109 protein-coding genes and 3 tRNA genes (2 of these 112 only partly in view) are annotated in these 112,371 nt (G+C 65.3%); 45 read left to right on the forward strand and 67 right to left on the reverse strand.

The genetic code is table 11. From position 1 onward, the window contains the following. Together IE00_RS00975 and IE00_RS00980 are read right to left on the reverse strand one after the other, a co-directional pair. Positions 1–367: the beginning of a phage portal protein gene (locus tag IE00_RS00975; RefSeq protein ID WP_083553956.1), read on the reverse strand. 815 nt of this gene lie to the left of the window's left edge; 367 of the gene's 1,182 nt are visible here — the first part of the coding sequence; the start codon lies at positions 365–367; its stop codon lies beyond the left edge, outside the window. 61 nt (positions 368–428) lie between these two features. Then, positions 429–680 (reverse strand): hypothetical protein, encoded by a 252-nt coding sequence (locus tag IE00_RS00980; protein WP_072295623.1) that lies wholly within the window; start codon positions 678–680, stop codon positions 429–431. A gap of 187 nt (positions 681–867) precedes the next feature. Between IE00_RS00980 and IE00_RS19645 the strand changes: the two genes are divergently transcribed. Beyond that, the gene (locus tag IE00_RS19645; RefSeq protein WP_139291272.1) at positions 868–1,089 is read left to right on the forward strand and encodes a hypothetical protein; all 222 of its coding nucleotides are present in this window, start codon (positions 868–870) and stop codon (positions 1,087–1,089) included. Between the two features lie 37 nt (positions 1,090–1,126). On the opposite strand, the gene IE00_RS00985 is transcribed toward IE00_RS19645, so the two are convergent. Both IE00_RS00985 and IE00_RS00990 read right to left on the reverse strand, forming a co-directional pair. Then, positions 1,127–1,438: a hypothetical protein gene (locus IE00_RS00985; RefSeq protein ID WP_072295189.1), complete on the reverse strand. Its 312-nt coding sequence runs from the start codon at positions 1,436–1,438 to the stop codon at positions 1,127–1,129. Positions 1,439–1,572: 134 nt separating this feature from the next. Continuing rightward, positions 1,573–2,100, reverse strand: coding sequence for a hypothetical protein (locus IE00_RS00990; protein ID WP_072295190.1), 528 nt, complete (start codon positions 2,098–2,100; stop codon positions 1,573–1,575). Between the two features lie 234 nt (positions 2,101–2,334). On the opposite strand from IE00_RS00990, the gene IE00_RS00995 reads away from it, so the two are divergent. From IE00_RS00995 to IE00_RS01020, 6 genes are all read left to right on the forward strand, one after another. Next, positions 2,335–2,817 (forward strand): SspB family protein, encoded by a 483-nt coding sequence (locus IE00_RS00995; protein ID WP_072295191.1) that lies wholly within the window; start codon positions 2,335–2,337, stop codon positions 2,815–2,817. Positions 2,818–2,842: 25 nt separating this feature from the next. Beyond that, on the forward strand, positions 2,843–3,727 hold the full coding sequence (locus tag IE00_RS01000) for a dihydrodipicolinate synthase family protein (protein WP_072295192.1): 885 nt from the start codon (positions 2,843–2,845) through the stop codon (positions 3,725–3,727). 95 nt (positions 3,728–3,822) lie between these two features. Beyond that, positions 3,823–5,217 carry a class II fumarate hydratase gene (gene fumC / locus IE00_RS01005; protein ID WP_072295193.1) on the forward strand — a complete coding sequence of 465 codons (1,395 nt, stop codon included), beginning with the start codon at positions 3,823–3,825 and terminating at the stop codon, positions 5,215–5,217. Positions 5,218–5,271: 54 nt separating this feature from the next. After that, a complete protein-coding gene (locus IE00_RS01010; RefSeq protein ID WP_072295194.1) occupies positions 5,272–5,448 on the forward strand; it encodes a DUF4169 family protein in 177 nt (58 codons plus the stop codon). Then, positions 5,441–5,677 (forward strand): ribbon-helix-helix domain-containing protein, encoded by a 237-nt coding sequence (locus IE00_RS01015; protein ID WP_083553957.1) that lies wholly within the window; start codon positions 5,441–5,443, stop codon positions 5,675–5,677. Before IE00_RS01010 ends, IE00_RS01015 begins: the two co-directional genes overlap by 8 nt. A gap of 4 nt (positions 5,678–5,681) precedes the next feature. Further along, positions 5,682–6,116, forward strand: coding sequence for a thioesterase family protein (locus IE00_RS01020; RefSeq protein WP_072295195.1), 435 nt, complete (start codon positions 5,682–5,684; stop codon positions 6,114–6,116). Here IE00_RS01020 and IE00_RS01025 read toward each other — a convergent pair. From IE00_RS01025 to IE00_RS01035, 3 genes are all read right to left on the reverse strand, one after another. Continuing rightward, entirely contained in the window at positions 6,113–7,741 is a 1,629-nt protein-coding gene (locus IE00_RS01025; RefSeq protein ID WP_072295196.1) for a long-chain fatty acid--CoA ligase, read from the reverse strand. The genes IE00_RS01020 and IE00_RS01025 overlap by 4 nt on opposite strands. 105 nt (positions 7,742–7,846) lie before the next feature. After that, positions 7,847–8,230 carry a PaaI family thioesterase gene (locus tag IE00_RS01030; protein WP_072295197.1) on the reverse strand — a complete coding sequence of 128 codons (384 nt, stop codon included), beginning with the start codon at positions 8,228–8,230 and terminating at the stop codon, positions 7,847–7,849. Positions 8,231–8,350: 120 nt separating this feature from the next. Next, on the reverse strand, positions 8,351–9,214 hold the full coding sequence (locus IE00_RS01035) for an NAD(P)-dependent oxidoreductase (protein ID WP_072295198.1): 864 nt from the start codon (positions 9,212–9,214) through the stop codon (positions 8,351–8,353). Positions 9,215–9,352: 138 nt separating this feature from the next. Here IE00_RS01035 and IE00_RS01040 point away from each other — a divergent pair, with 138 nt between their 5' ends. Then, positions 9,353–11,755 carry a penicillin acylase family protein gene (locus tag IE00_RS01040; RefSeq protein ID WP_072295199.1) on the forward strand — a complete coding sequence of 801 codons (2,403 nt, stop codon included), beginning with the start codon at positions 9,353–9,355 and terminating at the stop codon, positions 11,753–11,755. 53 nt (positions 11,756–11,808) lie between these two features. Here the strand turns inward: IE00_RS01040 and lpdA are convergent, their stop codons facing one another. The 3 genes from lpdA to queA all read right to left on the reverse strand — a co-directional run bounded on the left by lpdA (position 11,809) and on the right by queA (position 15,680). After that, positions 11,809–13,203 carry a dihydrolipoyl dehydrogenase gene (gene lpdA / locus IE00_RS01045; protein WP_072295200.1) on the reverse strand — a complete coding sequence of 465 codons (1,395 nt, stop codon included), beginning with the start codon at positions 13,201–13,203 and terminating at the stop codon, positions 11,809–11,811. 64 nt (positions 13,204–13,267) lie between these two features. Beyond that, positions 13,268–14,548 carry an MFS transporter gene (locus tag IE00_RS01050; protein ID WP_072295201.1) on the reverse strand — a complete coding sequence of 427 codons (1,281 nt, stop codon included), beginning with the start codon at positions 14,546–14,548 and terminating at the stop codon, positions 13,268–13,270. Between the two features lie 85 nt (positions 14,549–14,633). Beyond that, positions 14,634–15,680, reverse strand: a complete 1,047-nt coding sequence (queA, locus tag IE00_RS01055) for a tRNA preQ1(34) S-adenosylmethionine ribosyltransferase-isomerase QueA (RefSeq protein ID WP_072295202.1) — start codon at positions 15,678–15,680, stop codon at positions 14,634–14,636. 118 nt (positions 15,681–15,798) lie between these two features. On the opposite strand from queA, the gene IE00_RS01060 reads away from it, so the two are divergent. Together IE00_RS01060 and bfr are read left to right on the forward strand one after the other, a co-directional pair. Beyond that, positions 15,799–16,092, forward strand: a complete 294-nt coding sequence (locus IE00_RS01060; protein ID WP_072295203.1) for a bacterioferritin-associated ferredoxin — start codon at positions 15,799–15,801, stop codon at positions 16,090–16,092. Beyond that, positions 16,040–16,525, forward strand: a complete 486-nt coding sequence (bfr, locus tag IE00_RS01065) for a bacterioferritin (protein WP_072295204.1) — start codon at positions 16,040–16,042, stop codon at positions 16,523–16,525. The genes IE00_RS01060 and bfr overlap by 53 nt, the downstream gene beginning before the upstream one ends. A gap of 25 nt (positions 16,526–16,550) precedes the next feature. Here the strand turns inward: bfr and IE00_RS01070 are convergent, their stop codons facing one another. After that, a complete protein-coding gene (locus IE00_RS01070) occupies positions 16,551–17,225 on the reverse strand; it encodes an HAD-IA family hydrolase (RefSeq protein WP_072295205.1) in 675 nt (224 codons plus the stop codon). 114 nt (positions 17,226–17,339) lie between these two features. On the opposite strand from IE00_RS01070, the gene glmU reads away from it, so the two are divergent. Next, positions 17,340–18,683, forward strand: coding sequence for a bifunctional UDP-N-acetylglucosamine diphosphorylase/glucosamine-1-phosphate N-acetyltransferase GlmU (gene glmU, locus IE00_RS01075; protein ID WP_072295206.1), 1,344 nt, complete (start codon positions 17,340–17,342; stop codon positions 18,681–18,683). Position 18,684: 1 nt separating this feature from the next. Next, the gene (gene glmS, locus IE00_RS01080; protein WP_072295207.1) at positions 18,685–20,502 is read left to right on the forward strand and encodes a glutamine--fructose-6-phosphate transaminase (isomerizing); all 1,818 of its coding nucleotides are present in this window, start codon (positions 18,685–18,687) and stop codon (positions 20,500–20,502) included. 31 nt (positions 20,503–20,533) lie between these two features. Here glmS and IE00_RS01085 read toward each other — a convergent pair whose 3' ends face one another. The 25 genes from IE00_RS01085 to IE00_RS01205 form a co-directional block, all read right to left on the reverse strand. After that, on the reverse strand, positions 20,534–21,247 hold the full coding sequence (locus IE00_RS01085) for a tRNA (guanosine(46)-N(7))-methyltransferase TrmB (protein ID WP_072295208.1): 714 nt from the start codon (positions 21,245–21,247) through the stop codon (positions 20,534–20,536). A 100-nt stretch (positions 21,248–21,347) separates the two neighbouring features. Then, complete coding sequence (locus IE00_RS01090) at positions 21,348–23,027, reverse strand: ribonuclease J (protein ID WP_072295209.1); 1,680 nt, start codon at positions 23,025–23,027, stop codon at positions 21,348–21,350. Beyond that, a complete protein-coding gene (locus IE00_RS01095) occupies positions 23,020–23,799 on the reverse strand; it encodes a type III pantothenate kinase (protein ID WP_072295210.1) in 780 nt (259 codons plus the stop codon). Before IE00_RS01095 ends, IE00_RS01090 begins: the two co-directional genes overlap by 8 nt. 1 nt (position 23,800) lies before the next feature. Beyond that, positions 23,801–24,580 (reverse strand): biotin--[acetyl-CoA-carboxylase] ligase, encoded by a 780-nt coding sequence (locus IE00_RS01100; RefSeq protein ID WP_240493759.1) that lies wholly within the window; start codon positions 24,578–24,580, stop codon positions 23,801–23,803. After that, positions 24,567–26,033, reverse strand: coding sequence for an NADH-quinone oxidoreductase subunit NuoN (gene nuoN, locus IE00_RS01105; RefSeq protein ID WP_072295212.1), 1,467 nt, complete (start codon positions 26,031–26,033; stop codon positions 24,567–24,569). The genes IE00_RS01100 and nuoN overlap by 14 nt, the downstream gene beginning before the upstream one ends. A 10-nt stretch (positions 26,034–26,043) precedes the next feature. After that, a complete protein-coding gene (locus IE00_RS01110; RefSeq protein WP_072295213.1) occupies positions 26,044–27,597 on the reverse strand; it encodes an NADH-quinone oxidoreductase subunit M in 1,554 nt (517 codons plus the stop codon). Between the two features lies 1 nt (position 27,598). Further along, positions 27,599–29,707 carry an NADH-quinone oxidoreductase subunit L gene (nuoL, locus tag IE00_RS01115; protein ID WP_072295214.1) on the reverse strand — a complete coding sequence of 703 codons (2,109 nt, stop codon included), beginning with the start codon at positions 29,705–29,707 and terminating at the stop codon, positions 27,599–27,601. Between the two features lie 6 nt (positions 29,708–29,713). Further along, positions 29,714–30,019, reverse strand: coding sequence for an NADH-quinone oxidoreductase subunit NuoK (nuoK, locus tag IE00_RS01120; RefSeq protein ID WP_042248542.1), 306 nt, complete (start codon positions 30,017–30,019; stop codon positions 29,714–29,716). A 70-nt stretch (positions 30,020–30,089) separates the two neighbouring features. Continuing rightward, positions 30,090–30,692, reverse strand: coding sequence for an NADH-quinone oxidoreductase subunit J (locus IE00_RS01125; RefSeq protein WP_072295215.1), 603 nt, complete (start codon positions 30,690–30,692; stop codon positions 30,090–30,092). Further along, the gene (locus tag IE00_RS01130; RefSeq protein WP_072295216.1) at positions 30,689–31,102 is read right to left on the reverse strand and encodes a carboxymuconolactone decarboxylase family protein; all 414 of its coding nucleotides are present in this window, start codon (positions 31,100–31,102) and stop codon (positions 30,689–30,691) included. The genes IE00_RS01125 and IE00_RS01130 overlap by 4 nt, the downstream gene beginning before the upstream one ends. Continuing rightward, positions 31,099–31,590, reverse strand: a complete 492-nt coding sequence (gene nuoI, locus IE00_RS01135) for an NADH-quinone oxidoreductase subunit NuoI (protein WP_072295217.1) — start codon at positions 31,588–31,590, stop codon at positions 31,099–31,101. The genes IE00_RS01130 and nuoI overlap by 4 nt, the downstream gene beginning before the upstream one ends. Continuing rightward, a complete protein-coding gene (locus tag IE00_RS01140; RefSeq protein WP_072295625.1) occupies positions 31,590–31,775 on the reverse strand; it encodes a hypothetical protein in 186 nt (61 codons plus the stop codon). Before IE00_RS01140 ends, nuoI begins: the two co-directional genes overlap by 1 nt. A 5-nt stretch (positions 31,776–31,780) precedes the next feature. Next, positions 31,781–32,812, reverse strand: a complete 1,032-nt coding sequence (gene nuoH / locus IE00_RS01145; RefSeq protein ID WP_072295218.1) for an NADH-quinone oxidoreductase subunit NuoH — start codon at positions 32,810–32,812, stop codon at positions 31,781–31,783. Between the two features lie 18 nt (positions 32,813–32,830). Next, positions 32,831–33,604 (reverse strand): hypothetical protein, encoded by a 774-nt coding sequence (locus IE00_RS01150; RefSeq protein WP_072295219.1) that lies wholly within the window; start codon positions 33,602–33,604, stop codon positions 32,831–32,833. A 4-nt stretch (positions 33,605–33,608) separates the two neighbouring features. Then, the gene (gene nuoG, locus IE00_RS01155; protein WP_072295220.1) at positions 33,609–35,621 is read right to left on the reverse strand and encodes an NADH-quinone oxidoreductase subunit NuoG; all 2,013 of its coding nucleotides are present in this window, start codon (positions 35,619–35,621) and stop codon (positions 33,609–33,611) included. A 10-nt stretch (positions 35,622–35,631) separates the two neighbouring features. Beyond that, positions 35,632–36,039 (reverse strand): DUF5333 domain-containing protein, encoded by a 408-nt coding sequence (locus IE00_RS01160; RefSeq protein WP_072295626.1) that lies wholly within the window; start codon positions 36,037–36,039, stop codon positions 35,632–35,634. Between the two features lie 107 nt (positions 36,040–36,146). Continuing rightward, a complete protein-coding gene (gene nuoF / locus IE00_RS01165; protein ID WP_072295221.1) occupies positions 36,147–37,442 on the reverse strand; it encodes an NADH-quinone oxidoreductase subunit NuoF in 1,296 nt (431 codons plus the stop codon). 27 nt (positions 37,443–37,469) lie between these two features. Beyond that, positions 37,470–37,682: a DUF5337 domain-containing protein gene (locus IE00_RS01170; RefSeq protein ID WP_072295222.1), complete on the reverse strand. Its 213-nt coding sequence runs from the start codon at positions 37,680–37,682 to the stop codon at positions 37,470–37,472. Then, positions 37,682–38,260, reverse strand: coding sequence for a hypothetical protein (locus IE00_RS01175; RefSeq protein ID WP_139291273.1), 579 nt, complete (start codon positions 38,258–38,260; stop codon positions 37,682–37,684). Before IE00_RS01175 ends, IE00_RS01170 begins: the two co-directional genes overlap by 1 nt. A 68-nt stretch (positions 38,261–38,328) precedes the next feature. Next, on the reverse strand, positions 38,329–39,249 hold the full coding sequence (gene nuoE / locus IE00_RS01180) for an NADH-quinone oxidoreductase subunit NuoE (RefSeq protein ID WP_083553961.1): 921 nt from the start codon (positions 39,247–39,249) through the stop codon (positions 38,329–38,331). After that, positions 39,249–40,487, reverse strand: a complete 1,239-nt coding sequence (locus IE00_RS01185) for an NADH-quinone oxidoreductase subunit D (RefSeq protein WP_072295225.1) — start codon at positions 40,485–40,487, stop codon at positions 39,249–39,251. The genes nuoE and IE00_RS01185 overlap by 1 nt, the downstream gene beginning before the upstream one ends. A gap of 4 nt (positions 40,488–40,491) precedes the next feature. Continuing rightward, positions 40,492–41,109, reverse strand: coding sequence for an NADH-quinone oxidoreductase subunit C (locus IE00_RS01190; protein WP_083553962.1), 618 nt, complete (start codon positions 41,107–41,109; stop codon positions 40,492–40,494). A gap of 2 nt (positions 41,110–41,111) precedes the next feature. Next, entirely contained in the window at positions 41,112–41,645 is a 534-nt protein-coding gene (locus IE00_RS01195) for an NADH-quinone oxidoreductase subunit B family protein (protein ID WP_072295226.1), read from the reverse strand. After that, positions 41,636–42,001: an NADH-quinone oxidoreductase subunit A gene (locus IE00_RS01200; protein WP_072295227.1), complete on the reverse strand. Its 366-nt coding sequence runs from the start codon at positions 41,999–42,001 to the stop codon at positions 41,636–41,638. Before IE00_RS01200 ends, IE00_RS01195 begins: the two co-directional genes overlap by 10 nt. A gap of 234 nt (positions 42,002–42,235) precedes the next feature. Beyond that, on the reverse strand, positions 42,236–45,670 hold the full coding sequence (locus IE00_RS01205; RefSeq protein WP_072295228.1) for a pyruvate carboxylase: 3,435 nt from the start codon (positions 45,668–45,670) through the stop codon (positions 42,236–42,238). Positions 45,671–45,905: 235 nt separating this feature from the next. Here IE00_RS01205 and uvrA point away from each other — a divergent pair, with 235 nt between their 5' ends. The 6 genes from uvrA to panB all read left to right on the forward strand — a co-directional run bounded on the left by uvrA (position 45,906) and on the right by panB (position 51,517). Then, positions 45,906–48,764 carry an excinuclease ABC subunit UvrA gene (gene uvrA, locus IE00_RS01210; RefSeq protein ID WP_072295229.1) on the forward strand — a complete coding sequence of 953 codons (2,859 nt, stop codon included), beginning with the start codon at positions 45,906–45,908 and terminating at the stop codon, positions 48,762–48,764. After that, entirely contained in the window at positions 48,761–49,129 is a 369-nt protein-coding gene (locus IE00_RS01215; RefSeq protein ID WP_072295230.1) for a DUF4260 domain-containing protein, read from the forward strand. Before uvrA ends, IE00_RS01215 begins: the two co-directional genes overlap by 4 nt. 106 nt (positions 49,130–49,235) lie before the next feature. Next, positions 49,236–49,310: transfer RNA gene (locus IE00_RS01220), tRNA-Gly, on the forward strand. A gap of 182 nt (positions 49,311–49,492) precedes the next feature. Beyond that, positions 49,493–49,567, forward strand: a tRNA-Gly gene (locus tag IE00_RS01225). 281 nt (positions 49,568–49,848) lie between these two features. Next, positions 49,849–50,694, forward strand: coding sequence for a pantoate--beta-alanine ligase (gene panC / locus IE00_RS01230; RefSeq protein ID WP_072295231.1), 846 nt, complete (start codon positions 49,849–49,851; stop codon positions 50,692–50,694). A gap of 13 nt (positions 50,695–50,707) precedes the next feature. Next, positions 50,708–51,517 (forward strand): 3-methyl-2-oxobutanoate hydroxymethyltransferase, encoded by an 810-nt coding sequence (gene panB / locus IE00_RS01235; RefSeq protein WP_072295232.1) that lies wholly within the window; start codon positions 50,708–50,710, stop codon positions 51,515–51,517. Between the two features lie 3 nt (positions 51,518–51,520). On the opposite strand, the gene IE00_RS20335 is transcribed toward panB, so the two are convergent. The 3 genes from IE00_RS20335 to IE00_RS01250 form a co-directional block, all read right to left on the reverse strand. Beyond that, positions 51,521–51,868, reverse strand: coding sequence for an SH3 domain-containing protein (locus IE00_RS20335; RefSeq protein ID WP_205949638.1), 348 nt, complete (start codon positions 51,866–51,868; stop codon positions 51,521–51,523). A 67-nt stretch (positions 51,869–51,935) separates the two neighbouring features. Further along, on the reverse strand, positions 51,936–53,084 hold the full coding sequence (locus IE00_RS01245) for an MFS transporter (RefSeq protein WP_072295234.1): 1,149 nt from the start codon (positions 53,082–53,084) through the stop codon (positions 51,936–51,938). A 4-nt stretch (positions 53,085–53,088) separates the two neighbouring features. Then, positions 53,089–54,093 (reverse strand): D-glycerate dehydrogenase, encoded by a 1,005-nt coding sequence (locus IE00_RS01250; protein WP_072295235.1) that lies wholly within the window; start codon positions 54,091–54,093, stop codon positions 53,089–53,091. Positions 54,094–54,259: 166 nt separating this feature from the next. Between IE00_RS01250 and IE00_RS01255 the strand changes: the two genes are divergently transcribed. Beyond that, a complete protein-coding gene (locus IE00_RS01255) occupies positions 54,260–54,820 on the forward strand; it encodes an SH3 domain-containing protein (protein ID WP_072295236.1) in 561 nt (186 codons plus the stop codon). A gap of 88 nt (positions 54,821–54,908) precedes the next feature. Here IE00_RS01255 and IE00_RS01260 read toward each other — a convergent pair whose 3' ends face one another. The 4 genes from IE00_RS01260 to infC all read right to left on the reverse strand — a co-directional run bounded on the left by IE00_RS01260 (position 54,909) and on the right by infC (position 59,103). Next, a complete protein-coding gene (locus IE00_RS01260) occupies positions 54,909–56,933 on the reverse strand; it encodes a M3 family metallopeptidase (RefSeq protein WP_072295237.1) in 2,025 nt (674 codons plus the stop codon). A gap of 56 nt (positions 56,934–56,989) precedes the next feature. After that, a complete protein-coding gene (locus tag IE00_RS01265) occupies positions 56,990–58,009 on the reverse strand; it encodes a HesA/MoeB/ThiF family protein (RefSeq protein WP_072295238.1) in 1,020 nt (339 codons plus the stop codon). Beyond that, entirely contained in the window at positions 58,009–58,485 is a 477-nt protein-coding gene (dut, locus tag IE00_RS01270) for a dUTP diphosphatase (RefSeq protein ID WP_072295239.1), read from the reverse strand. Before dut ends, IE00_RS01265 begins: the two co-directional genes overlap by 1 nt. 78 nt (positions 58,486–58,563) lie before the next feature. Further along, positions 58,564–59,103, reverse strand: coding sequence for a translation initiation factor IF-3 (gene infC, locus IE00_RS01275; protein ID WP_072295628.1), 540 nt, complete (start codon positions 59,101–59,103; stop codon positions 58,564–58,566). A 208-nt stretch (positions 59,104–59,311) separates the two neighbouring features. Between infC and IE00_RS01280 the strand changes: the two genes are divergently transcribed. The 6 genes from IE00_RS01280 (at position 59,312) to IE00_RS01305 (ending at position 64,416) form a co-directional block, all read left to right on the forward strand. Then, on the forward strand, positions 59,312–59,974 hold the full coding sequence (locus tag IE00_RS01280) for a hypothetical protein (RefSeq protein ID WP_072295240.1): 663 nt from the start codon (positions 59,312–59,314) through the stop codon (positions 59,972–59,974). Continuing rightward, positions 59,974–60,849 carry a glycosyltransferase family 2 protein gene (locus IE00_RS01285; RefSeq protein WP_072295241.1) on the forward strand — a complete coding sequence of 292 codons (876 nt, stop codon included), beginning with the start codon at positions 59,974–59,976 and terminating at the stop codon, positions 60,847–60,849. Before IE00_RS01280 ends, IE00_RS01285 begins: the two co-directional genes overlap by 1 nt. Positions 60,850–60,954: 105 nt before the next feature. Continuing rightward, the gene (gene fabA / locus IE00_RS01290) at positions 60,955–61,464 is read left to right on the forward strand and encodes a bifunctional 3-hydroxydecanoyl-ACP dehydratase/trans-2-decenoyl-ACP isomerase (protein ID WP_072295242.1); all 510 of its coding nucleotides are present in this window, start codon (positions 60,955–60,957) and stop codon (positions 61,462–61,464) included. A 25-nt stretch (positions 61,465–61,489) separates the two neighbouring features. Further along, positions 61,490–62,719, forward strand: a complete 1,230-nt coding sequence (gene fabB / locus IE00_RS01295; protein WP_072295243.1) for a beta-ketoacyl-ACP synthase I — start codon at positions 61,490–61,492, stop codon at positions 62,717–62,719. 26 nt (positions 62,720–62,745) lie between these two features. After that, positions 62,746–63,549, forward strand: a complete 804-nt coding sequence (locus tag IE00_RS01300; RefSeq protein WP_072295244.1) for an enoyl-ACP reductase — start codon at positions 62,746–62,748, stop codon at positions 63,547–63,549. A 39-nt stretch (positions 63,550–63,588) separates the two neighbouring features. Beyond that, on the forward strand, positions 63,589–64,416 hold the full coding sequence (locus tag IE00_RS01305) for an alpha/beta fold hydrolase (protein ID WP_072295245.1): 828 nt from the start codon (positions 63,589–63,591) through the stop codon (positions 64,414–64,416). On the opposite strand, the gene IE00_RS01310 is transcribed toward IE00_RS01305, so the two are convergent. After that, entirely contained in the window at positions 64,413–65,897 is a 1,485-nt protein-coding gene (locus IE00_RS01310) for an inorganic phosphate transporter (RefSeq protein ID WP_072295246.1), read from the reverse strand. The genes IE00_RS01305 and IE00_RS01310 overlap by 4 nt on opposite strands. Before the next feature lie 226 nt (positions 65,898–66,123). Here IE00_RS01310 and IE00_RS01315 point away from each other — a divergent pair, with 226 nt between their 5' ends. Further along, entirely contained in the window at positions 66,124–66,981 is an 858-nt protein-coding gene (locus IE00_RS01315; RefSeq protein ID WP_072295247.1) for a sugar phosphate isomerase/epimerase, read from the forward strand. Between the two features lie 61 nt (positions 66,982–67,042). On the opposite strand, the gene IE00_RS01320 is transcribed toward IE00_RS01315, so the two are convergent. The 9 genes from IE00_RS01320 to IE00_RS01360 all read right to left on the reverse strand — a co-directional run bounded on the left by IE00_RS01320 (position 67,043) and on the right by IE00_RS01360 (position 76,886). Next, positions 67,043–67,810: a DUF1080 domain-containing protein gene (locus IE00_RS01320; RefSeq protein WP_072295248.1), complete on the reverse strand. Its 768-nt coding sequence runs from the start codon at positions 67,808–67,810 to the stop codon at positions 67,043–67,045. Between the two features lie 60 nt (positions 67,811–67,870). Then, positions 67,871–68,512: a gluconate 2-dehydrogenase subunit 3 family protein gene (locus IE00_RS01325; protein ID WP_072295249.1), complete on the reverse strand. Its 642-nt coding sequence runs from the start codon at positions 68,510–68,512 to the stop codon at positions 67,871–67,873. Next, positions 68,512–70,200 (reverse strand): GMC oxidoreductase, encoded by a 1,689-nt coding sequence (locus IE00_RS01330; protein ID WP_072295250.1) that lies wholly within the window; start codon positions 70,198–70,200, stop codon positions 68,512–68,514. Before IE00_RS01330 ends, IE00_RS01325 begins: the two co-directional genes overlap by 1 nt. Before the next feature lie 30 nt (positions 70,201–70,230). After that, the gene (locus tag IE00_RS01335; protein ID WP_072295251.1) at positions 70,231–71,139 is read right to left on the reverse strand and encodes a hydroxypyruvate isomerase family protein; all 909 of its coding nucleotides are present in this window, start codon (positions 71,137–71,139) and stop codon (positions 70,231–70,233) included. A gap of 131 nt (positions 71,140–71,270) precedes the next feature. Continuing rightward, positions 71,271–72,206 carry an ABC transporter substrate-binding protein gene (locus IE00_RS01340; protein ID WP_072295252.1) on the reverse strand — a complete coding sequence of 312 codons (936 nt, stop codon included), beginning with the start codon at positions 72,204–72,206 and terminating at the stop codon, positions 71,271–71,273. A 27-nt stretch (positions 72,207–72,233) separates the two neighbouring features. Next, positions 72,234–73,214, reverse strand: a complete 981-nt coding sequence (locus tag IE00_RS01345; RefSeq protein WP_072295253.1) for an ABC transporter permease — start codon at positions 73,212–73,214, stop codon at positions 72,234–72,236. Then, a complete protein-coding gene (locus IE00_RS01350) occupies positions 73,211–74,716 on the reverse strand; it encodes a sugar ABC transporter ATP-binding protein (RefSeq protein WP_072295254.1) in 1,506 nt (501 codons plus the stop codon). The genes IE00_RS01345 and IE00_RS01350 overlap by 4 nt, the downstream gene beginning before the upstream one ends. Next, on the reverse strand, positions 74,713–75,825 hold the full coding sequence (locus tag IE00_RS01355; RefSeq protein ID WP_072295255.1) for a Gfo/Idh/MocA family protein: 1,113 nt from the start codon (positions 75,823–75,825) through the stop codon (positions 74,713–74,715). The genes IE00_RS01350 and IE00_RS01355 overlap by 4 nt, the downstream gene beginning before the upstream one ends. 2 nt (positions 75,826–75,827) lie before the next feature. Next, positions 75,828–76,886, reverse strand: coding sequence for a sugar phosphate isomerase/epimerase (locus IE00_RS01360; protein ID WP_072295256.1), 1,059 nt, complete (start codon positions 76,884–76,886; stop codon positions 75,828–75,830). A 124-nt stretch (positions 76,887–77,010) separates the two neighbouring features. Between IE00_RS01360 and IE00_RS01365 the strand changes: the two genes are divergently transcribed. From IE00_RS01365 to IE00_RS01375, 3 genes are all read left to right on the forward strand, one after another. Continuing rightward, the gene (locus tag IE00_RS01365) at positions 77,011–78,051 is read left to right on the forward strand and encodes a LacI family DNA-binding transcriptional regulator (RefSeq protein WP_072295257.1); all 1,041 of its coding nucleotides are present in this window, start codon (positions 77,011–77,013) and stop codon (positions 78,049–78,051) included. A 75-nt stretch (positions 78,052–78,126) separates the two neighbouring features. After that, positions 78,127–78,672 (forward strand): PAS domain-containing protein, encoded by a 546-nt coding sequence (locus tag IE00_RS01370; RefSeq protein ID WP_072295258.1) that lies wholly within the window; start codon positions 78,127–78,129, stop codon positions 78,670–78,672. After that, entirely contained in the window at positions 78,665–82,090 is a 3,426-nt protein-coding gene (locus IE00_RS01375; protein WP_072295259.1) for a chemotaxis protein CheB, read from the forward strand. The genes IE00_RS01370 and IE00_RS01375 overlap by 8 nt, the downstream gene beginning before the upstream one ends. Here the strand turns inward: IE00_RS01375 and IE00_RS01380 are convergent. After that, positions 82,076–82,663, reverse strand: coding sequence for a TetR/AcrR family transcriptional regulator (locus tag IE00_RS01380; RefSeq protein ID WP_072295260.1), 588 nt, complete (start codon positions 82,661–82,663; stop codon positions 82,076–82,078). The two genes, IE00_RS01375 and IE00_RS01380, sit on opposite strands and share 15 nt — an antisense overlap. Positions 82,664–82,775: 112 nt before the next feature. Here IE00_RS01380 and IE00_RS01385 point away from each other — a divergent pair, with 112 nt between their 5' ends. The 3 genes from IE00_RS01385 to IE00_RS01395 are packed head-to-tail and all read left to right on the forward strand — an operon-like array spanning position 82,776 to position 88,507. After that, a complete protein-coding gene (locus IE00_RS01385; protein WP_083553966.1) occupies positions 82,776–84,008 on the forward strand; it encodes an efflux RND transporter periplasmic adaptor subunit in 1,233 nt (410 codons plus the stop codon). A 6-nt stretch (positions 84,009–84,014) separates the two neighbouring features. Then, positions 84,015–87,122 (forward strand): efflux RND transporter permease subunit, encoded by a 3,108-nt coding sequence (locus tag IE00_RS01390; protein ID WP_072295261.1) that lies wholly within the window; start codon positions 84,015–84,017, stop codon positions 87,120–87,122. After that, positions 87,122–88,507: an efflux transporter outer membrane subunit gene (locus tag IE00_RS01395; RefSeq protein ID WP_072295262.1), complete on the forward strand. Its 1,386-nt coding sequence runs from the start codon at positions 87,122–87,124 to the stop codon at positions 88,505–88,507. Before IE00_RS01390 ends, IE00_RS01395 begins: the two co-directional genes overlap by 1 nt. A gap of 100 nt (positions 88,508–88,607) precedes the next feature. Here the strand turns inward: IE00_RS01395 and IE00_RS01400 are convergent. Further along, positions 88,608–88,694 (reverse strand) — tRNA-Leu (locus IE00_RS01400). A 109-nt stretch (positions 88,695–88,803) separates the two neighbouring features. On the opposite strand from IE00_RS01400, the gene lipB reads away from it, so the two are divergent. From lipB to IE00_RS01420, 4 genes are all read left to right on the forward strand, one after another. Further along, positions 88,804–89,463: a lipoyl(octanoyl) transferase LipB gene (gene lipB / locus IE00_RS01405; protein ID WP_256374795.1), complete on the forward strand. Its 660-nt coding sequence runs from the start codon at positions 88,804–88,806 to the stop codon at positions 89,461–89,463. 106 nt (positions 89,464–89,569) lie between these two features. Next, positions 89,570–90,010: a cytochrome c family protein gene (locus IE00_RS01410; RefSeq protein ID WP_072295264.1), complete on the forward strand. Its 441-nt coding sequence runs from the start codon at positions 89,570–89,572 to the stop codon at positions 90,008–90,010. Positions 90,011–90,193: 183 nt separating this feature from the next. Beyond that, positions 90,194–91,870, forward strand: coding sequence for a cytochrome c oxidase subunit I (gene ctaD, locus IE00_RS01415; RefSeq protein WP_072295265.1), 1,677 nt, complete (start codon positions 90,194–90,196; stop codon positions 91,868–91,870). A 13-nt stretch (positions 91,871–91,883) separates the two neighbouring features. Beyond that, complete coding sequence (locus IE00_RS01420; RefSeq protein ID WP_072295266.1) at positions 91,884–92,381, forward strand: DUF2244 domain-containing protein; 498 nt, start codon at positions 91,884–91,886, stop codon at positions 92,379–92,381. Positions 92,382–92,417: 36 nt separating this feature from the next. Here the strand turns inward: IE00_RS01420 and IE00_RS01425 are convergent, their stop codons facing one another. Together IE00_RS01425 and IE00_RS01430 are read right to left on the reverse strand one after the other, a co-directional pair. Further along, positions 92,418–92,606 (reverse strand): DUF3008 family protein, encoded by a 189-nt coding sequence (locus IE00_RS01425; RefSeq protein ID WP_072295267.1) that lies wholly within the window; start codon positions 92,604–92,606, stop codon positions 92,418–92,420. 42 nt (positions 92,607–92,648) lie between these two features. Beyond that, positions 92,649–93,110: a GatB/YqeY domain-containing protein gene (locus tag IE00_RS01430; protein WP_072295268.1), complete on the reverse strand. Its 462-nt coding sequence runs from the start codon at positions 93,108–93,110 to the stop codon at positions 92,649–92,651. Positions 93,111–93,265: 155 nt separating this feature from the next. Between IE00_RS01430 and carA the strand changes: the two genes are divergently transcribed. After that, positions 93,266–94,414: a glutamine-hydrolyzing carbamoyl-phosphate synthase small subunit gene (gene carA, locus IE00_RS01435; RefSeq protein ID WP_072295269.1), complete on the forward strand. Its 1,149-nt coding sequence runs from the start codon at positions 93,266–93,268 to the stop codon at positions 94,412–94,414. A 109-nt stretch (positions 94,415–94,523) separates the two neighbouring features. Beyond that, positions 94,524–96,629, forward strand: coding sequence for a glycosyltransferase family 2 protein (locus IE00_RS01440; protein WP_072295270.1), 2,106 nt, complete (start codon positions 94,524–94,526; stop codon positions 96,627–96,629). 4 nt (positions 96,630–96,633) lie between these two features. Here IE00_RS01440 and IE00_RS01445 read toward each other — a convergent pair whose 3' ends face one another. Further along, positions 96,634–99,414, reverse strand: coding sequence for a glutamine-synthetase adenylyltransferase (locus tag IE00_RS01445; RefSeq protein ID WP_072295271.1), 2,781 nt, complete (start codon positions 99,412–99,414; stop codon positions 96,634–96,636). 214 nt (positions 99,415–99,628) lie between these two features. On the opposite strand from IE00_RS01445, the gene IE00_RS01450 reads away from it, so the two are divergent. The 3 genes from IE00_RS01450 to ilvN all read left to right on the forward strand — a co-directional run bounded on the left by IE00_RS01450 (position 99,629) and on the right by ilvN (position 102,984). Continuing rightward, entirely contained in the window at positions 99,629–100,468 is an 840-nt protein-coding gene (locus tag IE00_RS01450; RefSeq protein ID WP_072295630.1) for an arginyltransferase, read from the forward strand. A gap of 157 nt (positions 100,469–100,625) precedes the next feature. After that, positions 100,626–102,380 (forward strand): acetolactate synthase 3 large subunit, encoded by a 1,755-nt coding sequence (locus IE00_RS01455; RefSeq protein WP_072295272.1) that lies wholly within the window; start codon positions 100,626–100,628, stop codon positions 102,378–102,380. A gap of 43 nt (positions 102,381–102,423) precedes the next feature. Further along, a complete protein-coding gene (gene ilvN / locus IE00_RS01460; RefSeq protein ID WP_072295273.1) occupies positions 102,424–102,984 on the forward strand; it encodes an acetolactate synthase small subunit in 561 nt (186 codons plus the stop codon). A 47-nt stretch (positions 102,985–103,031) separates the two neighbouring features. Here the strand turns inward: ilvN and IE00_RS01465 are convergent, their stop codons facing one another. The 3 genes from IE00_RS01465 to IE00_RS01475 form a co-directional block, all read right to left on the reverse strand. Further along, positions 103,032–103,424 (reverse strand): hypothetical protein, encoded by a 393-nt coding sequence (locus IE00_RS01465; protein ID WP_072295274.1) that lies wholly within the window; start codon positions 103,422–103,424, stop codon positions 103,032–103,034. Between the two features lie 155 nt (positions 103,425–103,579). Then, positions 103,580–104,878 carry a DUF2254 domain-containing protein gene (locus IE00_RS01470; RefSeq protein WP_072295275.1) on the reverse strand — a complete coding sequence of 433 codons (1,299 nt, stop codon included), beginning with the start codon at positions 104,876–104,878 and terminating at the stop codon, positions 103,580–103,582. Between the two features lie 3 nt (positions 104,879–104,881). Then, positions 104,882–105,655, reverse strand: a complete 774-nt coding sequence (locus IE00_RS01475; protein WP_072295276.1) for a M48 family metalloprotease — start codon at positions 105,653–105,655, stop codon at positions 104,882–104,884. A gap of 162 nt (positions 105,656–105,817) precedes the next feature. Between IE00_RS01475 and IE00_RS01480 the strand changes: the two genes are divergently transcribed. Beyond that, on the forward strand, positions 105,818–106,066 hold the full coding sequence (locus IE00_RS01480; protein ID WP_072295277.1) for a hypothetical protein: 249 nt from the start codon (positions 105,818–105,820) through the stop codon (positions 106,064–106,066). Here the strand turns inward: IE00_RS01480 and IE00_RS01485 are convergent. Beyond that, the gene (locus tag IE00_RS01485; protein WP_072295278.1) at positions 106,039–106,311 is read right to left on the reverse strand and encodes a DUF167 domain-containing protein; all 273 of its coding nucleotides are present in this window, start codon (positions 106,309–106,311) and stop codon (positions 106,039–106,041) included. The genes IE00_RS01480 and IE00_RS01485 overlap by 28 nt on opposite strands. A 90-nt stretch (positions 106,312–106,401) precedes the next feature. Here IE00_RS01485 and IE00_RS01490 point away from each other — a divergent pair, with 90 nt between their 5' ends. Together IE00_RS01490 and IE00_RS01495 are read left to right on the forward strand one after the other, a co-directional pair. Then, on the forward strand, positions 106,402–106,965 hold the full coding sequence (locus IE00_RS01490; RefSeq protein ID WP_072295631.1) for a nitroreductase: 564 nt from the start codon (positions 106,402–106,404) through the stop codon (positions 106,963–106,965). Next, complete coding sequence (locus tag IE00_RS01495; protein ID WP_072295279.1) at positions 106,962–107,678, forward strand: EI24 domain-containing protein; 717 nt, start codon at positions 106,962–106,964, stop codon at positions 107,676–107,678. The genes IE00_RS01490 and IE00_RS01495 overlap by 4 nt, the downstream gene beginning before the upstream one ends. Here IE00_RS01495 and IE00_RS01500 read toward each other — a convergent pair. Further along, a complete protein-coding gene (locus IE00_RS01500) occupies positions 107,635–107,907 on the reverse strand; it encodes a DUF1467 family protein (protein WP_072295280.1) in 273 nt (90 codons plus the stop codon). The two genes, IE00_RS01495 and IE00_RS01500, sit on opposite strands and share 44 nt — an antisense overlap. Beyond that, positions 107,907–108,311: a methylmalonyl-CoA epimerase gene (mce, locus tag IE00_RS01505; RefSeq protein ID WP_072295281.1), complete on the reverse strand. Its 405-nt coding sequence runs from the start codon at positions 108,309–108,311 to the stop codon at positions 107,907–107,909. Before mce ends, IE00_RS01500 begins: the two co-directional genes overlap by 1 nt. A 129-nt stretch (positions 108,312–108,440) precedes the next feature. Between mce and IE00_RS01510 the strand changes: the two genes are divergently transcribed. Beyond that, complete coding sequence (locus tag IE00_RS01510) at positions 108,441–109,169, forward strand: response regulator (RefSeq protein WP_083554006.1); 729 nt, start codon at positions 108,441–108,443, stop codon at positions 109,167–109,169. Here IE00_RS01510 and IE00_RS01515 read toward each other — a convergent pair. The 3 genes from IE00_RS01515 to aspS form a co-directional block, all read right to left on the reverse strand. Then, positions 109,166–110,341, reverse strand: a complete 1,176-nt coding sequence (locus IE00_RS01515; RefSeq protein ID WP_072295282.1) for a DUF1501 domain-containing protein — start codon at positions 110,339–110,341, stop codon at positions 109,166–109,168. The genes IE00_RS01510 and IE00_RS01515 overlap by 4 nt on opposite strands. Positions 110,342–110,345: 4 nt before the next feature. Next, on the reverse strand, positions 110,346–111,716 hold the full coding sequence (locus IE00_RS01520; protein ID WP_072295283.1) for a DUF1800 family protein: 1,371 nt from the start codon (positions 111,714–111,716) through the stop codon (positions 110,346–110,348). A gap of 65 nt (positions 111,717–111,781) precedes the next feature. Next, positions 111,782–112,371: the 3' portion of an aspartate--tRNA ligase gene (gene aspS / locus IE00_RS01525; RefSeq protein ID WP_072295284.1), read on the reverse strand. It continues 1,186 nt past the right edge of the window; only the last 590 of its 1,776 coding nucleotides appear in the window; its start codon lies off the right edge, out of view — the gene reads right to left on this strand; the stop codon is at positions 111,782–111,784.

Genomic DNA, 112,371 nt, shown 5'->3' on the forward strand with positions numbered 1-112,371 from the left:
GCCGGTTCACCCAGGCCAGCCCGCCTTCGTCGCGGACCAGTGCCGCAGCGGTCAGATCACGGATGAAATCGAAAGAGGAAGTCCAGCCGTTCGCCTGCCCGGTCAGGATGCCATGCGCCGGGTGGTCGATCGCAGGCTTGGCGATGCCGCTCTGGATCTCGACCACGCCAATGTCGAGCGTGGCAGCGGCTTCTGAAATGGCCCGGATCGCAGCACCCACGGCGGGAACATGCAGGGCGGTCCCCTCTCCGACCATCACGCCCGAAGCGGTCGTGGTCGCCCCGAATAGCGCCATCAGGTCGGCATCGGGATAAGCGAGGCTCTTGGCTTCGGTCTTGGTGCGGCGAAAGAGTGACAGCATTTTCATCCTGCCACCTTACCGCGCGCGCGGGGGCGTTAGTCAGCTAGCAAACCCTTGAAAGTCATCGCTATTCCGGGGTCTTGCCGCGCTGCCAATCCCGCAATTCGGACAGGAAGGCGAAGTAGTTCCCTGCGCCAACAGGCCGGTGGATCGGCACCGCAGGATTGCGTGCCCAACGCCGTGCCGTGTCGATGCTCACGCCCAGGGCATCCGCGATCATGGGCAGGCCCCACAGCTTGCCGGACGGGGGCGGCGTCAGCACCGCGTCGAGCCGCCAGCGATCCAGAGGGGGTGCATCGTTCATGTCGTTCTCACGCATGTTGAAAATCTCCAATTCGGGCCGATCTTGTGCGCTGCTCCCCGCGCCGGTCCCCGCCATAAGGCGAAAGTTCAGGACCACCCCCGGTCGCATAATAATTGGAACCGTCGCGGATTTTGGCGCTGTCTACCTTGCCGGATTGCGTTTCCGTGCTCATCTTCTGGACGATATTGAAGGAGATTAGATTGTGACTGAATTGGAAGAAATGATGAATGCCTACCGTAAAAGAGTTTACGAAGAACACGACGACAGAAAGGCAGGCGGGGCATTTATTCCTCAAAAGGTTGATGCCGCCTTGGGAGAACTGTTCGGAAAGCTTCTTGGACAAACCGCTCATGAACAAATGGAAGCGCAAAGTGTGCTGGGACAATTTTTTGAGAAGCGGTTGTTCCCAAACGGATGCCCGTAGACCTGCAACAGCTCTGAGGGCAAATGTTGAAGTTGACCTATTCATCGGCCACCTCGAAGCCGGTCAGCGCGACGTAGGCCATTGCCACCCTGCGAGTGACAGCACGCCCCAGCGCAGGGTCGGCAAGGTGAATGCGGACGTTGTCGCCGCGATGCGTCTTGCCGATCGGACCATGCGCGGTGACGATGCCGGTATTCTTCTCGGTCAACACGCATCCGCAGACTTTCAGGCCACTTATCCACAGGTCAAACACAGCCAACAGACGATTACCGATCTTATTCGGCTCTGAGTTGATGATGTGGAGGTTGTGGATGGTGAAATCGGGGACTGCCGTAGGATTAGTCGTCATAGTCGTCAGCCTTTCAAAGCTATGGGGTAGTGGTAGTTAAGGATGTCCCGTTTTTGGGGACTGGTAGGGTGCTGAAACGGGTGGTTTTCGTCCCAGTTTTGGGGACGGCTCGTCCCAATTTTGGGGACTGGTAGTCACCTTTTCGTCCCGTTTATGGGGACGACACGTCCCGTTTTTGGGGACGGGAAATTGTTTTTTGACTCGTCGCTCAATATCCCGTTGCGGCCCGTGGGATTGCAGGGCGCGTGCGCACGGACTGCGTAGTCATGCCCTTTCTCCCAGTGCAGATAGAGCTTCTTGCCCGAGTGATCGTCCTGCCCAGGCAGCGCCAGTTCGGTGATCTCGTAGGTCGGGGCCGCCCCTTTGCCTTCGGTGCCCATACGCCCATGCTGGGTCAGCAGCAGAAAGCCCTTGGCTTGGAGGTCATGGAAGGCCCGCGCAGCCGTCTTGGCATTGCAGCCCAGCCGATCAGCAGCCACGCGCACTGGCAGGCTGATCTTGCCGTTGTTGTTCGCCTTCGGTCCCTTCCACTCGAACTTCAGCCACGGGTAGAGTGCTTGCGCAGTCGTGGACAGAGCGGCCCATGCGGGTGCCTCCATCGTGCTGCGCAGCATCTTGGTCCAGTGCTCTTGCCGTTCTTCGTTCTTGCGATCGCGTCCCATCAGCACCCCCTGTCCGCAAGGCGGTCTGAAAGTGTTTTACAGTCGCTGCCGACGTTCTGGACCCGTTCACGGTTTTGGCGCATTTCGCTGGAAAACGGTTCCTCTTTAAGTTCAATGCCGAAGCCCGAATGGGACAAAATCCTGCACCTCATTCCCCCCTCATTTCCCGACACGCCCCCCTTTTCATCGTCCGCCATATCCCTATGCTTGGCGCGCAAGATGAAAGGTTGAACCATGGCGCGGTCTGAATTGGATTACGGTGGAATGATGCATCGCGCGATGCAGGGGCTGATTGCCGAAGTGTTGCGCAAGGTCGGACGCGACGGCCTGCCGGGCGACCATCATTTCTTCATCACCTTCGATACCCGCGACGACGGCGTCGAGATGGCCGACTGGCTGCGCGAACGCTATCCCGAGGAGATGACCATCGTCGTCCAGAACTGGTTCGACAACCTGACCGTCGCCGACGATCATTTCACCATCACGCTGAACTTCGGCAATTCCCCCGAACCGCTGCACATCCCCTTTGATGCGCTGCGCACCTTCGTCGACCCGTCGGTCGAATTCGGCCTGCGCTTCGAGACGCAGGACGGCGAGGACGAGGATGAGGATGCCGAAGTCGATGCCGATTTCGACCTGAACGCCGAGGATGACGGCGACGACACCCCCCCTTCGGGCGGCGGAGAGGTCGTCAGCCTGGATCGCTGGCGCAAGTGACCGCATCAGGGAAAGGACCGGGACAATGACCGCGATGCATGGACTGTCCGCCTTTCCCATCACCCCCACCGATGATGACGGAAATCCGATCGCTTCCGAACTGGCAGGGTTGATCGACCGGCTGGACCGCGCCGGCGTGGACAGCATCGGCATCCTGGGTTCGACCGGCGGCTATGCCTATCTGACGCCGGATCAGAGGATGCGAACCGCCGACATCGCGCTGGACGCGGCGCAGGTGCCAGTCATCGTGGGCGTCGGTGCGCTGCGCAGCGAGGTATCGGCGCGGCTGGCCCGCCATGCCGCCGATGCGGGCGCGGCGGGGCTGCTGCTGGCGCCCATGTCCTATACTCCCCTGACCGAGGACGAGGTCGCTGGACATTTCCAGACCGTCGCGGCGGCGTCGGACTTGCCGATCTGCATCTACAACAACCCCTCGACCACGCATTTCACCTTCAGCCCGGCCCTGCTGGCGCGTCTGGCGACCCTGCCGCAGGTGAGGGCCGTCAAGATGCCCCTGCCTGCGGATGGCGATTTCGCGGGCCAGATCGCAGGGCTACGTGCCGAGCTGCCGCAGGGCTTCGCCATCGGTTACAGCGGCGACTGGCGCTGCGCCGACGCCTTGCTGGCGGGCGCGGATGCGTGGTTCAGCGTCGCGGCGGGGTTGTGGCCGGAACAGTCGCTGATGCTGGCCCGAGCGGCGATGGCCGGCGATCGGGCGCTGACCGCCGAATGGCAGGCCCGGTTCCAGCCGCTGTGGGACCTGTTCATGGCGCATGGCAGCCTGCGCGTCGTCTTTGCCGCCGCCCGCATCATGGGCCTGACGACCGCCCTGCCCCCGCGGCCGCTGCTGCCGTTGCCCCATGACCTGACCCCGCGCATCAAGGCCGCCATCACCGCGCTGGAGGGTTGATGACGCCATGTTGGCGTTAGCATACCGTTGCATACCAATTGCGAATCCGGGTCGGCGCCGCTACAACCCGCCTGAAACCGTGAGGGAGCGACCCGATGACCAAGACCCGTACCGAAACCGACAGCTTTGGCCCGCTGGACGTCGATGCGTCGAAATACTGGGGCGCTCAGACACAGCGGTCCATCATCAATTTCCCGATTGGCTGGGAATGCCAGCCCGTCGCCATCATCCGCGCGCTTGGCGCGATCAAGCTGGCCGCCGCCCGCGTGAACCGCGCCAATGGCGATCTGCCCGCCGATCTGGCCGATGCCATGGAACAGGCCGCGACCGAGGTGTTCCAGGGCAAGTTCGACGACAACTTCCCGCTGGTCGTCTGGCAGACGGGTTCGGGCACCCAGTCGAACATGAACGCCAACGAGGTGATCAGCAACCGCGCGATCGAGATCATGGGCGGAGAGATGGGCAGCAAGAAGCCCGTCCACCCCAACGACCATTGCAACATGGGCCAGTCGTCGAACGACACCTTCCCGACGGCGATGCATGTGGGCATCGGCATGATGGCGCGCGACGTGCTGCTGCCGGGGCTGGACAAGCTGGCCGCCGCGTTGGAGGCCAAGTCGGAAGAATTCAAGGACATCATCAAGATCGGCCGCACCCACACCCAGGATGCGACGCCCCTGACGCTTGGGCAGGAATTCGGCGGCTATGCCCACCAGGTCCGCAAGGGGATCGAACGGGTCAAGGCCTGCCTGCCCGACATCTATGAACTGGCGCAGGGCGGCACCGCCGTCGGCACCGGCCTGAACACCAAGAAGGGCTGGGACACCGCCATCGCCGCGGAAATCGCCAAGATCACCGATCTGCCCTTCGTCACCGCCCCGAACAAGTTCGAGGCCCTGGCCGCCCATGACGCGATGGTCATGTTCTCGGGCGCGCTGAAGACGGTGGCGGCGTCGCTGTTCAAGATCGCCAACGACATGCGCCTGCTGGGATCGGGCCCGCGTTCGGGCCTGGGCGAATTGATCCTGCCGGAAAACGAACCCGGTTCGTCGATCATGCCGGGCAAGGTGAACCCCACCCAGGCCGAGGCGCTGACCATGGTCTGCGCCCATGTCATGGGCAATGACGCGGCCATCGGTTTCGCGGGCTCGCAGGGGCATTTCGAACTGAACGTCTATAACCCGATGATGTCCTATAACCTGATGCAGTCGATGCAGCTTCTGGGCGATGCGGCGGGCAGCTTTACCGACAACATGGTCGTGGGCACCAAGGCCAATGTCGAACGCATCGAAAAGCTGATGAAGGAATCGCTGATGCTGGTCACGGCGCTGGCCCCCACCATCGGCTATGACAACGCCACCAAGGTCGCCAAGACCGCGCATAAGAACGGCACCACGCTGCGCGAGGAGGCGATCAACCTGGGCTTCGTCGATGGTGAAACCTTCGACCGCGTCGTACGCCCCGAAGACATGATCAGCCCCAAGGGCTGATCGCCGACCCGGGCGGGGCCGCAAGGTCCCGCCCTTTTTGCGAAAGGCACCGCCATGGTCCGCGTCATCAACCTGCGCACCGCCCGCAAGCAGCGCGACCGCGACCAGAAGCGGTCCGAAGCCGATGCCAGCGCCGCCAGACACGGCGAGGCAAAGCCCCTGCGCGACCTGCGCAAGGCCAATGCCGAAAACGACGCCGCCCGCCTGGACGGGCACAAGCGCGATGATTGACCTGCCGCCCATGTCGCAACCGGCCAAGCGCTCGGTGACGATCGACGGGCACCGGACCTCGGTCTCGCTCGAGGATCCGTTCTGGCGGCTGCTGACCGCCGAGGCCGCGTCGCGCGACATGACCCGTGCGGCGCTGATCGGTCAGATCGACCATGCCCGCCCCCCCGATGTCGGGCTGGCCACCGCCCTGCGGCTGTTCGTGCTGCATTGCCTGACGACCAAGGATTGACCCCATGCAGGACCCCGCCCGCCACCGCGACGCCTATGCCGTCTTCCAGCCCATGCAGACACGTTGGCGCGACAACGACCAGTTCGGCCACATGTACAACGCCACCTATCTGGAGCTGTTCGACGAGGCGATGAACATGTCGCTGATCGACCGGGGGTTCCTTGACCACGCATCCGGGGCGCCGATCATGGTGGTGGTCGAAAATGGCTGTCAGTTCCTGCGCGAGGTCGCCTATCCCGACCGCCTGACCATCGGCCTGCGCGTGGCTCATATCGGCCGCAGCTCGACCCGGTTCGAGATGGGGATGTTCCGCGCCGATGACGATGTCGAATCGGCGCGGTCGCATTTCGTCATGGTCACCGTCGACAGCGCGACCCGCCGCCCCGTCGCCATTCCCGACGATCAGCGCGCCGCGCTGGAGACCATGCGCAAGTCCTAGCGCAGGTCCGGCAGGACGTGGTCCTTGAACCGTTCGCGCAGGGTCAGCTTGCTGATCTTGCCGGTGGCGGTCAGGGGCATCTCCTCGACATAGACGACGTCGTCGGGGAATTGCCAGCGCGCCAGATGCGTTTCCAGCGTGGTGCAGATCTCCTCCAGCGTGGGGCGTGCATCGCCCGCGCATTTCACCACCATCAACGGGCGTTCGTCCCATTTGGGATGCGGCATGGCGATCACCGCGCATTGCGCGATGCCCGGATGCGCCAAGGCCAGGTTCTCCACGTCGATCGAGCTGATCCATTCCCCGCCCGACTTGATCAGGTCCTTGGCCCGGTCGCGCAAGGTCAGCGTGCTGTCGGGCGCGATCGAGGCGATGTCGCCCGTCCCGAACCAGCCGTCCTTGTCGATGGCCTTGGCGCTGGCATCGGGGTTCTTGTAATAGCCGGCGGCGACCGTGCTGCCGCGCACATACAGTTCACCCATCGCCTTGCCGTCATGGGGCTGGCGGGTGCCGTCATCGCCAATGATCTTCATCTCGACGCCGAAGACGCGCCGCCCTTGGGTCTGCTTCAGGTCCATGCGGCGATCGAAGGGCAGGTCCCGCTTGTCCGCGCTCAGCGATCCCTGGCTGCCCAGAGGCGAAGTTTCGGTCATCCCCCAGGCGTGGTTCACGTCGATGCCCAGCTTTTCGAAGCCTTCGGTCAGGCTGCGCGGCATGGCGCTGCCGCCGACGACGATATGGCGCAGCGCCTCGGGTTTGGCGCCGCGGGCCTTCATTTCGGCGTAAAGACCCTGCCAGATGGTGGGCACGCCCCAGGCGCTCTGGACGCCCTCGGACTGGCACAGGTCCCACAGGCTGGCCCCGTCCAGATGCGGCCCCGGCATGACCAGGCTGGCCCCGATCAGCGGCGCGGTGAAGGGCAGGCCCCAGGCATTGACGTGAAACAGCGGCACCACGGGCAGGATGCGCGGCTGGATGCCCAGATCCGGCCCCAGCACGGCCGCCGTCGCCAGCGAATGCAGCATGTTCGAACGGTGCGAATAGAGCGTCCCCTTGGGATCGCCCGTCGTCCCCGATGTATAGCACAGCCCCGAGGCCGTGGTTTCGGGGAATTCCGGCCATTCGCGATCCGTCGCCCGTCCCTCCAGCAGGTCTTCATAGCACAGGGCATCAAGGCCGTTTTCGGGCATATGCGCGCGGTCGGTCATGATGACGAAGCGCATCGTCGGCAGCTGGTCCTTCAGCTTTTCCAACAGCGGCACGAAGGTCAGGTCGGTGAACAGCATGCCGTCGCCCGCGTGATGGGCGATGAAGCACATCTGTTCGGGCGACAGGCGCGGATTGATCGTGTGGCAGACCGCCCCGATGGCCGGCACGGCGTGATAGATTTCCAGGTGGCGGTGCCCGTTCCAGGCCAGCGTCGCGACCCGGTCGCCCATGCCGATGCCCAGATCCTGCAGGGCCAGCGACAGTTGCACGGCGCGGGCGCGGGTCTGGGCCCATCCCTGCCGGTGCAGATCACCCTCGACCCGGCGCGAGACGATCTCGGAATTGGGGAAACTCTCCGCAGCGAAATCCAGCAGGCTGCTCTGCAGCAGCGGGCGGTTCATCATCAGGCCGTCCATGGGCGTCTCCTCCTTCGTCCTCGGGACGCATGATGGCGGGAATGACGCGCGGTGCAACCCGCCAAAGCGGGCTGCCACCGTGAATGCCGCAGGGTCAGGCAGCCATCAGGCGGCGCTGATATGGGTCGAGGTCAGGTCCAGAAGCACGCGGTCATCCTGATCGCGTACCTCGGTCCGCACGGTCGACAGGCGCCGCCCGCGCTTGACCCAACGCGCGGTGGCCGTCAGCACGCCGTCACGACGGTTGGCCAGCAGCTGACCGTTCAGCGTCACGGCGACGGGAAAGCTGTCCATGCCCTCGCGGACCTGTTCGCCGCCCAAGACAAGGTTCGTGGCGATGACGTCGGCAAACCAGATCAGGGCGCCTGCGTGGATGGTGCCAAAGGGGTTCAGGATGCCCGCCTGCACCTGCATCTCGCCCTCGGCCTCGGTGTCGCTGACACCGATGATGTCGAACTGGATCTGTCCTGATAGGCTGCGTTCCGCCATGTCGGCTCTCCTTCTCATGCGGTTGGGGCCTTTGCGCTGGAAACAACGCCCGGCACGGGGGGGGCGGTTCGCCTTGGTCGCGCGAAATTGCACGGATCGGGGCGAACCGGGCAATCGGCCCTACCCCAGCCGCGCGATCAGCGCCGAGGTGTCCCAGCGTCCGCCACCCATCTTCTGGACATCCTTGTAGAACTGATCGACCAGCGCCGTCACCGGCAGCGAGGCCCCGATCTGGTCTCCCGTCGCCAGGCAGATGCCCAGATCCTTGCGCATCCAGTCGACGGCGAAACCGTGGTCGAACTTGCCCTCATCCATGGTCTTGTGGCGGTTGACCATCTGCCAGCTGCCCGCAGCGCCCTGGCTGATGACCTCGACCACCTGCGACACGTCCAGCCCCGCCTTCTGCGCGAAGGCCAGCGATTCCGACAGACCCTGCACCAGCCCGGCAATGGCGATCTGGTTGCACATCTTGGTCATCTGCCCCGCGCCCACATCGCCCATCAGGCGGCAGATCTTGGCATAGGCGTCGATCACCGGCGCGGCGCGGTCGAAATCGTCCCGCGCGCCGCCGCACATGACCGACAGCTGGCCGTTTTCGGCCCCCGCCTGCCCGCCCGAGACCGGCGCGTCGACATAGCCGATCCCGGCCTTGGCGGCCTCTTCGGCCAGTTCGCGCGTCACCTGGGCCGAGACCGTGGTGTGATCGACAAAGACCGCGCCTTTCAACATGCCCGCAAAGGCGCCGTCGGGGCCAAGGCAGACCTGGCGCAGGTCGTCGTCATTGCCCACGCAGGCCATCACGAAATCGGCACCTTCGGCGGCCTGGCGGGGCGTGGGCTGGTGCCGACCGTCGTGATCGCGGGCCCAACGGTCCGCCTTGTCGGCGGTGCGGTTATAGACCGTCACCTGATGCCCAGCACGGGCCAGGTGACCCGCCATCGGGTATCCCATCACGCCCAATCCCAGAAACGCCGTTCGTGCCACGCTGTCCTCCTGTCGCGGTGATGCAGATGGCCCCGGCGCGTTGAACTGGCCGCTGACCTGTCTTATGCAGCACACCATCACCCACGCGCGCCGGGGTCAACCCGCGCCGCGCCGCCCTGCCCAAGGAACCGCCCCCGCATGCTGACCATGTTCCGCTGGCTTCTCAGGCTGACTGTCGCGTTGATCGTATTGCTGGTCCTGACCGTCACCCTGATCTGGTATTTCGCCATCCGGTCGCTGCCCGATTACGACGCCTCCTACCGGGTCGAGGGGATCACCGCCCCGGTCGAGATCGTCCGATCGACCGAGGACGTGCCCCATATCTTCGGCCAGAACGACCAGGACGTGTTCTTTGCCCTGGGGCTGGCCCATGCGCAGGACCGGCTGTTCCAGATGACCCTGCTGCGCCGCGCGGCCCAGGGCCGCCTGTCCGAGGTTCACGGCGCGCGCGCCCTGGGGGCCGACGACCTGGTGCGCCGCCTGAGGCTTTACCGCAACGCGCAGGCCTCGCTTCAGTCGCAGGACGATGCCACCAAGGCCGCCCTGTCGGCCTATGCCGAAGGGGTGAACCAGTGGATCCGCATCGTCAATGACGGCGCGATGGGGCGTGGCGCGCCGGAATTCTTCCTGTTCCCCGACACCATCTCTTATTGGCAGCCCGCCGATTCGCTGGCCATCCTGAAGCTGATCGCCGCCAGCAGCAGCGATGCCGCCCAGTCCGAGATCCTGCGCGCCCGCCTGTCCCTGGCCTGGCCCGAGCATGGCCCCGAGGTGGTTTCGGCCAATCCCCTGCCCTCCTATGCCTCGCTGTTTCCCGGTGCGCGGCTTGGCACGCCCGAACGGCGCGGCCAGCAGGGGGCCGATCACCCGCTTGGCTTTCTGCATCCCGGCATGGTGCTGGGCGGCAATGCCTTTGCTGCCGATCCCGACCGCACGGCGGCGGGGGGAACGCTGCTGGCGAATGACCTGCATGCAGGGCTGACGGCGCCCTCGCTCTATTACCTGGCGCGGGTGCAGCTGGCCTCGGGGGACGTGATCGGCGCGACCATCCCCGGCATGCCGCTGGTCCTGTCGGGGCGGTCCGCCAAGCTGTCATGGGCGGTGACCCCCACCGCCATCGACGATGCCGACATCGCCATCGAGGAGGTGCAGCCCGGCAATTCCGACCGCTATCGCGGGCCGCAGGGCTGGACGCCGTTTCAGACCCGGACCGAGGTGATCCGCGTGCTGGACGGCCCCGCCCGCACGATCACCCTGCGCGACACCCAGAACGGGCCTGTCGTGCCCTTGCTGGATGGCGGGCTGCGGGATGTGACACCGATGGGGCATGTGCCCTCGCTGCGCTGGACGGGCCTGTCGCGGCAGGACACCACCATGTCGGCGCTGATGGGCATGATGCGGTCCCAATCCCCCGATGATGCGGCGCGTGCGCTGTCGGGCGTCGTGGCCCCAGCCATCAACGTGACGCTGGCCGATCAGAAACGCGTCTCGCACGTCATGGCGGGCGCCTTGCCCACCCGCAGCCCCGATCACCCCACGGGCGGCGCGCTGCCCAGCCCCGGCTGGCTGCCCGATACGGCCTGGCAGGGGGCCACATCGCTGGCAGGGGTGGCCCAGGAACCCGATACCGGCGTGTCGTTCAGCACCGAGGAACCGCAGGGCGACCAAGTCCGTCTGGCGCGGCTGGAACGGCTGATGGATGACCGCGAGGTTCATTCCCGCGACAGCTTCATTGCCGCCCAGCTGGACATCGTCAGCCCGGTCGCGCGTCGGCTGCTGCCGCTGGTGGGGGCCGATCTGTGGTTCACGGGCGAACCCGCGGCGCCGGGCACGACGAACCGTCAGCGCCAGGACGCGCTGTCGCTGCTGGCGGAATGGGACGGCGCCATGAGCGAGCACCTGCCCGAGCCGGTGATCTATACCGCCTGGATGGCCGCCCTGCAGGACCGGCTGATCCGCGACCGGATCGGACCGCTGACCGACGACATCACCCGCATCCAGCCCGCCTTCATCGAGGCGGTCTATCGCAACCGCAACGGCGCCTCGCGCTGGTGCGACATCGCCCAAAGCGCCCCGGTCGAGGATTGCACCACCATCGCGCGCCAAGCGCTGGACCGCGCCATCCTGGACCTGACCGACCTCTTCGGGCCGGACGTGACAAGCTGGCGGTGGGGCGATCTGCATCAGGCGACCCATGTGCATCCGGGCCTGGGCGACCTGCCCGCGCTTGGCTGGATCATGAACATCCGGCAGACCATTTCGGGCGGGGATTTCACCATTGCGCAAAGCGGCCTTCTGGGCGACGGCAGCGATCCCTTCCGCGCCGAAGGCGGAGCGGGGTATCGCGGCGTCTATGACCTGGCCGATCCCGACAGTTCGGTCTTCATCGTGTCGACAGGGCAATCGGGGCACCCGCTGTCGCGCCATTACGACGACCTGTCGGGCCTGTGGCGGCGCGGCGAATATATCGGCATGTCGCTGGACCCGCAGCTGGCCCGCGCCGCCGCCGCCGGCGTCACCCACCTGACACCCGAACCCTGACATGCGAAACGGGGGGCCAAGGCCCCCCGTTCACGTCATCGATCCCGGAGGGATCAGAAGTGGATGGCCCGCCCATAGGCGTCCAGCACGGATTCGTGCATCATCTCGGACAGGGTCGGATGCGGGAAGACGGTTTCCATCAGATCCTGTTCGGTCGATTCCAGCTGGCGGCCGATCACATAACCCTGGATCAGTTCGGTCACCTCGGCGCCGACCATATGCGCACCCAGCAACTCGCCGGTCTTGGCGTCGAAGATGGTCTTGACCATGCCTTCGGGTTCGCCAAGCGCGATGGCCTTGCCGTTGCCGATGAAGGGGAAGCGGCCGACCTTGATGTCCAGCCCGGCTTCCTTGGCCTTCGCCTCGGTCAGGCCCACGGACGCGACCTGCGGGTTGCAATAGGTGCAGCCCGCGATGCTGCCCGGCTTGATCGGGTGGGGATGCTTGCCCGCCACCAGTTCGGCCACCATGACGCCTTCGTGGCTGGCCTTGTGGGCAAGCCAGGGCGCGCCCGCCAGATCGCCGATGGCATAGACGCCCTCGACCCCGGTGCGGCAATATTCGTCGGTGACGACATGGGTGCGGTCGACCTTGATCCCGGCCTCTTCCAGACCCAGACCTTCGGTGTTGCCGACGATGCCGACAGCGGAAATCACCGTGTCGAATTCCATCGTCTGGGTCTTGCCGCCGGTCTCGATATGGGCGGTGACGGTGTCGCCCTTGCGGTCCAGCTTCTTGACGCTGGCCTTTTCCATGATCGTCATGCCCTGCTTGACGAACTGCTTCTTGGCAAAGGCGCTGATCTCGGCATCCTCGACAGGCAGGACGCGGTCCATGACCTCGACCACGGTGGTGTCGGCGCCCAGCGTGTTGAAGAAGCTGGCGAATTCGATGCCGATGGCGCCCGATCCGATGACCAGCAGCTTTTTCGGCATATGCGGGGGGTTCAGTGCATGCTTGTAGTTCCAGACCAGCTTGCCATCGGGTTCCAGCCCCGGCAGTTCGCGGGCCCGCGCCCCGGTCGCCAGGATGATCGACTTGGCGGTCAGTTCCTCGGTGCCCTTGTCGGTCTTGACGGTGACCTTGCCTTTGCCGGACAGGGTCGCATCGCCCATGATGGTCGTGACCTTGTTCTTCTTGAACAGGTGCCCGATGCCGCCCGACAGCTGCTTGGCAACGCCGCGCGACCGTTTCACGACGGCAGGCAGGTCATAGCCGATCTTGTCCGCGGACAGACCGAAATCCTTGGCGCGCTTCATCAGATGGAAGACCTCGGCGCTGCGCAGCATGGCCTTCGTGGGGATGCATCCCCAGTTGAGGCAGATGCCGCCCAGATGCTCACGCTCGACGCAGGCCACCTTCAGCCCAAGCTGCGCGCCGCGGATCGCGGCGACATAACCGCCCGGTCCGGCGCCAATCACCACCATATCGAAATTCTGGGCCATCATGTCCCCCGGCTGACTAAGAATAGTTCAGCGTTAAACCATTTGCCGCAAGGCGGCAAGCCGGGGGTCAGTCGCGCGGGTCGCCCGCCGGGGGCGGTGCATCCGGGGATGCGTCGTTGTCGGATTGCGCCTCGTCCAGCACCGCCTCGACCGCGATGGTCGTGGCGGTGGTGTTGATGACGGCAAAGCTGCCCTGTTCGTCGGGGGTCAGCGCACGGCGCTGCGTCGAACGCCAGCCGGCATAGACCGTCAGGGCCAGCAACAGGACGCCCATATAGACCCAGTATCCGTCCGGCCCCATCATGCCCATCAGCCAACCCGTAATGACCGGACCGCCCATCGAGCCCAGCCCGAAGATGAACAGCAGCCCCGCCGAGGCCGCCGCCATGTCCGACTGGTCCAGATAGTCGTTGGTATAGGCCAGCAGCAGCGCATAGATCGGGTTCGCCATGCCGCCCATCACCGCGCCCGCGACGATCAGGCCCCATGTGCCGGGCTGCAGCGCGACGACCACCAGCGACACAAAGCCCCCCGCCGCCGCCAGCATCAGCACCAGACGGCGCCGATCGTAACGGTCGGAAATCCAGCCGATCGGGTATTGCAGCACCAGGCCGCCCGCATAGATCGCCGCCACGAAGATCGAGATCTGCGCCACCGACAGCCCGATCACCGCCCCCCAGACCGATGACATCCCCGACAGCGACGCCAGCACCCCACCCATCAGGAAGATGCCCACGCAGCCCAGCGGCGATGCGCGGTACAGGTCGCCAAAGGACATCCGCTTGATCGTCTCGAACTGGGGCGCGGGCTGGGCCGACAGCAGGATCGGTGTGAAGGCCAGCGACACCAGCACCGACGGGATGATGAACAGCAGGTAACCTGCCGGATCACCCACGTTCAGCAACGCCTGCGCCACCACGATGCCCAGCAGCTGCACGATCATATAGAGCGACAGCGCCTGCCCGCGGTTTTCGTTCGTGGACCCCGCGTTCAGCCAGCTTTCGGCCGAGACATAGACCCCGCAGAAACAGTAACCCAACAGGAAGCGCAGCACCGTCCAGCTGATCCAGTGCGGCTCGACCGCGTAAAGGACCAGCGCCGCCGAAATCAGCGACCCCAGCGCCGCGAAGACCCGCACATGGCCGACATTCTTGATCAGCGCGGGCACCGTCAGGCTGCCCAGCAGAAAACCACCGTAATAGCCGGCCATGACGATGGACATCTGGAAGGTCGGAATGCCCTCGATGCCGCCACGGATACCCAGCAGCGTGCCCTGCATGCCGTTGCCGACCATCAGCAACAGGATGCCCAGAAGCAGGGGCCAGGTGGTGCGCAACACCGAAATCATCACGGGTCTCGTTCGTCAGGGGTGGGGACAGGTCGAGACGCTGCCCTAGTCTGCCGCAGCCCATGATACCAGCAGGAAAGCGACCTTACGGGATCAGCAATGACGCATCGCCATAGCTGAAGAAACGATACCCCCCTGCGACCGCATGTCCATAGATGGTCTTGATTTTTTCCGGACCCATCAGGGCTGAAACCAGCATCATCAGCGTGGATTTGGGCAGGTGGAAGTTCGTCATCAGCGCATCGGTCACCCGGAAGTGATGGCCGGGATAGATGAAGATGTCGGTCGTGCCCCGGAAGGGCGCGACGACGCCGTCGCCGGTCGCGGCCGATTCGATCAGCCGCAGCGCGGTGGTACCCACCGGGATGACGCGGCGGCCTTCGGCCTTGGCGCGGGTGATGGCCGCGGCGGCATCCGCGCTGACCTCGCCCCATTCGGCATGCATGCGGTGGGTGGTCACGTCCTCGACCTTGACGGGCAGGAAGGTGCCTGCCCCTACATGCAGCGTGACATGGACGAATTCCACGCCGCGCGCCGTCAGCCCCGCCAGCAGGTCGTCGTCGAAATGCAGGCTGGCCGTGGGGGCCGCGACCGCGCCCTTGTTGGCCGCCCAGACGGTCTGGTAATCCTGATGATCCTGCGCATCGGGCGCCCGCAGCGAGGCGATGTAGGGCGGCAGCGGCATCGCCCCCACCCGTGCCAGCGCCGCATCGAAGGCATCGCCCGTCGCATCGAAGACCAGCCGCAATTCGCCTTCGGCGATCTGGGCCACGGTGGCGGACAGATCGTCGCCAAAGCGGATCACCTCGCCCTGGCGCAGCTTGCGCAAGGGTTTGGCCAGCGCGCGCCAGCCCTCCGAGGCAGGCTCCAGCAGCGTCACCTCGATCTTGGCGCTGACATCGCCCTGGGGCGTCGACCGGTGACGCGTGCCGGTCAGGCGGGCGGGAATGACCTTGGTGTCGTTCAGCACCAGCACATCGCCCGGTCCCAGGATGTCGGGCAGGTCGCTGACGCGCCGGTCGGCAATGTCATCGCCCTGCGCCAACAGCAGGCGTGCGGAACTGCGCGGCTTGGCGGGCCGCGTGGCGATCAGGTGTTCGGGCAGGTCGAAATCGAAATCGGACAGTTTCATGCAGGGGCTTCTGCGACGACGCGCACAATCCGTCAAGCGCCCGTGATGTCCCACCAAAATCGTCGGTCTTTACATGCCCTACCAATTCGGTCAGATTACCGCTCGACAGGAGGCCCGCATGATCGTCTGCCAATGCACCGGAATTTCGGATCGCGATATCACCGCCGCCATCGACTGGATGCGCGCAGCGGACCCCGAAACGATCATCACGCCTGGCAAGATTTATCACGCCTTGGGAAAACGCGCCGATTGCGGAGGCTGCATGCCTCTGTTTCTGGACACGATGCGACGCTGCGATAAGGTGGGGGTCGCCCCGCCGATTTTGCGGGCCGGAACAGACAGCAGGAAGGAAAACCCCGATGAAGGGCGACGCCAAGGTCATCGACTATCTGAACGCCGCACTGCGGTCTGAACTGACGGCGGTCAGCCAGTATTGGCTGCATTACCGGCTGCAGGAAGACTGGGGTTTCGGGCGCATCGCCGAAAAATCGCGCGCCGAGTCGATCGAGGAGATGAACCACGCCGATCGGCTGATCCAGCGGATCATCTTTCTGGAAGGGCATCCCAACCTGCAGAAACTGGACCCGCTGCGCATCGGTCAGGACCTCAAGGAAACGCTGGAATCGGATCTGGCCGGGGAACATGACGCGCGCAACCTTTATATCGAGGCGCGCGATCACTGCGACAGCGTCGGCGATTACGTCAGCAAGGTCCTGTTCGAGGAACTGATCGCGGATGAGGAAGGCCATATCGACTTCCTCGAAACGCAGCTGTCGCTCTATGACACGATCGGCGCCCAGAATTTCGGCATGCTGAACGCAAAGCCCGCCCCGGACGCCGAATAGATTAGGCCACGCGGGCCCGCGCCCCTCAGGCCAGCCAGTCGCGGGCCAGGTCGGGCAGATCGTCGAAATGGTTCAGCAGGGCTTCGGGGGCCAGGCGGGAAATCGCCTCGCCCTCGGGTCCGAACGCCACTAGCGCCACCTTGACCCCCGCCGCCGCCGCCGTCTTGCGGTCGGTTTCCGTGTCCCCCACCAGGAAGGATGCCGCGACCTGGCCCCCTGCCCGCTCGACCGCGAGCTGATAAGGGCGCGGATCGGGCTTGCGCACCGGCAGCGTGTCGGCGGCGATCATCGCGCCAAAGCGGTCGCGGATGCCCAGTTCCCGCAGCAGGCTCTCGGCCAGGGCGCCCGGCTTGTTGGTGCAGATGGCCAGCCGAAGTCCCTGGTCGTCCAGCCGGTCCAGCGCTTGCAGAACGCCGGGATACAGCCGCGTATGCACCGCGATGCTGTCGCCGTAATGGCCCAGCAGGCTGTGGTAATCCTGATCCTCGGCCCCGGGCGGCAGCAGGCTGTCGGCGGGCATCCGGTCATATCCCGCGCGCAGCATCGCCTTGCCGCCATGGAACGCGATCAGCGCGTCATCCACGGGATGCAGCAGGTCGCCCAGGCCCCGGGCGCGGAAACAGGCATTGGCCGCCGCGATCAGATCCCCCGATGTATCCGCCAAAGTCCCGTCCAGATCGAAGACCACCGTGCCCGCCATGCTATCCCCTTACGAAATGTTCCGAAAACAAAGGTGAATGCGCCGGGTCTTTCCAGCGCCCCCCCACCCGATTAGAACGCGAGCGAACGAATGCAAACAGACGATGAGGGCGGAATGGCGGAAAATGCAGTAGCGGTGGTGATCCTGGCCGCAGGTCAGGGCAGCCGGATGCAATCGGACCTGCCCAAGGTTCTGCACCGCCTTGGCGGCGTCCCGCTGTTCGGCCACGCGCTGGCCGCCGCGCGCAGCCTAGAACCCGAACAGGTAATCGTCGTCACCGGCCATGGCAGCGACCGCGTCACCAAGGCGCTGTCCAAACTGGACCCCGAGGCCCGCACCGTCCTGCAGGAAGAACAGCTGGGCACAGGCCATGCCGTCCGCCAGACCCTGCCCGAGCTTGAGGGCTTCGAGGGCAAGGTGGTCGTCCTTTACGGCGACACCCCCTTCATCGGCGAAGACACCCTGGCCGCCATCGCCAGCCATACCAGCGACCTGGTCGTGCTGGGCTTCGAGGCCGCCGACCCGGGCCGCTATGGACGCCTGATCGTCACCGACCGGGGTCTGGAACGGATCGTCGAATTCAAGGATGCGGATGCCGCCACCCGCGACATCGCGCTGTGCAATTCCGGCGTCATGGCGCTGGATGCCAGCCTGCTGCGCCAGCTGATCGGCAAGCTGACGAACGACAACGCTTCGGGGGAATATTACCTGACCGACCTGGTGGCGCTGGCCCGCGCCGAAGGGCGGCGCGCCGATGTCGTCATCTGCGACGAGGAAGAAACCCTGGGCATCAACACCCGCGCCGAACTGGCGCAGGCCGAACGCACCTTCCAGGCCCGCGCCCGCGCCCGCGCGCTGGAGGATGGCGTCACCCTGACCGATCCCGACAGCGTCTGGTTCGCACTGGACACCTTCATCGGGCGCGACGCCATCATCGGCCCGAACGTCGTCTTCGGTCCCGGCGTCACCATCGAATCCGAGGCCGAGATCCTGCCCTTTTGCCATCTGGAGGGCTGCCATGTGTCGTCCGGTGCCACGGTCGGCCCCTTTGCCCGCCTGCGCCCCGGCGCGGAACTGGGCGGCGACGTGCATGTCGGCAATTTCGTCGAGATCAAGAACGCGGTGCTGGACGAAGGCGTCAAGGTCGGCCACCTGACCTATCTGGGCGATGCCCATATCGGCGAGGCCACGAATATCGGCGCGGGCACCATCACCTGCAACTATGACGGCGTGATGAAGCACCGGACCGAGATCGGTGCCCGCGCCTTCATCGGCAGCGACACGATGCTGGTCGCGCCCGTGCGGGTCGGCGACGATGCCATGACCGGGTCGGGTTCGGTCATCACGCAGGACGTGCCGGACGGCGCGCTGGCCATCGGCCGCGCCCGCCAGGCCAACAAGCCCGGCTTTGCAACCCGCCTGATGGCCGCCCTGCGCGCCAAGAAAGAGGCCAAATAACATGTGCGGAATCATCGGCATCCTGGGACATAACGAAGTGTCACCGCAACTGGTGGACGGGCTGCGGCGGCTGGAATATCGCGGCTATGACAGCGCGGGGGTCGCCACGGTCGATGCCAGCGGGCGGTTGGATCGCCGCCGCGCGGTGGGCAAGCTGGTCAACCTGTCGGACAAGCTGGTCCACGAACCCCTGACCGGCCATTCGGGCATCGGCCACACCCGGTGGGCCACCCATGGCGCCGCGACCGAGGAGAACGCCCACCCCCACCAGTCGGGCCGCGTGGCCGTCGTCCATAACGGCATCATCGAAAATTTCCGCGACCTGCGCGCCGATCTGGCGGAACTGGGCATCCAGCCGCAATCCCAGACCGACACCGAAACCGTGGCGCTTTGGACGGCGCATTGCATGGATCAGGGCATGTCGCCGGTCGATGCCGCCCGCGCCACGCTGGCCCGCCTTCAGGGCGCCTTCGCGCTGGCCTTCCTGTTCGACGGTGAAGGCGACCTGATGGTTGCCGCCCGCAAGGGCAGCCCCCTGGCCATCGGTCACGGTGACGGCCAGATGTTCGTGGGATCTGACGCGGTGGCGCTGGCCCCCTATACCGACCGCATCACCTATCTGGAGGATGGCGACCATGCCGTCCTGACCCGCGCCGGTGCCCGGATCTTTGACGCCGAGGGCCATCAGACGCAGCGCCCGCAATCGCGCATCGATGTCGGTGCCACGGCCATCGACAAGGGCGGCTATCGCCACTTCATGGCCAAGGAAATCGCCGAACAGCCCGTCGTCATCGGCGATGTGCTGAACCACTACGTCAAGGGCGACCGGATCGTGCTGCCCGAGGGCCTGGATTTCCGCGACATCGACCGCATTTCCCTGGTCGGCTGCGGAACGGCGCATCTGGCGGGTCATGTGGCGAAATACTGGTTCGAACAGTTGGCCGGCCTGCCCGTCGATATCGATGTCGCATCCGAATTCCGATACCGCGAGCCGCCGCTGGCTAAAAACAGCTGGTTCATCGCGATCAGCCAGTCGGGCGAAACCGCCGACACGCTGGCGGCGCTGCATTACGCCAAGCCCCATGTCAGCCAGACCATCGGGCTGGTCAATGTCGGCACCTCGGCCATCGCGCGCGACAGCGATTTCGCGCTGCCGACCCTTGCGGGGATCGAGGTCAGCGTCGCCTCCTCCAAGGCCTTCACCTGCCAGCTGGCGGTGCTGGGGGTTCTGGCGTTGAAGGCGGCGCATGACCGGGGCCGGATCGACGATGCGGGGCTTGCCGCCCTTCTGCGCGACCTGCGGTCCATCCCCGGCCTTCTGAGCCAGGCGCTGCAGATGTCCGACGAATGCCGGACCCAGGCCGAATGGCTGTCCCAGGCGCGCGACGTGCTGTATCTGGGGCGCGGTTCGCTTTATCCGGTGGCGCTGGAAGGCGCGCTGAAGCTGAAGGAGCTGAGCTATATCCACGCCGAAGGCTATGCGTCGGGCGAGTTGAAGCACGGGCCCATCGCGCTGATCGACGGCGACGTGCCGGTGGTGGTGCTGGCGCCCTATGACGCGCTGTTCGACAAGACCATCTCCAACATGCAGGAGGTGATGGCCCGTCACGGCCAGATCCTGCTGGTGTCGGATGCCGAAGGCATCAAGGCGGCGGGCGAAGGCGTGACGGCCGCGCTGACCCTGCCCACGGGCGGTGGCGTGTTCCAGCCGATGCTTTATGCGGTGCCGATGCAGTATCTGGCCTATCACACGGCGGTCGCCAAGGGGACGGACGTGGACCAGCCCCGCAACCTGGCGAAATCCGTCACGGTGGAATAAGCGAAAGGCCCGCCATCACGGCGGGCCTTTTTCATCTGCGACGGAAGGTGACGTAATGGGGCGCGCGCCCCTCGCGCAGCGCCTTTTGTTCGTAACGCGTGCTGATCCAGTCGTCCCAGGCCTGATCGGTATCGGCGATCATCTCGAAACCGGCGGGGGGCACTTCCTCGCGCGTCTGTCGGATGTAATCGGGGATGTCGCTGGCCACGCGGAAGATGCCGCCCGGACGCATCACGCGCGCCAGCGGGATCATGTGTTCCGGCGTCACAAAGCGGCGGCGGTGGTGGCGCGCCTTGGGCCAGGGGTCGGGATACATCAGAAAGGCCCGCTCGATGCAGGCATCGGGCAGCACGTCCATCAGGTCGCGCGCATCGCCCGGATGAACGCTGACATTGGTGACGCCCGCGTTGCGGATCTTGCCCAGCAGCATGGCGACGCCGTTGATGAAGGGCTCGCAGCCGATGATCCCCATCTCGGGATAGGTCTTGGCCATGTGGACCATGTGTTCGCCACCGCCGAAACCGACCTCCAGCCAGACGGGGCGGTCGTCACCAAAGATCGCCTGCGGGTCGATCGGCGTGCGGTCGGGGTTTTCCTTGACGGTCACGTTGCGCGGGCGCAGTTCGCCCAGATCCTCGGACAGATAGCCCTTCTGGCTGTGGCGCAGGGTCTTGCCGTTCCGGCGGCCATAGAAATTGCGGCGCGGCGGGTTGGGGTCAAACTCGGATGTGGGTTTATCGCTCATGCAGGGGCAAGTGCCGCAAGCCTGCGTTCCGGTCAAGCCCCGCCGCGATGGGACCTTGCGGAAAAAAGGGCGCGCAGTTGCCCGCGCGCCCCGTTCGGGATCAGTCGGCCGTCAGGCGGCTGATGATGACGGTGACCTCGGGCTTCTTGCCGATTTCCTCCATCGAGACCTGACGCGCGATCTTGCGGATCGCCTCGTCCATCTTTTCGTCGCTGCGCACGGTGCGCGCATCGGCACGCTCCAGGAACTCGGCGATCTCGCCTTCGATATGGCGGGCCAGATCGGTACCGCCGCGGGTGGTCTGGTTCAGGCCCATCAGCTCGACCCAGGCATCGGGCAGGACGTTGTCGTCCTCGTCCACGATGACGCTGACCATGGCGTGCCCGTTCAGGGCCAGGCGGATGCGGTCGCGCACGACGCCGTCCATTGCCCCGATCAGGATGTTGCCGTCCAGATACAGGCGACCCGTCTGGACCTGGTCCACGACACGCAGCTTGTCACCCGACAGTTCCATCATCTGGCCGTTCACCACGACCTCGGAGGACATGCCCTTGGCGCGCGCCAACATCATGTGTTCGCGCAGATGCAGGTGTTCCCCATGCATCGGGATGACCGTCTTCGGCTTCAGGATGTCGTGCATCACTTCGATGTCGGGACGGTTGGCGTGCCCCGAAACGTGATACAGCCCGTCATCCGCGTCATAAACCTCGACCCCCGATTCCGAGAGCGCGTTCATGATCCGACCCACTGACTTTTCGTTGCCGGGGATCGTCTTCGAGCTGAACAGGAAGCTGTCGCCTTCCTTCAACGACAGGCCCAGATAGCGCCCGCGCGACAGCTGCGCGCTGGCGGCGCGGCGTTCGCCCTGGCTGCCGGTGACGATCAGCATGACTTGGTGACGCGGCAGCTTGGCGGCCTCGTCGGGGCCGATCGTGTCGGGGAAATCCGTCAGGATGCCGCTGTCGAAACCGACGCTGACCATGCGACGCATTGCACGACCCAGCAGGCAGACCTTGCGACCCGAAGCGATGGCCGCATCGGCCAGCGTCTTCAGGCGCGCGATGTTGCTGGCGAAGGTCGTGGCGACCACCAGGTTCTTCTGCGTCATCACCCATTCGGTGATCGGCGTGGCCAGGACGGCCTCGGACCGCCCCGGATGGGTCGAGAAGATGTTGGTGCTGTCACAGGCCAGGATCTTGACGCCGCCCTTTTCGGTGGCGACCTGCTTCCACATGACCGGATCGAAGGCATCGCCCACGACCGGCGTCACGTCTACCTTGAAATCGCCCGTGTGGACGATGCGGCCGGCTGGCGTGTCGATGATCAGGCCGCTGCTTTCGGGGATCGAGTGGCTGATCGGCGCGAACTGCACCGTGAAGGGGCCCACTTCGGTCTGGGCCGGGCGCACGTCGACGATGTTGACCGCGTCCGCCGCCGGCAGACCCATCTCCTCCATCTTCAACCGCACCAGAGTGCCGGTGAACTGGCGCGCATAGATGGGGGCCTTCAGACGCCCCCACAGATGCCCCAGGGCGCCGATATGATCCTCGTGCCCGTGGGTCACGAAGATCGCGTCAAGCCGGTCCTTGTTCTGTTCCAGCCATGTCAGGTCCGGCATGATCAGGTCGATACCCGGGCTTCCGTCCATGTCACCAAAGGTGACGCCCAGATCGACCAGGATCAGTCGTTCCTTGCCGGGCGCACCATAGCCATAAACATAGGCGTTCATGCCGATTTCGCCCGCGCCGCCCAGCGGCAGATAGATCAGGCGCTCAGCCATTGCCCATCTCCTTGTTGTAATCGTGAATAAGACGCAATCCATGCATCGTGAGGTCGTCTTCTATTGCATCGAACAGGTCGAAACCCTGATCGAACAGCGGCGCAAGCCCGCCGGTCGCTATTACTTTCATCGGCCGGTCACGTTCGGCGCGTATCTGGCGCACGATACCTTCGACCAATCCTACGTAACCCCAGAACACGCCCGACTGTATACATGCAACCGTATTCGTGCCTATGACCTTCGCTGGCATCGTCACATCGACATGAGGCAATGATGCCGCACCCATATGCAGGGCTTCAAGCGACAGATTGACGCCGGGCGCGATGACCCCGCCGATATAGGCCCCGTCGACATCAACGACATCGAAGGTGGTCGCGGTTCCGAAATCCACCACGATCAGGTCGGGACCGTGGCGGTCATAGGCACCCACCGTGTTGACCAGCCGGTCGGGACCGACCGTCGTGCCCTGATCCACGCGCGGCGGCACGCGCAGCAGGCAGTCGGGCTTGCCCACCACCAGCGGGCGCGTGTCGAAGTAGCGGTTGCACAGGACGCGCAGGTTGAAGACCACCCGCGGCGCCGTCGCGCTGATGATGCAGGCGTCGATCCGCAGGTCAAATTTCTGGACCGAGATCAACGTCGAGAGCCAGACGAAATATTCATCCGCCGTGCGCCGGTGATCGGTCCGGATGCGCCAATGCGCCAGGAACTTGCCGCCGTCCCAGATCGAGAAGACCGTGTTGGTATTGCCCGTGTCGATGCACAACAGCATGTCAGGACCCGCTGAAATAGATGTCGGCAGCCGGGATCGCGTGACGGCCGCGGGGGCCGGTCAGGATCAGCGCGCCGGTGTCGTCGATGCCGTCGAAACGGCCGGTGGTTTCGGTGGTGCCGGTGCGGGCGACGATCGTCTCGCCCAGCTTGGCGGCGCGGGCCATCCAAGCGTTGCGGATCGGGGCAAAGCCAAAGGTCCGCATCTGGCGATGCCAGGCGTCGAATTGGCAGGCCAAGGCGTTCAGGACATCCTCGGGGGTGACCTCCAGCCCGGTCTCGCCCAGCAGGCTGACGGGGCGGGTGGCGGTCGGTTCGACCTGGGCCGGATCGGGTGCCGCAGCCAGATTGATGCCGATGCCGATCGCCAGGGTCGCCACCTGCCCTGCCGCGCCACTGCTTTCCAGCAGGATGCCTGACAGCTTTCCGCCGTTCAGCAGCACGTCATTGGGCCATTTCAGCGCCACGTTCAGCGACGGCCCGCACAGATCGCGCAGCGCGTCATGGACCGAAAGCGCCGCCACGAAGGACAAACGCGCCGCATCGGCCGGTCCGCCGTCGGGACGCAGCGCCAGGGTCGCGGCGAAATTTCCCGGCGGATCGGTCCATGCGCGACCGCGACGCCCACGCCCGGCCTCTTGCCTATGGGCCATGATCCAGGCCGGCCCGCTGAGTGAGGGGGCCAGCCGGAACGCTTCGGCATTGGTGCTGTCAACACGGTCCAGGACGTGGCGCGCCACGCCCTGCGGCCAGTTGGCCGGTTCGTCGTTATTGACCCGCAATGGGGGCGACCGTGTCATTGACCAGCGATTGCGCCGCCGTGGCGGCAGCCTCGTCGATGCCCAGCATCGTCACCGCGCCCAACAGCAGCGCCGCCGCCGGAACCACCAGCGCCGCATACTGCACCATGCCCATCCGGCTTGTCACCGGTTCGACCTCCGAGCCGAAGAACATGTAATAGACGATCCGCAGGTAATAGAAGGCACCGACAACCGAGGCGATCACGCCGATCACGGCCAGCCAGGACATGCCGCCATCGACTGCCGCCGTCAGCACGCCGTATTTGGCAAAGAAGCCCAGGAAGGGCGGCACGCCGGCCAGGCTGAACATCAGGAACAGCACGGCAAAGCTTTTCAGCGGCTCGGCCTGGGCAAAGCGGTTCAGGCTCTGCATGTCGGTGATCGGCTGACCGTCACGTTCCAGCGACAGGATGAAGGCAAAGGTGCCGACATTCATCAGCGCATAGATCGCCATGTAGAGCAGCATCGCCTGCACGCCATAGGCCGTCCCGGCGGCCAGGCCGACCAGCGCAAAGCCCATATGCGCGATCGAGGAATAGGCCATCAGGCGCTTGATGTTGGTCTGGCCGATGCCCGCCACCGAACCCAGAACCATCGACAGGACCGCCAGGACCGCGATGATCTGGCTCCAATCGGTGATGACATTGCCGAAGGCGTCAAAGACCAGACGACCGATCAGCGCCATCGCGGCGACCTTGGGCGCTGTGGCGAAGAAGGCCGTTACCGGCGAAGGCGAACCTTCATAGACGTCGGGCGTCCACATGTGGAACGGCACGGCCGAAACCTTGAAGGCAAGGCCCACCAGCAGGAAGACCAGGCCGAACAGAAGGCCCATGGGCATGACATCGGCGTTCACCGCCACGATGATCCCCGCGAAACCGGTCGTCCCGGCAAATCCATAGACCAGTGACGCGCCGTAAAGCAGCAGACCCGAGCTGAGCGCGCCCAGGACGAAATACTTCAGGCCGGCCTCGGAGGATTTGACGCTTTCGCGGCGCATTGCGGCCACGACGTAGAGTGCCAGCGATTGCAGCTCCAGCCCCATGTAGAGCGTCAGCAGGTCGCCCGCCGACACCATCAGCATCATGCCCACCGTCGCCAGCACGATCAGGATCGGATATTCGAACCGCATCAGACCGTGGCGGCTGAGATATTCCGCGCTCATGGCCAGGACGGCGGCGCCCGACAGCAGGATCGTCACCTTGGCAAAGCGCGCGAAGGCGTCGTCGATGAACATCCCGAAGAATGCCGTCTGTTCGGGCCGGTCGGCCATGCCGACGAAAAGCCCGGCCACCAGCAGGGCCAGCACGCTGGCCCACAGGATCGGTCGTGCGATCTGGTCCTTGCCGAAATAGGCCCCCGCCATCAGCGCCGCCAGCGCATAGATCGCAAGCCAGAGTTCGGGCAGGATGGTCGAAATATCGAGCGCGTTCATCTTGCTTTCCTCAGTGGCTGACGGTGGCCGAAGCCAGGTCGTCGGTGGCTGCCTCGTCGGGCAGCGCGTCGTTTACATTCACCAGCATCGCCTGGACCGAAGGCCCGGTGATGTCGGTCACCAGGCGCGGATAGACGCCCAGCAGCAGGGTCATGGCGATCAGCGGCGCAAAGATCCACTTTTCGCGGGGCGTCATGTCGGTGATCATGCGCAGGCTTTCCTTGATCAGCGCGCCCATGGTCACGCGGCGATAAAGCCACAGCGCATAGGCCGCCGACAGGATGACGCCGGTCGCCGCCACGAAGGCCACCCAGGTGTTGGCGTGGAACGCCCCCATCAGGGTCAGGAATTCGCCCACGAAGCCGGACGTGCCCGGCAGGCCGACATTGGCCATCGTGAAGAACATGAAGATCAGCGCATAGACCGGCATCCGGTTGACCAGCCCGCCATAGGCGTCGATTTCCCGGGTGTGCATGCGGTCATAGATAACGCCCACGCCTAGGAACAGCGCCCCCGAGATGAAGCCGTGCGACAGCATCTGGAAGATCGCGCCATCGACACCCTGCTGGTTCGCCGCAAAGATCCCCATGGTCACGTAACCCATATGCGCGACCGAGGAATAGGCGATCAGCTTCTTCATGTCGGACTGGGCCAGCGCCACCAGCGAGGTATAGACGATGGCAATGGCCGACATCCACAGCACCAGCGGCTGCAGCAGGTCGCTGGCCACCGGGAACATCGGCAGGCTGAAGCGCAGGAAGCCATAGCCGCCCATCTTCAGCAGCACCGCGGCCAGGACCACGGAACCCGCGGTCGGCGCCTGCACGTGCGCATCGGGCAGCCAGGTGTGGACCGGCCACATCGGCATCTTGACCGCGAAGCTGGCGAAGAAGGCCAGGAACAACAGCGTCTGCATGCCGCCGACGACGGTGAAGCCCAGGATGCGGGTGGTTTCCGACGGGAAGTCGAAGACCAGCAATTCAGCGATGTCGGTCGTTCCCGCGACGCGCGCCATCGCGATCATCGCCACCAGCATCAGCACCGACCCGATGAAGGTATAGAGGAAGAACTTGAACGTCGCATAGATGCGGTTCGCGCCGCCCCAGATGCCGATGATCAGGAACATCGGGATCAGGCCGGCTTCGAAGAACAGGTAGAACAGGATCAGGTCCAGCGCCGTGAAGACGCCGATCATCAGCCCCTCCAGCACCAGGAAGGCGATCATGTATTCCTTGACGCGGGTGTTCACCTCCCAGGTGGACAGGATCGTCAGCGGCATCAGGAAGGTCGTCAGCATGACGAAAAGGATCGAGATGCCGTCGACGCCCATCTTGTAGCGCAGGCCCATGATCCAAGCGTGGTCTTCCACGAACTGGAAGCCCGTATCGGCAGGGTTGAAGCCCGCCAGCAGGAACAACGACACCAGGAAGGTGGCGCTGGTCGCGATCAGGGCCAGCCATTTGGCGTTCTTCTGCGCGGCGGCATCGTCGCCGCGCAGGAACAGGCCCAGGATCCCCGCCGCGACGATGGGCAGGAAGGTGATGATTGAAAGAAGGTTCGTCATGTTATTGCGCGCCCCGCAGCATCACCCAGATCAGCAAGCCCACGATGCCGATGACCATCGCGAAGGCATAGTGGAACAGATAGCCGGACTGAACGCGCCCGGCAAAGCGGGTCATGCGGGGAATGATTCCCATGGCAAGCCCGTTGATGGCGCCGTCGATAACGGCTCCGTCACCCGCCGTCCACAGCTTGGCGCCGATCCAGCGGGCCGGACGCACGAAGACGGCGTTGTAGATTTCGTCGAAATACCACTTGTTCAGCAGGAACTGGTACAGGCCCGGCTGCTGTGCGGCCAACTTGGCGGGCGCGCCCGGGTTGCGGATATACATCAGCCAGGCAAGGGCCAAGCCCGACAGCATCGCGATGAAGGGCGACACCTTGACCCAGGCCGGAACGCCGTGGGCGTCATGCATGACATGGTTGTCGGGATGCATGTAGATCGCACCCTGCCCCACGGTCGCGGGATCGACGACGGTCGCATGTTCGCCCTCCGCTGCTGCACCGTGATCGTCGGTTGCCGCAACCTCGGCGACCTCGGCATGGCCGGCTTCGACCTCGCCATGGGTGTCGCCATGGGCGGCGGCGACCTCGGGCATGCCGAAGAATTTCTGGACGCCTTCGGTTTCGAAGAAGCTGTTATACCACACCATCCCCGAGAAGATCGCGCCAAGCGCCAGAACGCCAAGCGGTATCGTCATGACACGCGGGCTTTCATGGGCATGGTCATGCGCATGGTGATCGCCGCGCGGCTTGCCGAAGAAGGTCAGGAACATCAGGCGCCAGCTGTAGAAGCTGGTGAAGGCGGCCGCGATGACCAGCATCCAGAAGGCATAGCCCGACCCCGACGCATAGGCGCTTTCGATGACCGCATCCTTGGACAGGAAGCCCGCGAAGCCGATATGGGTCAGCGGAATGCCGACGCCGGTGATGGCCAGCGTGCCGATCATCATCGCCCAGAAGGTCAGCGGGATCTTTTTCCGCAGGCCGCCATAATTGCGCATGTCCTGTTCGTGGTGCATCGCGTGGATGACCGAACCGGCGCCCAGGAAAAGCATGGCCTTGAAGAAGGCATGGGTCAGCAAGTGGAACATGGCGACGGAATAGACGCCGACGCCTGCCGCCACGAACATATAGCCCAGCTGCGAACAGGTCGAATAAGCGATGACGCGCTTGATGTCGTTCTGGACCAGACCCACCGTCGCGGCAAAGAACGCGGTCGAGGCGCCGATGATCACGATGAACATCTTGGCTTCGGGGGCGAATTCGAACAGCGGCGACATCCGACAGACCAGGAAGACACCGGCGGTGACCATGGTCGCCGCGTGGATCAGGGCCGAAACCGGGGTCGGACCCTCCATCGCGTCGGGCAGCCAGGTGTGCAGGAACAGCTGAGCCGATTTGCCCATCGCGCCGATGAACAGCAGGATGGCCAGCAGGTTCGCGGCATTCCATTCGGTCCACAGGAATGTGATCTGGCTTTCGGCCAGCATCGGCACTTGGGCGAACAGCTCGTCGAACTGGATCGTGCCGGTCATCCACCACAGCCCGAAGATGCCCAGAAGGAAGCCGAAATCGCCGACGCGGTTGACGATGAAGGCCTTCATGGCGGCGGCGCCTGCCGACTGCTTCTTGAAGTAGAAACCGATCAGCAGATAGGAGGCGACGCCCACGCCTTCCCAACCGAAGAACATCTGCAGCAGGTTGTCGGACGTCACCAGCATCAGCATGGCGAAGGTGAAGAAGGACAGATAGGCGAAGAAACGCGCCCGGTAGGGCTCGTCATCGCTGAAATTCTCGTCATGGGCCATGTAGCCAAAGCTGTAGAGATGCACCAAGGCCGAAACCGATGTGATCACGATCAGCATGATCGCCGTCAGACGGTCCAGGCGGATGCCCCACTGGCTGGTGAAATCGCCCGACACGATCCAGTCCATCACCGGGACCTGCCGCAACTGGCCGTCGAAGGTCAGGAAGACGATCCAGCTGAGCGCGGCGGCTGCGAAAAGGATGCCGGTCGTCAGGACCTGCGCCCCGCGTTCGCCGATCAGGCGCCAGCCGAAGCCCGCGATCAGCGCACCCAGAAGGGGCGCGAAGAGGATGAATTGCGGCATGTTCCCTTATCCCTTCATCACGTTGACATCTTCCACCGCGATCGTGCCGCGGTTGCGGAAGAAGACGACCAGGATCGCCAGACCGATGGCGGCCTCGGCGGCGGCGACGGTCAGGATGAACATGGTGAAGATCTGGCCACCAAGATCGCCCAGATGGGCCGAAAAGGCGACGAAGTTGATGTTGACCGCCAACAGCATCAGTTCGATCGACATCAGGATGACGATGACATTCTTGCGGTTCACGAAGATGCCGAAGATCCCGGCGACGAACAAGATCGCCCCCACGACAAGGTAATGTGTCAATCCGATCATCTTTTCAGTCCCTCCGGGTTCTCTCACCCGTTGAAATTCCGTTGGCCGGGGGCGCGCGGGCGCCCCCAACTTACAGCCCCTGACCGGGCTTGACGTCGCGCAGCTGCATCGCCTTGGCAGGATCGCGGTGCATCTGGCGGATCACGTTCTGGCGCTTGATGTCGCGACGGTGACGCATCGTCAACGTGATTGCGCCGATCATGGCCACCAGCAGGATCAACCCCGAGATCTGGAACGGCAGGATGTAGCGATCATACATCACCGTGCCGATCAGGTTGGTGTTGGTCGGCGCCCCCTCGATCGGGACGGCGCGCAGCGCGACCGACTGATCGGAGCTTTCCCAGGCACCGAAGGCGATGGCCAGCTGCGCCAGCAGCACCAGCGCGATCAGGCCCGCCAGCGGCAGATAGCGCGCCAATTCGCCCTTCAGCTGTGCGAAATCGACATCCAGCATCATCACCACGAACAGGAACAGCACGGCCACCGCGCCGACATAGACGATGATCAGCAGCATCGCCACGAATTCGGCACCCAGCAGGATGAAAAGACCGGCCGCCGACAGGAAGGACAGGATCAGCCACAGCACCGAATGAACCGGGTTGCGCGACAGCACGACCATGAAGCCCGCCGTGCAGACCGAGATGGCGAAGAGGTAAAAGGCAAAGGTCATCATTCTGGGCTGCTCCCCTCGGATTCGGTAAAGACGCCCTGGGCGATTTCCAGCGCCTTCTGCATCGCGGGGAGGCCGCCGAACATCCCCATCTGATAGATCACCTCGGCGATCTCGCGCGGGGTGGCACCGGCCTCGATCGCGTGGCGGATGGTCAGGCGCAGCTGCGGTTCGGCCAGCGCGCCCTGCACGGTCATGGCGGCGATGGTGACCAGCATCCGCGTCTTGGCATCCAGCCCGTCACGGTTGAAGGTCTTGCCGAACCACATTTCCAGCATGTCCGCAGGCATGGTCGGGAACATCTTCTCGAAGGCCTTGGGATTGAAATGCTCGACCGCGGGGTTGAAGGCCCGCGCCATTTCCTGCCCTTGGGAGATCATCTGCTGGAACATCTTCTGGAATGCGTCGGTCATCGGTAGGGTGCATCCATGGCCAGGTTGCGGGCGATCTCGGCTTCCCAACGGGCGCCGTTATCCAGAAGCTTTTCCTTGTCGTAGAACAGCTCCTCGCGGCTTTCGGTGGCGAATTCGAAATTCGGGCCTTCCACGATCGCATCCACCGGGCAGGCCTCCTGGCAGAAGCCGCAATAGATGCATTTGGTCATGTCGATGTCATAGCGCGTCGTGCGGCGCGACCCGTCTTCGCGCGGTTCGGCATCGATGGTGATGGCCTGCGCGGGGCAGATCGCCTCGCACAGCTTGCAGGCGATGCAGCGTTCCTCGCCATTGGGATAGCGGCGCAGCGCGTGTTCCCCGCGAAAACGCGGCGACAGCGGGCCTTTTTCATGGGGATAATTCAGCGTCGCCTTGGGCGCGAAGAAATAGCGCAGGCCCAGACCGAACCCCTTCAGGAAATCCACCATCAGGAAATACTTGGTGGCGCGTGCGATGTCGAAAGCCATCAGAACTGCTCTCCTTGCTTGGGTGCGGCAAAGCGGTCGAAGGCCGCCACATAGTCGCGCACCCTGGCACTGTCATGGGCCTGTTCGGCCGTATCGAGGTTGTTGGCCAGGAAATGCGCGAACTCGGCCTTGTCCTGTTCGCTGGCGCGGGCCAACATTTCGGCGATCTTGTTCGAATAAGCCATGTCGATCACATCCCTGCCCAACGGGCCCAGAAACCACCAAACACCTCGAAGCGCGCCAGGAAGGCCACGATGACAACCCAGGCCAGCGACAGAGGCAGGAAGACCTTCCAGCCGATCCGCATCAGCTGGTCGTAGCGATAGCGCGGCACGATCGCCTTCACCATGGCGAACATGAAGAACCACAGGACCATCTTGACGAACATCCACAGCGCACCGTCGGGGATGCCGGGGATGGGCGACAGCCAGCCACCGAAGAACAGCAGCGTGATCAGGGCGCACATCAGCCACATGGCGATGTATTCACCGGCCATGAACAGCAGGTAAGGGGTCGAGGAATATTCGGTCATGAAACCCGCGACCAGTTCGGATTCCGCTTCGGGAAGGTCGAAGGGCGGGCGGTTGGTTTCGGCCAGGGCCGAGACGAAGAACAGCACCACCATCGGCAGGTGCGGCAGCCAGTACCATGACAGCAGGCCCGCACCGCGCTGCGCCTCGACGATGGCGGTCAGGTTCATCGAACCGGTCGAGATGATCACCCCGATGATGATCAGACCCAGGCTGACCTCATAGGAGATCATCTGGGCGGCCGACCGCAGCGACCCCAGGAACGGGAATTTCGAGTTCGACGCCCAGCCCCCCATGATCACGCCGTAAACCTCAAGCGAGGAAACCGCGAAAATGAACAGGATGCCCACGTTGATATCGGCCATCACCCAGCCCGGCGCGAAGGGAATCGCCACGAAGGCCAGCAATGCCAGCATCATCGACAGGAACGGCGCCAGGAAAAACACGAACTTGTCCGCGCCCGCCGGAACGACGATCTCCTTGACGACGAATTTCAGCGCGTCGGCGAAGGTCTGCAGGATACCCCAAGGACCGACCACGTTCGGACCGCGGCGCATCTGCACCGCCGCCCAGATCTTGCGGTCGCCATAGACCATATAGACCAGCGACAGCATCACGAACGCGATGATCGCCAGACCCTGCGCCAACAGGATGATCGCAATCCCCAAGGAAGATGCCCAAAAATCAGCCATGATGCCTGTCCCTCTTCCTCATGCCGCGGGGATGCCGCGCGCCCTGCATTCGCGCAGGGTCTCTTCAGTTTCCATGACCCGCAGTCCCAACGGCTTGTCCTGGGACAAGATGAAGGCGGATCCGATCAGCAACTTGCCGTTCCGTTCGGCCTGCAGGGTGCGGATGTGGCGCCCATAGGGGGTGCCGTTCTCCTTGGCCCACCCGGCAAGCGCGCAGGTGGCATACGAAAAGGCGATATCCGCGTCTACCCCTTGGCGAAGATTTGCCGTCACCTCGACCAGATCCGTGGCGCGGCCGCGGTTCATCGGTTCGACCTTTGCGGCGATGAACTGGGCCGGATCGACGACCAGATCCTCGCGCAGCGTCGGCAGGGCCGGCTCGCTGCGGGCGGCAAAAGCCTCAAGCGCCTTTTCCTGCGCGGTCTTTTCCTTGGGCAGGCTTGCCGCGACCAGACCGCCGAAATCCAGGTCCAGATTGGCGTTCAGCGCGGCCAGGTCGGCCTCGCTGATGGTGAAGGCGTCCTGCCCTTCGGGGCTGTCCAGATCCATCGTGGTGACGCTGCCATCCTCTTCCAGAATCAGGATCTCGCCCGATTTGGTCGAAATGCGGGCCCGCGTCAGCGTGGCGTCCCCGGCCTTCTGCCCGGGGGCCGCGACCTGCGCCACCATCTGGGCGGGCTTGGCCTTGGGGCGGCCGTCGGGTGTCGCCGCCAGCGGTTCGCACCCGGCCAGCGCCACCGCGCCAAACGCGGCCATCACGGTCAGGTGAATGGATCTGGGGACAGTCGTCATGCCTCTACTCCGCTGCAACTGCGGAGGCTTGCCGCGCCGCCGCCATCCGCGACAATTCCCCCATCAGGGGCGAACAGCGCGCGATCGGGTTCGTCAGATAGAAATCCTTGACCGGGTTTACGAAATCGGCCCGGCCCAGATCCTTGCGCGGCACCGGCTGCCAATCGCTCTCGACGACCTCGCCGATCTGGCCCAGATGCGGGACCGCCTCGATCAGCTTGCGACGCAGCTGCGCGATGCTGTCCCAAGGCAGCGTCTGCCCCAGTTCAGCCGACAGCGCGCGCAGGATGGCCCAGTTCTCCTTGGCCTCGCCCGGCGCGAAATTGGCGCGCATGGCCAGCTGGGGGCGACCTTCGGTATTCACGAAAAGCCCCATTTCCTCGGTATAGCAGGCGGCCGGCAGGATGATGTCGGCGCGATGCGCACCGCGGTCGCCATGGCTGCCCTGATAGATGACGATCGGCCCTTCGGCGATCTCGACCTCGTCGGCGCCCAGGTTGAAGATGACCTGCGCCCCGTCGATGGCCGCGGGCAGCCCGCCTTGCGTCACGGCACCCACATCCATCGCACCCACGCGGGCGGCGGCGGTGTGCAGGATCATGACGCGGGCATTCGTGGCTTCGGCCAGGGCCATGACGGCGGCCAGCACGGCCTCGCCATCGGCCTCGCGCAGGGCGCCCTGCCCCACGATGATGACACCCGGCTCTTCGGCGGCGGTCGCATTGTCCAAGAGCTTGGACAGGGCCGCGCGGTCGGAGCCGGCGTGGTTGTAGTCGAAGGTTAGATCGACCGCCTGGCCCACCAGCGTGACCTCGGCTCCGCGCACCCAGTTCTTGCGGATGCGCGAATTCAGGACCGGCGCTTCCTCACGCGGGTTCGTCCCGACCAGCAGGATCGAGCCCGCCGTGTCCAGATCCGCGATCGTGGCATTGCCGACATAGCCGGAGCGGTTGCCCGCAGGCAGCTTCGCGCCGTCGGTGCGGCATTCGACATGGCCGCCCAGACCCTCGATCATGGTCTTCAGGCTGAAGGCTGCCTCGACCGGGGCCAGATCGCCGACCAGGCCCGCGACCTTCTTGCCGGTCATGGCGCGTGCGGCGGCCGCCAAGGCTTCGGGCCAGGTGGCGGGACGCAGCCTGCCGTTTTCACGGAGATAGGGCTTGTCCAGACGCTGACGGCGCAACCCGTCCCAGACGAAGCGCGTCTTGTCGCTGATCCATTCCTCGTTCACGTCATCATTGTTGCGCGGCAGGATGCGCATGACTTCGCGGCCCTTGGTATCGACGCGGATGTTGCTGCCAAGGGCGTCCATCACGTCGATGGTCTCGGTCTTGGTCAGTTCCCACGGACGGGCGGTGAAGGCATAGGGCTTGCTGACCAGCGCGCCCACCGGGCAGAGGTCGATGATGTTGCCCTGCATGTTCGAGGCCAGCGTCTCGTTCAGATAGCTGGTGATCTCGCTGTCCTCGCCGCGACCTGTCTGGCCCATCTGGCTGATGCCAGCGACTTCGCTGGTAAAGCGCACGCAACGGGTGCAGCTGATGCAGCGCGTCATGTGGGTTTCGACCAGCGGCCCCAGGTTCAGCTCCTCGGAGGCGCGCTTGGGTTCGCGATAGCGGCTGAAATCGACGCCATAGGCCATGGCCTGGTCCTGCAGGTCGCATTCGCCACCCTGGTCGCAGATCGGGCAATCCAGCGGATGGTTGATCAGCAGGAATTCCATCACGCCCTCGCGGGCCTTCTTGACCATCGGGCTGTTGGTGCGGATCTCGGAGGGGGCGCCTTCGGGTCCCGGCCGCAGATCCTTGACCTGCATGGCGCAGCTAGCGGCCGGCTTGGGCGGACCGCCCACGACTTCGACCAGGCACATGCGGCAGTTGCCGGCGATCGACAGCCGCTCGTGATAGCAGAAGCGCGGGATCTCGATCCCGGCCTGCTCGCAGGCCTGGATGAGGGTCATGTTGGGATCGACATCGATCTCGTTGCCGTCGATCTTGATTGTCCGCAGGTCGGCCATGCTTTCTTCCTTACCTGGCACTCAGCAGCGATCCAGCGACCGTCTGCCGTGCGATTTCGTCCCGCCCAAGGCGGCAAAATGTATCCGGCTGTCCATTCACGACGCCGTTTTCGACCATATAGCGGTCAGCCGCAGCATAGATGCGCTTGCGGTCGTCCTTGCTGTCCAGAAACGCTTCGATCTGCGCGTCGCTGTAACCCTTGTCCAGGGCATAGCGCTTCAGCGCCCGCGCCTCGGAAAAGGCGCGGATCAACCGCGCGTCGATCGTCGGGCAGCCGCGGCGCAGCAGGTCGGCCACGCGTGCCTGCACCAGGCGGTCGTTCACATAGGCTTCCTGCGCCAGCGGCTCCAGCGCGGCGGCGGGGCCTGTGATCAGCGATGCGGCGATGGCCATGGCGGCCAGGATGGGTCGGGTCATGATGCGTTCCTTGCGATGATGATGTGTCCCCACATAATCATCGCCGGCGGCGAAGGTTCGACAAGAACCCGTGTTCGCCGCGTGAACGCCCTGATGCCCCTTTCCGATCATTCCGCCGCCATCGCCCCAATGCGCCCGGTCTTCTTCGCTTTCAGGCGATCCTCGATCTCGCCGCGGAAATTGCGGATCAGGCCCTGGATCGGCCATGCGGCGGCATCCCCAAGCGCACAGATCGTGTGACCCTCGACCTGCTTGGTGACGTCCAGCAGCATGTCGATCTCCTCTACCTCCGCCTCGCCCGAGACCAGGCGGCTCATGACGCGCATCATCCAGCCGGTGCCTTCGCGGCAGGGCGTGCATTGCCCGCAGCTCTCATGCTTGAAGAACTTGGACAGGCGCCAGACGGCCTTGATGACGTCGGTGTCCTGATCCATCACGATCATGCAGGCCGTGCCGAAACTGGACTTCAGATCGCGCATGCCGTCGTAATCCATGATGGCATTTTCGCATTGTTCCGCCGTCAAAATGGGGCAGGACGCACCGCCGGGGATCACGGCCTTCAGGTTCTTCCAGCCGCCGCGAACGCCGCCGCCATGCTTTTCGATCAGCTCGCGCATGGGGATCGACATGGCTTCCTCGACCACGCAAGGCGCGTTCAGATGGCCCGTCAGGCCGAACAGCTTGATGCCCGCATTGTTCGGACGACCAAAGCCCGCGAACCATTCCGGCCCGCGACGCAGGATGGTCGGGACGACGGCGATGGATTCGACGTTGTTCACCGTGGTCGGGCAACCATAGAGGCCCGCGCCCGCCGGGAAGGGCGGCTTCATCCGGGGCATGCCCTTCTTGCCTTCCAGGCTTTCCAGCAGCGCGGTTTCCTCGCCGCAGATATAGGCGCCGGCGCCATGGTGCAGATAGACGTCGAAATCCCAGCCCGAGCCGGCGGCATTCGCGCCCAGCATGCCCGCGTCATAGCATTCGTCGATGGCGGCCTGCAGGGCCTCCTTCTCGCGGATGTATTCACCGCGCAGATAGATATAGCAGGCATGCGCGTTCATCGCGAAGCTGGCGATCAGCGCACCCTCGATCAGGGTATGCGGATCATGGCGCATGATCTCGCGGTCCTTGCAGGTCGCGGGTTCGGATTCGTCGGCGTTGATCACCAGATAGGACGGGCGTCCATCCGATTCCTTGGGCATGAAGGACCATTTCAGGCCCGTCGGGAAGCCCGCGCCGCCCCGTCCGCGAAGGCCGGATGCCTTCATCTGCTCGATGATCTTGTCGCGTCCACGGCCGATGATCTCGGACGTGTTGTCCCAATGGCCCCGCGATTGCGCGCCCTTCAGGCTGCGGTCACCCATCCCATAGAGGTTGGTGAAAATGCGATCCTGGTCTTTCAGCATCCGTTCCTCGATCCTCTCATCCGCGCGTCAGGCATTCCTGCGCCGCCAGATACGCCAGGTCACGATCAGCGACCAGACAAAAGCGCCGATGGCGGCCAGATCGGCCAGATAGGCCCACCGTCCCGCCCACTCATATTCCTGGCCGATGACCTGAACCGCCAGCCAGACAAGCATCGCGACGGCGATCACGATCGCGACCAGCCGCATCTGCTTGGCATCCTTGTCCACGGGCGCGGCCATCAGGCACCCCCGCCATTCTGCTTGGCCAGTTCCCTGGCCTGTCCGACCCAGTCATCGCCCCGGATCCGCGCGGCTCCGCGCCCGATCCTGCTGGCGAAATCGTCGATCGTCTCTTCGTCCCAGGCCGCGATCTGTTCGAACCGGGTGACGCCCGCCTCGTTCAGGGCTTCCTCGATCTTGACGCCCACGCCCTTGATGGCGCGCAGATCGTCCGGCGGTGCGGTTCCCTGGGAAGCCCCATAGATGCTGCGTCCCTCGGCCATGCCCTCGCGTCTCGTGGCCGAGGCGCTGGTGATCTGGGCGTCGCCCGAAGGTGCCATCTCCTCGGAAACCTCGGGGGCGACCTCGGGATCGGACAGCGCTTCGGCCATCGGGGCGGTGCCGGGCAGGTCCGCAGGCACGGCCTGTGCCCAATCCGATCCGTCCATCGCCTTTGGCCCCGCCTCGGCCAGCAGGAACACCACCCCGCCCAGCACGCCCGCAAAGACCAGCCCGACGACGATCGCACCCAACCATCCCGTCGCCCCCGCAAGCCCAAGCGCGACTGTCACAAGAACGAATGTTCCCAAAGCGGTCATGCGGCTCAAGCTTTGCATCGTGGCGGTTTCCTTCCTGCTGTTGCCCGGCCCCTTGGCCGTCCTGACGATCAGTCCTTCTTGCCGTCGTTGTCGTCCTGCGCCTGATCTTCCTGCGACCGGACGCCTGCCGGTTCACGATCCGAAACCGGACGCGCGGCCGAGCTGGCCTGCGCTTCCTGCTCCGTCACGCCGGTCTTGTCGGCGGGCTGACCATCGGCGGGACGCGGTTCGTCCTCGGGGGTCATGTCATGGCCCGACTGGTCATCCACGGCCGCTTTCGGCTGATCGCGGCGCCACTTGGTCAGGATCGGCACTTCGGTTCCGTCGATACGCTTCAGCGTTTCGCCCAGATCAGTGGCCAACTGGACGCTGGCATTGTGATCATGGCCACCCTTGGCATCTTCCAGGCTGGTCAACCCGGTCACGGGTTCCGAGGCGAAGCGGCCGGTCTGCGATCCGGGCTGCGGGACCTCTCCGGCCGACATGCGGTCGATCAGGGCCTCCAGCGATGCAGGCGTCAGATCCTCATAGTAATCCTTGCCGATCTGGGCCATCGGCGCATTGGCGCAGGCGCCCAGGCATTCGACCTCTTCCCAGCTGAACTTGCCATCGGCCGACAGCGTGTGCGGGGTCGGCGCGATCTTGCGCTTGCAGACCTCGATCAGGTCCTCGGCGCCGCAGATCATGCAGGTCGTGGTGCCGCAGATCTGGATATTGGCCACGGTACCAACCGGTTGCAGCTGGAACATGAAGTAGAAGGTCGCAACCTCCAGCGCCCGGATATAGGCCATGCCCAGAAATTCCGCGACATATTCGATGGCCGGACGGGACAGCCATCCTTCCTGTTCCTGCGCACGCCACAGCAGCGGAATGATCGCCGATTGCTGGCGACCTTCCGGATATTTGGTGATCTGTGCCTGCGCCCATTCAAGGTTCGCGGGCGTGAAGGTAAAGCTGTCCGGCTGGACGGGGTGAAGGCGGCGCAGCATCAGCGGTCAACCTCTCCGAACACGATGTCTTGGGTTGCGATCAGGGCCGGGACGTCGGCCAGCAGATGGCCCTTGGACATCCAGTCCATCGATTGCAGGTGAAGGAAGCCCGGCGCGCGCAGCTTGGCGCGATAGGGTTTGTTCGACCCGTCGCTGACCAGGTAGACGCCGAATTCGCCCTTGGGCGCCTCGACGGCAGCATAAACCTCGCCCGCCGGGACGCGGAAGCCTTCGGTGTACAGCTTGAAGTGATGGATCAGGCTTTCCATGTCGCGCTTCATGTCGCCGCGCTTGGGCGGGGTCAGCTTGCCGCGCGCCATCACGTCGCCTGCAGGTTCGGCCCGCAGCTTGGTGATCGCCTGCTTCATGATGCTGGTCGATTCCCGCATCTCCTGCATCCGGCAGAGGAAGCGGTCATAGCAGTCGCCATTCGTGCCGACCGGGATCTTGAAATCGAATTCGTCATAGCATTCATAGGGTTGGCTGCGACGCAGATCCCAGGCCATGCCGGACCCGCGGACCATCACGCCCGAAAAGCCCCAATCCAGCGCATCCTGTTCGGACACGATGCCGATATCGACCAGACGCTGCTTGAAGATGCGGTTTTCCGTCAGCAGCGTGTCCAGATCGTCCAGCACCTTGGGGAATCGCTCGCACCAGGCTTCGATGTCGTTCAGCAGGTCGGGCGGCAGGTCTTGGTGGACGCCGCCGGGCCGGAAATAGGCCGCATGCAGACGCGCGCCGCTGGCCCGTTCGTAAAAGATCATCAGGTCTTCGCGGGCTTCGAACCCCCAAAGCGGCGGCGTCAGCGCGCCCACATCCAGCGCACCCGTGGTCAGACCCAGCAGGTGGTTCAGGATGCGGCCGATTTCCGAATACAGGACCCGGATCAGGCTGGCGCGACGCGGCACGACGGTGCCCGTCAGGCGTTCGATCGCCAGGCACCAGGCATGTTCCTGGTTCATCGGCGACACGTAATCCAGCCGGTCGAAATAAGGCAGGTTCTGCAGATAGGTGCGGCTTTCCATCAGCTTCTCGGTGCCGCGATGCAGCAGGCCGATATGCGGGTCGGCGCGTTCCACCACCTCGCCGTCCAGCTCCAGCACCATGCGCAGCACGCCGTGGGCGGCCGGGTGCTGGGGACCGAAGTTGATGTTGAAGTTGCGGATGCGCTGTTCGCCGGTCAGCAGATCCTGGCTGCCGTCGTCATAGCTGTTGGTCCGGATATCGCCGTCCATGGCCTTACCCCTTGGTCTTTTCGTCGCCGGGCAGGACGTATTTCGCGCCCTCCCACGGAGAGAGGAAGTCGAACTGGCGGTATTCCTGCACCAGATTCACAGGTTCATAGATGACACGCTTTTCGGCTTCGTCATAGCGAACCTCGACATAGCCGGTGGTCGGGAAATCCTTGCGCAGCGGATGGCCGGAAAACCCGTAATCGGTCAGGATGCGACGCATGTCGGGGTGGCCGGTGAACAAGATGCCGAACATGTCGAAGATCTCGCGCTCGAACCAGTTGGCCGAGGGGTGGATCTTGACCAGCGTCGGCAGCATCTCATCCTCGCGGATGGCCGTCTTCACGCGGATGCGGTGGTTCTGGTACATCGACAGGAAATGCCAGACCACGTCGAAACGCTGCTGGCGTTCGGGGTGGTCGACGGCCGTGATGTCCACCAGCGTCGAGAACCGGCAGCTGCTGTCGCTGCGCAGGAATTCGATCAGGTCCAGGATGCCGCTGGCCGTGGCCGTCACCGTCAGTTCGCCGAAGGCGACCGATGTGTCCAGCACCTCGCCGGGGCGACGCATCTTGATGTGTTCGGCCAGCTGTTCCAGCGCGTCCATGTCGGGATAGATCGCCATCGTTACCTCACCAGCGTTCCGGTGCGCCGGATGCGGCGCTGAAGTTGCAGGATGCCGTAAAGCAGCGCCTCGGCGGTCGGCGGGCAGCCGGGGACATAGATGTCCACGGGCACGATGCGGTCGCAGCCGCGCACCACGGAATAGCTGTAATGGTAATAGCCGCCGCCATTGGCGCAGCTGCCCATGCTGATGACATAGCGCGGTTCGGGCATCTGGTCATAGACCTTGCGCAGCGCGGGGGCCATCTTGTTGGTCAGCGTGCCCGCCACGATCATCAGGTCCGACTGGCGCGGCGATGCGCGCGGCGCGGTCCCGAAGCGTTCCAGGTCATAGCGCGGCATCGAGGTCTGCATCATCTCGACCGCGCAGCAGGCCAGCCCGAACGTCATCCAGTGCAGCGAGCCGTTGCGCGCCCAGTTGATGATGTCCTCGGTCGTGGTCAGCAGGAAGCCCTTGTCCTGCAATTCGTGGTTCAGCGCGGCGGTCGCGACCTCGCGGTCGGGACCGGCGGTGTTCGCCCCTGCCATCACGCCCATTCCAGCGCCCCCTTCTTCCATTCATAGGCAAAGCCTGCGGTCAGAACCCCAAGGAAGACCATCATCGACCAGAATGCCACATCGCTGAGATGCTGGAAATTCACGGCCCAAGGGAACAGGAACGCCACTTCAAGGTCGAAGATGATGAACAGGATCGACACAAGATAGAAACGCACGTCGAATTTCATCCGCGCATCGTCGAACGGGTTGAAGCCCGATTCATAGGCGCTGACCTTTTCGGGGTCGGGATTGCGCACGGCGATGACGAATGCCGACAGCAACAGCAGCAATGCAAGTGCCGACGCCATCCCCGCAAAAACGAGAATGGGCAGATATTCCTGCAATAGGTTTTCCACGGGCTTTGATCCCCTTGTCGGTCGCGGGGATCTTGGCTCACCTCGCGACGGGTTGGCTGACTGCGGTTTAGACCCGCCAAGCACCGGGGTCAACGGGCCGGACGTGGCGATGCTGCGGCTAATCGTTGCATTTTCACCATTAGATCCGAAAGGACATGGTCCGTCCGTGATCCGTGGCCCGCACCGCGGAAGGCGGGGGCAGGCAAACGCCCGCCCCCCTGCCCCGGATTGATTCTACTCGATTTCGACCAGCAGATCCTTGGCGTCGATCTGCTGTCCCGGCGTGACGTGGACGGCCTTGATGGTCCCGTCGCGGTCGGCATGCAGGCCGGTTTCCATCTTCATCGCCTCGATCGTCAGCAACAGGTCGCCCTGGCTGACCTTGGCGCCCGCCACCGCGCCGACCGATGCGACCACGCCCGGCATGGGCGCGCCGACATGGCCTGCATTGGCGGCATCGGCCTTGGGACGCACGGCCGCGGTGCCGGTGGCCTTGCGGTTCGGGACGCGGATGCTGCGGGGCTGGCCGTTCAGCTCGAAGAAGACCTTCATTTCGCCCTTCTCGTCGGTCTCGCCCAAGGTCAGCAGGCGGATCTCCAGCGTCTTGCCGGGGTCGATCTCGACGCTGATCTCCTGCCCCGGCTCCATCCCATAGAAGAAGTTGCGGGTCGGCAGGGTGCGGACGGGGCCATAGGTCTCATGGCGCTGCATGTAGTCGGTGAAGACCTTGGGATACATCAGATAGCCGTTCAGATCCTCGTCATCAATGGGTTTGCCGTCCAGAATGTCCGACAGCTTGGCGCGCTCGGCCTCCAGATCGACGGGTTCCAGATGGGCACCGGGCCGGTCGGTGAAGGGTTTCTCGCCCTTCAGGATCTTGGCCTGGATCGCCTGCGGCCAGCCGCCGGGGGGTTGGCCCAGGTTGCCGCGCATCATGTCGACGACGCTGTCGGGGAAGCTGACATCGACGGCCGGGTCCGTGACCTGCTGGGGCGTCAGGTTCTGGGCCACCATCATCAGCGCCATGTCGCCCACCACCTTCGAGCTGGGCGTGACCTTGACGATGTCGCCGAACATGCGGTTCACGTCGGCATAGGCCTGCGCGACCTCGTGCCAGCGATCCTCGAGGCCCATGCTGCGCGCCTGCGCCTTGAGGTTGGTGAACTGACCGCCCGGCATCTCGTGCAGATAGACCTCGGATGCGGGGGCCTGCAGCCCGCTTTCAAAGGCGGCATAGCTTTCGCGGACCCGTTCCCAGTAATTGCTGATGGCGCGGATATGGCCGATATCAAGGCCCGTGTCGCGGTCGGTCTGGGCGAGGGCTTCGACCACCGAACCCATGGTGGGCTGGCTGGTATTGCCCGACAGCGCGTCCATGGCGCAATCGACAGCATCGACGCCCGCATCCGCCGCGGCCAGGATGGTGGCCCCGCCCATGCCGCTGGTGTCATGGGTGTGGAAATGGATCGGCAGGCCGACCTCCTCCTTCAGGGCCTTGATCAGGACGCGCGCGGCCGCGGGCTTCAAGAGGCCCGCCATGTCCTTCAGGCCCAGCACATGGGCGCCGGCGGCCTTCAGGTCCTGCGCGGTGCGGACATAGTATTGCAGATCGTATTTGGACCGGTCCGGGTCCAGCATGTTGCCGGTATAGCAGACCGTGCCTTCGCAGATCTTGCCGCTGTCGATCACGGCGTCCATCGCGACGCGCATGTTCTCGACCCAGTTCAGGCTGTCGAAGACGCGGAAGACGTCGACCCCGGTCTCGGCGGCCTGCTTCACAAAGAACTGCACCACGTTGTCGGGATAGTTGGTGTAGCCCACCCCATTGCTGGCCCGCAGGAGCATCTGCGTCATCAGGTTCGGCATCTGCGCGCGAATGTCGCGCAGCCGCTGCCACGGGCATTCCTGCAGGAACCGATAGGCCACGTCGAAGGTCGCGCCCCCCCAGCATTCGACGCTGAACAATTGCGGCAGGTTCGCGGCATAGCTGGGCGCCACGCGGATCATGTCGATCGAGCGCATCCGCGTCGCCAGCAGCGACTGGTGACCGTCGCGCATCGTGGTGTCGGTGATCAGCAGCTGTTTTTGCGCCGCCATCCAGTCGGCCACGGCCTGCGCACCCTGGCTCTCCAGCATCTGTCGGGTGCCGGGGGCGGGTTCGGCCGCGGGCGCGGGGGCCATGGGCTGGCGGGCCTGGGCGGGCGGCAGGGCGCGGCCCGTCGTCTCGGGGTGCCCGTTCACGCTGATATCGGCCAGATAGGTCAGGATGCGGGTCGCGCGGTCCTGGCGCTTCTTGAAGGTGAACAGGTCATCGGTCGTGTCGATGAACTTGGTGGTATAGGTGTCATCCAGGAAGGTCGGATGCTTCAGCAGGTTGATGACAAAGTCGATATTCGTGGAAACGCCCCGCACCCGGAACTCGCGCAGCGCACGGTCCATCCGCTTGATCGCCTGGTCGGGGGTCTGCGCCCAGGCCGTGACCTTGACCAGCAGCGAATCGTAATAGCGCGTGATGACCCCGCCCGAATAGGCTGTGCCGCCGTCCAGGCGGATGCCCATGCCGGTGGCCGACCGGTATGCGGTGATGCGGCCGTAATCGGGGATGAAGTTGTTCTGCGGGTCTTCCGTGGTCACCCGGCATTGCAGGGCGTGGCCCGACAGGGTGATGTCGTCCTGACGCGCGTGTCCGGTGGCCTGGGCCAGGGTCGCGCCCTCGGCGATCTTGATCTGGGACTGGACGATGTCGATGCCGGTGACTTCTTCCGTCACGGTATGTTCGACCTGGACGCGTGGGTTCACCTCGATGAAGTAAAACTGCTGGCTGTCCATATCCATCAGGAATTCGACCGTGCCGGCATTCTGGTATCCGACCGCCTGGCCGATCTTCAGCGCCAGGCCGCAGACCTCGGCGCGCTGTTCCTCGGTCAGATAGGGCGCGGGGGCGCGCTCGACGACCTTCTGGTTGCGGCGCTGCACGGTGCAGTCGCGTTCGAACAGGTGATACAATCCGCCATGGGTGTCGCCCAGAAGCTGCACCTCGACGTGGCGGGCGCGCAGGATCATCTTCTCCAGATAACCCTCGCCATTGCCGAAGGCGGCCTCGGCCTCGCGGCGGCCCTCGCGGACCTTCTCGACCAGCTCGGCCTCGCTGTTGATCGGCCGCATGCCGCGCCCGCCGCCGCCCCAGCTGGCCTTCAGCATCAGAGGATAGCCGACATCGGCGGCCTCACGCTTGATGGCGTCGAAATCCTCACCCAGGACTTCGGTCGCGGGAATGACCGGCACACCCGCCTGGATCGCCACGCGCCGCGCGCTGGCCTTGTCGCCAAGCGCGCGCATCGTGTCGGCGCGGGGGCCGATGAAGGTGATGCCGGCCGCCGTGCAGGCATCGACAAATTCGGGATTTTCAGACAGCAGGCCATAGCCGGGATGGATCGCGTCGGCGCCCGACAGCTTGGCCACGCGGATGATCTCGGGGATGGACAGATAGGCCGCGACCGGTCCCAGACCTTCGCCAATGCGATACGCTTCGTCCGCCTTGAAGCGGTGCAGGCCCAGCTTGTCCTCTTCGGCATAGACGGCGACCGTCTTCTTGCCCAGTTCGTTCGCCGCCCGCATCACGCGGATGGCGATCTCTCCGCGGTTCGCGACAAGTATCTTATTGAACATGCGAAAGCCCCCTCTGTCGATTTGCCAGCATCCTAGCGGCGCTGCGTTGCAGCGCAAGTGTTAGCGATAACCGCGGCAGTGCCGCGCCCCATCCGGCGCCATGATTGATATAGGCCGAAAAGAATTGCCAGTGTCGGTTGACGTCGGCGATGGATGTTCTCAGATTGTTCGCAAAGTGAACTTGCTTTACGGCCGTGCATTCCTATCTGACACGCTTGGGCATCAGGGACACCGCATGGAACAGAAGTTTATCGAAGTGCGCGGCGCGCGCGAACATAACCTCAAGGGTGTGGACATGGACATCCCGCGCGACCAGCTGGTGGTGATCACCGGGCTGTCGGGGTCGGGCAAGTCGTCGCTGGCCTTCGACACCGTCTATGCCGAAGGTCAGCGACGCTATGTCGAGAGCCTGTCGGCCTATGCCCGCCAGTTCCTGGACATGATGGGCAAGCCCGATGTGGATCACATCAGCGGCCTGTCCCCCGCCATCAGCATCGAACAGAAGACGACGTCGAAAAACCCCCGTTCGACCGTCGGCACCGTGACCGAGATCTATGACTATATGCGTCTGCTGTTCGCGCGCGCCGGTACCCCCTATTCCCCGGTGACCGGCCTGCCGATCGAGGCGCAGCAGGTGCAGGACATGGTCGACCGCATCATGGCCCTGCCCGAGGGTACGCGCGCCTATCTGCTGGCGCCCATCGTGCGTGACCGCAAGGGCGAATACCGCAAGGAATTCCTGGAACTGCGCAAGCAGGGGTTCCAGCGCACCAAGGTCAACGGCGATTTCCACGACCTGGACGAACCGCCGACGCTGGACAAGAAGTTCCGCCATAACATCGACGTGGTCGTGGACCGCATCGTCGTGCGCGAAGGCATGGAGACGCGCCTGGCCGACAGCCTGCGCACCGCGCTGGACCTGGCCGACGGGATCGCGCATCTGGAAACCGCACCGACCGAGGGCGACCCCGAGCGCCTGACCTTCAGCGAGAAATTCGCCTGCCCGGTCAGCGGCTTTACCATTCCCGAAATCGAACCGCGGCTGTTTTCCTTCAACGCGCCCTTCGGTGCCTGTCCGGTCTGCGACGGGCTGGGGGTCGAACTGTTCTTCGACGAACGCCTGATCGTGCCCGACGCGGCGCTGTCGGTGGACAAGGGGGCCATCGCGCCCTGGGCCAAGTCGAAATCGGCCTATCTGACCCAGACCGTCAACGCGCTGGCCAAGCATTACGGTTTCGACAAGAAGACCGCTTGGAAGGATCTTCCCCGCGACGCGCAGGACATGTTCCTGCATGGTTCGGGCGATGAGGAGATCAAGTTCCGCTTTGACGATGCCGGCCGCGTCTACGAGATCGCCCGCGTCTTCGAAGGCGTCATCCCCAACATGGAGCGCCGCCTGCGCGAATCCGACAGCCAATGGGTCCGCGAGGAATTCGAGCGCTATCAGAACAACCGCCCCTGCGGCGCCTGCAGCGGCTATCGCCTCAAGCCCGAGGCCCTGGCCGTCAAGATCGCCGGCGACCATGTCGGACAGGTCGTCGAACTGTCGATCAAGGACGCGCTGGCCTGGGTCGAGGATGCCCCGAACCATCTGTCCAAGCAGAAGAACGAGATCGCCGCCGCCATCCTGAAGGAAATCCGCGAACGCTTGGGCTTTCTGGTCAATGTGGGGCTGGATTACCTGACCCTGTCGCGTGCCGCGGGCACGCTGTCGGGGGGCGAAAGCCAGCGCATCCGCCTGGCCAGCCAGATCGGCAGCGGGCTCACCGGCGTGCTCTACGTGCTGGACGAACCCTCGATCGGGCTGCATCAGCGCGACAACGACCGCCTGCTGACCACACTGATGAACCTGCGCGATCAGGGCAACTCGGTGCTGGTGGTGGAACATGACGAGGACGCGATCCGGCATGCGGATTACGTCTTTGACATGGGCCCCGGCGCGGGCGTTCACGGCGGCACCGTCGTCAGCCACGGCACGCCGGATCAGGTCGCGGCGGACCCGAACAGCCTGACCGGGCAATACCTGTCCGGCGCAAGATCCATCGCCGTGCCCGAAACGCGTCGCAAGGGCAACGGCAAGAAGGTCAGCGTCGTCAAGGCGACCGGCAACAACCTGAAGAAGGTCACCGCCGATTTCCCGCTTGGCAAGTTCGTCTGCGTGACGGGCGTGTCGGGGGGCGGAAAATCCACCCTGACCATCGAAACGCTGTTCAAGACCGCATCTTTGCGCCTGAACGGCGCCCGCCAGACCCCCGCCCCCTGCGAGACGATCCGGGGGTTGGAGCATCTGGACAAGGTCATCGACATCGACCAGCGCCCCATCGGTCGCACGCCGCGATCGAACCCGGCGACCTATACCGGCGCCTTCACGCCGATTCGCGACTGGTTCGCGAACCTGCCCGAGGCGAAGGCCCGCGGCTACAAGCCCGGCCGCTTCAGTTTCAACGTCAAGGGCGGCCGCTGTGAGGCGTGCCAAGGCGATGGCGTCATCAAGATCGAGATGCATTTCCTGCCCGACGTCTATGTCGAATGCGAGACCTGCAAGGGCAAGCGCTACAACCGAGAGACGCTGGAGGTGCAGTTCAAGGGCAAGTCCATCGCCGACGTGCTGGACATGACCGTCGAGGATGCGCAGACCTTCTTTGCCGCCGTCCCGTCCATCCGCAGCAAGATGGACGCGCTGATGCAGGTGGGGCTGGGCTATATCAAGGTCGGCCAGCAGGCCACGACCCTGTCGGGCGGCGAGGCGCAGCGCGTCAAGCTGTCCAAAGAACTGTCGCGCCAATCCACGGGCCGGACGCTCTATATCCTGGACGAACCCACGACGGGCCTGCATTTCGAGGATGTGCGCAAGCTGCTGGAGGTGCTGCACGAACTGGTCGAACAGGGCAACACCGTGGTGGTGATCGAACACAACCTGGACGTCATCAAGACCGCCGACTGGCTGATCGATATCGGCCCCGAGGGCGGCGATGGCGGCGGCTTCATCGTTGCGACCGGCACCCCGGAAGAGGTCGCCAAGGTCGAGGCCAGCCATACCGGCCGCTATCTGATCGACATGCTGGCCCCCGCCCGCATCCGTGCCGCCGAATGACCCCTGTCACCTGGCAGCGCATCGAGGGCGCGATGATCGTCCTGGGCGCGCTGCCGCTGGCGGTGATGACCCAGAACGGCTGGCCCCTTTGGGTCTGGCCGCTGGCATTCCTGGCCCCTGACTTGGGCGCCCTGGGCTATCTGGCGGGACCGCGCGTCGGGGCGCTGACCCACAACCTGACGCATCTTTACGGGGCTGGGCTGCTGCTGGCCCTTCTGGGTTTGGTGGCGGGACTGCCAGTGCTGATCGCCTGCGGGGCCTTGTGGCTGGTGCATGTGGGTGCCGATCGCGCCCTAGGGTTCGGGTTGAAGCATGACAGCGCCTTTCGCGACACGCATCTGGGTCGCATCGGGTCGCGAAACTGAAAAAATTGCGGCAGGTGCGTTTTTTCCCCTTGCAGCCCACCGCCCCTTTCCGTAAATCACCGCTTACCGAAGGCGGACCGGTCAAACGGATCGCAGACGGAACGGAGCGGGCGTAGCTCAGGGGTAGAGCATAACCTTGCCAAGGTTAGGGTCGGGCGTTCGAATCGCCTCGCCCGCTCCATATTACAAAAAGCCGGATCGCAAGATCCGGCTTTTGTCATTCCCGGGCCTGGTGCAGACCCGGGAAAAATTCCCGGATATCGCAAAAATCTTGGCGTCCCCCCTCTTGCAGGCCGTCGCCGCGTTTCGTAAATCACCGCCTACCGAAGGCGGGCCGGTCAACCGGATCGCAGACGGAACGGAGCGGGCGTAGCTCAGGGGTAGAGCATAACCTTGCCAAGGTTAGGGTCGGGCGTTCGAATCGCCTCGCCCGCTCCAGATCGCAAAAAGCCGGATCGTCAGATCCAGCTTTTGTCGTTTCGGGTTCCTTATGGTTCCGGCAAGGCGCCGGCAGCCAGATGGTTGTCATACCCTTTGCGCGGCCCGGCGCGGGCCTTTTGCCGGAACGCCGATGTCCAACCCCTACGCTGTTGCGGAACGTGGCGTCAGAAACGGCGCGCCACGGCTGGCCATGCCGTGATGCCGCGGTGCGGCACTTGCCTGACCCAGCCCCGGAAGCTAGGTTGCGCGTCACGATTTCTTCGGGGGGACGGCCACAGATGCAGATCTGCCGCAGCACGCAGGACATGCGCGACTGGCGCAAGGATGCCGGACAGGTGGCGCTGGTCCCGACGATGGGCGCGCTGCACGAGGGGCATTTGTCGCTGGTGGCCCATGCCCGCGACTGGCTGGACAGTCATGGCGGCGGACGGGTGGTGACCTCGATCTTCGTGAACCCGACCCAGTTCGGTCCGACCGAGGATCTGGCGAAATACCCGCGTGACGAGGATGGCGACATCGCCCTGTTGCGCGGCGCGGGTTGCGATGCGGTCTTTCTGCCGCAGGTCGCCGACATCTATCGCCCCGGCGCTCAGACCCATGTCGAGGTCGCGCAGCTGGGCGGCATGCTGATGGGCCAGCTGCGTCCCGGCCATTTCCGGGGCGTGGCGACGGTGGTGACCAAGCTGTTCAACATCGTCCAGCCCCAGGCGGCGGCCTTCGGCGAAAAAGATTACCAGCAGCTGACCCTGATCCGCCAGATGGTCGCGGATCTGGACATTCCGGTGCGGATCCTGCCCGTCCCCACCATGCGCGAGGCTGACGGCCTTGCCATGTCGTCGCGCAACCGCCGCCTGACACCGCAGGACCGCGCCGCCGCCAGCGTTCTGGCGCGCGGGCTGGATGGCGCGCAGGCGCAGATCGCCGCCGGCGACGATCTGCCGTCGGTTCAGGACGCGCTGCGGGCCGTGCTGGCATCCGAACCGCGCGCCGATATCCAATCCATCGACATCCGCGACGCGGCCGACCTGTCCCCGGTCACTGTGATCACCCGCCCGGTCGTCATCCTGCTGGCCGTCCGCTTCGGCGACGTCCTGCTGATCGACCAGCGCGTCGCCCATCCCTGACAGGAGGCTGCCCATGTCCGCCCAGGCCCCGATCCGGCGCATCACCGTTCCCCAGATCGCCGACCGCAAGGGCGGCACGCCCATCGTGTCGCTGACCGCCTATACCGCGCCCATGGCCGCGATGGTGGACGCACATTGCGACGTCATCCTTGTGGGCGACAGCCTGGGCATGGTGATCCACGGGATGCCGTCGACCATCGGCGTGACGCCCGAGATGATGATCCTGCACGGCCAGGCGGTGATGCGCGGATCGCAGCGGGCGATGGTGGTCATCGACATGCCCTTCGGCAGCTATGAGGAAAGCCCCCAGCAGGCCTTTCGCAACGCGGCCCGGATCATGGGCGAAACCGGCTGCGGCGCCGTCAAGCTGGAGGGGGGCAGCCGCATGGCCCCGACCATCGCCTTTCTGGTCGAACGCGGCATTCCCGTCATGGGCCATGTCGGCCTGACCCCGCAATCGACCCATGTCATGGGCGGCTTCAAGACCCAGGGCCGCGACGAAGCCACCTGGGCTGCCCATATCCAGGACGCCGTCGACGTGGCCGATGCCGGCGCCTTTGCCGTCGTGGTCGAAGGCGTGATGGAGCCACTGGCCGACCGCATCACCGACAGCATCACCGTGCCCACCATCGGCATCGGCGCCTCGGCGCGCTGCGACGGGCAGATCCTGGTGTTGGACGACATGCTGGGCCTGTCGGGCCGCGTGCCGCGTTTTGTCCGGAAATTCGGCGATCTGGGCCAGCGGGCCGAAGACGCCATCGCCGACTATGCGGCGGCTGTCCGCGACCGCAGCTTTCCGGGCGACGGACAGGTCTATCGCTGATCCTCAGGGGATGAAATCACCCAGCCAGTTCCGATGCGCCCAGCCGAGGCGCTTGTCCGCGCCGAAGCTGATCGCGGTCCAATCCCCCCTGGCCCCATAGACCCCGACCCTGTCACCGTTATGGATCCTGGCGATCATCGGATAGTGCGAACCGGGGCCCGTGCGGACCGCCAGGAATCCGTCGCCCTTGGGATCGAGGCCCATGACGGTCGCCGCGCCAAAGCATGCGGCCTGTGCGTCGGGCGGGCAATAGGTGTTGAAGGGCACGTCCAGCGATTGCGCCCCAAGGGGCGCGGGCGCCAACAGCAGCGGGAACGACAGCACCAGGGACAGGCGGGACGAATGGGGCATGGGCATGACTTTCATCGCTCACGCCATGCTAGCAGATCCGCGCGCGTTTCGGAACGCAGCCGAAAGGCTAAGGCCGCCCTGTCTCGAAATCCGCGTTGCGGGCCAGGCGCGACATGGCCAAGGGCACCAGCAGCAACAGCGCCAGCCCCAGATAGATCGGGCCCAGGCTGGCATGTTCGGCCAGCCATCCGATCAGGCCGGGGGCCAGCAGGATCCCGGAATAGCCCATCATCGTGACCACCGACAGTCCCATCCCCGCCGCCAGACCGGGCATGTTGCCTGCGGCGGAAAAGGCGATCGGCACCATGTTGGCGATGCCGATCCCGGCCATGGCGAAACCCGCGATGGCCAGCCCAGCCGTTCCCGCCAGCCCGGCGACGGCCAGCCCCGTCATCGCGATCACCGCCGATACGCGCAGGGTCGTCACCGCTCCCAGACGGTGACGGATGGCGTCGCCCAGAAAGCGCATCACCGCCATGGTCGCCGCGCAGCCCGCAAAGCCCCAGCCCGCCACGGCCAGCGAACTGCCCATTTCCTGGCGCAGATAGACGGCCGCCCAATCAAGAATCGCCCCTTCGGGGATCATCGCGGTCAGCGCCATCAGCCCCAGCAGATAGGGAACCGGCGACCGGGGCAGGCGAAGGGGGGCGCGCGGCGCGTCGCCCGCGGGGGCGTCCTGCAACAGGGCAGGAAGGGCCACGACCAACCCGGCCGCCGTGATCGCGAAGATGACGGCGCCATGGGCCATTTCGCCCAAAGACTGGATCAGCAGCCCGCCCCCCGCTGCACCGGCGAAGGCCCCCATGCTCCAGAATCCGTGGCAGGACGACATGATGGCGCGGCTGCGGTTGCGTTCCACCGCGACGGCATTGGCGTTCATGGCGACATCCATGCCGCCCAGAAAGCCGCCGAACAGGAACACTGCCGCCCCCACGGACCAGACATCCGGCGCAAGGGATATCAGCACCAGCAGCGGCGCCGACACCCAGGCCGCGATCGCCACGGCCCGCGCCGATCCGCGCCGCGCCACCATGGCGCCAAAGACGGGCATGATGCACATCGACCCCGCCCCCAGGCACAGCACGATCAGCCCCGCGACGGATTCTGAGATCTCCAGCCGCGACATCAGCGTCGGCAGCTTGGGCGCCCAGCTGCCGATGGTCATGCCATTGACGAAGAAAAGGACCGACACCGCGGCCCGAAACGACATCCGCATCAGGTCACAGCATCGAGGGCACGACAAGATCCGGCGGCCTGTGGCCATCCGCGAATGTCTTGATGTTTATGATGACCTTTTCGCCCATCTCGGCGCGACCCTCGACGGTGGCGCTGCCCATGTGAGGCAGCAGGACCACGTTGGGCAGTTCGCGCAGGCGGGGGTTGATCTCGTGGCCATGCTCGAAGACGTCCAGGCCGGCGCCGGCGATTTCGCCTGCGCGCAGCATCCGTGTCAGGGCGTTTTCGTCGATGACCTCGCCGCGAGAGGTGTTGACGACGACAGCGGACGGCTTCATCAGCTTCAGCCGCCGCGCGTTCAGCAGGTGGAAGGTGGATGGCGTGTGCGGCGCGTTCACGCTGACGATGTCCATGCGCGCCAGCATCTGGTCCAGGCTTTCCCAATAGGTCGCGCCCAGTTCGGCCTCGATCTCGGGGCGCAGGCGGCGGCGGTTGTGATAATGGACCTGCATGCCGAAGACATTGGCACGGCGGGCCACGGCCTGTCCGATGCGCCCCATGCCCAGGATCCCCAGGCGCCGCCCGCCGACGCGACCACCCAGATGCGCGGTGGGCGCCCAGCCCTGCCAGCGGCCCGACTGCATCTCGGCCATGCCCTCGGGGATGCGGCGGGTGACGGCCAGGATCAGCGCCAGCGTCATGTCGGCGGTATCCTCGGTCACGACGCCGGGCGTGTTGCTGACCAGAACGCCGCGCTGACGCGCCGACAGCACGTCCACGTGATCGACGCCCGCACCGAAATTCGCGATCAGCTTCAACCGTTCGCCCGCGCGGGCCAGCATGTTGGCGTCGATCTGGTCGGTGACGGTCGGCACCAGCACGTCGACGCCCTGCATCAACGACACCAAGTCGTCGCGCGACAGGCGGCTGTCACTGTCGCGCAGGACGACGTCGAACAGCTCCGACATCCGCGTCTCGACGGCCTCCGGCAGGCGACGTGTGACCGCCACGCGCAGCTTCTGGCGGGCCGGGGTCGGGCTGACGGACATGGGTCACCTCACTTTCTCGAAGTCGTGGCAGGGCCGCACTTCCAATGGCGGATCGCTTTTGGCAAACTGCCCGCGATGAGGGGCAGGCACAAGACCCCACAAGGGTGCAGCGCCGGCCGGGCTCCGGACGCGCGGCCCGACACCAAAAAACAGGAACGGACAGGCGATGACATCAGTGACGGACATGGGACGGTGCGCCTTGCGCGCCATCGCGCTTGCGATCGCAATGGCGGCCACGGGGCCCGCCATCGCCCAGGACAGCAGCGCCCCCGCCCTGCCCGAACAGGATGCCCAGGTTCAGCGCGGCGCGGTCACGAACCTGCCCCTGCCCCGCTATGTCAGCCTCAAGGGCAGCGAAGGCAACGCACGGCGCGGCCCCAGCCTGTCTCATCGCATCGACTGGGTCTTCCGCCATGCCGGAATGCCCCTGCGCGTGGTCGCCGAATTCGGCCATTGGCGCCGGGTCGAGGACAAGGACGGTGCGGGGGGGTGGGTGCATTACGCGCTCTTGTCGGGCGTCCGGACGGCCCTGGTGACCGAAGACATGCTGCCCCTGCGCACACGCCCGCATCTGGATGCCGACATGGTGGCGCGTGCGGAACTGGGCGCGATCCTGCGGCTGAACGAATGCGAACCCGACTGGTGCCGTGTTTCGGGCGGTGGTCAGCGGGGCTGGGTGCCCAAGACCTCGATCTGGGGCGTGGACGCCAAGGAACTGAGGGACTAGGACGGAAACCACCCGCGCGCCGCGTCAGCGGCGCGCCCCCGGCCCGGGCGGCAGCACGCCGACCATCGGTCGGCACCTGTCCCTGCCGTCAGGCCAGCCCGCGCCCCTTCAGCAGGGCATCGACGCCGGGCATCCGCTGGCGGAACGCCATCCAAAGCTGATCCGCCGGGGCCGATCCGCCGCGCGACAGGATCGTCCGTTCCAACCTGCGGGCCGTGGCCGGATCGAAGATGTCGCCCGCTTCCTCGAAGGCCGCGAAGGCATCGGCATCCATCACCTCGGACCACATATAGCTGTAATACCCGCTGGCATAGCTGTCGCCCGCAAAGACATGGGCGAAATGCGGCGTGGCATGGCGCATGGGAATGGCCTCGGGCCCGCCCAGATCCTGCAGCACCTGCGCTTGGGCAGCCATCGCATCGGCCGGCGGCGCGCCGCGATGGAACGCCAGGTCCACCAGCGCGCTCTCCAGGTATTCCACCGTCGAGAATCCCGCATCCGCCTTGCCCGCCGCCAGCATCCTGTCGCGCAGATCGGCGGGCAGGACCTCTCCGGTCTCGTGATGACGCGCATGCTTGTCCAGCACCGCGGGCTGTTCCAGCCAGTGTTCGTAAAGCTGGCTGGGCAACTCGACGAAATCCTGCGCCACCGACGTCCCCGAGATCGAGGGCCATGTCACATCCGACAGGATATGATGCGTGGCGTGGCCGAATTCATGAAACAGCGTATGCGCGTCATCCCAAGACAGGAAGGCCGGCCCGCCGGGCTGTTCGGGCGGGGTAAAGTTGCAGACATTCACCACGATGGCGCGCTGCCCCTTGTCCAGCTTGTGCTGCACCTGCAGGGAAGAACACCAAGCCCCCGACCGCTTGGCGGGACGGGCAAAGAAGTCGCCCACGAAGATCGCCATCAGCCTGCCCCCGCGCGTGACGCGCCAGGCCCGCGCATGACCGTCCCACAACGGCGCATCGATCGGCTGGAATTCCAGCCCGAACAGACGTTCCGCGACATCGAAGACCGCCCCCAGCATCGCGTCCAGCGTCAGATAGGGCGCGACCTGGTCGGGGTCGATCCGGTGATCGCGCCGCCGCAACCGTTCCGCATAAAGCCGCCAGTCCCAGGCCTGCAGCGCGTCGTTCACGCCGTCGTCGCGCAGCATCGCGGTCAGCTTGGTCGCGTCCCCATCGGCGCGGGCGCGGGCGGCGGTCCAGACCTGCGACAGCAGGTCCTGCACGCGGTCCGGCGTCCGGGCCATCTGGGTTTCCAGCTTCCAGGATGCGAAATCGGCATAGCCCAGCAATTGCGCCCGTTCATGGCGCAGGGCCAGAACCTCGGCGACCAGGGGCAGGTTGTCGGTGGCCTCGCCCCCCGCGCCCGCGCCCGATCCACGGGCCGTCCAGGCCTTGAAGGCCGTCTCGCGCAGGGCGCGGTCGGTGGCGTTTTCCAGGAAGGGGACGATCAGCGACCGGTTCAGCGTCACCACCTGCCCGGTCATGCCACGTTCCTTGGCCGCCGCCCGCATCGACCGCAGCAGCCAATCGGGCAGCCCCTGCAGCCGGTCGTCGGGAATCGCCATGACGAAATCGCGTTCATCCGTCAGCACGTTCTGGGTGAATTGCGTCGTCAGGACGGCCATCCGGCTGCGGATCTGGGCCATGCGGGCGCGGGCATCGGCATCCAACCCCGCCCCCGCGCGGGTCAAGTCGCGCAGCGCCAGTTCCGTGATGCGGGCATCCTGCGGCGACAGGCCCGCGACATTGTCGGCCACCGCCTTGACCCGTGCATAAAGCCGCGGGTCCATGCTGATCCTGCTGCCGTATTCCGCCAGCCGGGGCGCGAAATCGCGCTGCAGCGCCTGGCGCGCGTCGTTCGAATCGACCGAGGCGAGGGTATAGAAGATCGACAGAACCCGGTTCAGCCCCTCATCGGCGGTTTCCATCGCGGCGACGGTATTGGCAAAACTGGGCGGTTCGGGATTTGCGGCGATCGCCTCGGCGGCGGCTTCGGCGGCGGCAAGCTGCTGGTCGAAGGCGGGGGCGAAATCCGTATCCCGGATCAGGTCGAGGCGCGGCAGCCCTTCGGGGCCGGACCATTGCAAAAGCTCTCGGTTCATCAGGACCTCCTTGATTTGGCGCAACCCTAGAAGCCCCGCGCAGGGGCTGCCAGACCCTATTGCCCGCAAACCGGACAGGCGGGGTCGCGGGACGTGCCGATCATCCGGCTTTCGCCGTAAAGCCCGTCAAAGATCATCATCCGGCTGTGCAGCCCCTGCCCCGCGCCGGTCAGGTGCTTGATCGCCTCCAGCGCCATCATGCTGCCGATGACACCGGGAAGGGCGCCGACGACGCCCGCCTCGGCGCAGGGGGCATCACGGGCGGGGGCGGTCGGAAACAGGCAGGCCATGCAGGGACCGCCGCGCGCCGGATCGAACAGGGTCACCTGCCCTTCCCACTGGCCGATCGCTCCCGAAAGCAGGGGCACGCCCGCCGCGACGCAGGCGGCGTTGATGTCGGCGCGGCCCGCAAAGCTGTCGGTGCCGTCGATGACCAGGTCATGCCCGGCGATCAGGTCGCGATCCTTTTCGGTGATGCGGCGGATCAGCGGCGTCACGTCCAGATGCGGGTTCAGGCGCAGCATCGCCTCAGCGGCGGCATAGGCCTTGGGCTCGCCCCGCAGGTCGTCGCGAAAAATCACCTGCCGCTGCAGGTTCGACAGGCTGACCGTGTCGTCATCGGCCAAGGTGACATGCCCGACGCCCGCCCCCGCCAGATAGAGACAGACGGGCGATCCCAGCCCCCCTGCCCCGATGACCAGCACGCGCGCCTGCCGCAGGCGCATCTGCCCCGCGCCGCCGATTTCATGCAGCACCAGATGGCGGGCATAGCGGTCCAGTTCCGCATCCGACATCATGTCCGATTGCGGCACGGGCGCATCATCGGGGGTCGCGCGCCTGCGCAGGCGGCGCAGGCCGGTGCGATAGGCCATGACCAGCGCCACCAGCCCGCCCAGCACCAGCCATCCCGCTGCACTGCCCCCCATGGCGCGCGCCGCGCCGCTATCCGGGACCGCCAGCTGCACCGCCAGCATCAGCAGCCAGACACCGCCGATCATCCCCCACATGATGCGTCCGGGCAGCCGGGTGACCCGCCCGAAGATCAGCAGCAGCGCGATGATCCACAGGCCCAGCATCAGCCCCGCACCCCGGTCGAACCGAAGCCACCCGAACCGCGCGCCGTGTCATCCAGCGCCTCGACCAGCGCAAAGCGGGCCTGCGGTGCCGGGGCGACGACCATCTGCGCGATGCGGTCGCCATGCCCCACGGCAAAGGGCTGATCACCCAGGTTGATCAGGATGACGCCAAGGGGGCCGCGGTAATCGCTGTCGATGGTGCCCGGCGCATTCGGCAGGGCGATGCCGTGCTTCAGCGCCAGGCCCGATCGGGGCCGGATCTGCACCTCCCACCCCGGGGGGATAGCAAGGGCAAGGCCGGTGGGGATCAGCGCGCGGCCCAGGGGCGGCAGAGTGATGCCCGCATCCCGCAGCGCGGCGGGGAAATTGGCGCAAAGATCGGCCCCCGCCGCGCCCGCGCTGTGATAGGCGGGCAAGGGCAGCGCCGGGTCGGCATCGGGCAGGCGCATCATCTGGATCTGGGGTCTCTGGGTCATCGCGGGTCACCTTGCAAAAGCAAAGGCCGCGCGGCAATCCCCACGCGGCCCCCAAATTGTCGCATCACCAGCTGCAGCCTAGCGCGGAGAGATCATCATGACCATCTGACGGCCTTCGAGCTTGGGCATGGATTCGACCTTGCCCAGTTCCTCGACATCGGCGCGGACACGGTGCAGCAGATCAAGGCCCAGGTCCTGGTGGGCCATCTCGCGGCCACGGAAACGCAGGGTCACCTTGACCTTGTCGCCACCTTCCAGGAATTTCAGCACGCTGCGCATCTTGACGTCATAGTCATGGCTGTCGGTCCCGGGACGGAACTTGATTTCCTTGACTTCGATGATCTTCTGCTTCTTGCGCGCTTCGGCTTCACGCTTCTGCTGTTCGTACTTGAATTTGCCGACATCCATGATCTTGCAGACCGGAGGCGCCGCGTTCGGCGAAATCTCGACCAGATCCAGCCCGGCGTCCTGGGCCATCTGAAGGCCGACGGCAGGCGTGACAACGCCGACGTTCTCTCCCTCAGCGCCGATCAGGCGGATTTCGGCCACGCGGATGCGGTCGTTGACGCGGGGGCCGGTGTCACGGGTGGGCGGTGCATTATGCGGTCGACGGGCTATGGCGGTGCTCCTTTTATAGCCAATACGATGGGTGACAGGAAAATAAGGGCGCGGACCCGCCGATACAACCGGAATTGACGCTATCAGCGCGCAAATGGGCATGTTTTGTGGCGATGACCGCCCTGTTGCGGGCCTGCGCGGCTTTTCGGGCTGCGCCGGCTGTGCCATAGAAGACCCCAAGACGGGTTTTCCGGTTCAGGGGTGCGGAATGCGAAGAATACTGCCGATCGTCGTGATTCTTTTGCTGGCGGTCGCCGGCGGATGGCTGTGGATGCAGCGCGACGTGCCACCGACCGATCAGACGGCCATGACCGACCTGCCTCCCACCCCGGCCGGAGAGGCCGCCGTCGTCGCCGACCAGGCCGCCGAAGAAGCGGATGCCGCCGCCAAGGAAGCCGCCGCCGAGGAAAGCCAGGCCGCAGCCGATGCCGCCGCCGATGCGGCGGCCGATGCGGCAGCCATCGCCGCCGACGCCGCCGCCGAAGCCGCCCGCGCATCTGAGGAATCGAACATCGATCCCGCCAGCGACGCGGCCCAGGCCGCCGAGGACGCGGCCGAGGCCGCCATCGATGCCGCCGACACCGCAGCCCGCGCCGCCGCCGAAAGCGGCGACCCCGAGGCCGCAGCCGACGCCGCCAGGGATGCGGCCGAAGCCACCGCCGACACCGCCAATGCCGCGGCCGTCGCCGCCCGCATCGAGACGCTGCTGACGCCCCAGGGCTTTGACGTCGCACGCGTCCGAGCGATGATCGACGAGGCGCAGATCCCCGATGCCCAAAAGTCCACCCTGCGTCGCCTGATCGACACCGCCGGCAACAACCCCGAACTGCTGCGCGCGGCCCTGGAGCAGGTCAAGCAGGTCATGCGCTGATGCCTGTCCTTCCCGTCCAGGATTTCGACGGGTTCCTGTCGCGCAAGCCCGCGCAACTGGCCGAGGGCCCCATCGCGATCATCCTGGTCGAGGACGATGTCGAGGTGCTGCGCACCGTCCGCCACCACCTGGGGGTCGGATTTCGCCACATCCTGCTGTTGTCGCGCCTGGCGATCGACCTGCCCGAGGAAATCCTGCCCAGGGTGACCCAGCTGTGGCATGAAACGCTGCGGCCCAATGCCCATGTCGCGGGGGTGAACGGCGTCATCAAGGCCGTTCCGCCGGGAACCTGGCTGTATTACTGCTTCAACGCCGAATTCCTGTTCTATCCCTTCAGCGAAAGCCGGACGGTCGGTGAATTGCTGACCTTCCACACCGAGGAACGGCGCAGCGCGATGCTGACCTATGTGGTCGACCTCTATGCGCCGGACCTGACGCGGGCCCCGAACGGCGTCGATCCGGACAATGCCATGTTCGACAGGACCGGCTATTACGCGCTTGGCCGCAAGGGGCCTGGCGGGCAGCACAGGGAACGCCAGCTGGATTTCCACGGCGGGCTGCGCTGGCGATACGAGGAATTCCTGCCTGCCGACCGCCGCCGCATCGACCGCATCGCTTTGTTCCGTGCCACCCCCGACCTGAAGGTGACCCCTGATCACCGCTTCTCGATCGAGGAATACAACACCTATGCCTGCCCCTGGCACCACAACCTGACGGCAGCCATCGCGTCCTTCCGGGTGGCCAAGGCGCTGGCCACCAATCCCGGATCGCGCGAGCGTGTGCGCGACATGACCTGGCGCAACTCTCACAGGTTCGACTGGCGGGGGCAGCAGCTGATGGATCTGGGCCTGATGGAACCCGGACAATGGTTCTGATGGCATTTTGCTTGCCCTTGCGCCATCTTGACCCCAGATGATAGACGCTTCGGCAATCACAAAACACGACCGGCCCCAAGGGCCGTAAACGGAAGGCCCCTACGCATGGCGATGACCAAGACCAGCTTCGACCGCGACGATCTGCTCGCCTGCGCCCGCGGAGAGCTGTTCGGCCCCGGAAATGCGCAGCTGCCCGAACCGCCGATGCTGATGATGGATCGCATCACCGACGTGTCCGAGGACCGCGGCGAACATGGCAAGGGCCATATCACCGCCGAATTCGACATCGACCCGGACCTGTGGTTCTTCGGCTGCCATTTCCCCGGCAACCCGATCATGCCCGGCTGCCTGGGCCTTGACGGTCTGTGGCAGCTGACCGGGTTCAACCTGGGCTGGCGCGGCTGGCAGGGGCGCGGCTATGCCCTGGGCGTCGGAGAGGTCAAGCTGACCGGCATGGTCCGCCCCGACCGCAAGATGCTGACCTATCACGTCGATTTTACCAAGGCCGTCCAGACCCGCCGCCTGACCATGGGCGTGGCCGATGGCCGGGTCGAGGCCGATGGCGAGGTCATCTATCTGGTCAAGGACATGAAAGTGGCCCTTTCGGCCAGCTGACACCATTCACATTGAGGAGGCCCCCATGCGACGCGTCGTCATCACCGGGCTCGGGATCGTTTCACCCATCGGCAACAACGCCGATGAGGTCACCGCCAGCCTGAAGAACAGCAAGTCGGGCATCGTCTTCGCGCCCGAATATGCCGAACACGGCTTTCGCAGCCAGGTCCACGGCATGCCGCAGATCACGCTGGAGGATCACATCGACAAGCGCAACCTGCGCTTCATGGGTCCGGGCGCGGCCTATAACTTCATCGCCATGGAACAGGCGATCAAGGATAGCGGGCTTGAGGAAGGCGACGTGTCGAACCCGCGCACCGGCCTGATCATGGGGTCGGGCGGTCCCTCGACCAGCAATTTCTTCGAGGCGCATCGCATCGTCATCGAAAAGGGCGCGCCCAAGCGCATGGGTCCCTTCATGGTGACCCGCTGCATGTCCTCCACCAATTCGGCCTGCCTTGCGACGCCCTTCAAGATCAAGGGCGTGAACTATTCCATCACCTCGGCCTGCGCGACATCCGCCCATTGCATCGGCAATGGGGTCGAGCAGATCCAGATGGGCAAGCAGGACATCGTCTTTGCAGGCGGCGGCGAGGAGCTGGATTGGACGCTGTCCTGTCTCTTTGACGCGATGGGCGCGATGTCGTCGAAATACAACGACACGCCCGAAACCGCGTCGCGCCCCTATGACGCGACCCGCGACGGCTTTGTCATCTCGGGCGGCGGCGGCGTCGTCGTGCTGGAGGAACTGTCCCACGCCCTGGCGCGGGGTGCCAAGATCTATGCCGAGGTTACCGGTTACGGTGCCACCAGCGACGGGTATGACATGGTCGCCCCATCGGGCGAGGGTGGCGAACGGGCGATGCGCGTCGCCATGGACACCCTGCCCGAAGGCCGCAAGGTCAGCTATGTGAACGCGCATGGCACCTCGACCCCGGTGGGCGATCTGGGCGAGATCCAGGCCATCCGCCGCATCTTCGGCGAGGGTTCGACGCCCCCCGTCAGCTCGACCAAATCCCTGACGGGCCATTCGCTTGGCGCGACGGGCGTCCACGAGGCGATCTACAGCCTGCTGATGTTGCAAAATGACTTCATCGCGGCATCGGCGAACGTGACCACTCTGGACCCCGAGATTCAATCGGGCGAGATTGCAACCAGCCGTGTGGACAACGCAGGGTTGGATTCGATCCTGTCGAACAGCTTCGGCTTCGGGGGGACGAACGCCTCTCTGCTGATGTCCCGCTATCAGGACTAACAGCAAAAATAATATTGGAGCCGGTCATGGGCGATCTTCTAAAGGGCAAGCGCGGGCTTGTGATGGGGGTCGCCAATGAGCGGTCCATCGCATGGGGCATCGCGAAAGCCGCAGCCGCCGAAGGGGCCGAGCTGGCCTTTTCCTATCAGGGCGAGGCTTTCGGCAAGCGGGTCGAACCGCTGGCCGCATCCGTCGGGTCGGATTTCCTGGTGGATGTCGATGTCACCGACGACGCGTCGCTGGACGCGGCATTCCAGGCCATCACGGAACGCTGGGGCCAGCTGGACTTCCTGATCCACGCCATCGCCTTTTCGAACAAGGACGAACTGACCGGCCGGTTCATGAATACCAGCCGCGCCAACTTCAAACGCAGCCTGGAAATCAGCTGCTATTCCCTGATCGAGGTCGCCCGCCGCGCCCATCCGCTGATGGCGGCCAAGGACGGATCGGGCGGCGGGTCGATCATCACGCTGACCTATGGCGGGTCGAACCGCGTGACCCCCTTCTATAACGTCATGGGGGTTGCCAAGGCGGCCCTGGAAAGCAGCGTGCGTTACCTGGCCAATGATCTGGGTCGCGACGACATCCGCGTGAACGCCATCAGCCCCGGCCCGATGAAGACGCTGGCCGGCGCGGCCATCGGCGGCGCACGCAAGACATTCCGCCACACCGAGGCGAATGCCCCCCTGCGCGCCAACGCCACGCTGGAGGCGATCGGCGGCACCGCCGTTTGGATGCTGTCGGATTGGGGCGCCTGCACCACGGGTGAAATCGTCACGGTCGATGGCGGCTATCACGTGCTGGGTATGCCGCAATCCGAAAACCTGTAACCGCCCCCGGCCCCTTCGCGACAGATGGAAAGGTAAGCAATGCCCTATTTTCATGCCAGCGACGGGGCCAGGATCGCGTTCGACGATCAGGGGCAGGGGCTGCCGGTCCTGTGCCTGGCGGGACTGACCCGCACCATGGCCGATTTCGACTATGTCGCGACGCATCTGTCCGGCATCCGCATGATCCGCATGGATTACCGCGGGCGGGGCGCGTCGGACTGGACCGGGGCCGAAACCTATACCGTCCCCCGCGAATCCCGCGACGCGGTCGAGCTGTTGGACCATCTGGAGATCGACCGCGCCGCCATCCTTGGGACATCGCGTGGGGGGCTGAACGGTCTTTTCATGGCGGCCACGGCGCATGACCGGATGCTGGGCCTGTGCCTGAACGATGTCGGCCCGGAAATCGCGCAGGGCGGGTTGCAGCGGATCTTCGATTATCTGGGGCGCAACCCCTCTGCCCGAACGCCCGAGGATCTGGCCGCGCGCCTGCCCGACCTGATGGCGGGTTTTGCCGATGTCCCCGAAGGCCGCTGGCTGGAGGATGTGCGCCGCCATTATCACGCCGCGCCCGAAGGGTTGCGGATCAACTACGACCCTGCACTGCGCGACGCGTTTCTTGCGGCGTTTGCGGGTGACCCGGTCGATCTGTGGCCGTTATGGGATGCGACCCGCGGCCTGCCCGTCGCGCTGATCCGGGGGGCGAATTCGGACCTGCTGTCGCCGGAGACGACCGACCGGATGCAGCAGCACCGCCCCGACATGCTGCTGGCCGAGGTTCCCGACCGCGCCCATATCCCCTGGCTGGACGAGGCGCCTGCCCTTGCGGTGCTGAACCGCTGGCTGGACGCCTGCCGCGCGGCCTAGCCGCCGATCGCGCGCAGCCCCAGGAACAGGACCGCCGAGAGGCCCGCCGCCGCGGGCACCGTCACCACCCAGGCCGCCGCGATGGTCATCACATGCGACCGGCGCACCAGCTTGCGCCGGCTGCGTTCCTCGGGGCCCAGGCGCGGGCGTTCGGGGGCGTGGCCCTGGGCCCTGCGCAGGCGACGCTCGGCGTCCCATTCGCGAAAGAAGCCGACGCCGAAGATCGCGCCGACCGCGATATGGGTGGAACTGACCGGCAGGCCCAGCCAGCTGGCGACGATCACCGTCAGCGCCGCCGACAGCGACACGCAATAGGCGCGCATCGGGTTCAGCTTGGTGATCTGGCTGCCCACCATGCGGATCAGCTTGGGGCCGAACAGGAACAGGCCGAAGGACAGTCCGAAGGCCCCGATCAGCATGACCCAGAAGGGGATCGCCACATCGGCATTGATCAGCCCCGACTGCGAGGCCTGCACGATGGCCGCCAGCGGGCCCACCGCATTGGCCACGTCATTGGCCCCATGCGCAAAGCTGAGCAGAGCGGCCGACACGACCAGCGGAATGCCGAACAGCACCTTCAGCGACTTGTTGCGGTTCTCGAGGCCGCGCGACTGGCGACGGATGACCGGGATCATCGCCAGCCAGCAGCCAAGGCCCAGCACCAGCCCGATCAGCAGCGAGGCGCCGAAGCTGATCTCGACCACCTTCTTCAGACCCTTCAGCGCCAGATAGGATGAAAACGCCCCGGCCATGACCCCGATCAGCACCGGAACCCAGACCCGTGCCGCCGCGATCTTGTCATCGCGATAGATGATGCGCGCCTTGATGAACCACAGGAAGCCCGCCGCGATCAGACCGCCCAGCAGAGGCGAGATCACCCAGCTGGCCGCGATCTTGCCCATCATCGGCCAGTTCACGGCCGCAAAGCCCGCCGCCGCGATGCCCGCGCCGACGACGCCGCCCACGACCGAATGCGTGGTCGAGACAGGCGCGCCGATCCAGGTCGCAAGGTTCACCCAGAGCGCCGATGACAAGAGCGCCGCCAGCATGGCCCAGATGAACACCTGCTGGGTGCCGATGCTGTCCGGCGCGATGATCCCCTTGGAAATCGTGCCGACGACGTCGCCGCCCGCGATCAGCGCACCCGCGGTTTCGAAAATGGCGGCGATCGCGATGGCGCCGCCCATGGTCAGCGCATTGGCCCCCACGGCGGGACCCATGTTGTTGGCCACATCGTTTGCGCCGATGTTCAGCGCCATATAGGCGCCGAAGATGGCCGCCATCGCGACGATCAGGCCGTTGCTGGCGGCCCCAAAGGCCATCAGCGCACCAAGCCCTGCCAGCAAGATGAAGACCAACGAAATTCCCGGCGCGACCAGGGGCCGTGACACATAGGCCGTCGCGAATTCGAGATTGGAAAATCTGCCCAGATCGCGATCAAGCGTATCCAGGTGGCGGGCTTCAAGGTCGTTCTGGGCCATGATGTCCTCGGGGTAAGGGGCAGCGGGTGCCTAGGGCGGATCGGTCGGATGATCAACCTGTGACGTGCCGCAAGTGGGCCAAAGGGGGAAAGGCATCGCGCCGCCAAGGACAGGGCATGGTCCACGATCCCGGGCGGCGTTCAACAATGTAATCCTTTTCATCAGTTATGAAATCCATTACATAGATATCAACCCCTGAGGAGAGGGGCCGAACCAGGAGGAATTCATGACGATCACCAGATATGCCCGCATGGGCGGCGTTTCGCTGTTGGCCATGGCCGTGGTCGCGCCGATGGCGCAGGCCCGCGAGACGGGCGAACTGCCGATCGCAGCCCAGATGTACACGCTGCGCGATCACGGCACGCTGGACGAACAGCTGGCCGCGGTGCAGGCCGCGGGCGTCACCGCCGTCGAGACGGTCGGCATGCAGGATACCGATGCCGAGACCCTGAAGGCGGCTTTGGAGGCGCATGACATCGAGGCCATCTCGACCCATGCCCAGCTGGACGATCTGCGCGGCGACCTGGATGCGGTCATCGCCTTCAACAAGGCGATCGGCAACGACGTCATCACCGTTCCCTATCTGGCCGAGGAACAGCGCCCCACCGACGCGGCGGGCTGGACCGAACTGGGTCAGGAACTGGCCGCCATCAGCCACACGCTGGACGACCAGGACATGACGCTGGCCTATCACAACCACGATTTCGAGATGGTCGAATTCGACGGACGCACCGCGCTGGAGATCCTGTTCGAGGCGGCCGGCGACGACGTCATGGCCGAACTGGACCTGGCATGGGTCGCGCGCGGTGGTCTTGACCCGGTCGAATATCTGGGCCGCTTCGACGACCGCGTCTTTGCCATCCACGCCAAGGATAACGCCCCCGAAGGCGAGGCCGAGGACGAGCGCGGCTTCAAGGCGCTTGGCGAGGGCGTGCTGGATTGGGACGCGATCCTGCCCGCCGCCGAGGAAGCGGGTGCCGAATGGTACATCATCGAACATGACCAGCCGATCGATGCGGCCCAGGTCGTGATGACCGGCGCCACCTTCCTGACCGAACACCTGCCGGACGGCGCATCGCGCTGACATCTCCTCCCTGCCGGACAGGTGACTTGGGCCGCGCGTCATGCGCGGCCCTTTTTCATGGTCACATCGGGCGGACCCAGATGTTGCGATAGCTGACATCGGAATCGTGATCCTGCAGCGAGATCGGCGCGCAGTCATGCGCCTGATAGGCGGGATAGCCGATCCATTCGGTCGCGCCCTGGATCTGGGTGTGGTTCTGCACGACGACGCCGTTATGCATCACCGTGACATAGGCCGGGCGACGCAATCCGCCATCCTCGGCAAAGATCGGCGCCTGGAAGATGATGTCATAGCTTTGCCATTCCATCGGCGCGCGCGACGCGTTCACCAGCGGCGGATGCTGCTTGTAGATCGAGGCCGGCTGGCCGTTCACATAGGTCGGGTTGTCGGACCCGTCCAGGACCTGCACCTCATAGCGTTCCTGCAGGAAGACGCCGCTGTTGCCGCGATCCTGGCCGTCATGACCCTCGTCATTGGCGGGCGAGCGCCATTCGACATGCAGCTGCACGTCGCAGAAGCTGTCCTTGGTGCGGATGTCGCCCTTGCCGCGCGCGACGGACATGACGCCATCCTCGACCAGCCATTCGGCGGCCCCGCCCTCTTTCGCCTCCCAGGCGTCCAGGTTGGCACCGTCGAACAGCACCACGGCATCGGATGGCGGGGCACCTTCGGGGGTCTGGACGGTTTCGGGAACGGGCTCCCAGATTTCGGTCACGGCGGATCGGGCGACGCGTTCCTCGCGGGTTTCCTGCGGCTCGGGGGTTTCCTGGGCGATGACTGCGGTACCGGTCAGGGCGATGCTGGCGGCGATGATGAACGTGGTTTTCATGAATGACCTCGGGGTTGAAATGAAACACGGCCCCGCGCTGGCGGGGCCGTGGAAGGCGGATCAGGTGGCCCAGGCAGGTTCGCCGTCGTAATCCAGATCGCCGATATATTCGCCCGGCACGGGCTCATAGCGCAGCACCTCGGTGGCACCGGTTTCCGACGTGAAGAACCCGAACAGGGTCAGCTGTTCCAAGGGCGTGTACCAATGCAGCTTGGGCAGGGCTTCGGCCATCTCCGCCGTGGCGGCTTCGCCCACCTGATCAGCATTGGACTGCTGGTCCTGGCTCTGTTTGGCGCGTTCCTTGGCCTCCTCGACGACCTTGGCCTGCGCGCGCGCCTGCGGAACGACGCCCTGCAGGAAGGCCTGGCGTTCTTCGGCGGACATGTCGCCAAAGGCCTTGCCCGTCGCCTCGGCCTCGGTCTTCAGCTGCTCCATGCCGGCGCGGAAATCGTCCTGCTCCTCCTTGGTGTAACAGTCGCTGACAAAGACGGTCATGAAGGCGCCCACGCCCGCATCCTTGGCACCGGGCGTGTCGGTGGCGGGGATGATCACCTCGGCCACCTCGTCCAGGAACGCGGCGTCTTCATCGGTGAAGATGTTCTTGCCGGTTTCGGTCTGCAGATAGGCAAAGGCGCGGGTGGTCCCCATCATGGCCGTTCCGGTCATGGCGGCGATCATGGTCAGAAGTTGGCGGCGGTTCATCACAGGTCTCCTGCTTTGCGGGCCTTGACGGCGTGATCGACGGCGCGGGCGGTCAGCGCCATATAGGTCAGCGACGGGTTCACGCAGCTGGCCGAGGTCATGCAGGCCCCATCCGTCACATAGACGTTCGGCGCGTCCCAGACCTGGTTATGCGCGTTCAGGACCGACGTCTTGGGGTCCTTGCCCATCCGCGCCGTGCCCATTTCATGGATGCCCATGCCGGGGGCGTAATCGCTCTCGGTGGGTTTGACGTCCTTGACGCCCGCCGCTTCGAAGATGTCGACGGCGTCCTGCTGCATGTCCTTGCGCATCTGGCGCTCGTTCTCGCCCAGCTCGACGCTGATCTTCAGGACGGGCATGCCCCATTTGTCGGTGACCGAATGGTCCAGCGCGATGTGGTTGGCGTGGTCGGGCAGCATCTCGCCAAAGCCGGTCATGCCGATGGTCCAGTCGCCGGGACGCGACAGCGCCTCCTTCATGTCGGCACCGATGTTCAGTTCGGCGATCTCGCGCTTCCAGCCCTGGCGGCTGGCCGAACCCTGATAGCCGAAGCCGCGGGTATAGGGGCGTTCCTCGCCGCCCAGGTTGCGGAAGCGGGGGATATAGAAGCCCGCGGGGCGACGGCCGAAGTAATACTTGTCGTCAAAGCCCTCGACCCGGCCCTCGGCGCCGACGCGGAAATGGTGGTCCATGACGTTGTGGCCCAGCTCGCCCGAGGACGACCCAAGACCGCCGTCCCAGACATCCGTGGCCGAATTCATCATGATCCAGGTCGAATTGAAGCTGGAGGCGTTCAGGAACACCACATCGGCGGTGTATTCGTAGGTCATGTTGGTTTCGGCATCGATGATCTCGACGCCCTTGGCGCGCTTGGCATCCTTGTCATAGATCACCTGCCGCACGATCGAGAAGGGCCGCACCGTCAGGTTGCCCGTCGCCATCGCCACCGGCAGCGTCGCCGATTGGGTGCTGAAATAGGCGCCATAGGGGCAGCCCAGCCAGCATTTGTTGCGATACTGGCAGTTGACGCGATTCTGTTCCGGCTTGGGCTGGGTGATGTTGGCGCAGCGCGAATTGATCAGGTGGCGCGTGCCGCCAAAGGCCTTCTGCAGGCGCGCGGCCACGTCCTTTTCCACGACGTTCAGCGGAATGGGCGGCAGGAACTGGCCGTCGGGCAGCTGTTCAAGCCCTTCGTTCTTGCCGGAAATGCCGGCAAAGCGTTCCACATGGTCGTACCAGGGCGCAATATCGGCATAGCGGATCGGCCAGTCGGTGGCGATGCCTTCCTTGGCATTGGCACCGAAGTCGATATCCGACAGGCGATAGGTCTGGCGACCCCACAGCAGCGACCGCCCGCCCACGTGATAGGCGCGGAACCAGTCGAAGCGCTTTTCCTCGGTATAGGGGTTTTCCTGTTCGTTGGCCCACATGCCATAGGTCTGTTCGTTCAGCGGATAGTCGCGCTTCAGGACCGGGTAATTGTCCTTCATCTCGACCGTGGCGGTGCCGCGATGGGGGTAATCCCAGGCTTCCTTGTCGGCGTTCACGTAATCGGTCAGATGCTCGATGTTGCGGCCGCGTTCCAGCATCAGGACCTTCAGGCCCTTTTCGATCAGTTCCTTGGCGGCCCAACCGCCGCTGATGCCCGAACCCACGACGATCGCGTCGTAATGCATGTTATCTGCCATCTGGCTGTCCTTTCGAAATCGCTTGATGCCTCAGACGTCACAGGTGCGGACGGCGTCGCGCAACGCGTCCACCGCCTGCTGTCCCGTGCCCGAGGGGATGAATTCCTGCGCCACATAGCCCTGAAAGCCCGTGTCGCGGATGGCCCGGCAAATCGCCGGATAGTTTAGTTCCTGGCCGTCATCCGGTTCGTGACGGCCCGGATTGCCCGCCGTGTGGTAATGGGCGAACCAGTCATGGTGATCGGTGATCGTGCGGATGACGTCACCTTCCATGATCTGCATGTGATAGATGTCATAGAGCAGCCCGAAATTCGGCGCCCCCAGACGTTCGCACAGCGCCACCCCCCATGCGCTGCGGTCGCACATGTAGTCGGGGTGATCGACGCGGCTGTTCAACAGCTCCATCACCAGGGTGACGCCCGCTTCCTGCGCCTGCGGCAGGATCTGCGACAGGCCCGCCGCGCAGTTTTCCAGCCCCTGTTCATCGCTGATCGACCCGCGATTGCCGCTGAAGCAGATCAGGTTGCGATAACCCGCATCGGCCACCAGTCCGATATGGTCGCGATAGCGGCGGATCAGGTCGTCATGGTTGGCAGGATCGGCCCATCCGGCATCGAGGCTGATTTCGGCGCCGTTGCACATCGAACTGTCCAGCCCGTGTTCCTTCAGCACCGGCCAGTCGTCGGGGCCGCAAAGGTCGATCGCCTTCAGGCCCATGTCGCGGGCCATGACGCAGAGATCGGCCAGCGGCATGTCGCCGAAGGTCCAGCGCGCGACCGAGTGGTTGATGTTGCCCTTCAGCGCGGCGCCCGCTGCGGCGTCCTGCGCATGGGCCGCCTGGGCCCCCGCCAGACCCGCGCCAAGCGCCGCGGCGCCCTGAAACAGGTGCCGACGGCTGAGGCCGCGGGTTGCAGCAATGCGATCCGACAAATCGGTCATGTCTCCTCCCATTCGTGGTGTCTGGCCCAAGGCCGTAACTGTAACCGTTTACATCACGGGGCGGACGACCCCTCCTCCAAGGGGTGCGGTCCCCGTGGCGCGGAATGCCCGCGCCACGGATCGTCAGAGGATCAGTAAGGGCTGTCCTCGAAATAGAAATCCTCGGCGTTCTCGGGCGTGATCAGTTGCGAGGCGATGATGAAATCGCCGCTGAAGGGCGCCCCCGAGGTCAGGCCCATCGCCGTCATCTCGATCGCGGTCGAGATCATGGCGGGGGGATAGGTGACGTTGACCGGGACGGTCTCGTCATTGTTGCGGATGCGGTCGACCATCTCCTTCATGCCGGCACCGCCCACGACGATCATCTCGCCCTCGCGGCCCGCCTGTTCGATGGCGGCCAGGGCGCCGACCGCCATGTCGTCATCGGCGGCCCAGACCGCGTCGATTTCAGGGAAGCGCGACAGATAGTCCTGCATCAGGTTGAAGGCGGTATCGCGGTTCCAGTTGCCGTGATCCATGGCCAGAACCTCGATCCCCGACCCTTCCAGCGCCGATTCAAAGCCCGCGACGCGTTCGTTGTCCACGGTCGAGGCGATGCCGCGCATCACGACGATCTTGGCGCCTTCGTCCAGCGTGTCCGCGAAATAGGTGCCCGCCGTGCGGCCGAAGCTGTCATTGTCGCCCGCGACATAAAGATCCTCGATCCCGTCCTGCGCCAGGCCGCGATCGACGACCGTGACCCAGACGCCGCTGTCGGCGATGCGCTGGATCGGCCCGGTCAGGGGTTCGGATTCAAAGGGCAGCACGACCAGCGCGTCGATGCCGCGGGTCGCGACCATGTCTTCCAGGTCCGACACCTGCTGGCCGGGATCCGAGGTCGTGGTCAGCACGAAATCCAGGTCGGGATTGGCTTCCTTCAACCGCTCGACCGTGCGTTCGGCGTGAAAGTTCAGCGCCCCGGCCCAGCCATGGGTCGCCGCCGGGATGGAAATCCCGATGGTTTCCGACAGCGCCGGCATGGCGGTCAGCCCGATCAGGGCGGTGGTGGCGATCAGTGTCTTTTTCATGGTGGTCTCTCCTCCCACAGGTGAAAATCAGCGCGCGGTGCCGGTGTTTCGTTGCAGCACGACGGCAAGAATGATGACGACGCCCTGGATGGCACCGTTCAGATAGGGGCTGACGACATCGGTCAGGTTCAGCAGGTTGCCGATCAGCGACAGGATCAGGACGCCGACGACGGTGCCCCAGACCCGGCCAAAGCCCCCCTTCAGCAGCGTGCCGCCGATGATGACGGCCGCAATGGCCTCCAGCTCCCACAAAAGGCCGGTGGTGGCCGATGCGGATCCCAGTCGCGGGACGTACATGACGACCGCGATGCCCACCAGCAGCCCCAGCAGCACATAGGTCGCCAGCTTGACCCGCGTGACCGAGACCGAGGAATAGCGCGCCACCTTCTCGTTCGATCCGATGGCGGCGCAATGGCGGCCGAAGGCGGTGTGGCGCATGGTGATCTCGCCCAGGATGGCTAGGGCCGCAAAGACGATGATCGGCCAGCTGATCCCCATGATGCCGCCGTAATAGACGGGGCGGTACATCTCGCGCATCTCATAGCCCAGGGACAGGGTGCCGCCATCGGCCAGCCAGGTGACCAGGCTGCGATAGATGCCCATGGTGCCCAAGGTCAGGATGAAGGCCTCGATCCCCGCCCGCGTGATCAGGATGCCGTTGATGAAGCCCGCAAGGATGCCCACCGCCAGCGCCAGCCCGATGCCGATCACGATGACGGGCAGCCCCTGCCCCATGCTGTCGGTCAGCAGGTTCATCACCAGGATCATCAGGCCGGCGACGAAGGCCGCCATGGACCCGACCGACAGGTCCAGCCCGCCCGCGGTGATGACGAAGGTCATGCCGATGGCGATGATGCCGATGAAGGCCGACCGTGCCAGCACGTTCGTGATGTTGGCATAGCTGAGGAAGTTGGGGTTCAGCGCGATCCCGATCAGGATCAGCACCACCAGCGCCACGACGGGCGCGATGACCGGCAGGTTCTGCCGCATGTTGCGAAGGGTGCTCATGCTGCACTGTCCTTTGATGTTCCGTCCATGCCCATGGCCAGGCGCACGATGCCGCCTTCGGTGACGTCGGCACCCGCCAGTTCCCCCGCGATGCGGCCCGCATGCATGACCACCACGCGCGAAGCGAGGCCGATCAGCTCGGGCATTTCCGAGGAGATGACGATGATGCTGCGCCCTTCGGCGGCCAGCTTGGCGATCAGGGTATAGATCTGTTGTTTCGTGCCGATGTCGATGCCGCGCGTCGGTTCGTCGATGATGACGACCTGCGGGTCCGACAGCAATGTCTTGGCCAGCAGCAGCTTTTGCTGGTTGCCGCCCGAAAGGTCGCCCACCGCCATGTCGCGCGCAGGCGCACGGATGGCGAAATCCTCGATGGCGCGGTCCAGCGCCGCTTCCTCGCGCTTGCGGTCGATCAGCGGGCTGCCGAAGGTTTCCAGCAGCGGCAGCGTCAGGTTCTCGCGCAGCGACTTGTCCAGCAGCAGGCCCGCGCCCTTGCGGTCCTCGGTCAGATAGGCCAGCCCCGCCTTCATGGCCTGCGCCACGTCGCCCGCAGGCAGGTCGCGGTCCATCAGGGTGACGGCGCCGCTGCGCGGACGCAGGCCGGCAATCGCTTCGGCCAGTTCGGTGCGGCCCGATCCGACCAGCCCGCCGATGCCCAGAACCTCGCCCTTGTGCAGGGTCAGGCTGGCGTCGTGGACGATGCCCGGCACGGTGATGTTGCGCGCGGTCAGGATCGGTTCGTTGCTGCCCGTCACCTTGGGCGGGAACAGGTCCGACAGCTCGCGGCCTACCATGGCGGCAGCCATGTCATCCTCGGTCACATCGGCCGTCAGGTCGGACCGCACCATCGTCCCGTCGCGCAGCACCGTCACGCGGTCGGCGATGCGCTTGACCTCGCCCAGCTTGTGCGAGGTATAGAGGATCGCCACCCCTTCCGCGCGCAGGCGCTCGACCTGTTCGAACAGGATCTCGGTCTCGCGCTCGGTCAGGACGGCGGTGGGTTCGTCCATGATCAGCACGCGCGCCTTGCGCGACAGGGCCTTGGCAATTTCCACCATCTGCTTGTCGGGAACCGAAATCCCCGACACCCGCGCGCCGGGATCCACCCGGCATTGCAGGCGCTTCAGCAGATCGGTGGTGCGATCGCGCATGGCCTTGTGGTCCAGCCGCCAGCCCTTTGTCAGTTCGCGGCCCAGAAAGACGTTCTGATCGACCGACAGATGTTCGGCCAGGTTGAATTCCTGGTGGATCATGATGACGCCCAGATCCTCGGCCTGGTCGGACCCGGCAAAGGCGATGGGCTTGCCGTCCAGCATGACCTGACCGCCCGTCGGGTCCAGGTAACCGGCCAGGATCTTCATGGTCGTCGACTTGCCCGCGCCGTTTTCGCCAATCAGGGCATGGACCTCTCCGGGGCGCAGCGCAAAATCGACGCCGTGCAGGATCTCGATGGGACCAAAGGATTTGGTGACGCCGTCCAGCGCCAGAACGGGATCGGTCATGGCATCACCTGCACCCAGGCCGCATCCGCATCGTTCGACCGGATGCAGGCATCGATGAAATACAGCCCTTCCAGCCCGTCCTCGATCCCCGGCAGGGTATCAGGGTGGGTGCCGCTGCGGATCGCGGCGGCGGCTTCGGCATAGAGATTGGCAAAGCCTTCCAGATAGCCCTCGGGGTGGCCGGGGGGCACGCGACTGCCCTCGACCACGCTGCCGGGGCCTGCGCGGCGCAGCTTTTGCGTCGGCTGACCAAAGGGCGTGAACCACAGCGTCTCGGGCGTCTCATGGACCCATTCCAACCCGCCCTTGTCGCCATAGACGCGCAGCTTCAGGCCGTTTTCCGTGCCGGGCGCGACCTGCGACGCCCAAAGCATCCCCTTGGCCCCACCGGCATAGCGCATCATGATATGGGCATTGTCGTCCAGCCGGCGTCCGGGGACGAAACTGGACAGATCCGCGGCCAGCCGTTCGGGCAGCATGCCGGTCACGAAACGCGCCAGCTGGAAGGCATGGGTGCCGATGTCACCGATGGCCCCGCCGGCGCCCGCCTTGGCCGGATCGGCCCGCCATTCGGCCTGCTTGCTGTCGGTCTCTTCGGTCAGCCAATCCTGAGCATATTCGGCCTGCACCAGTCGGATCCGGCCCAGATCACCGCGCGCGATCATGGCGCGGGCCTGGCGGATCTGCGGATAGGCGGAATAATTGTGGGTCAGGATGAACAGCGCATCCGAGGCGCGGGCCAGATCGGCCAGGTCGCGCGCCTGTTCCAGCGTGGCGGTCATCGGCTTGTCGCAGATGACATGGATGCCTTGCGCCAGAAACGCCTTGGCGACCGGAAAATGCAGATGGTTCGGCGTGCAGATGGACACCGCCTGGATGCCGTCCGGGCGCGCGGCCTCGTCGCGTGCCATGGTTTCGTAATCGTCATAGCTGCGGGCAATGCCAAGCTCGGCCGCGCTGGCCGCCGCCTTTTCTGGGGTCGAGGACAGCGCCCCCGCCACCAGGTCGAACTGCCCGTCCAGACGCGCCGCGATGCGATGCACATTGCCGATCATGGCGCCTGCGCCACCGCCGACCATGCCAAGGCGGATGGGGATATGTCGTTCCATGATCAAACCTCCAGCCCCAGCATCCGGCGGTTGGCGGCGTCATCGGTGCCGCCATCGGCGAAATCGTCGAAGGCACGGTCGGTGACGCGGATGATGTGATCGCGCACGAAGGCAGCCCCTTCGCGGGCACCGTCCTCGGGGTGCTTCAGCGCGCATTCCCATTCCACCACGGCCCAGCCGTCGAAACCCATCGTCGTCAGCTTGGAGAAGATCGCCTTGAAATCCACCTGCCCGTCTCCAAGGCTGCGGAACCGCCCGGCGCGGTCGACCCAGGACTGATAGCCGCCATAGACGCCCTGACGCCCCGTCGGATTGAACTCGGCATCCTTGACGTGGAACATGCCGATGCGGTCGGCATAGATGTCCAGGTTCTGCAGGTAATCCAGCTGCTGCAGCAGGTAATGCGACGGATCGTACAGCATCATGGCGCGGGGATGCTGATCCAGGCGGTCCAGGAACATCTCGAAGGTGGAGCCGTCATGCAGGTCTTCGCCGGGATGGATCTCGAAGCAGATATCGACGCCACGGCTGTCGGCGTGATCCAGGATCGGACGCCACCGCGCGGCCAGTTCGTCGAAGGCCGCCTCGACCAGACCAGTGGGGCGCTGTGGCCACGGATAGAGATAGGGCCAGGCCAGCGCGCCGGAAAACGCCGCCATCCGGTCCAATCCCAGATTGGCCGAGGCATCGATGGTCTTGATGACCTGATCGACCGCCCATTCCTGACGCGCCTTGGGGTTGCCGCGCAGCGCGGTGGGCGCAAAGCCGTCGAACATCTCGTCATAGGCGGGATGGACGGCCACCAGCTGGCCCTGCACATGGGCCGAAAGTTCGGTGATGGCGACGCCATTGGCCGCAGCCTGCCCGGCCAGGTCGTCGCAATAGCCGCGCGATTGCGACGCGCGGTCCAGATCCAGCAGCGCCCCGGCCCCCGAAGGCACCTGCACGCCCAGATAGCCGCATCGGGCCGCCCAGGCGGTGATCGCGTCCCAGCTGTCGAATGGCGCATCCGTTCCCACGAATTGCGCCAGGAACAGGCCGGGGCCCTTCATCGTCTGCATATGTCCTCCCTTGACCGCACATCGTGATGTAATCGGTTTCATCCACGCTCTCACAGTCTGAAAAGGTTTACAACAGCAATTTTTGCGCTATCCCTGTTCCTCTTTTCAGCAAGGGTCCCGCCACGTGTCAGACCACAACCGGCCACCGCGCATCCATGACGTCGCCAAGATGGCGGGGGTTTCGGTCGCGACGGTCAGCCGCGCCATGTCGAACCCCGCCATCGTGTCCGAGGCGACCCGCAAGGCGGTCGAGGACGCGATCGCGGCTACCGGCTATACGCTGAACCTGACGGCGCGGAACCTGCGTCAGCAGCAGGTGGGGGGCGTTCTGGCGCTGGTGCCGAACCTGGCCAATCCGTTCTTTTCCCAGATCCTGGCCGGCATATCGGAGGTGCTGCGCCAACGCGGCCTCAGCCTTCTGGTGATGGACACGACATCCGTGGCCGATCAGCCGGCGTTGGCTGCCCTAGGGCCCTATCTGAACCGATCGCGATCCGACGGGGTGATCGTCCTGGACGGCAGCCTGGACCCCGACCTGTTCACCCGGCCCGGCTGTCCGCCCGTCGTGCAGGCCTGCGAATGGATCGACGGGCTGGACGCGCCGCGCGTGCTTGCCGACAATGTCGAGGGCGGGCGGCTGGCCGCGCGCCACCTGACGAGGCTGGGGCACCGCCACATCCTGCACATGACCGGCCCTGCGCCGAATTCCCTGACCGCATCGCGCCGCCAGGGCTTTCTGCAGGGCCTGGCCGAGGCGGGCCTGCCCGAACCCGGACCTGCCGACAGCATACCCGGCAATTTCGAAACACGTTCGGGCGTCGAGGCCGTGCCCCGCATCCTGGCGATGGACCCGCGCCCCACGGCGATCTTCTGCGACAATGACGAAATGGCGATCGGCGTGATCCACGGCCTGACGATGACGGGGGTCGCGGTGCCGGGCGACATTTCCGTCATGGGGTTCGACAATATCGAGATGTCGGGTTTCTGCCTGCCGCCCCTGACCACCATCCGCCAGTATCGCACCCGCCTGGGACGGCGGGCGGCCGAATTGCTGCTGGACCGGATGCAGGGCAGCGATGACCGCCGGACCGTCATTCTGGACGTCGAACTGATGGAACGCGCAAGCACCGCGCCGCCGCCCGCCAGGGCGCCGAACACACCCTAACAATTGATAACTTGTCCCTGATTGGCCAAGTTTCTACACTTGCGGCACGGATGACACCGTGTCAGCCGGAACAGGATGCAGATGCCAGCCGCGCAGATCCCCGACACGTTGCGGGCTCAGTTCAAGAAGTCGCAGATCGCATTGTCGCTTGCGACCGCATCGGGCGACATGCCGCTTTGCCTGGTCAATGACGGGTTCCAGTCGCTGTGCGGCTATGGGCAGCACGACGTCGAGGGCATGAACTGCCGCTTTCTGCAGACATCGCGGACGCCCCCTGAACAGGTTTCGGCGATCCGTGACTTTCTGCGCGACGACGCATCCCATGACGGCCGTTTCCCCGTGCTGAACCGGACGCGGGACGGACGGGACTTCATGAACCTGGTCTTCCTGTCCAAGCTGCGCCGCAGCAGCGGCGAACTGGCCTTCGTGCTGGCGTCGCAGTTCGATCTGGACATGGCAAGGCGCCATGGCCATCAGGCGGAACACGATGCCAGCCTTGCGCGCAATGTCAGTGACGTCAGGCGCGCGGCCAGCCAATTGGGTCTGATCATGGCGGATTCCGCCGAACTGATCGCACGGTCGATCACGACACTAGCAAGGATCACGATCCGAGATGAATGACGCCTCCCCCTCCTGGTCGCAGCAGCGGCAGAGTTTCGCGGTCGTGGGCATCGGCGCTTCGGCGGGTGGGCTGGAGGCGCTGCAGGACCTGCTGCGCGACGCCAGCCGCGACGATCCCGCCGCCTATGTCATCATCCAGCACCTGGACCCCACCCATGACAGCGTGCTGGCCGAGCTGCTGGACCGCCGCACCGCGCTGTCGGTGCAGCAGGCGTCCGAAGGCGCGCGCCTTCAGCCCGGTTGCGTCTATACCATCCCCCCCGGCGTCGGCATGGCCCTGCAGGATGGCTGCATCCGCCTGACCGAATTCGATCAGCCGCGCGGGCTGCGCCGCCCGATCGACGATTTCTTCGAAAGCCTGGCCAAGGACATGGGTCCCGCGTCGGCCTGCGTGATCCTGTCCGGGACGGGGGCCGACGGGACGCTGGGGCTGCGCGCGATCAAGGAAAACGGCGGCATGTGCGTGGTGCAGGAACCGCGCACCGCGCGCTATGACGGGATGCCGCTATCGGCGGAATCCACCGGGCTGGTCGATTTCGTCCTGCCACCCGAACGGATCGTCCCTGCCATCCTGCAATTCTTCCAGTCCAGCGACACCGAACTGGCCGAGGATGCGATGCTGTCGGATGCCCGTGACATCTGCCAGCATCTGCTGGACCAGACGGGACATGATTTCTCGGGCTACAAGATGTCGACGCTGGTACGCCGCATCCGCCGCCGCCTGCAGGTGCTGAACATGACCAGCACCAAGGATTACCTGCGCCACCTGACCCGCAGCCCCGACGAATGCGACGCGCTGCTGAACGAGTTCCTGATCAACGTCACCCGCTTCTTCCGCGACCCCGAGATGTTCCAGACCCTGCGCGAAAAGGCCATCCGGCCCATGGTGCAGGCCGCCGACGGCGAGGAGATCCGCGTCTGGGTGCCCGGCTGTTCCAGCGGCGAGGAAGCCTATAGCGTGGCCATGCTGGTCGATGCAGAGATGCGCGCGGCGGGCGTCAGGCCGCGCTTTACCGTCTTTGCGTCCGATATCGACAAGAAGATGATCGACATGGCGCGCGCCGGCACCTATCCGATCAGCGCCCTGGCCGACATCCCCGAGGAGTTCCGCGCCGACTACGTCACCCATCGCGATGCGCTGATGCAGATCACACCGCAGCTGCGCGACCGCGTGCGATTTTCCCTGCACAGCGTCCTGCGCGACCCGCCCTTTGCGCGGGTGGATCTGATTTCGTGCCGCAACCTGCTGATCTATCTGGATGAAGCGCTGCAATCGCGGATCCTGCCGCTGTTTCACTATGCGATCCGGCCTTCGGGTTTCCTGTTCCTGGGGCCGTCGGAAGGCGTCCGGCGGGAAGCGGCGCATTTCACCGAACTGGACCGCCCTGCCCGCCTGTTCCAGCGCGACGACAGCCTGGCGCGACTGCCCATGGACCTGCCCTTTTCCCGCCACGAAGCCGGCTCGCGCAGCCGCAGCCCCGCCGCCCAGCCGCTGCGCGAGCCTTTGTCCCAGGACCGCCAGACGCAGGGCGCGCAGCGTCGTGTCCTGGAACGCTTTGCGCCGGCATCGCTGCAGGTTTCGCAAACGGGCGAAGTGATCTGGACCGCGGGTCGCCTTGGCCGCTTCCTGTCGGTCGATCCGACGGCGCGCAAGCCGGTGCTGGCGGCCTCGATCGTGCATTCGGGGCTCAAGGATGCGGTGTCGCGGGCATTGGAACAGGTGGGGTCGACGGGGCGGGCGGTGATCGCGCGCGATCTTTCGGCGCGTTCGGACATGGGCGCGCAGCCGGTGACGCTCTTTGCCGAACCCCTGCCCGATCGCAGCGTGCTGTTGGTCTTTTCGGAAACCGGCGATTACCGCGCGGTCCCCGAGACCGATGACATGGACGAATTGCTGGTCCGCGAATCCCGCAACGACATGCTGGAGGAAGAGCTGCGCCGCGTGCAGATCGAGCTGAACGCCACGGTCGAGGAACTTGAGACCACGAACGAGGAGTTGAAAAGTTCGAACGAGGAAATGATGTCGATGAACGAGGAGCTTCAGTCCACGAACGAGGAACTGAGCACCGTCAACGACGAGCTGAAATCAAAGATCGACGACCTGACGTCGGCGAATTCGGACCTGCAGAACTTCTTCGTGGCAACCAAGATCCCGCTTCTGGTGGTGGATCGCGACGTGCGGGTGCGCAACTTCACCTCGGCTGCGACGCAGATCTTCCCGCTGCGCAAATCCGATCACGGGCGGCCCTTGGCGGATGTGTCGAACGTCTTTGCCAGCGGCGCGCTGCTGCGGATGGCCAGCGAGGTGTCCGCCTCGGGCGAAGCCGCCAGCACCGAGCTGACCGAGGCCGAGCGCGACCGCGTCTGGCGGGTCGATGCCAAACCCTATCGCGGCCCCGAGGGACATCTGGACGGCGCCATGCTGGTCTTCGAGGATGTCAGCGACCTGCGCGACCTGCGCGTCCAGATCGGCCGCCAGGAGGAACGCCTGAAGGCGGTCAGGTCCCTGGCGCGCATCGCCGTGTGGCAGTTCGACACGCGCAGCCAGATGCTGACCATCGACGACAGTTCGGACCTGCTGGGCATCGGGCGGACGGCGGAACTGCCGCTGTCGGCCTTTGCGGCGCTGATCGCGCCCGAAGACCGTGACGGGCTGGTCCAGGACCTGACCGCCTGCGGGCGGGGGCGCGATTTCCGGCGCGTCATCGCGCCATCTTCGGATGCGCTGTCGGACGTGCGGCTGGAGGCGGCGGGCCAGGTCTTCGGGGAGGATGGCGAAAAGCCCCGCGTGCTGGGCGTGATGGTGGACGTCACCTCGGCGCAATCGGCGGCCAAGCTGCGCGAGGCGGTGATTTCCGAGATGGACCACCGGGTCAAGAACCTGTTCACCCAGATCTCGGCCATGCTGCGGATGGCGGCGCGGGAAACCGATGACGCCCAAGAGGTCGTGTCCGAGGTGTCCAGCCGCATCAACGCCCTGTCGCGGTCCCATGGCATGACCACGGCGCGTGGCAAGAACGAACAGGTTCTGATGGAGCATCTGATCTCGACCACGCTGGCCCCCTATCGGGGGGCGCGGGTCCGGATCGACGGCGACCAGACCGTGATCCAGCCCAGGCAGGTGGTGCCGCTGTCGCTGATCCTGCATGAGCTGGCGACGAACGCCTTCAAATACGGGGTTCTGGGCAGCGTCGCCGGGACGCTTTCGGTGACCTGGCACCAGGATGGCGACCTGATCACGCTGGACTGGGCCGAGGCCTATGAGAGCGACCAGCCCGATCCGGAGGAAGGGGGCGGCTTCGGTTCTGTCCTGCTGGAAGGGGCCGCCGCGCAGGTCGGCAGCACACTGGATATCGAACAGACGCCCAGGGGCCGCCGCACGCGGCTGGAGTTCCGGGGCGTGTCAGCCGACGGCTAGCAGCTCTCGGACCAGTTCCAGCTGCTGGCGGACGATATGGGGGATCTGGTCGGCAGTCATGGCCTTGTCCTCGCCCCAGGCCATGACGGCTTCGCAAAGGGCCTGCAGCGCCAAGTCGCCCAGCAGCTGCGCCGCCATCCGGCGATCCGGGCCAAGGCGCCCGACCAACAGGCCCGACAGCACCCGGCCGATCTGATCCATCGAGTCGCGGAAGACGACCGACAGCTCGGGCGATGATTCCGACAGCGTGCGGATCATCCGGATCAGGTCGCGATCGGGGTGATCCTTTTGCAGCATCCGGGTCAGCACCACCACCAGATCATCGATCAGCGGGTTCTGCGACGTGACGATCCACAGGTTCTCATCGGCCGACAAGACCGGCGGTTCGCCCACGATCGCGGCCTGCTTGTTGTTGTAATAGTTGAAGAAGGTCCGTGGACTGATCCCCGCTTCGGTAGCGATGGCTTCGGTCGTGACCGAGCCATAGCCATGCCTGATCGACAAGCGCAGCGCCGCCAGCTGGATGTCGCGTGCGGTCTGGCGTCGGCGTCTGTCACGAAGATCCGTGGTCATATTCTGTGCATTCCCCCTATGCGGCGAAAGCAAACATTGCACACTCGGCAATTATATGCAATCAGCACGCAACACTGGCGCCCTTGGTGGGCAAAAATCGGGACATCCGACCATGCACAAGACCAAACTCTCGACCGGCGCGGCCATGGCGGTCGCCATGTTCATCGCATGGCCCGCCGGCGCCCAGGCCCCCGGCGGCATGCCCCCCAAGCAGGTCGGCGTGGTGACGCTGACGCGGCAGGACGTGCCGCGCATCGTGACCCTGCCGGGCCGCGCCGTGGCGGCCTCGGACGCCGAAATCCGGCCCCGCGTCAGCGGCATCGTGACGGGCATCGAATACGACCCCGGCAAGCGGATCGAGGCGGGCGCCCCGATGTTCACCATCGAGGACACCACCTATCAGGCGAACCTTGCCAGCGCCGAGGCGCAGGTGTCGTCCGCGCAGGCGCAGGTGACGCAGGCCCAATCTTCCTATGAACGGACGCGCAAGCTGCTGGGATCGGGCACCACGCAGGCGCAGGTGGAAACCGCGCTGGCGACGCTGGACCAGGCCAAGGCCACGCTGCAATCGGCCGAAGCCGCGCGCACCCTGGCCCAGGCCGACCTGAACTGGACAACCGTGACCAGCCCCATCGCGGGCATCGCCAGCGTGGCCGACATCTCGGTCGGTGACCTTGTCACGGCGAACCAGGCCGATGCGCTGGCCACCGTGACCCAGCTGGACCCCATCGAGGTGGACATGTACGAACCCTCGTCGCGGATCCTGAACGTGCTGGACGACATCAGCGAAGGCATCCTGACGCTCAGCGAGACGCTGAACGCCACGCTGACGCTGGAAAACGGCCGCACCTATCAGGCCGTGGGCGAAATGGTCGCGCCGGGTGTGACGGTCTCGACCTCGACCGGGTCCATCGACACGCGCTTCCGCTTTGAAAACCCCGACAACCTGATCCTGCCGGGCATGTTCCTGCGCGGTCAGGTCGAGCTGGGCAGCATCTCGGCGATCCTGGTGTCGCAATCGGCCACCCAACGCGACAAGGTCGGCAACCTGTCCGCCTGGGTCGTCGAGGATGGCAAGGTCAGCGAACGCCAGCTGACCGAGGCAGGCAATTATCAGCAGCAATGGATCGTGACCGAGGGACTGGAAGACGGCGAGACCCTGGTCGCGGACGGCCTGACCGGCCTTCAGGAAGGCATGGAGGTCGTGACCGTCCCCGTCACCTATGACGACCAGGGCGTCATCCGCGAGGTCCAGCAGGACCAGCCCGCCGAAGGCGAAGCGCCGGCGGAAGACGCAGCCCCCGCCGAAGATGACGCGGCCCAGCCCGCAGACGCGACGGAGTAAGGCTGCATGGCACGTTTCTTCATTCATCGCCCCGTCTTCGCATGGGTGCTGGCGCTGATCACGATGCTGGTTGGCGCAATCGGCCTGAACAGCCTGGCCATCGAACAATATCCCCAGATCGCGCCGACGACGGTGCGTGTCAGCGCCGGTTATACCGGGGCCTCGGCCGAAATCGTCGAGGCATCCGTCACCACCGTCATCGAGGATGCGATGACGGGCCTGGACGGCCTGACCTATATGACGTCCTCCTCGACGCCGGGTTCGACCTCGGTCTCGCTGACCTTCGACGATACGGTCGATGCCGACATCGCGCAGGTCCAGGTCCAGAACAAGCTGCAGCTGGTGACGCCGCAGCTGCCCGACATCGTCCAGCAGAACGGCGTGCAGGTGTCGCGGTCGACCTCGTCCATCCTGCTGGTGGGGGCGCTGACGGCCCCGAACGGTGAATATTCGTCGCTGGAACTGGGCGACTTGGTCGGCCAGTTGATCGAGGACCCGGTCAAGCGGACCCCCGGCGTCGGTTCGATCAACACCTTCGGGTCGGGTTATGCCATGCGGATCTGGATGGATCCCATGAAGATGAACCAGTACCAGGTCACGCCATCCGACATCACCGCCGCGGTCGCCGCGCAGAACACCAACGTGACCGTCGGTGATCTGGGCGCGCAGCCCACGATGGAGGGGCAGCGCATCACCGTGTCGCTGTCGGCGCAATCGCAGCTGTCCACCGTCGAGGAATTCGAAAGCATCCTGCTGCGCGTGGACCCCGACGGATCGACCGTCTTCCTGGGCGACGTGTCGCGGATCGAGATCGGCCAGGAATCCTATGGCGGATCGTCGCGCCACAACGGCAACCCCGCCGCCGGTTTCGCCGTGAACCTGGCCACCGGCGCGAACGCGGTCGATACCGCCGATGCCGTGCGCGAAACCATCAGCGAGGTCGAAAGCGCCCTGCCCGCCGGGGTCGAGGTGGTCTATCCCTATGACACCTCGCCCTTCGTCGAGGAATCGATCAATCAGGTCTATCACACCCTGGCCGAGGCCGTGGTGCTGGTCTTCTTCGTGATCCTGGCCTTCCTGCAAAGTTGGCGCGCCACGATCATTCCGGTCATCGCCATTCCGGTCGTCATGCTGGGCACTTTCGGGGTGCTGGCGGCGGCGGGCTTTACCATCAACACGCTGACCATGTTCGCGCTGGTGCTGGCCATCGGCCTGCTGGTCGATGACGCCATCGTCGTGGTGGAAAACGTCGAACGCGTGATGGAGGAAGAGGGCCTTGGCCCCGTCGAGGCGACCGAGCGCAGCATGGACGAGATCACCAGCGCGCTGGTCGGTATCGTTCTGGTCCTGTCGGCGGTCTTCCTGCCGATGGCCTTCATGACCGGCGCGACGGGGGTGATCTATCGACAGTTCTCGATCACGATCATCACCGCGATGGTACTGTCGCTTGGCGTCGCCGTCATCCTGACCCCCGCCATGTGCGCCAGCCTGCTGCGCCCGCGCAAGCATGGCGGCGGCATCGCCCCGGCCCGCTGGTTCAACCGCAACCTGGACCGCGCCACGAACGGCTATGCCGGCGTCGTGGGGCGCCTGATCAAGCGTCCGTTCCGGATGCTGATCGTGCTGGCGGTGATCGGTGCGGGCGTGGTGGCGCTTTACGACCGCCTGCCCGGATCCTTCCTGCCCGACGAGGATCAGGGCGTAGCCCTGGTCATCATCCAGGGTCCGGACGGATCGACCACCCAGCAGACCCAGGCCCTGGTCGAAAAGGTCGAGAACTATCTGCTGAACGAGGAATCCGAGACCGTCGAGTCGGTCTTTGCCGCCCTTGGCTTCAGCTTTGGCGGCACCGGCCAGAACAACGCCATGCTGTTCATGAAGCTGAAGGAATATGAGGAGCGCGAAGGCCATGACCTGCCCTCGCTGGTGGGACGCGCGAACGGTTACTTCTTCGGAACCAACCGCCAGGGCCAGATCTTCGTGCTGCAACCGCCGGCGATCCAAGGGCTTGGCACCTCGTCTGGCTTTACCATGTACATGGTCGACCAGGGCGGCCAGGGTCAGGATGCCCTGATGGAGGCCGCCAACATGCTGGTCGCGAACGCCCAGGCCGATGGTCGCGTGACGAACCTGCGCGGCAATGAGAGCAAGACCCAGACCGCCTTGCGCCTGGATATCGACCAGCAGAAGGCCGCGGCCTTCGGGCTGTCGATCTCGGAGGTGAACTCGATGCTGTCGGTGATCTTCGCCGGGCGCGACGTGAACGACTTCGCGCTTGGCAACGACCTGCGTCCCGTCATCGTGCAGGGCGAGGCCGATGACCGGTCGCAGCCCGACGACATCAACAGCTGGTATGCGCGCAACTCGGCAGGCGAGATGGTGTCCTTCGGCGCCTTCTCGACCCAGGAATGGGAACAGGAACCCAAGGCGCTGGCCCGTTACGGCGGCAGCCGCGCGCTGGAACTGAGCGGCGCCGCTGCGCAGGGCCTGTCTTCCGGGGCCGCCATGGACGCGATGCAGGACATGGTCGGCGAACTGGACGGCAACTATGCCACCGCCTGGACGGGCCTGTCCTATCAGGAACGGCTGTCGGGCAACCAGGCGCCGATCCTCTTTGCGCTTTCGGCGCTGGTGGTGTTCCTGTCGCTGGCCGCCCTTTACGAAAGCTGGTCGGTGCCCATCGCGGTCATGATGACCGTGCCCATCGGCATCCTGGGTGCCCTGGCCGCGGCATTGTGGTTCGGGCAGACCAACGACGTCTATTTCAAGGTGGGTCTGCTGACGACCATCGGCCTGGCGGCGCGGAACGCGATCCTGATCGTGGAATTCGCCGAGGCGCAGATCAAGGAAGGCAAATCCATGCTGGAGGCCGCGCTGGTCGCGTCCCGCCAGCGTCTGCGCCCGATCCTGATGACCACCTTCGCCTTCATGCTGGGCGTGTTGCCCCTGGCCATCGCATCGGGTGCCGGCGCGGGTGCGCAGAACTCGATCGGGATCGGCGTCCTGGGGGGCATGACCACCTCGGCGGTGATCGGGATCTTCCTGGTGCCGGTCTTCTATGTCGCCGTGCTGAAAATGCGCAATCTGGTGACGCGAAAGGATAAAACCTCGTGATGTTTCCACGCAAATCCCGCATTGCGGCGCTGTCGCTGACCGCATTGCTGACCATCTCGGGCTGTGCGGCGGTGGGGCCGGACCCCGCCGACCTGCCCGAGACCCAGGTCCCCGCCACCTTTGCCGAGGGCGAGGGCCAGGCCCCCGCCCAGGTGACGCGGACGGCCTTCTGGTCCAGCTATCAGGACCGGACGCTGTCGCAGATGATCGCCGAAGGTCTGGGCAACAGCCTGGACATCCTGGCGGCCAACGAACGCATCCGCGCCGCCGAGGCCGACCTGCGGGCAACTGCCCCCCTGGCAGCCCAGGTCACCGGCGAGGCGGCATCCGCCAGCCGCACCCGCAGCGGCGGCGACAACCAGGCGACGGGCTATACCAGCACCGCGAACCTGTCGGCGGGCTTCGTCTTCGACCTGTTCGGGGGCGCGCGCCGTGCCCGCCAGGGCGCCGAAGCCGCCTATGCCTCGGCCGAGGCGCAGGCGCAGGTCACCCGGCTGGCCTGGCTGGCCGAGGTCATCAGCGCCTATTCCGACGCCCGCTTCTATCAGCAGGCGCTGGCGCTGACCCGTGACACGATCGAGGCGCGCGAAAGCACGCTGCAGGTCACCAACAACATGCTGTCGCTTGGTCTGGCGACCGATTACGACACCGCCCAGACCCAGGCCCTGCTGGAAACGGCCCGTGCCGACCTGCCGAATTTCGAAGCGCTCTACAACGCGCAGATCTATCGTCTGTCGACACTGCTGAACCAGCAGGCCAATGGCGTGATGGCGCGGATGAACGGCGGATCCAGCGCCCTGGGCACCCCTGCGGGACCAGGCACCGGCGTGCCGGCCGACCTGCTGCGCAACCGCCCCGACATCCGGTCAAGCCAGCAGGATCTGGCGCAGGCGCTGGCCGCCGTCGGCGTCGCCACGGCGGACATGCTGCCATCGCTGTCGCTGACGGGGTCGATCAGCGACACGGCGGGCGCGAACAACTGGGCCTTCGGGCCGCGCCTGTCGCTGCCCATCGCGAACCAGGGCATCCTGCAGGCCACGCGGTCGCGTCGGGTCTCCGAGGCCCGTTCGGCGGACCTGGCCTATCGCAGCCAGGTCGCCTCGGCGGTCGAGGATGTGCAACGCAGCCAGTCGAACCTGCGCCGCTATCGTCAGCGGGTCGCGACGCTGGACAAGGCGGCGGCCTCCTACGAGCGCGCCTATTCGCTGGCCCGCACCAATTTCGAGGCCGGGGCCCTGGCACTGGTCGACCTGCTGGACGCAGACCGCCAGCGCGCGGCGGCCCGCCTGGCCGCGGCCTCCGCCCGCAACGACGCCTCCAAGGAATGGGCTGCGCTGCAGATCGCCACGGGGGCCGGTGCGGCCGTCGCCGGGATCGCCAACTGATGCATCGCGGGGCGGCGTCATGTCGCCCCGCACGGAACGCCGCAAACGAAAAGCGCCGCGCTGGATCGAACCAGTGCGGCGCTTTTTCTTGCAGGTCGTTTGGTGCGGCCGAGAAGACTCGAACTTCCACTCCGGTTAAGGAACAGCGACCTCAACGCTGCGCGTCTACCAATTCCGCCACGGCCGCATCTTGAGGTAGGCGCGTCATAACCGAGCCCTGCGCCGAAGAAAAGCGGTTTTTGCGACCCGCCCCAAGATGCCCGAAGGCCATTGACGAAACCGCCACGCCGCGTCACATCGGCGCCATGGTGGAATGGATCATCAGTGACGGCCTGACGGGCCATGACGAGGCCGTGGCCTTCATGGAGGCCCGCGTCGCCGCCATTCTGGCGGGCGAGGCCGACGAATGCATCTGGCTGGTCGAACACCCGCCCCTTTATACCGCCGGGACCAGCGCGCGCGCGCAGGACCTGCTGAACCCGCGTTTTCCGGTCCATCCGACGGGGCGCGGCGGCCAATACACCTATCACGGGCCGGGCCAGCGAATCGTCTATGTCATGCTGGACCTGAATCGGCGCGGGCGCGACGTGCGGGCCTTCGTGGCGCAGCTGGAGGAATGGGTGATTGCCGCGCTGGCCGAATTCGGCGTCGCGGGCCGGATCAGCGAAGGGCGCGTGGGCGTCTGGGTGCCCCGCCCCGAAAAGCCCGCCCTGTTCGACGGCACCCTGCGCGAGGACAAGATCGCCGCCATCGGCATCAAGCTGCGCCGTTGGGTCAGCTTCCACGGCATCTCGATCAATGTCGAACCGGACCTGACGCATTACGACGGCATCGTGCCCTGCGGCATCAGCGGGCATGGCATCACCTCGCTGGTGGATCTGGGGCTGCCGGTCGGGATGGACGATCTGGACAACGCGCTTCGCCAGTCTTTCCTGCGCATATTCGCCGCAATCTGATCAATTCTTTCGGTGCGACCTTTCGATAGGTGGATTTCCTGCGCGGCCTGCCTGTAGGATCGGGACGGAGATATGCCCCGTACAGGGGCCGAGCGAGGAAAACATTATGAAATCAGCCATTGTCGGCGCCTTCATCGGCGCGACCCTAGCCATTCCCGCCGTTGCACAGGATGCGGGCGACGCCGCAGCCGGCGAAAAGGAATTCCGCAAATGCCGCGCCTGCCACATGATCCAGGATGACAGCGGCACCGACATCGTCAAGGGCGGCGCCGTCGGTCCGAACCTTTACAACGTGATGGGCGCCAAGATCGCGTCTCAGGAAGGTTTCCGTTACGGCGACGGCATCCTGGCCGCCGCCGAGGCCAATCCCGACATGGTCTGGACCGAGGAGGAACTGATCGCCTATGTCACCGATCCCGGTGCCTGGGTGAAGGACGAATCCGGCGATGACGGCGCGCGCAGCAAGATGACCTTCAAGCTGAACCGCAACCAGGCCGATATCGCGGCCTATCTGACCAGCGTGTCACCGGACGCCCCGTCCGAGTGATCGTCGATGCGGCAATCAGCCGCATCAGCGTCGTGACCCGCCCCTGCCAACTGTGATATTCTGGCAGGGGCGCGGCATTCTGGCCACCGTGACGCATTGCCCGGTCATCACGGGTGGTCTAAAGAAAGCGTGATAATGCCGGTCTGCCAGGCCGGCTCGACGAGATCTTGAGGGAGTTCGGGTATGGCAGACGCAGCCGCACACGGCCACGACGACCATCATGACACCCGTGGGTTCTTCACCCGCTGGTTCATGTCCACCAATCATAAAGACATTGGTATTCTTTACCTTTTCACCGCTGCGCTGGCCGGTCTGATCTCGGTCAGTTTCACCGTCTACATGCGGATGGAACTGCAGCACCCCGGCGTCCAGTACATGTGCCTGGAAGGCGCACGCTTCATCGCGGATTCGGCCCGGGAATGCACCCCCAACGGTCACCTGTGGAACGTCATGATCACCTATCACGGTGTGCTGATGATGTTCTTCGTGGTGATTCCGGCGCTGTTCGGTGGCTTCGGCAACTATTTCATGCCGCTGCAGATCGGTGCGCCGGACATGAGCTTCCCGCGCATGAACAACCTCAGCTACTGGCTGTATGTCGCGGGCCTGGCCCTTGGCATCGCATCCCTGCTGACGCCGGGCGGCAACCAGCAGCTGGGCTCGGGCGTGGGCTGGGTTCTGTACCCGCCGCTCTCGACGACTGAAGGCGGCTATTCGATGGACTTGGCAATCTTCGCCGTCCACGTGTCGGGTGCGTCCTCCATCGTGGGTGCCATCAACATCATCACCACCTTCCTGAACATGCGCGCCCCCGGCATGACCATGTTCAAGGTGCCGCTGTTCGCCTGGTCGGTCTTCATCACCGCCTGGCTGATCCTGCTGGCCCTGCCCGTTCTGGCCGGCGCCATCACCATGCTGCTGATGGACCGCAACTTCGGCACGAACTTCTTCAACCCGGCCGGTGGCGGTGACCCGATCCTGTACCAGCACATCCTGTGGTTCTTCGGCCACCCCGAGGTCTATATCATCGTGCTGCCGGGCTTCGGCATCATCAGCCACGTCATCGCCACCTTCTCCAGAAAGCCGATCTTCGGCTATCTGCCGATGGTTCTGGCCATGGCCGCGATCGGTGTCCTGGGCTTCGTCGTCTGGGCACACCACATGTACACCGTCGGCATGTCGCTGACCCAGCAGAGCTATTTCATGCTGGCGACCATGACCATCGCCGTGCCCACGGGCATCAAGGTGTTCAGCTGGATCGCCACGATGTGGGGCGGCTCGGTTGAGTTCAAGACGCCGATGCTCTGGGCCTTCGGCTTCCTGTTCCTGTTCACCGTGGGTGGCGTCACCGGTGTCGTCCTGTCGCAGGCACCGCTGGACCGCGTGTATCACGACACCTACTACGTCGTGGCCCACTTCCACTATGTGATGTCGCTTGGCGCGGTCTTCGCGATCTTTGCGGGCATCTATTACTGGGTCGGCAAGATGTCGGGCCGCCAGTATCCCGAATGGGCCGGCAAGCTGCATTTCTGGATGATGTTCATCGGTGCGAACCTGACCTTCTTCCCGCAGCACTTCCTGGGCCGTCAGGGCATGCCGCGCCGTTACATCGACTATCCGGTCGAGTTCGCCTATTGGAACAACATCAGCTCGCTTGGGGCATATCTGTCCTTCGCCTCGTTCCTGTTCTTCTTCGGCGTGATGGCCTACACCCTGTTTGCTGGCAAGCGCGTGACCCAGAACAACTACTGGAACGAATACGCCGATACGCTGGAATGGACCCTGTCCTCGCCCCCGCCCGAACACACGTTCGAGCAGCTGCCCAAGCGCGAAGACTGGGACCGTCACCCGGCCCACTGAGTTCGATCCAACGATGCCTTATCAATGGACACAGACGGCCCCGGATGATTCCGGGGCCGTTCTGCAAAGACTGACGCTGTGGCCGCACCGATCGCTGCCGCGCAGGGGCTTCGTGTGGTTCATCGCCACCACGGCCGCGCTGCTGTCGCTGCCGATCATCGCCATGCTGGGATCGCCCATCCTGTGGGGGTTGCTGCCCTTTGGCGCGATTGCCGTGGCGGGTGTCTGGTTCGCCCTGCAACACAGCTATCGCACCGGCCAGACGCATGAGGAACTGACGCTGGATCGCGACCGGCTGCATGTGCGGCGCCTTGATCCGGGCAAGCCGCCGCGCGATTGGGACACCAACAGCTATTGGGTGCGGGCGCAGATCCGCAAGGGACCGGTCGAGGATTACCTGACGCTGACCGACGGCATGCGGGAAATCGAGCTGGGTGTCTTCCTGACCCCGCCCGAACGGCGCGATCTGTGTCGCGAACTGACCAACGCCATCGCGCGGGTCCGGGAATAGGAAAGGCGGGCGGGGTCGCCCCCCGCCCGCCTGCCGTCAGTCGTCCTCGACGTGATCGGGAAGATTGTCGTGATCGGTCGAGGCGAAATCCTCCAGCTCATCCTCGGTCATGCTGTGATACATGTCCTTGGACGCGCCTTGCAGGTCGCCGACCTTGGTTTCGCCGCGCTTGGCGGACAGTGCCGCCCCGGCGGCGCGTTGCTGGGCCTTGGATCTTGCTGGCATCGGGTCACCTCCTGTCAGCAAACGCCCCCGACCGCGCAGGGTTCACGCCAGCAGGCGATCTTTCACCGCCGGACCCACGGCGCCGAAATCCATCTGGCCTGCATGGCGTTCCTTCAGCACGGCCATGACGCGGCCCATGTCGCGGATGCCCTCGGCCCCCAGATCCGTGATGGCCTTGTCGATGGCGGCGCGGGTTTCGGCCTCGTCCATCTGGCGGGGCAGGAATTCCTGGATGACCGCGATCTCGTCCTCTTCCTTGGACGCCAGCTCAAGACGACCGGCCTCCTCATAGGCCTTGGCCGATTCCTGGCGCTGCTTGACCATGCGCGACAGGATCAGGATCAGGTCGCCCTCGGTCAGCGCGCCGTCGCCGTCGCCGCCCCGCGCCGCGATCTCGCGGTCCTTGACGGCGGCGCCGATCAGGCGCAGCGTGGACAGACGGGCGCTGTCCCGGGCCTTCATCGCTTCCTTCGTCGCGGCTTGCAGCTTGCTGCGCAGTTCCATGATCGCGTCTCCGTTGCTGGCGCGGGATGCGCCGGAAAGACTGCGATCTAGGCCCAAGGACCGCGCAATTCAAGCGCCCGTGACCGTTGCTGCGCCTTGACCTTGGAACCTCTGCCCCTTATTCACCCCAAGATTTCAGATCCAGAGGTGCCGATATGGCTGTAAAACCGACTGCCTGCCTAGCGCTTGCCGACGGAAGCGTCTTCTACGGCCAGGGCTTTGGCGCCATCGGCGAAGTTGTCGCCGAACTGGTCTTCAACACCGCGATGACCGGCTATCAGGAGATCATGACCGATCCCTCCTATGCCAGCCAGATCGTGACCTTCACCTTCCCCCATATCGGCAATACCGGCGTGACGACGGAAGATGACGAAGCCCAGGACCCGGTCGCCAGCGGCATCGTCGTGCGGTGGGACCCGACGCAATCGTCGAACTGGCGCACCACGGCCGAACTGACGGAATGGATGTCGCGCAAGGGCCGCATCGGCATCGGGGCCATCGACACGCGTCGCCTGACCCGCGCGATCCGCCAGCAGGGTGCGCCGCATGTCGTGCTGGCCCATGATCCGGACGGCAATTTCGACATCGAGGCGATGGTCGCCCGCGCCCGCGACTGGACGGGCCTGGTGGGGCTGGACCTGGCCAAGACGGTCAGCTGCGCCCAGACCTACAAATGGGATCAGGGCACCTGGGCCTGGGGCACCGGCTTTGGCACCTCGCCCGAGGACAAGCCCTTCAAGGTCGTCGCCATCGATTACGGCGCCAAGCGCAACATCCTGCGTTCGCTGGTATCCCACGGCGCCGAGGTGACGGTCATGCCCGCCACCGCCACCGCCGAGGAGATCCTGGCCCACGAACCCGAGGGCATCTTCCTGGCCAACGGCCCCGGCGATCCGGCCGCGACCGGCGTCTATGCCGTGCCGATGATCCAGTCGCTGCTGGAAAAGGACCTGCCGATGTTCGGCATCTGCCTGGGTCACCAGATGCTGGCGCTGGCGCTTGGCGCCAAGACGATCAAGATGAGCCACGGTCATCACGGCGCGAACCACCCGGTGCGCGACGTGGAAACCGGCAAGGTCGAGATCACCTCGATGAACCACGGCTTTGCGGTCGATTCGCAGACCCTGCCCCAGGGCGTGCTGGAAACCCATGTCAGCCTGTTCGACGGCAGCAATTGCGGCATCCGCATGACCGACCGGCCGGTGTTTTCCGTCCAGCACCACCCCGAGGCATCGCCCGGCCCGCAGGACAGCATGTATCTGTTCAAGCGCTTCACCGATTCCATGCGCGCCCGCCGCGCATGATCGAAGGGCCTGGGTCCGCGCGGGCGGTATTCACCCGCGCGGACCCGAGGTCTTAACCTTCCGTTAACGACATTCATGGCAAGACGGGGCGTTCCAACGGGGAATCGTCATGGCCTTGCCTGCGCCGCTGCCCTTGCCGGCAAATCTGAACGACGAAGGCGGCATCGTGCTGCGCGGTCCCACGATCGCGCCGCGGACGTTGCGCCCTCTGGGTCAGATCCTGCTGGAAGACGGCGTTCTGGATCCAGGCGATCTGCTGAAGGCGACGCTGATCAGCCAGAAGCAGGGCCAGCAGCTTGCCCATGTCCTGCTGGCGCAACGCATGGTCGCCGCCGACGCCCTGGCGCGCGGCCTGTCGCGTCAATGGCGCACAACCGCCATCGACCCTGCCACCAGCCCGGCCGACCCGCGCCTGATCGATCTGGCAGGGGCCGGCTTCTGCCTGACGAACGGCATCCTGCCCTGGCGGCGGATCGGCGGCGTCACCTGGATCGCCACCGCCCGCCCCGATGCCTTCGAGGCGCTTCTGCATCGCCTGCCCCGCGAATTCGGTCATGTCCGCATGCTGCTGGCCAGCGAGGATCAGGTTCAGTCCGGCGTCCTGGACTGGCGCCGCACCCGCTTGATCCGCGAGGCCGAATGCCGCGTCCCCGCCGCCGAAAGCTGTCGCACCCAGGATCATGCCCGCACCGCCCGTCTGGCCGCCCTGCTGGTGGTGGCGGTGCTGACGGGCATCACCCTTGCGCCGACGCTTCTGGCCTTTGTCCTGACGGCCTGGGCGGTCCTGACGCTGATTTCGCAATCGGCGCTGAAGCTGCTGGCCTTCGCGGTCTTTCGTCGCGCCCGCAGCGAGAACCGCGAATTGCAGCAGGCGGTCGCAGAGGGGCAGTTGCTGCCATCGGACAGGGATGTGCCCTTGCCGATGATCTCGGTCATGGTTCCGCTGTTCAAGGAAAGCGATGTCGCGGGAAAACTGGTCGCGCGGCTGGCAAGGCTGCAATACCCGCGCGAACTGACCGACATCCTGCTGGTGATCGAGGCCAGCGATGACGTGACCGAAGCGGCGCTGAAGGGCGTGACCCTGCCGCACTGGATCCGCGTGGTCCGCGTCCCCGACGGCCCCATCAAGACCAAGCCCCGCGCGCTGAACTATGCGCTGAATTTCTGCAAGGCGCAGATCGTGGGCATCTGGGACGCCGAGGATCGCCCCGACCCCGATCAGCTGCACAAGGTCGCCCGCGCCTTTCATTTCGCGCCCGCCGATGTCGCCTGCCTGCAGGGGGCGCTGGATTTCTATAACCCGCGCACCAACTGGCTGGCCCGCTGCTTTACCATCGAATACGCCGCGTGGTTCCGCGTTTTGCTGCCGGGCGTTGCGCGGCTTGGCCTGGTCGTGCCCCTGGGCGGCACCACGCTGTTCTTCCGTCGCCACCTGCTGGAGGAGGTCGGCGCGTGGGACAGCTGGAACGTGACCGAAGACGCCGACCTGGGCGTCCGCCTGTGCCGGCGCGGCTATCGCACCCAGATCATCGACACCACCACGGACGAAGAGGCCAATTGCCGCGCCATGCCCTGGGTCAAGCAGCGGTCGCGCTGGCTCAAGGGTTATGCGCTGACCTGGGCCGTGCATATGCGCAACCCCGCCCTGCTGCATCGGGAACTGGGGCCGTGGCGCTTCTGGTGGTTCCAGGTCCAGTTCTTCGGCGCCGTGTCGCAATATTTGCTGGCCCCGGTCCTGTGGAGCTTCTGGCTGCTCAGCCTGGGCCTGCCCCATCCGCTTCGCGGTCCGCTGGAAGGCTTGGGCAGTTGGGCGGTGCCGGCGCTGTTCACGCTGTTCGTCGCCTCCGAACTGCTGTCGATCTTCGTGGGCATGCGCGCCGTCAGCGGGGCCAAGCATCGGCACCTGCTGGCCTGGGTGCCGACGCTGCATCTCTATTTCCCCCTTGGGTGCCTGGCGGGATGGAAGGCCATCTGCGAGGTCGTGACCAAGCCCTTCTACTGGGACAAGACCGCGCATGGCCTGTTCGTCGAGGCCCCCGACATGCCCGCCCCGGCCCTGCCCGCAGGCCTTGTGTCGATCCCGGTGCTGGGCCAGATCGGCGGGCGGTCCCTGTCCGAAGTGGCCGCCGAACTGCAATCCAGCGCCGAACAGAGCCGTCCCGAGACCGCCCCGTCGCTGTCCGACCGTCCCGAAAGGAATATCGCGGCGGGATAGGACGCTATTGCGGCATCTGGGCGGTGATCAGCGCCTCGGCACGCGACACGTGGTCCCGGATGCGATCCCGGATCGCGTCGGCATCCGGGGCATCGACTTCGCGCAGCAGGAAATCCTGGGCACCGCCGCCGATATCCTGCATGTCCAGCGGGCGATCGGTCAACAGCCGCCCCGCCGCATGCAGCCGCCAGAACGCGCGCCAGGCCGAAGACAGCACCTCGGTCGCCTTGGCATCCATCAGCCCCGCCCGCTTGCCCGCGCGCAGCTGCGCCAAAGTGCCCCGCGCGGGATCGCCCGACCGCAGCGCACAGGCCTGCGCCAACAGGTCGATATCCTGTAGGCGTCCCGGACCGTTGCGCACGTCCCAAGGGCCCGATGCAGGCTTGGCCGTGAACAGTCGCGTCCGCATCTGGTCCAGATCGGCCATGACGCGCGGGTCGGTGCCGCGGCGGCGCAGGACCCCAAGGCGCAACGCCTCGATCTGCTCGGCCAGCGCGGCGGCGTCACCGCCGCTGCGGGCCACGACGCGGGCGCGGGTCAGGGCCAGATGTTCCCAGGTCCAGGCCTCTTCCATCTGATAGGTCTCGAAGCTTTGCACTGACGTCGCCACCGGACCCTGCCGCCCCGAGGGGCGCAGCCGCATGTCGACTTCATAAAGCCGCCCTTCGGCGGTGGGCGCAGACAGCGCCGTCACCATCGCCTGCGTCAGCCGCGCGTAATAAGGTCGCGCCGCCAGCGGGCGCGGCCCGTCCGAGGCGTCGATCCCGTCCGCGTCATAGATCACGATCAGGTCCAGATCCGACGCCGCGTTCAGCACCCGCGCCCCAAGCGAGCCCATGCCCACCACGACGGCCCCCCGCCCCGGCGCCGGCCCATGCTTGCGCGCGAACTCTGCCGCCGTCACCGGGAACAGCGCCGCGACGCAGGCCCCTGCCAGATCGGCATATTGTCCGGCGGCCTCATCGGCGTCGATCAGCCCGCGCAGGTGATGCACCCCGATGCGGAAATGCCATTCATGCGCCCAACGTCGGGCGGCATCCAAGGCAGCCTCGTATCCACCGGCGGTCGCGGCTGCCTGCACGGCGCGGTCCAGTTCGGTCCGCAGCCCGGTTTCGCCCGGCCAAGGGGCAAAGAAGCTGCCGCCCAGCACCGCGTCCAGCACCGACGGATGCTGCGCCAGATAGGCTGCCAGCGCCGGGGCCGTGCCGCAGATGTCCACGATCAGGTCGATCAGCTGGGGGTTGGCGTCGAACAGGGAAAACAGCTGGACGCCCGCGGGCAGCCCGGCAAGAAAGCTGTCGAAACGGGCCAGCGCCTCGGCGGGATGGCCGGCACGGGACATGCGATCCAGAAGCGGCACCTCGATCCGGCGAAAGATCTGCAGCGCCCGATCCGACCGCAACGCCGGATAGCCCTGCCACCGGTCGATGATGGCCTGCGATTCGGGCGACATCTGCGGTCGTTCGGCCTTGATCTCGTCGGGGGCGAAGAACTCCTCGGTCAGTTCATGGACGCGGGCCAGCCGGGCCTTCAACGCTGCCTGCCATCCGTCCGGATCACCCGACCCCATCAGCGCGGCGATGGTCCGCAGGCCGTTGCCGTCCTTGGGCAGGCTGTGGGTCTGGGCGTCGTTCACCATCTGGATGCGATGTTCGATGTCGCGGTGTTCGCGATAATGATCGGTCAGTTCCTGCGCCACCGCATCGGGAATCCAACCCTTGGCCGCCAGCGCCGCCAGCCCGCCCACCGTGTCGCGGACCCGCAGATCGGGATCGCGCCCGCCCGCGATCAGCTGGCGGGTCTGGGTAAAGAACTCGATCTCGCGGATGCCGCCGCGGCCCAGCTTGATGTTGTGGCCCGCGACCTCCAACCGGCCGCCAAGGCCCTTGTGGTCGCGAATGCGCAGCCGCATGTCATGGGCGTCCTGGATGGCGGCGAAATCCAGATGCTTGCGCCAGACGAAAGGCCGGAGTTCGGCCAGGAAACGCTCGCCCGCCGCGATGTTTCCCGCCGCCGCCCGCGCCTTGATGAAGGCGGCGCGTTCCCAGGTGCGGCCCTCGGCCTCGTAATAGGCCAGCGCGGCGGCGGTCGAGATGCAGACCGGCGTCACCGATGCATCCGGGCGCAGCCGCAGGTCGGTGCGAAAGACATAGCCGTGTTCGGTCACGTCTGACAGGGTCGCGGCCATCTTGCGGGTCGCGCGGATCAGGGCTGCGCGGGCCTCCATCTGGTCGGCATCGTCATAGGCGGTTTCGTCGAACAGCACGATCAGGTCGATATCCGAGGAATAGTTCAATTCCCCTGCCCCGCCCTTGCCCATGGCCAGCGCAAAGATGCCCCCCGCATCCGCGTCGGTTTCGGGCAGCTTGCCACGCCGGACCTCGGACGCGACATGGGCCCGCAGGGCCAGGTCCACCGCACGATCCGCCAGATCGGACAGCGCCTGCGTCACCTGCGCCAGGGGCCAGACGCCCCCCAGATCGGCCAGCGCCGCCTGCAGCGCCACGCGTCGCTTGGCCCGGCGCAGCGCAACGCCCAGATCATCGGGGGACAGGTCCTGGAACCCCGCCGTTTCGCGGGCCACCACATCGTCATGATCCAGCGCACCGGGCAGCCAGTCGGCCTCCTGCCGGATCAACCCGGCAAGAAAGGGGCTGCTGCCCGCGACGGCGGCGATCAGGTCACGCAGGGCCGCCGGACTGTCGGGGAACAGGGCCGCCGCATCCTGCGCGCGGGCAGGATCGACGGGCAACGGATGGCGGGTGATACGGTCGTGAAAGCTCATGCCCGACACCTTAGCGGTCGCCGGTGCGGGGTCAACGCGCCGCGTCATCCCTGCACGACCGTCCCGCGAAGCGTCGGGGTGGGTCTTTCCCCGCTTGGCGTGTCATGGAAACGTTGCTAGGCTTCGCGCGACCCTGCCACCATCGCCACACCGGATAGTGCAACATCCGCATGACCAGCCCTGACCCGATCAGTTGCCGCAAGGGATGTGCCTGATGCGCCATACCCTGCCCCATGCGCCACAGTTCTATGTGACGGCGCCGCAGCCCTGCCCCTATCTGCATGGGCGGGCCGAACGCAAATTGTTCACGGCCCTGCAGGGCGACAACGCCCCAGAACTGAACAACGCCCTGTCCCGCCAGGGCTTCCGCCGGTCGCAGAACGTGCTGTACCGTCCCAGCTGCGAAAGCTGCGTGGCCTGCATGTCGGCGCGCATCCGGGTGGCCGATTTCGTCCCCAGCCGCACGCAGCGCCGCATTCAGAAACGCAATGCCGTCCTGCAGCGGCTGGCCACCAGTGCCTGGGCGACCGAGGAACAGTTCGACCTGTTCCGCCGCTATCTGGACCGTCGTCACGCCGATGGCGGCATGGCCGACATGGACATCTTCGAATTCGCCGCCATGATCGAGGAGACCCCGATCAAGACGCGCGTCATCGAATATCGCGGCGGCTCGGACGATCCCGGCAACATGAAGCGCGGCGACGAACATCTGACCGCCGTCTGCCTGACCGACGTGCTAGATGACGGCCTCAGCCTGGTCTACAGCTTCTACGACCCCGTCTTCCGCCCGGCCAGCCTGGGCACCCACGTGATCCTGGACCATATCGAGATCGCCCGCGCGGCGGGGCTGCCCTATGTCTATCTGGGCTATTGGGTGCCCGGCAGCCGCAAGATGGAATACAAGGCCCGCTTCAACGCTCTGGAGATCTACAAGGGTGGGGTCTGGCAGGATATCGGCGATCCGGGCGACCATTCGAACGAGGCCCATCCCCTGTCGGTCGATCCGATCGTCGAACAGGTCGCGCGCATCGCCCTGCCGCAATTCGACCGATAGCGCCGGACAATCCGCGAAACAAAGTTTCAAAAATCGGCATGACTGCGTCATTTTATCCGCCGGACCCCATTGACCCCGCCCTGCCCTGATCCTAGTTTGCGCCGACGCGGGGCCGTTCCGGCCCTTTGCGCAACGCATTTTTTGATGGAGCAGAACGATGTCCCGAATGATGACGGGTGCGAGAATGGTGGTCGAGGCGCTGCGCGATCAGGGCGTCGATACCGTATTCGGCTATCCGGGCGGGGCCGTCCTACCCATCTATGACGAGATCTTTCAGCAAAACGACATCACCCATATCCTGGTCCGCCATGAACAGGGTGCGGTCCACATGGCCGAAGGCTATGCCCGTGCGACCGGCAAGCCCGGCGTCGTGCTGGTCACCTCGGGTCCCGGTGCCACGAACGCGGTCACGGGGCTGACCGATGCGCTGCTGGATTCGATCCCGCTGGTCGTGCTGTCGGGCCAGGTCCCGACCTTCATGATCGGCACTGACGGCTTCCAGGAGGCCGACACCGTCGGCATCACCCGCCCCTGCACCAAGCATAACTGGCTGGTCAAGGACACGGGCAAGCTGGCCCAGACCATCCACAAGGCTTTTCATGTCGCGACATCGGGGCGGCCGGGACCGGTCCTGGTAGACATCCCCAAGGACGTCCAGTTCGCCAGCGACCTCTATGTCGGACCCAAACAGGTCGATAACGGTCCCTATCAGCCGGTCAAGAAGGGCAATATCGAGGCGATCACCCGCCTGGTCGAGATGATCGAACAGGCCGAACGTCCGATCCTCTATACCGGTGGCGGGGTCATCAATTCGGGTCCGGGCGCCAGCCAGCTGCTGCGCGAACTGGCCGAAGCGACGGGCTTTCCGGTCACCTCGACGCTGATGGGGCTGGGCGCCTATCCGGCCTCGGGCAAGAACTGGCTGGGCATGCTGGGAATGCACGGCCTCTACGAGGCGAACCTGGCGATGCATGGCTGCGACCTGATGATCAACATCGGCGCGCGCTTCGACGACCGCATCACCGGTCGCATCGCGGATTTCAGCCCCGGTTCGGTCAAGGCGCATATCGACATCGACCCGTCCAGCATCAACAAGGTCGTGCAGGTCGAACTGCCGATCGTCGGCGATGTCGGCCATGTGCTGGAGGATCTGCTGAAGGTCTGGAAATCGCGCGGACGCAAGCTGAACAGTCCGGCGCTGAAGTCCTGGTGGGGCCAGATCGACGAATGGCGGGCCAAGAACTGCCTTGCCTATCGCGGCAGCGACACGATCATCAAGCCGCAGCACGCGTTGCAGCGGCTCGAGGCGCTGACCAAGGGGCGCGACCGTTACATCACGACCGAGGTCGGCCAGCACCAGATGTGGGCCGCGCAATATCTGGGCTTCGAGGAACCGAACCGCTGGATGACCTCAGGAGGCCTTGGGACGATGGGCTATGGCCTGCCGGCATCGGTCGGCGTTCAGGCCGCCCACCCCGAAGCGCTGGTCATCAACGTGGCGGGCGATGCCAGCTGGCTGATGAACATGCAGGAGATGGGCACCGCCGTGCAGTTCCGCCTGCCGGTCAAGCAGTTCATCCTGAACAATGAACGCTTGGGCATGGTCCGCCAGTGGCAGCAGCTGCTGCATGGCGAACGCTACAGCCAGTCCTGGTCCGACAGCCTGCCCGATTTCGTCAAGCTGGCCGAGGCCTTCGGCTGCAAGGGGGCGCAGGTCCGCGACCCCAAGGATCTGGACGCCGCCATCCAGCAGATGCTGGATTACGACGGCCCCTTCATCCTGGACGTGCTGGTCGAGAAACACGAGAACTGCTTCCCGATGATCCCCTCGGGCAAGCCCCATAACGAAATGCTGCTGGGCGAGGCGGAAACCCTGGGTGTGATCGAATCGGAAGGTGCGGTGCTGGTGTGACCCGCCCCGCCACCATCCACGCTGCAAAAGGAAGGGTTCAGCCATGAACGCATTGAACATCCAGAAGGGCATGTCCAGCCATTCGGCCTATGACCTGAAGGACCCCCACAGCCAGGTCGAGGAAAGCCATACCCTGGCGATCATGGTCGAGAACGAGCCGGGCGTGCTGGCCCGCGTCATCGGCCTGTTTTCGGGACGCGGCTACAACATCGACAGCCTGACCGTGGCCGAGGTCGACCATTTGGGCCACCGTTCGCGCATCACGGTGGTGACGCGCGGCACCCCGGCGGTCATCGAACAGATCAAGGCCCAGCTGGGCCGGATCGTCGTCGTTCACGAAGTGCATGACTTGACGGTTGAAGGACCCGTCGTGGAACGCGAGCTGGGCCTGTTCAAGGTCAAGGGCCAGGGCGAAAAGCGGGTCGAGGCCCTGCGCATCGCCGAGATCTTCCGCGCGAACGTGGTCGATTCGACGCTGGAGAGCTTTGTCTTCGAACTGGTGGGGCCGGTGTCCAAGCTGGACGCCTTTGCCGAACTGATGCGCCCGCTTGGCCTGATCGACCTTGCCCGCACGGGGCTGGCCGCATTGTCGCGCGGCGTCTGATCCAGATGGCTGCGGGCCGGTTCAGACCGGCCCGCGCAACACGCTGATCAGCTGGCCGCGCTGCTGCGCGGCCTTTCATGCATCGTGACATCGCGAAAGACAGGCAGGCTGCAGGCCGCCGGGCTGGGCGCCTTGAAACCCTCTTCCGAGGCACCGCCATCGACCACGCGCAGTTGCGGCTGGCGCACCGGCGGTGACGCCTCGGACAGCATCTGCGGCAGCTGCGGGCATGCCTGTTCAGAGATCATCGAAACGTTCAGCGCGTGGCGAAGATTGCCCACCGTCTGCGTTTCCAGTTCGACCAGATCGCCCGGTTCGGGCCATTTGTCGGTGTTCAACAGGTTCTCGCGACCTTGCAGATAGGCCAAGGTGGCCTGATCCTCGCACCAGATGATCGCTTTTTCGCGCGAATTATTGCTCCAGACGACAACGCCGATCATGGGCGCCCCTTCTTCAAAATCGCCGCAAACGCGCGATGTGATATGAACAAAACCTGTCCATTTGTATGAACCTGACTGAACTAAAGCATAATTCCGCCGATAAGCCAGCGTTTTTACAACCACACGGAACTTTTGTGCATCTTGCGGTTGCCTTGTTACCCGTTTGGCACAACCGCTGCTGCCGCCTCGGATAATTGCTCGGCGCGGCGGCGGACCTGATCGCGCTGACCCTGCAGCGACAGCCCGTCCATGGCATATTCCAGGCAGTCGTCCGACAGGCGGACAGCCGCTGGGCCAAAGACCTGGGGGGCCAGATTCGTCAGCGCGATCAGGCAATCCTGCAAGGCATGCTGAACCTGGAAATTCGACGCACCATCGCGGGCCAGGGGCAGCAGGCTGTCGCGCAGCATCTCCTCGGCGCTCAGTTCGGTCGCATAAAGCCGCGGATAATCGACATCCGGCCGGTGCCGGTTCTGCCAGATCGACAGAATGCGCAGAATGCGGGTGATGACCGCCACCGCCGTCCCCGGATCATTCACCGCCGGCGACAAGGCGCGCTGCGCGGTTTCCGACAGCACCGTAAAGCCGAAACGCGGGTCCTGTTCGAAGCTGCGCGTGGGGCGCACGGTGATGCAGGCCGCCAGTTCAGCCCGGATCGCCTCGGCCTGGTCCTGATCCGCAGGCAGGTTACGGACGTGAATCAGGGCGCTGCGCAGGTGGACAAGGTCGCCGGGGGTGGCCGTCACATAGATGATCAGCTGGTGCTTGTCGGCCAGGTCCGACAGGGTCGCCATGTCGCAGTTCTGGACATGCCCCACGACGGGGGCGGGAACCACCATGCAATCGGGCGGCGGCGATCCACGCAGCGGGTTGGCCCCCATCCAGGGCGATTCCAGGCGGTTCCTGAGTGATGTGGTGGTCGTATCCTCGACCCGGGTCATCATGTCGCCGATCAGCCCCAGTTCCCCCAGCCGGTTGATCCAGCGCAGCAGCGACACCACGACGATCAGCACGATCAGCAGCGTGGCAAAGAACAGCGCGACCCGTCCCCCATCGCCATAAAGTTCGGTCTTGAGCATGATCAGCCCGACCAGGCTGAAGACGAAGGCCCCGATGAAGGTGGCCAGCACCGTCTGGCTGACCGAATCCTTGACCAGCAGTTGCACCGACCGGGGTGTCGTGCTGGAGCTGGCGGTGGCATAGGCCGCCGTCAGGATCGACAGCGAAAAAGTCGTGACCGTCAGCATGCTGGAAGCGATGATCGACAGGATCGGGCCGATCGCATCCGCCCCGATCTTGCCCGCAAGTCCAGAGGGGATGGTATCCTTCAGCAGATAGCCCAGGATCGCCGAAACCAGCCCCAGCACCGCAAAGGCCGTGACCCTGACCCACAGCCGCTGCAACAGCTCTCGCAGCCGCCATTGCAGCCGCCCGACATGTCCCCGCCGCGCCATCGCCTATTGGATCCGGCCGGATTGGACATCGGCCACGGCGCGGCGCACCTGCGCCAGCCGCTGCGCCCGTGACGGGTGGGTGCCCAGCACATGGTTGCCGGGATCGGGAATACGTTCGAACAGACGCGACCCGTTGATCGGGTCGTAATTGGCATTCAGCGTGATGATCGAGCCGAGGTAATCGGCCTCCAGCTCCCAATCGCGGGAGTAGTAGCGCGACCCGACCGATGCGCCGATTTCCTGCGCACGCGCCACCGCATTGCCGTCGCCACCATAGGCCGAGGCGATGCTGCCCAGAACCACCGATGCCGCCGTTGCGGCGCCCGTCTTGCGGTCCAGGTGGTTCAGGATGTGATGGGCGGCCTCGTGGCCCGCGACGAAGGCGATTTCATCGGCGCTGCGGGTCTGCGCGATCAGCGACAGGGTAAAGCCCACGATGGGGCGACCGGTATTGTCGACCGTCTGGAAGGCGTTGGGTTCCAGCCCCGGCCTGTCGTCGACGACGAAGGCGAAATCGCAGTTGATCGGGCGGGTGCGGCGGGTGACGCATTCGCGTTCGACGGCAGGCTCCATCCGGCGCATGACCTGCACGAAGGTGCGCGCCGCATTGCCCGGCGTGGCGTCATAAGGGGCTGAAGCCGACGGCAAGGGCCTGACCGGCGACGGCGCGGGCGCCTGCGGGGCCGTCGGGGCATCGACCGGCACGGCACAGCCGGTCAGCGCCAGCAAGGCTGTCGCGATCAGGGCGGTCCGGGGGGATGTGAATAACGTGATCATATGTGCTGCCCAGTTCCCGATGCCCAGTTCCCGATGAGTGTTCCGCCGACCTTGCCGCCGCGTTGCTTTGCAGTTTACCCTGCCCCGTGGCCGCGTAAACCCCGCCCGCTTGTCGCACCGCGAAGTTCACGCGATTGTCGGGCCTTCCCAAGGAGAATCCGGATGTTCACCATCGAACACGACTTCGACGCAACCGTGATCACCCTGATCGACGAGGCCGAGCCGAACACCCGCCCCCTGAACGAGGATGTCGTCATCCTCAATTTCGACGACCGTGTCGTGCTGGAACAGATGAGCGAGGATGGCGAAGAGGTCGTCCGCATCTGCCTGACCATGCATCAGCTGACCGAATTGCGCCTGGCGCTGAACCTGCCCGAGGGCAATTACCGGCTGGAACCCGACGCCGGCTGATCCAGCCGCATCAGCTTGTCGCGGCCGGCCTGCCCGCGGATCAACGTCAAGCGCGACGGCGCGACCCCAAGCGCCTTGGCCAACAGCTTCAGCACCGCCTTGTTCGCCTTGCCATCCTCAGGCGGCGCCGTCACGTGAACGCGCAGCACGCCATCGTGAAGCGTGATGTCGTTGCGCCGCGCGCCGGGCGTCACGCGCAGGGTGAAGATCGCTCCGGGCAGCGCCATATGGGTCAGATCGGCCATGCCGCCATGGATCACGCGGCACCGCGCCTGCGCAAGCCTGCTTGCGCATCGCGCCCCGATCCGCAACATCCCCCGCAACAGGAGAATGTCATGACCTCACCCATCTTGCAGTTTCTGGCCACCCGCCGGTCCCACCCGCCCAAGCTGATGACCGGCCCTGGCCCCGATCGCGACCAGTTGACCGAATTGCTGACCCTTGCCGCCCGCGTTCCCGACCACGGCAAGCTGGAACCCTGGCGCTTTGTCGTCCTAGGCCGGCAGACGCTGGACGCGCTGGCACCCAGGCTGCATGCGGCGGTGCTGGCCGACGGCCAGGACCAGGCGGCGGCGGACAAGGCGGCATCGGCGTTTGCATCGCCGGTGATCGTCGCGGTGATCCATTCGCCGGTCGACAGTCCCAAGGTGCCGGAATGGGAACAGGAGCTGTCCTCGGGGGCGGTCTGCCTGGGGCTGGTCAACGCGGCCCTGGCATCGGGCTGGGGCGCGGCCTGGCTGACGGGGTTCGCGGCGCTGAACCGGGATTTCGCCCAGGCCCATCTGGGCGTCGCGCCGCATGAACGCGTCGCCGGGCTGATCCATATCGGCACCCCCGGTCCCACGCCCCCCGAACGCCCGCGCCCCGACATCGCCGCCAAGACCCGGTTCCTGCCATGAAGCCGGTCGTCGCCCTGACGCGGGGCTGGGCAGACCTCTTGCGCCCGCGCATCCTGCGGCTGGTGCTGCTGGGGGTGGCGCTGACCATCGGGCTGTTCGTGGCCCTGCAGGCGGTCATCTTCTGGGCGATCCGGCTGTGGCTGCCGGGCGGCTTCACCCTGCCCTGGCTGGGTCAGGTCGATCTGTCGCAGCTGCTGTCATGGGGGTCGCTGGCGCTGTTTCCGGTGATGGGTTTTTTCCTGATGGCACCGGTCGCCGCCGGCTTTTCAGGGCTTTTCGCCGAACATGTCGCCGATGCGGTAGAGGAGATCCACTATCCGCAACGCCGCGGCACATCGGTCGATTTCCTTGACGGGCTGCTGGAATCGCTGGCGGTGGTGGCGGCGGTTCTGGGAGTCAGCCTGATCAGCCTGCTGCTGACGCCATTCTTGGGACCCTTGGCGCCGGTGCTGTTCTTCGGGGCGAACGGCTGGCTGCTGGGCCGCGAATTCTTTCAGATGGCCGCGCGCCGCCACATGGAGGCGGTGCAGGCCAAAGACCTGCGCCGTGCCAATGCCGGGCGCATCACCGCGACGGGCGTTCTGGTGGCACTAGGGCTGGCAGTGCCGTTTGTCAACATCATGCTGCCATTGCTGGCGGCCGCCGCCTTTACCCACCTGTTCCAGATGGTCAGCGGATCAGGTGATCCAGCTGGGAGATATCGTCGCGGGTGATGTAGTCGCCCAGGATGACAAAGGCGATCACGCCCCAGATCGCCGCCGTCACCAGCGTCGTGATCAACAGCTTGCGCCGCCATTGCCCCATATCCGACGGGGCGCCCGCATGGGTGCCTGCCACGACATTCCCGGCATCGGCCTGGCTGCGCTGGCCAAAGGGCAGCACGACGAACAGCGTCAGAAACCAGATCGAGGCAAAGAGAACGATTCCGCCGGTCAGGTTCATCAGATTTCCTCCAGTTCGATCAGGCAGCCATTGAAATCCTTGGGATGCAGGAACAGCACCGGCTTGCCATGCGCGCCGATCTTGGGTTCGCCATTGCCCAGGACCCGCGCGCCTTCGGCCTTCATCTTGTCGCGGGCGGCCAGAATGTCATCCACCTCGAAGCACATGTGATGGATCCCGCCCGAGGGGTTCTTGTCCAGAAACCCCTGGATCGGGCTGTCATCGCCAAGCGGATAAAGCAGTTCGATCTTGGTGTTGGGCAGTTCGATGAAGACGACCGTCACGCCGTGATCGGGTTCGTCCTGGGGCGGTCCCACATGGGCGCCAAGCGTATCGCGATACTGCGCCGCCGCCGCTTCCAGGTCGGGAACCGCAATGGCCACGTGGTTCAGTCGTCCGATCATCGATGCCTCCGCTTTGTCGTCATATCTAGGGGTTTTCGCGGCCCGGTGAAAGGAAAAGCATCGTCGTTAACCGGCTGTTCAGATTTGCCGCGCTAACTGGGACCAGGGAAGATGGAACGGGAATCAGACATGCCGACAGATTTCGCGACGACCCATGACAAACCCTTGCCGCAGTGGCGTTTATCGCTGCCCGGGCGCCCCCTGACCGGGCTGACGGTGCTGGTAATCGAGGATTCGCGCTTTGCAAGCGAGGCCGTGCGTCTGCTGTGCCTCAGATCCGGTGCGCGGATTCGCCGCGCGGATTGCCTGCGCTCGGCGCGCCGCCATCTGGCCGCCTACAGGCCCGCGGTGATCATCGTCGATCTGGGCCTGCCCGATGGCGATGGCGCGACGCTGATCCAGGACCTGCACCAGGCCGTCCCGCGGGTTCCGGTCATCCTGGGCATGTCGGGCGATCCCGACCTGGCGGACCGCGCCCTGAATGCCGGCGCCGACGGGTTTCTGCCCAAACCGGTGGAAAGCCTTGCGGTCTTTCAGCAGACCATCCTGGGCGCCCTGCCGCCCGAAGCGCGCGGCAGCCTGCTGCGCGCCCTGCCCGACGACATGATCCAGCCCGATCAGGCCGGGCTTCGCGACGACCTGCTGCACGCGGCCCAGGTGCTGTCGGATGCAAGCGATACCGATGCCATCGAATACATCATCGGCTTTCTGGCAGGCGTGGCACGGGCGTCCCGCGACCCCGCATTGGGCGATGCCGCGGCGGCACTTGCGCGGGGCGACCGCGAAAACCTGGCCATCGATCTGACCCATCTCAGCTGCCTGGTGCAGGACCGGCTGGCGCAGGTCGCGCAGGTCTAGGCCAGCATCCTGGGATCGCCGCCCATCTGCAGATCGGGAAAGACCGTGCTTTCCAGAACCGATTTCTCGATCCCGAACTTGGCATGCATCGCCCAGGCCGCATAGGCGCGGATGTCGCGCTGCGGCATCAGATCGCGGCCGTCATAGAGGTCGCCCTCGGCCAGCCCCGGCCAATCGCCCAGCACCTTGCCGCCACGCACCGCGCCACCCGTCACCAGCATAGCGCCGCCGGTGCCGTGATCCGTCCCGGCCGAGCCATTTTCGCGCGCCGTGCGCCCGAATTCGGTCATGGCCATGACGGTGGTCCTGTCCCAGTTGTCGCCCAGATCCGCCTTCAGCGTCAGGATCGTCTGGGCCAGACGGCCAAGGCTGCGCTTCAGCGACCCCGACTGGCCCGAATGCGTGTCCCATCCCGCAAGCGAAAAGCTGGCGATGCGCGTCTCGTTGTTCAGGCGGTCTGCGGCGAAGCGGGCAAGGGCGACATGCTCCTCCTCTTTCGTGTCCGGGGCGGGTGCCTTGCCCAGGCCCGCGACGATTTCCAGCGCCTGCGCACTGGCATCGCGGAACAGCGGGTCGTCGTGATAGATCTTCATCAGCAACCGTTCGGCCTGCGGCCCCAGCGTCATCGTCGCCTCGGGGGTCCAGCTTTTGGCCTGCGCCTGTCCCTGCAGGATCAGCATCTTTTCGACCCCGACGGAATAGGCGGTTTCCGAGGTCTGCCCGGGCATCACCTGCAGCAGGCGGTTCAGCCAGCCATCCTGCTGATCGGCCAGGTCCATGTCGGTGCCGGTGCCGGCCTCCAGCATGTTCTGGCCATCGAAATGACTGCGCTTGTCGCGATAGGGCGTCGATACGGCGGGGGCAAAGGCCATCTGGCCCGACTGCCACAAGGGCAGCAGGTCGGACAGGCCGGGATGCAGCGCAAAGAAGCCGTCCAGATCGGTCGCACCGTGATCGGGCCCCAGTGACAGTGTCTGGCGCAACGCGCGCAGGTTCTTGTCGCCATAGGGTTGGAAGGCGTCGATCCCGTCCATGGCGCCGCGCAGGATGATGACGACAAGGCGGTTCTCGCCCGGGGCGCTGGCAAAGGAGGCGGTGGACATCAGCGGGCTGGCCGCCGCCGAACAGCCGATCAGCGCGGTGGATTTCAGGAACAGGCGTCGGGTCAGCATCGCGTCACCTTCGGTTGAAGTCGGCCGAGGCAAGGACCAGCGCCACGCCCTCGGGGTTGCTTTCGGCACGCGGGACCGCCCAGGCGACCGCCTCCGAGGCCGTGTCGCCAAGGGCGTCGCGCAGCAGGTCGCGCGCATCGGGCAGTCGGCCCAGCAATTCGGGCGGGCTGGTCATGGCCCAGTTGATCCGCATGGCGATGCCCTGCGGGCTGGCCCAATCGCTGGCCTTTTCCGGCCAGCCATCGGGTCCGTCGGGCCTGGCCCAGGGCTGCCCCATGATGGCCATCGGGTTCAGCAGGTGCCGGCGCAACGCGGCAGGCCGCAGCGCATCGACCTGCTGGCCCGTCATCCCCAGACCGCGCATCGAGGCCACAAGGAATTCAAAGGGCTGGCGCATCTTGGCGCGCAGGGTCTGTTCCAGTTCGGGTGCCTGGGCCAGCGCCAGGTTCATCGCGCCCAGATCGCCCCCCGTATCGGAAAAGACGCCGGCCAGCCGGTCGACCAGGCCCTGCGGCGGGTCGTCGGCCACGAAATGCACGGCCATCTTGCGCGCGATGTGACGGGCCGTGGCCTCCTGCGTGGCCAGACTGCCGATGACGGCACGGATATCGCCAAGCGAGGCCTTGCCCTTGCCGCCATAGGTTTCGCCCAGCACGGTTTCGGCGCCCGGTTCGGCGCGGCCGGCGCGAAAGACGGTGGGCTGGCGGGGGTTGTAGGTCAGGCCGGTCAGCAACCGGGCCAGTTCTTCGACATCCTGCTGCGTGTAATCCGCGCCGACGCCCATGCTGTGCAGCTCGATCATCTCTCGGGCCAGGTTTTCGTTCAGGCCCAGGCTCTGCTTGGGGCGGCTTTTCGCCAGCATCGAATTCGGCCCGACCGATCGCGTCTGGTCCAGATAGCGCAGCATCGCCGGGTGGGTTTCGGCGGCGAACATCATGTCGGCGAACTTGCCCGTCAGGTGCGGGCGGATGGCGTCCTGCACGATGGCGTCCGACATCAGGTTGAAATAGATGCTGCCGCCCGCCACCGTGAAGTGATCGGCCCAGAACCACACCAGCCGTTCCCCGAACCCCGTCGGATCATCCACCGCGCGGGCAAAGCGGCGCAGGACCGCCGCCTGGAACAGGCCGCGCAGCCGCTGCTTGTGCATGCGGCTGGCCTTATTCTGTTCCTTGGTGCCGTTGCGGGCCACCTGCGCCAGCTGCTGGCCCTTGCTTTGCCATTCGCGAACCTTGTCGAGGGTGATCCCATCGGGTTCGGGGCCGGCCTGCGCCACCAATCGGGCCACCTGGGCAGGGTCCGACGGCAATGGCCTGCGCGGCGACAATCCGTAGCCAAGCCGGATGGCGGCAAGCTGTTCGTAGGGCAGAGACATGAAGGCGGGCTCCGGACAGTGTGCTGCTTTGCAGCATCCTGCCATGCAGGGGCCCGCCTGTCAGATCACTCTTTCGGCAAGGCGCGCAGGCGCAGGTCGCGCATCTGCTCGTTCGTGGGCTCGCTTGGCGCGCCCATCATCAGGTCCTCGGCGCGCTGGTTCATCGGGAACATGATGACCTCGCGGATGTTCTGTTCGTCCGCCAGCAGCATCACGATGCGGTCGATGCCGGCAGCACAGCCCCCGTGCGGCGGCGCGCCGTAACGGAACGCCTTGACCATGCCGCCAAAACGCTTCTCGACCTCGCTTGCCGGGTATCCGGCCAGCTCGAAGGCCTTGAACATGATCTCGGGCTTGTGGTTGCGGATCGCGCCGCTGATCAGCTCGTACCCGTTGCAGGCCAGGTCGTACTGGTATCCCAGAACCTCCAGCGGGTCGCCGTTCAGCGCCTCCATCCCGCCCTGCGGCATCGAGAAGGGGTTGTGGCTGAAGTCGATCTTGCCGTCGTCGGTCTTCTCGTACATTGGGAAATCGACGATCCAGGCGAACTTGAACTGGTTTTCGTCGATCAGGCCCAATTCACGGCCAATTTCCGTGCGGGCGCGGCCCGCCACGGCTTCGAACTGGTCGGGACGACCGCCCAGGAAGAAGGCCG

It is taken from the genome of Paracoccus sp. SM22M-07 (assembly GCF_001887735.1).
Classification (GTDB): Bacteria; Pseudomonadota; Alphaproteobacteria; order Rhodobacterales; family Rhodobacteraceae; genus Paracoccus.

What these genes read in the sequence shown, in the direction of transcription:
- IE00_RS00980 (WP_072295623.1), bottom strand. Translation starts at nt 680, where the DNA reads ATGCGTGAGAACGACATGAACGATGCACCCCCTCTGGATCGCTGGCGG.
- IE00_RS00985 (WP_072295189.1), bottom strand. Translation starts at nt 1,438, where the DNA reads ATGACGACTAATCCTACGGCAGTCCCCGATTTCACCATCCACAACCTC.
- IE00_RS00990 (WP_072295190.1), bottom strand. Translation starts at nt 2,100, where the DNA reads ATGGGACGCGATCGCAAGAACGAAGAACGGCAAGAGCACTGGACCAAG.
- IE00_RS00995 (WP_072295191.1), top strand. Translation starts at nt 2,335, where the DNA reads ATGGCGCGGTCTGAATTGGATTACGGTGGAATGATGCATCGCGCGATG.
- IE00_RS01000 (WP_072295192.1), top strand. Translation starts at nt 2,843, where the DNA reads ATGACCGCGATGCATGGACTGTCCGCCTTTCCCATCACCCCCACCGAT.
- fumC (WP_072295193.1), top strand. Translation starts at nt 3,823, where the DNA reads ATGACCAAGACCCGTACCGAAACCGACAGCTTTGGCCCGCTGGACGTC.
- IE00_RS01010 (WP_072295194.1), top strand. Translation starts at nt 5,272, where the DNA reads ATGGTCCGCGTCATCAACCTGCGCACCGCCCGCAAGCAGCGCGACCGC.
- IE00_RS01015 (WP_083553957.1), top strand. Translation starts at nt 5,441, where the DNA reads ATGATTGACCTGCCGCCCATGTCGCAACCGGCCAAGCGCTCGGTGACG.
- IE00_RS01020 (WP_072295195.1), top strand. Translation starts at nt 5,682, where the DNA reads ATGCAGGACCCCGCCCGCCACCGCGACGCCTATGCCGTCTTCCAGCCC.
- IE00_RS01025 (WP_072295196.1), bottom strand. Translation starts at nt 7,741, where the DNA reads ATGGACGGCCTGATGATGAACCGCCCGCTGCTGCAGAGCAGCCTGCTG.
- IE00_RS01030 (WP_072295197.1), bottom strand. Translation starts at nt 8,230, where the DNA reads ATGGCGGAACGCAGCCTATCAGGACAGATCCAGTTCGACATCATCGGT.
- IE00_RS01040 (WP_072295199.1), top strand. Translation starts at nt 9,353, where the DNA reads ATGCTGACCATGTTCCGCTGGCTTCTCAGGCTGACTGTCGCGTTGATC.
- lpdA (WP_072295200.1), bottom strand. Translation starts at nt 13,203, where the DNA reads ATGATGGCCCAGAATTTCGATATGGTGGTGATTGGCGCCGGACCGGGC.
- IE00_RS01050 (WP_072295201.1), bottom strand. Translation starts at nt 14,548, where the DNA reads ATGATTTCGGTGTTGCGCACCACCTGGCCCCTGCTTCTGGGCATCCTG.
- queA (WP_072295202.1), bottom strand. Translation starts at nt 15,680, where the DNA reads ATGAAACTGTCCGATTTCGATTTCGACCTGCCCGAACACCTGATCGCC.
- IE00_RS01060 (WP_072295203.1), top strand. Translation starts at nt 15,799, where the DNA reads ATGATCGTCTGCCAATGCACCGGAATTTCGGATCGCGATATCACCGCC.
- bfr (WP_072295204.1), top strand. Translation starts at nt 16,040, where the DNA reads ATGAAGGGCGACGCCAAGGTCATCGACTATCTGAACGCCGCACTGCGG.
- IE00_RS01070 (WP_072295205.1), bottom strand. Translation starts at nt 17,225, where the DNA reads ATGGCGGGCACGGTGGTCTTCGATCTGGACGGGACTTTGGCGGATACA.
- glmU (WP_072295206.1), top strand. Translation starts at nt 17,340, where the DNA reads ATGGCGGAAAATGCAGTAGCGGTGGTGATCCTGGCCGCAGGTCAGGGC.
- glmS (WP_072295207.1), top strand. Translation starts at nt 18,685, where the DNA reads ATGTGCGGAATCATCGGCATCCTGGGACATAACGAAGTGTCACCGCAA.
- IE00_RS01085 (WP_072295208.1), bottom strand. Translation starts at nt 21,247, where the DNA reads ATGAGCGATAAACCCACATCCGAGTTTGACCCCAACCCGCCGCGCCGC.
- IE00_RS01090 (WP_072295209.1), bottom strand. Translation starts at nt 23,027, where the DNA reads ATGGCTGAGCGCCTGATCTATCTGCCGCTGGGCGGCGCGGGCGAAATC.
- IE00_RS01095 (WP_072295210.1), bottom strand. Translation starts at nt 23,799, where the DNA reads ATGCTGTTGTGCATCGACACGGGCAATACCAACACGGTCTTCTCGATC.
- nuoN (WP_072295212.1), bottom strand. Translation starts at nt 26,033, where the DNA reads ATGAACGCGCTCGATATTTCGACCATCCTGCCCGAACTCTGGCTTGCG.
- IE00_RS01110 (WP_072295213.1), bottom strand. Translation starts at nt 27,597, where the DNA reads ATGACGAACCTTCTTTCAATCATCACCTTCCTGCCCATCGTCGCGGCG.
- nuoL (WP_072295214.1), bottom strand. Translation starts at nt 29,707, where the DNA reads ATGCCGCAATTCATCCTCTTCGCGCCCCTTCTGGGTGCGCTGATCGCG.
- nuoK (WP_042248542.1), bottom strand. Translation starts at nt 30,019, where the DNA reads ATGATCGGATTGACACATTACCTTGTCGTGGGGGCGATCTTGTTCGTC.
- IE00_RS01125 (WP_072295215.1), bottom strand. Translation starts at nt 30,692, where the DNA reads ATGATGACCTTTGCCTTTTACCTCTTCGCCATCTCGGTCTGCACGGCG.
- IE00_RS01130 (WP_072295216.1), bottom strand. Translation starts at nt 31,102, where the DNA reads ATGACCGACGCATTCCAGAAGATGTTCCAGCAGATGATCTCCCAAGGG.
- nuoI (WP_072295217.1), bottom strand. Translation starts at nt 31,590, where the DNA reads ATGGCTTTCGACATCGCACGCGCCACCAAGTATTTCCTGATGGTGGAT.
- IE00_RS01140 (WP_072295625.1), bottom strand. Translation starts at nt 31,775, where the DNA reads ATGGCTTATTCGAACAAGATCGCCGAAATGTTGGCCCGCGCCAGCGAA.
- nuoH (WP_072295218.1), bottom strand. Translation starts at nt 32,812, where the DNA reads ATGGCTGATTTTTGGGCATCTTCCTTGGGGATTGCGATCATCCTGTTG.
- IE00_RS01150 (WP_072295219.1), bottom strand. Translation starts at nt 33,604, where the DNA reads ATGACGACTGTCCCCAGATCCATTCACCTGACCGTGATGGCCGCGTTT.
- nuoG (WP_072295220.1), bottom strand. Translation starts at nt 35,621, where the DNA reads ATGGCCGACCTGCGGACAATCAAGATCGACGGCAACGAGATCGATGTC.
- IE00_RS01160 (WP_072295626.1), bottom strand. Translation starts at nt 36,039, where the DNA reads ATGACCCGACCCATCCTGGCCGCCATGGCCATCGCCGCATCGCTGATC.
- nuoF (WP_072295221.1), bottom strand. Translation starts at nt 37,442, where the DNA reads ATGCTGAAAGACCAGGATCGCATTTTCACCAACCTCTATGGGATGGGT.
- IE00_RS01170 (WP_072295222.1), bottom strand. Translation starts at nt 37,682, where the DNA reads ATGGCCGCGCCCGTGGACAAGGATGCCAAGCAGATGCGGCTGGTCGCG.
- IE00_RS01175 (WP_139291273.1), bottom strand. Translation starts at nt 38,260, where the DNA reads ATGACCGCTTTGGGAACATTCGTTCTTGTGACAGTCGCGCTTGGGCTT.
- nuoE (WP_083553961.1), bottom strand. Translation starts at nt 39,249, where the DNA reads ATGCTGCGCCGCCTTCACCCCGTCCAGCCGGACAGCTTTACCTTCACG.
- IE00_RS01185 (WP_072295225.1), bottom strand. Translation starts at nt 40,487, where the DNA reads ATGGACGGCGATATCCGGACCAACAGCTATGACGACGGCAGCCAGGAT.
- IE00_RS01190 (WP_083553962.1), bottom strand. Translation starts at nt 41,109, where the DNA reads ATGGCGATCTATCCCGACATGGACGCGCTGGAACAGCTGGCCGAACAC.
- IE00_RS01195 (WP_072295226.1), bottom strand. Translation starts at nt 41,645, where the DNA reads ATGGGCGTGATGGCAGGGGCGAACACCGCCGGTCCCGACCGCGAGGTC.
- IE00_RS01205 (WP_072295228.1), bottom strand. Translation starts at nt 45,670, where the DNA reads ATGTTCAATAAGATACTTGTCGCGAACCGCGGAGAGATCGCCATCCGC.
- uvrA (WP_072295229.1), top strand. Translation starts at nt 45,906, where the DNA reads ATGGAACAGAAGTTTATCGAAGTGCGCGGCGCGCGCGAACATAACCTC.
- IE00_RS01215 (WP_072295230.1), top strand. Translation starts at nt 48,761, where the DNA reads ATGACCCCTGTCACCTGGCAGCGCATCGAGGGCGCGATGATCGTCCTG.
- panC (WP_072295231.1), top strand. Translation starts at nt 49,849, where the DNA reads ATGCAGATCTGCCGCAGCACGCAGGACATGCGCGACTGGCGCAAGGAT.
- panB (WP_072295232.1), top strand. Translation starts at nt 50,708, where the DNA reads ATGTCCGCCCAGGCCCCGATCCGGCGCATCACCGTTCCCCAGATCGCC.
- IE00_RS20335 (WP_205949638.1), bottom strand. Translation starts at nt 51,868, where the DNA reads ATGCCCCATTCGTCCCGCCTGTCCCTGGTGCTGTCGTTCCCGCTGCTG.
- IE00_RS01245 (WP_072295234.1), bottom strand. Translation starts at nt 53,084, where the DNA reads ATGCGGATGTCGTTTCGGGCCGCGGTGTCGGTCCTTTTCTTCGTCAAT.
- IE00_RS01250 (WP_072295235.1), bottom strand. Translation starts at nt 54,093, where the DNA reads ATGTCCGTCAGCCCGACCCCGGCCCGCCAGAAGCTGCGCGTGGCGGTC.
- IE00_RS01255 (WP_072295236.1), top strand. Translation starts at nt 54,260, where the DNA reads ATGACATCAGTGACGGACATGGGACGGTGCGCCTTGCGCGCCATCGCG.
- IE00_RS01260 (WP_072295237.1), bottom strand. Translation starts at nt 56,933, where the DNA reads ATGAACCGAGAGCTTTTGCAATGGTCCGGCCCCGAAGGGCTGCCGCGC.
- IE00_RS01265 (WP_072295238.1), bottom strand. Translation starts at nt 58,009, where the DNA reads ATGCTGGGCCTGTGGATCATCGCGCTGCTGCTGATCTTCGGGCGGGTC.
- dut (WP_072295239.1), bottom strand. Translation starts at nt 58,485, where the DNA reads ATGACCCAGAGACCCCAGATCCAGATGATGCGCCTGCCCGATGCCGAC.
- IE00_RS01280 (WP_072295240.1), top strand. Translation starts at nt 59,312, where the DNA reads ATGCGAAGAATACTGCCGATCGTCGTGATTCTTTTGCTGGCGGTCGCC.
- IE00_RS01285 (WP_072295241.1), top strand. Translation starts at nt 59,974, where the DNA reads ATGCCTGTCCTTCCCGTCCAGGATTTCGACGGGTTCCTGTCGCGCAAG.
- fabA (WP_072295242.1), top strand. Translation starts at nt 60,955, where the DNA reads ATGGCGATGACCAAGACCAGCTTCGACCGCGACGATCTGCTCGCCTGC.
- fabB (WP_072295243.1), top strand. Translation starts at nt 61,490, where the DNA reads ATGCGACGCGTCGTCATCACCGGGCTCGGGATCGTTTCACCCATCGGC.
- IE00_RS01300 (WP_072295244.1), top strand. Translation starts at nt 62,746, where the DNA reads ATGGGCGATCTTCTAAAGGGCAAGCGCGGGCTTGTGATGGGGGTCGCC.
- IE00_RS01305 (WP_072295245.1), top strand. Translation starts at nt 63,589, where the DNA reads ATGCCCTATTTTCATGCCAGCGACGGGGCCAGGATCGCGTTCGACGAT.
- IE00_RS01310 (WP_072295246.1), bottom strand. Translation starts at nt 65,897, where the DNA reads ATGGCCCAGAACGACCTTGAAGCCCGCCACCTGGATACGCTTGATCGC.
- IE00_RS01315 (WP_072295247.1), top strand. Translation starts at nt 66,124, where the DNA reads ATGACGATCACCAGATATGCCCGCATGGGCGGCGTTTCGCTGTTGGCC.
- IE00_RS01320 (WP_072295248.1), bottom strand. Translation starts at nt 67,810, where the DNA reads ATGAAAACCACGTTCATCATCGCCGCCAGCATCGCCCTGACCGGTACC.
- IE00_RS01325 (WP_072295249.1), bottom strand. Translation starts at nt 68,512, where the DNA reads ATGAACCGCCGCCAACTTCTGACCATGATCGCCGCCATGACCGGAACG.
- IE00_RS01330 (WP_072295250.1), bottom strand. Translation starts at nt 70,200, where the DNA reads ATGGCAGATAACATGCATTACGACGCGATCGTCGTGGGTTCGGGCATC.
- IE00_RS01335 (WP_072295251.1), bottom strand. Translation starts at nt 71,139, where the DNA reads ATGACCGATTTGTCGGATCGCATTGCTGCAACCCGCGGCCTCAGCCGT.
- IE00_RS01340 (WP_072295252.1), bottom strand. Translation starts at nt 72,206, where the DNA reads ATGAAAAAGACACTGATCGCCACCACCGCCCTGATCGGGCTGACCGCC.
- IE00_RS01345 (WP_072295253.1), bottom strand. Translation starts at nt 73,214, where the DNA reads ATGAGCACCCTTCGCAACATGCGGCAGAACCTGCCGGTCATCGCGCCC.
- IE00_RS01350 (WP_072295254.1), bottom strand. Translation starts at nt 74,716, where the DNA reads ATGACCGATCCCGTTCTGGCGCTGGACGGCGTCACCAAATCCTTTGGT.
- IE00_RS01355 (WP_072295255.1), bottom strand. Translation starts at nt 75,825, where the DNA reads ATGGAACGACATATCCCCATCCGCCTTGGCATGGTCGGCGGTGGCGCA.
- IE00_RS01360 (WP_072295256.1), bottom strand. Translation starts at nt 76,886, where the DNA reads ATGCAGACGATGAAGGGCCCCGGCCTGTTCCTGGCGCAATTCGTGGGA.
- IE00_RS01370 (WP_072295258.1), top strand. Translation starts at nt 78,127, where the DNA reads ATGCAGATGCCAGCCGCGCAGATCCCCGACACGTTGCGGGCTCAGTTC.
- IE00_RS01375 (WP_072295259.1), top strand. Translation starts at nt 78,665, where the DNA reads ATGAATGACGCCTCCCCCTCCTGGTCGCAGCAGCGGCAGAGTTTCGCG.
- IE00_RS01380 (WP_072295260.1), bottom strand. Translation starts at nt 82,663, where the DNA reads ATGACCACGGATCTTCGTGACAGACGCCGACGCCAGACCGCACGCGAC.
- IE00_RS01385 (WP_083553966.1), top strand. Translation starts at nt 82,776, where the DNA reads ATGCACAAGACCAAACTCTCGACCGGCGCGGCCATGGCGGTCGCCATG.
- IE00_RS01390 (WP_072295261.1), top strand. Translation starts at nt 84,015, where the DNA reads ATGGCACGTTTCTTCATTCATCGCCCCGTCTTCGCATGGGTGCTGGCG.
- IE00_RS01395 (WP_072295262.1), top strand. Translation starts at nt 87,122, where the DNA reads ATGTTTCCACGCAAATCCCGCATTGCGGCGCTGTCGCTGACCGCATTG.
- IE00_RS01410 (WP_072295264.1), top strand. Translation starts at nt 89,570, where the DNA reads ATGAAATCAGCCATTGTCGGCGCCTTCATCGGCGCGACCCTAGCCATT.
- ctaD (WP_072295265.1), top strand. Translation starts at nt 90,194, where the DNA reads ATGGCAGACGCAGCCGCACACGGCCACGACGACCATCATGACACCCGT.
- IE00_RS01420 (WP_072295266.1), top strand. Translation starts at nt 91,884, where the DNA reads ATGCCTTATCAATGGACACAGACGGCCCCGGATGATTCCGGGGCCGTT.
- IE00_RS01425 (WP_072295267.1), bottom strand. Translation starts at nt 92,606, where the DNA reads ATGCCAGCAAGATCCAAGGCCCAGCAACGCGCCGCCGGGGCGGCACTG.
- IE00_RS01430 (WP_072295268.1), bottom strand. Translation starts at nt 93,110, where the DNA reads ATGGAACTGCGCAGCAAGCTGCAAGCCGCGACGAAGGAAGCGATGAAG.
- carA (WP_072295269.1), top strand. Translation starts at nt 93,266, where the DNA reads ATGGCTGTAAAACCGACTGCCTGCCTAGCGCTTGCCGACGGAAGCGTC.
- IE00_RS01440 (WP_072295270.1), top strand. Translation starts at nt 94,524, where the DNA reads ATGGCCTTGCCTGCGCCGCTGCCCTTGCCGGCAAATCTGAACGACGAA.
- IE00_RS01445 (WP_072295271.1), bottom strand. Translation starts at nt 99,414, where the DNA reads ATGAGCTTTCACGACCGTATCACCCGCCATCCGTTGCCCGTCGATCCT.
- IE00_RS01450 (WP_072295630.1), top strand. Translation starts at nt 99,629, where the DNA reads ATGCGCCATACCCTGCCCCATGCGCCACAGTTCTATGTGACGGCGCCG.
- IE00_RS01455 (WP_072295272.1), top strand. Translation starts at nt 100,626, where the DNA reads ATGTCCCGAATGATGACGGGTGCGAGAATGGTGGTCGAGGCGCTGCGC.
- ilvN (WP_072295273.1), top strand. Translation starts at nt 102,424, where the DNA reads ATGAACGCATTGAACATCCAGAAGGGCATGTCCAGCCATTCGGCCTAT.
- IE00_RS01465 (WP_072295274.1), bottom strand. Translation starts at nt 103,424, where the DNA reads ATGATCGGCGTTGTCGTCTGGAGCAATAATTCGCGCGAAAAAGCGATC.
- IE00_RS01470 (WP_072295275.1), bottom strand. Translation starts at nt 104,878, where the DNA reads ATGGCGCGGCGGGGACATGTCGGGCGGCTGCAATGGCGGCTGCGAGAG.
- IE00_RS01475 (WP_072295276.1), bottom strand. Translation starts at nt 105,655, where the DNA reads ATGATCACGTTATTCACATCCCCCCGGACCGCCCTGATCGCGACAGCC.
- IE00_RS01480 (WP_072295277.1), top strand. Translation starts at nt 105,818, where the DNA reads ATGTTCACCATCGAACACGACTTCGACGCAACCGTGATCACCCTGATC.
- IE00_RS01485 (WP_072295278.1), bottom strand. Translation starts at nt 106,311, where the DNA reads ATGGCCGATCTGACCCATATGGCGCTGCCCGGAGCGATCTTCACCCTG.
- IE00_RS01490 (WP_072295631.1), top strand. Translation starts at nt 106,402, where the DNA reads ATGACCTCACCCATCTTGCAGTTTCTGGCCACCCGCCGGTCCCACCCG.
- IE00_RS01495 (WP_072295279.1), top strand. Translation starts at nt 106,962, where the DNA reads ATGAAGCCGGTCGTCGCCCTGACGCGGGGCTGGGCAGACCTCTTGCGC.
- IE00_RS01500 (WP_072295280.1), bottom strand. Translation starts at nt 107,907, where the DNA reads ATGAACCTGACCGGCGGAATCGTTCTCTTTGCCTCGATCTGGTTTCTG.
- mce (WP_072295281.1), bottom strand. Translation starts at nt 108,311, where the DNA reads ATGATCGGACGACTGAACCACGTGGCCATTGCGGTTCCCGACCTGGAA.
- IE00_RS01510 (WP_083554006.1), top strand. Translation starts at nt 108,441, where the DNA reads ATGCCGACAGATTTCGCGACGACCCATGACAAACCCTTGCCGCAGTGG.
- IE00_RS01515 (WP_072295282.1), bottom strand. Translation starts at nt 110,341, where the DNA reads ATGCTGACCCGACGCCTGTTCCTGAAATCCACCGCGCTGATCGGCTGT.
- IE00_RS01520 (WP_072295283.1), bottom strand. Translation starts at nt 111,716, where the DNA reads ATGTCTCTGCCCTACGAACAGCTTGCCGCCATCCGGCTTGGCTACGGA.